Annotated in this window: 116 protein-coding genes, 5 tRNA genes and 2 pseudogenes (2 of these 123 cut by a window edge); 32 read left to right on the forward strand and 91 right to left on the reverse strand. The window is 69.3% G+C overall.

Annotated features, from left to right (window positions below; genetic code table 11):
- The 3 genes from ACIF80_RS03385 to ACIF80_RS03395 all read right to left on the reverse strand — a co-directional run.
- Positions 1-860, reverse strand: the 5' portion of a protein-coding gene (locus ACIF80_RS03385) for an alpha/beta fold hydrolase (RefSeq protein WP_399798757.1). The gene continues 379 nt to the left of window position 1, outside the view; 860 of the gene's 1,239 nt are visible here — the first part of the coding sequence; the start codon lies at positions 858-860; its stop codon lies off the left edge, out of view.
- A 160-nt stretch (positions 861-1,020) separates the two neighbouring features.
- Positions 1,021-2,196, reverse strand: coding sequence for an alanine racemase (alr, locus tag ACIF80_RS03390; protein ID WP_399798760.1), 1,176 nt, complete (start codon positions 2,194-2,196; stop codon positions 1,021-1,023).
- 144 nt (positions 2,197-2,340) lie between these two features.
- Positions 2,341-3,831 carry an NAD(P)H-hydrate dehydratase gene (locus ACIF80_RS03395; RefSeq protein WP_399798763.1) on the reverse strand — a complete coding sequence of 497 codons (1,491 nt, stop codon included), beginning with the start codon at positions 3,829-3,831 and terminating at the stop codon, positions 2,341-2,343.
- Positions 3,832-4,070: 239 nt separating this feature from the next.
- On the opposite strand from ACIF80_RS03395, the gene ACIF80_RS03400 reads away from it, so the two are divergent.
- Positions 4,071-5,249 carry a hypothetical protein gene (locus ACIF80_RS03400; RefSeq protein WP_399798765.1) on the forward strand — a complete coding sequence of 393 codons (1,179 nt, stop codon included), beginning with the start codon at positions 4,071-4,073 and terminating at the stop codon, positions 5,247-5,249.
- Positions 5,250-5,309: 60 nt separating this feature from the next.
- Here ACIF80_RS03400 and ACIF80_RS03405 read toward each other — a convergent pair whose 3' ends face one another.
- The 6 genes from ACIF80_RS03405 to ACIF80_RS03430 all read right to left on the reverse strand — a co-directional run bounded on the left by ACIF80_RS03405 (position 5,310) and on the right by ACIF80_RS03430 (position 11,626).
- A complete protein-coding gene (locus ACIF80_RS03405) occupies positions 5,310-5,489 on the reverse strand; it encodes a hypothetical protein (RefSeq protein ID WP_399798768.1) in 180 nt (59 codons plus the stop codon).
- A gap of 10 nt (positions 5,490-5,499) precedes the next feature.
- Positions 5,500-5,871: a holo-ACP synthase gene (locus ACIF80_RS03410; RefSeq protein WP_399798770.1), complete on the reverse strand. Its 372-nt coding sequence runs from the start codon at positions 5,869-5,871 to the stop codon at positions 5,500-5,502.
- Positions 5,872-6,138: 267 nt separating this feature from the next.
- Entirely contained in the window at positions 6,139-6,960 is an 822-nt protein-coding gene (locus ACIF80_RS03415) for a M23 family metallopeptidase (RefSeq protein WP_399798773.1), read from the reverse strand.
- A gap of 260 nt (positions 6,961-7,220) precedes the next feature.
- Positions 7,221-9,068: a glutamine--fructose-6-phosphate transaminase (isomerizing) gene (gene glmS / locus ACIF80_RS03420; RefSeq protein WP_399798775.1), complete on the reverse strand. Its 1,848-nt coding sequence runs from the start codon at positions 9,066-9,068 to the stop codon at positions 7,221-7,223.
- A gap of 106 nt (positions 9,069-9,174) precedes the next feature.
- A complete protein-coding gene (locus ACIF80_RS03425; RefSeq protein ID WP_399798778.1) occupies positions 9,175-9,951 on the reverse strand; it encodes a hypothetical protein in 777 nt (258 codons plus the stop codon).
- 178 nt (positions 9,952-10,129) lie between these two features.
- Complete coding sequence (locus ACIF80_RS03430; RefSeq protein WP_399798780.1) at positions 10,130-11,626, reverse strand: polysaccharide pyruvyl transferase family protein; 1,497 nt, start codon at positions 11,624-11,626, stop codon at positions 10,130-10,132.
- Positions 11,627-11,821: 195 nt separating this feature from the next.
- On the opposite strand from ACIF80_RS03430, the gene coaA reads away from it, so the two are divergent.
- Both coaA and ACIF80_RS03440 read left to right on the forward strand, forming a co-directional pair.
- On the forward strand, positions 11,822-12,811 hold the full coding sequence (coaA, locus tag ACIF80_RS03435) for a type I pantothenate kinase (protein ID WP_399798783.1): 990 nt from the start codon (positions 11,822-11,824) through the stop codon (positions 12,809-12,811).
- A 34-nt stretch (positions 12,812-12,845) separates the two neighbouring features.
- Positions 12,846-13,799 (forward strand): DUF389 domain-containing protein, encoded by a 954-nt coding sequence (locus ACIF80_RS03440; RefSeq protein ID WP_399798786.1) that lies wholly within the window; start codon positions 12,846-12,848, stop codon positions 13,797-13,799.
- 91 nt (positions 13,800-13,890) lie between these two features.
- Here ACIF80_RS03440 and glmM read toward each other — a convergent pair whose 3' ends face one another.
- The 3 genes from glmM to rplM form a co-directional block, all read right to left on the reverse strand.
- The gene (gene glmM / locus ACIF80_RS03445) at positions 13,891-15,249 is read right to left on the reverse strand and encodes a phosphoglucosamine mutase (protein ID WP_399798789.1); all 1,359 of its coding nucleotides are present in this window, start codon (positions 15,247-15,249) and stop codon (positions 13,891-13,893) included.
- A 391-nt stretch (positions 15,250-15,640) separates the two neighbouring features.
- On the reverse strand, positions 15,641-16,159 hold the full coding sequence (gene rpsI, locus ACIF80_RS03450; RefSeq protein WP_399798792.1) for a 30S ribosomal protein S9: 519 nt from the start codon (positions 16,157-16,159) through the stop codon (positions 15,641-15,643).
- Positions 16,160-16,201: 42 nt separating this feature from the next.
- Complete coding sequence (gene rplM / locus ACIF80_RS03455) at positions 16,202-16,645, reverse strand: 50S ribosomal protein L13 (RefSeq protein ID WP_399798794.1); 444 nt, start codon at positions 16,643-16,645, stop codon at positions 16,202-16,204.
- A 438-nt stretch (positions 16,646-17,083) separates the two neighbouring features.
- On the opposite strand from rplM, the gene ACIF80_RS03460 reads away from it, so the two are divergent.
- A complete protein-coding gene (locus ACIF80_RS03460) occupies positions 17,084-17,965 on the forward strand; it encodes a hypothetical protein (protein ID WP_399798797.1) in 882 nt (293 codons plus the stop codon).
- Positions 17,966-18,063: 98 nt separating this feature from the next.
- Here the strand turns inward: ACIF80_RS03460 and ACIF80_RS03465 are convergent, their stop codons facing one another.
- The 5 genes from ACIF80_RS03465 to ACIF80_RS03485 form a co-directional block, all read right to left on the reverse strand.
- Entirely contained in the window at positions 18,064-19,149 is a 1,086-nt protein-coding gene (locus tag ACIF80_RS03465; protein WP_399798800.1) for an NlpC/P60 family protein, read from the reverse strand.
- Between the two features lie 21 nt (positions 19,150-19,170).
- The gene (locus tag ACIF80_RS03470) at positions 19,171-19,653 is read right to left on the reverse strand and encodes a poly-gamma-glutamate biosynthesis protein PgsC/CapC (protein ID WP_055592185.1); all 483 of its coding nucleotides are present in this window, start codon (positions 19,651-19,653) and stop codon (positions 19,171-19,173) included.
- Positions 19,654-19,707: 54 nt separating this feature from the next.
- Positions 19,708-21,501 carry a poly-gamma-glutamate synthase PgsB gene (gene pgsB / locus ACIF80_RS03475; RefSeq protein WP_399798803.1) on the reverse strand — a complete coding sequence of 598 codons (1,794 nt, stop codon included), beginning with the start codon at positions 21,499-21,501 and terminating at the stop codon, positions 19,708-19,710.
- A 6-nt stretch (positions 21,502-21,507) separates the two neighbouring features.
- Positions 21,508-23,832 carry a HAMP domain-containing protein gene (locus ACIF80_RS03480; RefSeq protein WP_399799426.1) on the reverse strand — a complete coding sequence of 775 codons (2,325 nt, stop codon included), beginning with the start codon at positions 23,830-23,832 and terminating at the stop codon, positions 21,508-21,510.
- Between the two features lie 207 nt (positions 23,833-24,039).
- Positions 24,040-25,215, reverse strand: a complete 1,176-nt coding sequence (locus ACIF80_RS03485; RefSeq protein WP_399798806.1) for a CapA family protein — start codon at positions 25,213-25,215, stop codon at positions 24,040-24,042.
- A 200-nt stretch (positions 25,216-25,415) separates the two neighbouring features.
- Between ACIF80_RS03485 and ACIF80_RS03490 the strand changes: the two genes are divergently transcribed.
- Complete coding sequence (locus ACIF80_RS03490; RefSeq protein WP_399798808.1) at positions 25,416-26,249, forward strand: hypothetical protein; 834 nt, start codon at positions 25,416-25,418, stop codon at positions 26,247-26,249.
- Between the two features lie 49 nt (positions 26,250-26,298).
- Here the strand turns inward: ACIF80_RS03490 and truA are convergent, their stop codons facing one another.
- The 31 genes from truA to rpsJ all read right to left on the reverse strand — a co-directional run bounded on the left by truA (position 26,299) and on the right by rpsJ (position 43,862).
- Positions 26,299-27,162 carry a tRNA pseudouridine(38-40) synthase TruA gene (truA, locus tag ACIF80_RS03495; protein ID WP_399798810.1) on the reverse strand — a complete coding sequence of 288 codons (864 nt, stop codon included), beginning with the start codon at positions 27,160-27,162 and terminating at the stop codon, positions 26,299-26,301.
- A 73-nt stretch (positions 27,163-27,235) separates the two neighbouring features.
- On the reverse strand, positions 27,236-27,751 hold the full coding sequence (gene rplQ / locus ACIF80_RS03500; protein WP_399798812.1) for a 50S ribosomal protein L17: 516 nt from the start codon (positions 27,749-27,751) through the stop codon (positions 27,236-27,238).
- Positions 27,752-27,865: 114 nt separating this feature from the next.
- Positions 27,866-28,888 carry a DNA-directed RNA polymerase subunit alpha gene (locus ACIF80_RS03505; protein ID WP_042165128.1) on the reverse strand — a complete coding sequence of 341 codons (1,023 nt, stop codon included), beginning with the start codon at positions 28,886-28,888 and terminating at the stop codon, positions 27,866-27,868.
- Between the two features lie 180 nt (positions 28,889-29,068).
- On the reverse strand, positions 29,069-29,473 hold the full coding sequence (gene rpsK / locus ACIF80_RS03510; protein WP_003956432.1) for a 30S ribosomal protein S11: 405 nt from the start codon (positions 29,471-29,473) through the stop codon (positions 29,069-29,071).
- A 65-nt stretch (positions 29,474-29,538) separates the two neighbouring features.
- Entirely contained in the window at positions 29,539-29,919 is a 381-nt protein-coding gene (gene rpsM / locus ACIF80_RS03515; RefSeq protein WP_031041520.1) for a 30S ribosomal protein S13, read from the reverse strand.
- Positions 29,920-30,126: 207 nt separating this feature from the next.
- Positions 30,127-30,240, reverse strand: coding sequence for a 50S ribosomal protein L36 (gene rpmJ / locus ACIF80_RS03520; RefSeq protein WP_003974245.1), 114 nt, complete (start codon positions 30,238-30,240; stop codon positions 30,127-30,129).
- Between the two features lie 64 nt (positions 30,241-30,304).
- A complete protein-coding gene (infA, locus tag ACIF80_RS03525; RefSeq protein ID WP_003948620.1) occupies positions 30,305-30,526 on the reverse strand; it encodes a translation initiation factor IF-1 in 222 nt (73 codons plus the stop codon).
- 357 nt (positions 30,527-30,883) lie between these two features.
- The gene (gene map / locus ACIF80_RS03530) at positions 30,884-31,720 is read right to left on the reverse strand and encodes a type I methionyl aminopeptidase (RefSeq protein ID WP_399798816.1); all 837 of its coding nucleotides are present in this window, start codon (positions 31,718-31,720) and stop codon (positions 30,884-30,886) included.
- A 133-nt stretch (positions 31,721-31,853) separates the two neighbouring features.
- On the reverse strand, positions 31,854-32,507 hold the full coding sequence (locus tag ACIF80_RS03535; RefSeq protein WP_399798819.1) for an adenylate kinase: 654 nt from the start codon (positions 32,505-32,507) through the stop codon (positions 31,854-31,856).
- Positions 32,507-33,820, reverse strand: coding sequence for a preprotein translocase subunit SecY (gene secY, locus ACIF80_RS03540; RefSeq protein ID WP_399798821.1), 1,314 nt, complete (start codon positions 33,818-33,820; stop codon positions 32,507-32,509). The genes ACIF80_RS03535 and secY overlap by 1 nt, the downstream gene beginning before the upstream one ends.
- A gap of 232 nt (positions 33,821-34,052) precedes the next feature.
- Complete coding sequence (rplO, locus tag ACIF80_RS03545; protein WP_023547373.1) at positions 34,053-34,508, reverse strand: 50S ribosomal protein L15; 456 nt, start codon at positions 34,506-34,508, stop codon at positions 34,053-34,055.
- Between the two features lie 2 nt (positions 34,509-34,510).
- The gene (gene rpmD, locus ACIF80_RS03550) at positions 34,511-34,693 is read right to left on the reverse strand and encodes a 50S ribosomal protein L30 (protein WP_042165115.1); all 183 of its coding nucleotides are present in this window, start codon (positions 34,691-34,693) and stop codon (positions 34,511-34,513) included.
- A gap of 2 nt (positions 34,694-34,695) precedes the next feature.
- Complete coding sequence (rpsE, locus tag ACIF80_RS03555) at positions 34,696-35,301, reverse strand: 30S ribosomal protein S5 (RefSeq protein ID WP_007494753.1); 606 nt, start codon at positions 35,299-35,301, stop codon at positions 34,696-34,698.
- A 41-nt stretch (positions 35,302-35,342) separates the two neighbouring features.
- Complete coding sequence (gene rplR / locus ACIF80_RS03560; protein WP_042165110.1) at positions 35,343-35,726, reverse strand: 50S ribosomal protein L18; 384 nt, start codon at positions 35,724-35,726, stop codon at positions 35,343-35,345.
- A 3-nt stretch (positions 35,727-35,729) separates the two neighbouring features.
- On the reverse strand, positions 35,730-36,269 hold the full coding sequence (gene rplF, locus ACIF80_RS03565; protein WP_399798824.1) for a 50S ribosomal protein L6: 540 nt from the start codon (positions 36,267-36,269) through the stop codon (positions 35,730-35,732).
- 24 nt (positions 36,270-36,293) lie between these two features.
- On the reverse strand, positions 36,294-36,692 hold the full coding sequence (gene rpsH, locus ACIF80_RS03570) for a 30S ribosomal protein S8 (RefSeq protein ID WP_013001411.1): 399 nt from the start codon (positions 36,690-36,692) through the stop codon (positions 36,294-36,296).
- Positions 36,693-36,929: 237 nt separating this feature from the next.
- The gene (locus tag ACIF80_RS03575; protein WP_003948630.1) at positions 36,930-37,115 is read right to left on the reverse strand and encodes a type Z 30S ribosomal protein S14; all 186 of its coding nucleotides are present in this window, start codon (positions 37,113-37,115) and stop codon (positions 36,930-36,932) included.
- Between the two features lie 5 nt (positions 37,116-37,120).
- Positions 37,121-37,678 carry a 50S ribosomal protein L5 gene (gene rplE, locus ACIF80_RS03580; RefSeq protein ID WP_055592170.1) on the reverse strand — a complete coding sequence of 186 codons (558 nt, stop codon included), beginning with the start codon at positions 37,676-37,678 and terminating at the stop codon, positions 37,121-37,123.
- Entirely contained in the window at positions 37,678-38,001 is a 324-nt protein-coding gene (rplX, locus tag ACIF80_RS03585) for a 50S ribosomal protein L24 (protein WP_042165101.1), read from the reverse strand. The genes rplE and rplX overlap by 1 nt, the downstream gene beginning before the upstream one ends.
- A 2-nt stretch (positions 38,002-38,003) precedes the next feature.
- Entirely contained in the window at positions 38,004-38,372 is a 369-nt protein-coding gene (gene rplN, locus ACIF80_RS03590) for a 50S ribosomal protein L14 (RefSeq protein ID WP_003992364.1), read from the reverse strand.
- 107 nt (positions 38,373-38,479) lie between these two features.
- Positions 38,480-38,767: a 30S ribosomal protein S17 gene (rpsQ, locus tag ACIF80_RS03595; protein ID WP_055570326.1), complete on the reverse strand. Its 288-nt coding sequence runs from the start codon at positions 38,765-38,767 to the stop codon at positions 38,480-38,482.
- Positions 38,767-38,991 (reverse strand): 50S ribosomal protein L29, encoded by a 225-nt coding sequence (rpmC, locus tag ACIF80_RS03600; RefSeq protein WP_030831683.1) that lies wholly within the window; start codon positions 38,989-38,991, stop codon positions 38,767-38,769. The genes rpsQ and rpmC overlap by 1 nt, the downstream gene beginning before the upstream one ends.
- A complete protein-coding gene (gene rplP / locus ACIF80_RS03605) occupies positions 38,991-39,410 on the reverse strand; it encodes a 50S ribosomal protein L16 (RefSeq protein WP_004927269.1) in 420 nt (139 codons plus the stop codon). Before rplP ends, rpmC begins: the two co-directional genes overlap by 1 nt.
- Positions 39,411-39,415: 5 nt before the next feature.
- Entirely contained in the window at positions 39,416-40,243 is an 828-nt protein-coding gene (gene rpsC / locus ACIF80_RS03610) for a 30S ribosomal protein S3 (protein ID WP_010986347.1), read from the reverse strand.
- The gene (gene rplV / locus ACIF80_RS03615) at positions 40,243-40,590 is read right to left on the reverse strand and encodes a 50S ribosomal protein L22 (protein ID WP_030619142.1); all 348 of its coding nucleotides are present in this window, start codon (positions 40,588-40,590) and stop codon (positions 40,243-40,245) included. Before rplV ends, rpsC begins: the two co-directional genes overlap by 1 nt.
- 42 nt (positions 40,591-40,632) lie before the next feature.
- Positions 40,633-40,914 carry a 30S ribosomal protein S19 gene (rpsS, locus tag ACIF80_RS03620; protein WP_003948639.1) on the reverse strand — a complete coding sequence of 94 codons (282 nt, stop codon included), beginning with the start codon at positions 40,912-40,914 and terminating at the stop codon, positions 40,633-40,635.
- A gap of 12 nt (positions 40,915-40,926) precedes the next feature.
- Positions 40,927-41,763, reverse strand: coding sequence for a 50S ribosomal protein L2 (gene rplB, locus ACIF80_RS03625; protein WP_399798832.1), 837 nt, complete (start codon positions 41,761-41,763; stop codon positions 40,927-40,929).
- Positions 41,764-41,803: 40 nt separating this feature from the next.
- Positions 41,804-42,223, reverse strand: a complete 420-nt coding sequence (rplW, locus tag ACIF80_RS03630) for a 50S ribosomal protein L23 (protein ID WP_399798834.1) — start codon at positions 42,221-42,223, stop codon at positions 41,804-41,806.
- A complete protein-coding gene (gene rplD, locus ACIF80_RS03635) occupies positions 42,223-42,882 on the reverse strand; it encodes a 50S ribosomal protein L4 (protein ID WP_399798837.1) in 660 nt (219 codons plus the stop codon). Before rplD ends, rplW begins: the two co-directional genes overlap by 1 nt.
- Positions 42,883-42,890: 8 nt before the next feature.
- Positions 42,891-43,535: a 50S ribosomal protein L3 gene (gene rplC, locus ACIF80_RS03640; protein WP_399798840.1), complete on the reverse strand. Its 645-nt coding sequence runs from the start codon at positions 43,533-43,535 to the stop codon at positions 42,891-42,893.
- 18 nt (positions 43,536-43,553) lie between these two features.
- Positions 43,554-43,862: a 30S ribosomal protein S10 gene (gene rpsJ, locus ACIF80_RS03645; protein WP_003948644.1), complete on the reverse strand. Its 309-nt coding sequence runs from the start codon at positions 43,860-43,862 to the stop codon at positions 43,554-43,556.
- A 697-nt stretch (positions 43,863-44,559) separates the two neighbouring features.
- Between rpsJ and ACIF80_RS03650 the strand changes: the two are divergent.
- Positions 44,560-44,730, forward strand: a pseudogene (locus tag ACIF80_RS03650) (DNA-binding response regulator); the annotation flags it as partial.
- Positions 44,731-44,754: 24 nt separating this feature from the next.
- Here ACIF80_RS03650 and ACIF80_RS03655 read toward each other — a convergent pair.
- The gene (locus tag ACIF80_RS03655; protein WP_399798842.1) at positions 44,755-45,087 is read right to left on the reverse strand and encodes a cupin domain-containing protein; all 333 of its coding nucleotides are present in this window, start codon (positions 45,085-45,087) and stop codon (positions 44,755-44,757) included.
- Positions 45,088-45,220: 133 nt separating this feature from the next.
- Positions 45,221-46,576: an NADP-specific glutamate dehydrogenase gene (gdhA, locus tag ACIF80_RS03660; RefSeq protein ID WP_399798845.1), complete on the reverse strand. Its 1,356-nt coding sequence runs from the start codon at positions 46,574-46,576 to the stop codon at positions 45,221-45,223.
- 281 nt (positions 46,577-46,857) lie between these two features.
- Between gdhA and ACIF80_RS03665 the strand changes: the two genes are divergently transcribed.
- The 4 genes and pseudogenes from ACIF80_RS03665 to ACIF80_RS03680 all read left to right on the forward strand — a co-directional run bounded on the left by ACIF80_RS03665 (position 46,858) and on the right by ACIF80_RS03680 (position 50,432).
- Positions 46,858-48,717, forward strand: coding sequence for a leucine-rich repeat domain-containing protein (locus ACIF80_RS03665; protein ID WP_399798847.1), 1,860 nt, complete (start codon positions 46,858-46,860; stop codon positions 48,715-48,717).
- Positions 48,718-48,876: 159 nt separating this feature from the next.
- Positions 48,877-49,054: pseudogene (locus ACIF80_RS03670) on the forward strand (ATP-binding protein); the annotation flags it as partial.
- A 248-nt stretch (positions 49,055-49,302) separates the two neighbouring features.
- Entirely contained in the window at positions 49,303-50,301 is a 999-nt protein-coding gene (locus tag ACIF80_RS03675; protein ID WP_399798850.1) for a helix-turn-helix domain-containing protein, read from the forward strand.
- A complete protein-coding gene (locus ACIF80_RS03680) occupies positions 50,298-50,432 on the forward strand; it encodes a hypothetical protein (RefSeq protein ID WP_399799481.1) in 135 nt (44 codons plus the stop codon). Before ACIF80_RS03675 ends, ACIF80_RS03680 begins: the two co-directional genes overlap by 4 nt.
- Positions 50,433-50,583: 151 nt before the next feature.
- On the opposite strand, the gene tuf is transcribed toward ACIF80_RS03680, so the two are convergent.
- The 15 genes from tuf to ACIF80_RS03755 all read right to left on the reverse strand — a co-directional run bounded on the left by tuf (position 50,584) and on the right by ACIF80_RS03755 (position 69,624).
- Positions 50,584-51,777: an elongation factor Tu gene (gene tuf / locus ACIF80_RS03685; protein WP_399798852.1), complete on the reverse strand. Its 1,194-nt coding sequence runs from the start codon at positions 51,775-51,777 to the stop codon at positions 50,584-50,586.
- Positions 51,778-51,932: 155 nt separating this feature from the next.
- Complete coding sequence (fusA, locus tag ACIF80_RS03690; RefSeq protein ID WP_399798855.1) at positions 51,933-54,059, reverse strand: elongation factor G; 2,127 nt, start codon at positions 54,057-54,059, stop codon at positions 51,933-51,935.
- A 39-nt stretch (positions 54,060-54,098) separates the two neighbouring features.
- Positions 54,099-54,569: a 30S ribosomal protein S7 gene (rpsG, locus tag ACIF80_RS03695; protein ID WP_003974303.1), complete on the reverse strand. Its 471-nt coding sequence runs from the start codon at positions 54,567-54,569 to the stop codon at positions 54,099-54,101.
- A 2-nt stretch (positions 54,570-54,571) separates the two neighbouring features.
- A complete protein-coding gene (gene rpsL / locus ACIF80_RS03700) occupies positions 54,572-54,943 on the reverse strand; it encodes a 30S ribosomal protein S12 (protein WP_003948652.1) in 372 nt (123 codons plus the stop codon).
- A gap of 374 nt (positions 54,944-55,317) precedes the next feature.
- Entirely contained in the window at positions 55,318-55,908 is a 591-nt protein-coding gene (locus ACIF80_RS03705; protein ID WP_399798858.1) for a DUF1707 and DUF4190 domain-containing protein, read from the reverse strand.
- 165 nt (positions 55,909-56,073) lie between these two features.
- Positions 56,074-59,973: a DNA-directed RNA polymerase subunit beta' gene (locus ACIF80_RS03710; protein ID WP_399798860.1), complete on the reverse strand. Its 3,900-nt coding sequence runs from the start codon at positions 59,971-59,973 to the stop codon at positions 56,074-56,076.
- A gap of 111 nt (positions 59,974-60,084) precedes the next feature.
- Positions 60,085-63,570: a DNA-directed RNA polymerase subunit beta gene (rpoB, locus tag ACIF80_RS03715; protein ID WP_399798862.1), complete on the reverse strand. Its 3,486-nt coding sequence runs from the start codon at positions 63,568-63,570 to the stop codon at positions 60,085-60,087.
- 624 nt (positions 63,571-64,194) lie between these two features.
- Positions 64,195-64,578: a 50S ribosomal protein L7/L12 gene (gene rplL, locus ACIF80_RS03720; protein WP_399798864.1), complete on the reverse strand. Its 384-nt coding sequence runs from the start codon at positions 64,576-64,578 to the stop codon at positions 64,195-64,197.
- Positions 64,579-64,693: 115 nt separating this feature from the next.
- A complete protein-coding gene (gene rplJ, locus ACIF80_RS03725; protein WP_399798866.1) occupies positions 64,694-65,224 on the reverse strand; it encodes a 50S ribosomal protein L10 in 531 nt (176 codons plus the stop codon).
- A 409-nt stretch (positions 65,225-65,633) separates the two neighbouring features.
- Positions 65,634-66,608 (reverse strand): hypothetical protein, encoded by a 975-nt coding sequence (locus tag ACIF80_RS03730; RefSeq protein WP_399798868.1) that lies wholly within the window; start codon positions 66,606-66,608, stop codon positions 65,634-65,636.
- Between the two features lie 168 nt (positions 66,609-66,776).
- A complete protein-coding gene (gene rplA, locus ACIF80_RS03735) occupies positions 66,777-67,502 on the reverse strand; it encodes a 50S ribosomal protein L1 (RefSeq protein WP_399798870.1) in 726 nt (241 codons plus the stop codon).
- A gap of 87 nt (positions 67,503-67,589) precedes the next feature.
- Positions 67,590-68,024, reverse strand: a complete 435-nt coding sequence (gene rplK, locus ACIF80_RS03740; RefSeq protein ID WP_030736361.1) for a 50S ribosomal protein L11 — start codon at positions 68,022-68,024, stop codon at positions 67,590-67,592.
- Between the two features lie 189 nt (positions 68,025-68,213).
- Positions 68,214-69,074, reverse strand: coding sequence for a transcription termination/antitermination protein NusG (gene nusG / locus ACIF80_RS03745; RefSeq protein ID WP_399798873.1), 861 nt, complete (start codon positions 69,072-69,074; stop codon positions 68,214-68,216).
- 80 nt (positions 69,075-69,154) lie between these two features.
- A complete protein-coding gene (gene secE, locus ACIF80_RS03750; RefSeq protein WP_055570299.1) occupies positions 69,155-69,442 on the reverse strand; it encodes a preprotein translocase subunit SecE in 288 nt (95 codons plus the stop codon).
- 109 nt (positions 69,443-69,551) lie between these two features.
- A tRNA-Trp gene (locus ACIF80_RS03755) sits at positions 69,552-69,624 on the reverse strand.
- Between the two features lie 269 nt (positions 69,625-69,893).
- Here ACIF80_RS03755 and ACIF80_RS03760 point away from each other — a divergent pair.
- Together ACIF80_RS03760 and ACIF80_RS03765 are read left to right on the forward strand one after the other, a co-directional pair.
- Entirely contained in the window at positions 69,894-71,120 is a 1,227-nt protein-coding gene (locus ACIF80_RS03760) for a pyridoxal phosphate-dependent aminotransferase (protein ID WP_388433433.1), read from the forward strand.
- A 176-nt stretch (positions 71,121-71,296) separates the two neighbouring features.
- Positions 71,297-72,337: an adenosine deaminase gene (locus tag ACIF80_RS03765; protein WP_399798876.1), complete on the forward strand. Its 1,041-nt coding sequence runs from the start codon at positions 71,297-71,299 to the stop codon at positions 72,335-72,337.
- A gap of 97 nt (positions 72,338-72,434) precedes the next feature.
- On the opposite strand, the gene ACIF80_RS03770 is transcribed toward ACIF80_RS03765, so the two are convergent.
- The 9 genes from ACIF80_RS03770 to ACIF80_RS03810 all read right to left on the reverse strand — a co-directional run bounded on the left by ACIF80_RS03770 (position 72,435) and on the right by ACIF80_RS03810 (position 77,960).
- The gene (locus ACIF80_RS03770; RefSeq protein WP_399798878.1) at positions 72,435-73,490 is read right to left on the reverse strand and encodes a UDP-N-acetylmuramate dehydrogenase; all 1,056 of its coding nucleotides are present in this window, start codon (positions 73,488-73,490) and stop codon (positions 72,435-72,437) included.
- A 198-nt stretch (positions 73,491-73,688) separates the two neighbouring features.
- The gene (locus ACIF80_RS03775; RefSeq protein ID WP_399798881.1) at positions 73,689-74,069 is read right to left on the reverse strand and encodes a DUF3291 domain-containing protein; all 381 of its coding nucleotides are present in this window, start codon (positions 74,067-74,069) and stop codon (positions 73,689-73,691) included.
- A 104-nt stretch (positions 74,070-74,173) separates the two neighbouring features.
- Positions 74,174-75,616 carry a DHA2 family efflux MFS transporter permease subunit gene (locus ACIF80_RS03780; protein WP_399798883.1) on the reverse strand — a complete coding sequence of 481 codons (1,443 nt, stop codon included), beginning with the start codon at positions 75,614-75,616 and terminating at the stop codon, positions 74,174-74,176.
- Positions 75,617-75,830: 214 nt separating this feature from the next.
- On the reverse strand, positions 75,831-76,400 hold the full coding sequence (locus ACIF80_RS03785; protein ID WP_399798886.1) for a TetR/AcrR family transcriptional regulator: 570 nt from the start codon (positions 76,398-76,400) through the stop codon (positions 75,831-75,833).
- A 116-nt stretch (positions 76,401-76,516) separates the two neighbouring features.
- The gene (locus ACIF80_RS03790; RefSeq protein ID WP_399799428.1) at positions 76,517-76,945 is read right to left on the reverse strand and encodes a MaoC family dehydratase; all 429 of its coding nucleotides are present in this window, start codon (positions 76,943-76,945) and stop codon (positions 76,517-76,519) included.
- An 8-nt stretch (positions 76,946-76,953) separates the two neighbouring features.
- Entirely contained in the window at positions 76,954-77,406 is a 453-nt protein-coding gene (locus tag ACIF80_RS03795) for a MaoC family dehydratase N-terminal domain-containing protein (protein WP_399798889.1), read from the reverse strand.
- Between the two features lie 103 nt (positions 77,407-77,509).
- The gene (gene rpmG, locus ACIF80_RS03800) at positions 77,510-77,674 is read right to left on the reverse strand and encodes a 50S ribosomal protein L33 (RefSeq protein ID WP_006347275.1); all 165 of its coding nucleotides are present in this window, start codon (positions 77,672-77,674) and stop codon (positions 77,510-77,512) included.
- Between the two features lie 94 nt (positions 77,675-77,768).
- A tRNA-Met gene (locus tag ACIF80_RS03805) sits at positions 77,769-77,841 on the reverse strand.
- Between the two features lie 46 nt (positions 77,842-77,887).
- Positions 77,888-77,960: transfer RNA gene (locus ACIF80_RS03810), tRNA-Thr, on the reverse strand.
- 294 nt (positions 77,961-78,254) lie between these two features.
- On the opposite strand from ACIF80_RS03810, the gene ACIF80_RS03815 reads away from it, so the two are divergent.
- Both ACIF80_RS03815 and ACIF80_RS03820 read left to right on the forward strand, forming a co-directional pair.
- Complete coding sequence (locus ACIF80_RS03815; protein WP_399798891.1) at positions 78,255-79,559, forward strand: amidohydrolase family protein; 1,305 nt, start codon at positions 78,255-78,257, stop codon at positions 79,557-79,559.
- A gap of 149 nt (positions 79,560-79,708) precedes the next feature.
- Positions 79,709-80,365, forward strand: coding sequence for an NAD(P)H-binding protein (locus ACIF80_RS03820; protein WP_399798894.1), 657 nt, complete (start codon positions 79,709-79,711; stop codon positions 80,363-80,365).
- A gap of 46 nt (positions 80,366-80,411) precedes the next feature.
- On the opposite strand, the gene ACIF80_RS03825 is transcribed toward ACIF80_RS03820, so the two are convergent.
- Both ACIF80_RS03825 and ACIF80_RS03830 read right to left on the reverse strand, forming a co-directional pair.
- Positions 80,412-80,624 (reverse strand): hypothetical protein, encoded by a 213-nt coding sequence (locus ACIF80_RS03825; protein ID WP_381024096.1) that lies wholly within the window; start codon positions 80,622-80,624, stop codon positions 80,412-80,414.
- 102 nt (positions 80,625-80,726) lie between these two features.
- Positions 80,727-80,807: transfer RNA gene (locus tag ACIF80_RS03830), tRNA-Tyr, on the reverse strand.
- A gap of 621 nt (positions 80,808-81,428) precedes the next feature.
- Here ACIF80_RS03830 and ACIF80_RS03835 point away from each other — a divergent pair.
- Together ACIF80_RS03835 and ACIF80_RS03840 are read left to right on the forward strand one after the other, a co-directional pair.
- The gene (locus tag ACIF80_RS03835) at positions 81,429-82,610 is read left to right on the forward strand and encodes a hypothetical protein (RefSeq protein WP_399798896.1); all 1,182 of its coding nucleotides are present in this window, start codon (positions 81,429-81,431) and stop codon (positions 82,608-82,610) included.
- An 80-nt stretch (positions 82,611-82,690) separates the two neighbouring features.
- Positions 82,691-83,479 carry an NUDIX domain-containing protein gene (locus tag ACIF80_RS03840; RefSeq protein WP_399798898.1) on the forward strand — a complete coding sequence of 263 codons (789 nt, stop codon included), beginning with the start codon at positions 82,691-82,693 and terminating at the stop codon, positions 83,477-83,479.
- On the opposite strand, the gene ACIF80_RS03845 is transcribed toward ACIF80_RS03840, so the two are convergent.
- Positions 83,463-84,470 (reverse strand): XRE family transcriptional regulator, encoded by a 1,008-nt coding sequence (locus ACIF80_RS03845; RefSeq protein WP_399799430.1) that lies wholly within the window; start codon positions 84,468-84,470, stop codon positions 83,463-83,465. The two genes, ACIF80_RS03840 and ACIF80_RS03845, sit on opposite strands and share 17 nt — an antisense overlap.
- An 842-nt stretch (positions 84,471-85,312) precedes the next feature.
- On the opposite strand from ACIF80_RS03845, the gene ACIF80_RS03850 reads away from it, so the two are divergent.
- The 14 genes from ACIF80_RS03850 (at position 85,313) to ACIF80_RS03915 (ending at position 96,226) form a co-directional block, all read left to right on the forward strand.
- Positions 85,313-85,582, forward strand: coding sequence for a DUF6284 family protein (locus ACIF80_RS03850; protein WP_399798900.1), 270 nt, complete (start codon positions 85,313-85,315; stop codon positions 85,580-85,582).
- Positions 85,579-86,025, forward strand: a complete 447-nt coding sequence (locus ACIF80_RS03855; protein ID WP_399798903.1) for a Pycsar system effector family protein — start codon at positions 85,579-85,581, stop codon at positions 86,023-86,025. Before ACIF80_RS03850 ends, ACIF80_RS03855 begins: the two co-directional genes overlap by 4 nt.
- Entirely contained in the window at positions 86,022-86,384 is a 363-nt protein-coding gene (locus ACIF80_RS03860; protein ID WP_399798905.1) for a hypothetical protein, read from the forward strand. The genes ACIF80_RS03855 and ACIF80_RS03860 overlap by 4 nt, the downstream gene beginning before the upstream one ends.
- 2 nt (positions 86,385-86,386) lie before the next feature.
- A complete protein-coding gene (locus ACIF80_RS03865) occupies positions 86,387-87,691 on the forward strand; it encodes a hypothetical protein (RefSeq protein WP_399798908.1) in 1,305 nt (434 codons plus the stop codon).
- On the forward strand, positions 87,688-88,302 hold the full coding sequence (locus ACIF80_RS03870; protein WP_399798911.1) for a GGDEF domain-containing protein: 615 nt from the start codon (positions 87,688-87,690) through the stop codon (positions 88,300-88,302). The genes ACIF80_RS03865 and ACIF80_RS03870 overlap by 4 nt, the downstream gene beginning before the upstream one ends.
- Positions 88,299-88,646 carry an RRQRL motif-containing zinc-binding protein gene (locus ACIF80_RS03875; protein ID WP_399798914.1) on the forward strand — a complete coding sequence of 116 codons (348 nt, stop codon included), beginning with the start codon at positions 88,299-88,301 and terminating at the stop codon, positions 88,644-88,646. The genes ACIF80_RS03870 and ACIF80_RS03875 overlap by 4 nt, the downstream gene beginning before the upstream one ends.
- Positions 88,647-88,648: 2 nt before the next feature.
- Entirely contained in the window at positions 88,649-88,966 is a 318-nt protein-coding gene (locus ACIF80_RS03880; RefSeq protein ID WP_399798915.1) for a hypothetical protein, read from the forward strand.
- Positions 88,967-89,069: 103 nt separating this feature from the next.
- Positions 89,070-91,187, forward strand: coding sequence for an FtsK/SpoIIIE domain-containing protein (locus tag ACIF80_RS03885; RefSeq protein WP_399798918.1), 2,118 nt, complete (start codon positions 89,070-89,072; stop codon positions 91,185-91,187).
- 203 nt (positions 91,188-91,390) lie between these two features.
- Positions 91,391-91,855, forward strand: coding sequence for a hypothetical protein (locus ACIF80_RS03890; protein ID WP_399798921.1), 465 nt, complete (start codon positions 91,391-91,393; stop codon positions 91,853-91,855).
- 89 nt (positions 91,856-91,944) lie between these two features.
- Positions 91,945-92,847: a bifunctional DNA primase/polymerase gene (locus ACIF80_RS03895; RefSeq protein ID WP_399798924.1), complete on the forward strand. Its 903-nt coding sequence runs from the start codon at positions 91,945-91,947 to the stop codon at positions 92,845-92,847.
- The gene (locus ACIF80_RS03900; protein WP_399798926.1) at positions 92,844-93,272 is read left to right on the forward strand and encodes a hypothetical protein; all 429 of its coding nucleotides are present in this window, start codon (positions 92,844-92,846) and stop codon (positions 93,270-93,272) included. The genes ACIF80_RS03895 and ACIF80_RS03900 overlap by 4 nt, the downstream gene beginning before the upstream one ends.
- Positions 93,269-94,426 (forward strand): DUF3631 domain-containing protein, encoded by a 1,158-nt coding sequence (locus tag ACIF80_RS03905; RefSeq protein ID WP_399798928.1) that lies wholly within the window; start codon positions 93,269-93,271, stop codon positions 94,424-94,426. The genes ACIF80_RS03900 and ACIF80_RS03905 overlap by 4 nt, the downstream gene beginning before the upstream one ends.
- 174 nt (positions 94,427-94,600) lie before the next feature.
- Positions 94,601-94,789: a helix-turn-helix transcriptional regulator gene (locus ACIF80_RS03910; RefSeq protein WP_399798930.1), complete on the forward strand. Its 189-nt coding sequence runs from the start codon at positions 94,601-94,603 to the stop codon at positions 94,787-94,789.
- 69 nt (positions 94,790-94,858) lie between these two features.
- Positions 94,859-96,226 carry a tyrosine-type recombinase/integrase gene (locus ACIF80_RS03915; protein WP_399798933.1) on the forward strand — a complete coding sequence of 456 codons (1,368 nt, stop codon included), beginning with the start codon at positions 94,859-94,861 and terminating at the stop codon, positions 96,224-96,226.
- A gap of 164 nt (positions 96,227-96,390) precedes the next feature.
- Here ACIF80_RS03915 and ACIF80_RS03920 read toward each other — a convergent pair.
- Positions 96,391-96,472, reverse strand: a tRNA-Tyr gene (locus ACIF80_RS03920).
- A 240-nt stretch (positions 96,473-96,712) separates the two neighbouring features.
- Between ACIF80_RS03920 and ACIF80_RS03925 the strand changes: the two genes are divergently transcribed.
- Positions 96,713-97,201 (forward strand): YajQ family cyclic di-GMP-binding protein, encoded by a 489-nt coding sequence (locus ACIF80_RS03925; RefSeq protein ID WP_055570592.1) that lies wholly within the window; start codon positions 96,713-96,715, stop codon positions 97,199-97,201.
- A 125-nt stretch (positions 97,202-97,326) separates the two neighbouring features.
- Here the strand turns inward: ACIF80_RS03925 and ACIF80_RS03930 are convergent, their stop codons facing one another.
- A complete protein-coding gene (locus tag ACIF80_RS03930) occupies positions 97,327-97,593 on the reverse strand; it encodes a GlsB/YeaQ/YmgE family stress response membrane protein (protein ID WP_399798936.1) in 267 nt (88 codons plus the stop codon).
- 142 nt (positions 97,594-97,735) lie between these two features.
- Between ACIF80_RS03930 and ACIF80_RS03935 the strand changes: the two genes are divergently transcribed.
- A complete protein-coding gene (locus ACIF80_RS03935) occupies positions 97,736-98,986 on the forward strand; it encodes an APC family permease (protein ID WP_399798939.1) in 1,251 nt (416 codons plus the stop codon).
- Between the two features lie 275 nt (positions 98,987-99,261).
- On the opposite strand, the gene ACIF80_RS03940 is transcribed toward ACIF80_RS03935, so the two are convergent.
- The 12 genes from ACIF80_RS03940 to ACIF80_RS03995 all read right to left on the reverse strand — a co-directional run.
- Positions 99,262-99,654, reverse strand: a complete 393-nt coding sequence (locus ACIF80_RS03940; RefSeq protein WP_399798941.1) for a YccF domain-containing protein — start codon at positions 99,652-99,654, stop codon at positions 99,262-99,264.
- The gene (gene htpX, locus ACIF80_RS03945; RefSeq protein WP_399798942.1) at positions 99,651-100,514 is read right to left on the reverse strand and encodes a zinc metalloprotease HtpX; all 864 of its coding nucleotides are present in this window, start codon (positions 100,512-100,514) and stop codon (positions 99,651-99,653) included. Before htpX ends, ACIF80_RS03940 begins: the two co-directional genes overlap by 4 nt.
- 338 nt (positions 100,515-100,852) lie before the next feature.
- Positions 100,853-102,352 carry an NADH-quinone oxidoreductase subunit N gene (locus ACIF80_RS03950; RefSeq protein ID WP_399798945.1) on the reverse strand — a complete coding sequence of 500 codons (1,500 nt, stop codon included), beginning with the start codon at positions 102,350-102,352 and terminating at the stop codon, positions 100,853-100,855.
- Complete coding sequence (locus tag ACIF80_RS03955; protein WP_399798947.1) at positions 102,349-103,977, reverse strand: NuoM family protein; 1,629 nt, start codon at positions 103,975-103,977, stop codon at positions 102,349-102,351. Before ACIF80_RS03955 ends, ACIF80_RS03950 begins: the two co-directional genes overlap by 4 nt.
- A gap of 6 nt (positions 103,978-103,983) precedes the next feature.
- Positions 103,984-105,978 (reverse strand): NADH-quinone oxidoreductase subunit L, encoded by a 1,995-nt coding sequence (locus ACIF80_RS03960; protein ID WP_399798950.1) that lies wholly within the window; start codon positions 105,976-105,978, stop codon positions 103,984-103,986.
- The gene (nuoK, locus tag ACIF80_RS03965; RefSeq protein ID WP_399798952.1) at positions 105,975-106,406 is read right to left on the reverse strand and encodes an NADH-quinone oxidoreductase subunit NuoK; all 432 of its coding nucleotides are present in this window, start codon (positions 106,404-106,406) and stop codon (positions 105,975-105,977) included. Before nuoK ends, ACIF80_RS03960 begins: the two co-directional genes overlap by 4 nt.
- Positions 106,406-107,179, reverse strand: a complete 774-nt coding sequence (locus tag ACIF80_RS03970) for an NADH-quinone oxidoreductase subunit J (RefSeq protein WP_399798955.1) — start codon at positions 107,177-107,179, stop codon at positions 106,406-106,408. The genes nuoK and ACIF80_RS03970 overlap by 1 nt, the downstream gene beginning before the upstream one ends.
- The gene (locus ACIF80_RS03975) at positions 107,176-107,760 is read right to left on the reverse strand and encodes a NuoI/complex I 23 kDa subunit family protein (RefSeq protein WP_399798958.1); all 585 of its coding nucleotides are present in this window, start codon (positions 107,758-107,760) and stop codon (positions 107,176-107,178) included. The genes ACIF80_RS03970 and ACIF80_RS03975 overlap by 4 nt, the downstream gene beginning before the upstream one ends.
- A gap of 2 nt (positions 107,761-107,762) precedes the next feature.
- Positions 107,763-108,731: an NADH-quinone oxidoreductase subunit H gene (locus ACIF80_RS03980; protein WP_399798961.1), complete on the reverse strand. Its 969-nt coding sequence runs from the start codon at positions 108,729-108,731 to the stop codon at positions 107,763-107,765.
- Complete coding sequence (locus tag ACIF80_RS03985) at positions 108,728-110,329, reverse strand: NADH-quinone oxidoreductase subunit C (RefSeq protein ID WP_399798963.1); 1,602 nt, start codon at positions 110,327-110,329, stop codon at positions 108,728-108,730. Before ACIF80_RS03985 ends, ACIF80_RS03980 begins: the two co-directional genes overlap by 4 nt.
- A complete protein-coding gene (locus ACIF80_RS03990) occupies positions 110,326-111,039 on the reverse strand; it encodes an NADH-quinone oxidoreductase subunit B (RefSeq protein WP_399798966.1) in 714 nt (237 codons plus the stop codon). The genes ACIF80_RS03985 and ACIF80_RS03990 overlap by 4 nt, the downstream gene beginning before the upstream one ends.
- Positions 111,030-111,388, reverse strand: the 3' portion of a protein-coding gene (locus ACIF80_RS03995; RefSeq protein WP_399799432.1) for an NADH-quinone oxidoreductase subunit A. Its footprint extends 61 nt past the window's final position; only the last 359 of its 420 coding nucleotides appear in the window; its start codon lies beyond the right edge, outside the window — the gene reads right to left on this strand; its stop codon occupies positions 111,030-111,032. The genes ACIF80_RS03990 and ACIF80_RS03995 overlap by 10 nt, the downstream gene beginning before the upstream one ends.

A 111,388-nucleotide genomic window follows, 5' to 3' on the forward strand; every position in this document is an offset into this window, starting at 1 on the left:
TACCGCTTGATGATCCCGGTGAACAGGTCCGCGGTGGCCCGGCGCCCCTTCTCCACCAGCTCGGCCCGCTGTCCCATCGCCTTCAGCACCCCCGGCAGCACCCGCCGCACCGCGTTGACCCCGGCCACGGGCAGCCCGAAATTGACCTCGCCCAGCCGTCCCGGCGACGTGCCGATCAGGGCGACACCGACGACCCGTTCACGGATCAGCCCGGGGTACCGGTCGGCGAGGGCCATCACCGTCATCCCGCCCATGGAGTGCCCGACCAGCACGATCGGCCCCTCGGGCGCGGCGGCGTCGATGACGGCCTTGAGGTCCTGCCCCAGCTGGTCGATGGTGACCGGCTCGCCCCGCTCGACCTGGGCCGCGCCCCGCCCGGAACGGCCGTGACTGCGCTGGTCCCAGTACACGGCCCGTACGACGCCCCTGAGCGCGGCCCGCTGGAAGTGCCAGGAGTCCTGGCTGAGGCAGTAACCGTGGCTGAAGACGACGGTGACGGGGGCGGGCGCCTTGCGGCCGAACAGCCGGCGGCGGCGCGCGGGAGCGGCGTCCGGGTCGGGGTCGGGGTCGTCGACCTCGTAGTACAGCTCGGTGCCGTCCTCGGCGTACGCCTTGCCGGGGGTGCCGCGCAGTGAGCCGTACGGTCCGGTGGAGTCGAGGGCGAGCCGGGCCTTCTTGCGCATGCCCCGGCCGACGGTCATCCGTTCTATCGCGACTCCGGCGGCGGCACCCGTGGCGAGCACGCCTATCGCGACGCCGGCGACCCCGGTCGCCCGGCGCCAGCCGTTGGACGCTTCGGCGACGGAGGCGGCAGCCGTCGTGACGGCGGCGTTGACGGCCTCCACGCTGCTCTCGCTCACGTACTGGCTCCTCTGTCGTTCCTCATGCGTGTGCGGTCGGATGAGCGTACGGACGTACGGGCGTTCCGGCGTCCTGCTTCGTCACGGCGACGTGACGGCGCATCGCCGTGCCGTCGCATCGCCATGCGTCGCGCCGTCACGGCGCCGGGCCGTCACGCCGTCACGCACTCACGTCGTTCATATAGACGCGCGGGACGCGGGTTCCGATCCGGGTGACGATCTCGTACCCGATGGTGCCCGCGGCCTGCGCCCAGTCCTCGACGGTGGGCTCGCCGCGGTCGCCGGGGCCGAAGAGCACCGCCTCGGTGCCCGGCGGGGGCTCGTCCCCGCCGAGGTCGACGACGAACTGGTCCATCGCGATCCGTCCGGCGACCGTACGCAGCTTGCCCTCGACCAGCACCGGGCCCGCGGAGGAGGCGTGCCGCGGGATGCCGTCCGCGTAGCCGAGCGGGACCAGACCGAGGGTGGTGGCGCCCGGGGTGACGTAGTGGTGGCCGTACGAGACGCCGTGCCCGCCCGGGACGTGCTTCACCAGGGCGAGGGAGGCGGTCAGGGTCATCACCTGGCGCAGCCCGAAGTCGGCGGGGGTGCCGATCTCGGGACTGGGCGAGACGCCGTACGTCGCGACGCCGGCCCGCACGAGGTCGAAGTGGCTGTCGGGGAGGGTGAGGATGGCCGGCGAGTTGGCGATGTGCCGGACCTCGGGGTCCACACCCTGCTGCTCGGCGTACGCCACCATCTCCCGGAAGCGGGTGAGCTGGGCCTCGATGGAGGGGTGTCCCGGCTCGTCGGCGCAGGCGAGGTGCGACCACAGGCCGACGACGCGCAGCAGCCCGTCGGCCTCGGCGGCGCGTGCCGCGGCGACCAGCTCGGCCCAGTCGGCGGGCACGCAGCCGCCCCGTCCCAGGCCGGTGTCGGCCTTGAGGTGCACGCGCGCGGGCCGCCCGGCGGCGCGCGCGGCCGCGGTGACCTCCTCCAGCGCCCACATGCCGCCGGCGGAGACGTCGAGGTCGGCCTCGATCGCCTCCCGCCACGGTCCGCCGGGCGTCCACAGCCAGCACATGACGCGTACGCCGGCGGGGATCCCGGCGCCGGGCGCGCGCAGCGCCAGCGCCTCCTGCGGGGTGGCCGTGCCGAGCCAGGACGCCCCGGCCTCGACGGCCGCCCGCGCGCACGCGAGGGCACCGTGCCCGTAGGCGTCCGCCTTGACCACGGTCATGAGGGCGGCTCCGGACGCGTGGGCGCGCAGGCTCCGCACATTGGCGCGCAGCGCGCCCAGATCGATCTCGGCACGGGCCCGGAGGGTCGCCTTGCGCACAGCATCGTTCTCGTTCATCGCGCCCCAGTCTCTCAGAGCGGTACAACGCCTCACCGGGAGTGGTACGACCAGGACCGCCGCGGTGGGATGGTACGACTCCGCCCGCGACCGGGGCCCCCGGCCCGGATCCCACGCGCTGCCCGGGCGCGGAATCCGGCGGCCTCATCCGCGCATGACGTCCCGCCACGCCCCCGGGATCGCCTCCGCCACGTCGTGCGCCCCCACCGGCGCGCCGTCCGCCGCGCGCCGTCCCGCGAGCCCGTGCAGGTAGGCCGCCACGCTGCCGGCGTCCCGGGCCGGCAGTCCCGCCGCCAGCAGCGAGCCCGCCAGGCCGGACAGGACGTCCCCGCTCCCGGCCGTGGCCAGCCAGGACGTCCCGGTCGGGTTGACCCGTACGGCGATGCCGCCCTCGTCCCCCGGGGCGGCGACCAGTGTCGTGGAGCCCTTGAGGAGCACGGTCGCCCCGTACCGTGCGGCCAGTTCACGCGCCGCGGCCAGCCGGCCGGCCTCGACCTCCTCGCGCTCCACGCCGAGCAGCGCGGCGGCCTCTCCGGCGTGCGGGGTCAGCAGGGTCGGCGCGGAGCGGGCCCGTACGGCCGAGGCGTCGGCCAGCCGCAGGCCGTCCGCGTCGATCAGCACCGGGACGTCCGCCGCCAGCACCTCCGCCACCGGGCCGGCGTCGTCCCCGGCACCCGGTCCGACGACCCACGCCTGCACCCGTCCGGCGTGCTTCGGTCCCCGGTCGGACACCAGCGTCTCGGGGAAGCGGGCGATCACGTCCCGCGCTGCGGGGCCGGCGTACCGTACGGCCCCGGCGCCGCCCCGCAGCGCACCGGCGACCGCGAGCACGGCGGCTCCGGGGTAGCGGGCGGACCCGGCGGCGACCCCGACGACACCGCGCCGGTACTTGTCGCTCTCCGCTCCCGGCACCGGCAGCAGCCGGGCCACGTCGGCGTGCTGGAGCGCCTCGAGTTCCGGCTCGGCGGGCAGGTCGAGACCGATGCCGACGAGCCGCACCGACCCCGCGTACTCCCGCGCCGGGTCGACGAGCAGCCCCGGCTTGTGCGTCCCGAAGGTCACCGTGACATCGGCCCGGAGCGCGGCGCCGCGCACCTCGCCGGTGTCCGCGTCGACGCCGCTCGGCAGGTCGACGGCGACGACCGTGGCACCGGACCGTTCGGCGGCCTCGGCGAGCGGGACCGCCTCCGGGCGCAGTCCGCCCGTGCCGCCGATGCCGACGATGCCGTCCACGACGAGATCGGCCCGCCGGACCGCCGCGACGGCAGCGGTGCCGGCATCGGTCCCCCTGCCGGCGTCGGCGTCGGTGATCTCCACGGTCCGGCCGCCCGCCCGGCGCAGTGCCGCGAGCCCGGCGGCGTGGGCGCGCTCCGGCGCGAGCAGCACCGCCGTGACGCCCGCGCCGCGCCGGGCCAGCCGGGCACCGGCGTAGAGGGCGTCGCCGCCGTTGTCCCCGCTGCCGACCAGCAGGACGACCCTGCTGCCGTAGACCCGGCCGTCACCCCGCCCGAGCAGGTCCGCGCAGGCCGCGGCGAGTCCGGCGGCGGCGCGCTGCATCAGCGCCCCCTCCGGCAGCCGCGCCATCAGGTCCCGCTCCGCCGCCCTGACCGTCTCCACGCTGTACGCAGTACGCATACGTCCGAGTGTCCCGCACGGAACGGCCCAACTGCCGCCCGGCGGAAGCCGTCCCGCACCCCGGAAATCGTCCGCCGGGCGCCCCGCAAGCCGGTCGAAAGTTGTCGGAGCCCGTCCCGCGGCCGCACGCATTGACGGCACGCGGCGCCCTCGCCACACTCACCACCCCCCACCGGATGAATCGATTCAGTCGAATCGGTTCGACGAGAAGCCCCACAGGAAGAGGAAGCAGAGACCCCATGGGACGCAGAGCCGCACTCCTCGCCGCAGCCGGCGCCACCGCACTCCTCACCGCCGCGGGCGCGCCGGCCGCCCCCGCCACCGCCGCACCCGCTCCCGTCACCCAGGAGGCCCCCGTCCAGGCCGCCGCCTGCGGGGACGGCTCCTACCAGGCCGAGGCCGTGCAGAGCGGCAGCACCTGGACCGCCCGGCGCGGCAGCACCGTCGTCCACACCGGTACCGACATGCGCGCGGCGGTCCAGGCGGCGATCGGCAGCCTGTCCTCCGGCCGCACCTCCAAGGAACGGGTGGTGGTCCGCGGCTCCGGCTCGGTCCCGGCCAACTCGCGTATCTCGCTGCCGAGCTACACGGTTCTCGACGTCTGCGGCACGATCAATGTGACGGGCAGCGGCTCCGGCGACCAGGCACCGGTCTACTCCCGCGGCACCCGGGACGTCGAGGTCCAGAACCTCAGCGTCACCGGCGCCCCGCTGTACGGCATCTTCCTGCGCAACGTGCAGAACGTGGTCCTGGGCCAGATCGACATGCGCCTGTCGGGCGGCCTCGGCGTCCGCATCGACAACCGCGGCGACACCAGCCAGTGGACGCGGAACGTCCGCATCGACAACGTCCACGTGTCCGGCGCGTCCAGCCACGCCGTGGAGACGTACGGGGTCGACGGCCTCACCGTCGGCACGGTCACGGCCCGCAACGTCGGTGAGTCGGGACTTCTCCTCAACCAGACCGTCAACGCCACGGTCGGCAAGGTCGACGCGGAGAACGCGGGCACCGGCACCGGTTACGCCGCCTTCCGCATGGCCAACCGCAACGGCCGGATCGGCAGCTCGTACTCGACCAACATCCGCGTCGGCGAGGTCGTCGCGCGCGGCGGCGGGCGCGGCGTCTTCTGCGTCTCGGAGAGCGGCGGCGCGACGATCGACCGGATCAGCCTGTCCAACACCGGCAACAACGCGATCCTGATCGAGAACTGCTACAACGTGAACCTCGCCGCCCAGAGCGGCACCGTCACCGGCGGGGGCGAGATCCGGCTGGCCGCCCGCACGGAGTTCGCGAACAACCGGGACATCACCGTCCAGAACCTGATGGTGACCAACTCGTCGATCCGCGAGAGCCCGTGCGGCGAGAACACCACGTTCCGCAACAACAGGCTGGTCAACAGCAGCCAGTCCGTCTGCTGACGGACCCGGCAACGGCAAGGTGACCGGCCGGCGAGGGCGAAGCCCCGCACGCCCGGCCGGTCACCGGCGCCGCCGTCCGCGTCCCGCCCGGCGGGCCATCCGCACCATGCGCACCACCGTGGACACCACCACGAGCAGAGCGGCGGCGGCGAGGAGCGCCTCTCCCCACACCGGCAGCCGGTCCCCGACCTCCCCGACGCCGGGAAAGCCCAGCACCCCGTACCGCTCCACGTCCGTCACCCACTCTCGTTCACCCTTCGGCGACGACGACCGCCGACGCCACCCCGGCATCATGGCTGAGCGAGACGTGCCAGGACCGCACGCCCAGTTCGGCGGCCCGTGCCGCCACCGTCCCCTTCACCCGCAGCCGCGGCTGCCCGCTGTCCTCGCAGTACACCTCGGCGTCGGTCCAGTACAGCCCGCTGGGCGCTCCGAGCGCCTTGGCCAGCGCCTCCTTGGCGGCGAACCGCGCCGCCAGCGAGGCGACCCCCCGCCGCTCGCCACTGGGCAACAGCAACTCGCTGTCCACGAACAGCCGCCGCGCGAGACCGGGCGTCCGCTCCAACGACGCCGCGAACCGCTCGATCTCGGCCACGTCGATCCCGACTCCGACAATGCTCATGCTCAGCACCTTACGAGCCCGTGCCCCGGCGCGGACGCCGGGCGGGTTCCCACCCCTCTCCCCACCCGTGCCGGTTCACCCTCCCGACGCATCGGCACCATGTCGGTGGCGAGCCTCACGGCGCGTCGGCAACCGCGCGGGAACGCGAGGGAAGCAGAAGCACCGACGTGGGCCGATGGCCGAGGACACGGCAAACCTCACGGCTGACGGACTCCGCCGGGTCGCTCGCCCCCGCTCACCCGGCCCGGCACATCAGGTGATGAGGCGTCAGCAGTTCGGGATCACGGTGCCGTTGTTGTCACGCGCTTCGTCGTTGCCCCAGCGCGACAGGTAGTACGCGGAGACGTACGCTCCACGCCCGTTCTTGCCCGCGTAGGTGGTGTCGAGGTCCGTCTTCAGCCACCAGTGGTTGTAGGTGCCGTTCGCGCCGCCGACCTGCTGGCCCCACACCTTGCAGTACACGTAGTTGGTGCCCGCGTTCAGCACGCCCTGCGCGTCGTTGGTGTTCGCCTGCGCGTAGCCCGTGGCGTTGGCGAAGGTGTCGACCCAGTATGTTCCGGTGCCGGTGCCGCAGCCGTTGTCGCTGGTCAGGTGGGAGCTGCCGTACGAGCCGGGGTAGGCGAGCGAGGTTCCGTTGATCTTGATTTTCTGGCCGACGCCGTTGAGCAGCTGCTCGTAGTGGATGTGTGCGCCGGAGCTGTTGCCGGTGTTGCCGGTGGTGCCGATCTGCCGTCCCTGGCTGACATATGTGCCGCTGGCGACGGAGTAGGCGTTCAGGTGGAAGTAGTACGTCTGCCAGCCGCCGCCGTGGTCGATCTTGATGTAGTTGCCGGCGCCGTTCGCCTGATAGTGCCGGGTGGCGGTTCCGGCGGCCGAGGCGAGGACGGGCGAGTTGTTGGTGGTGCCGCCGTCACTGCGGATGAAGTCCAGCGCCTCCCGGACCTCGGCCGAGTGGTGGCTGTACGTCCATTTCTGGCCACAGGCGAAGGGGGCTTTGAAGAGGGGCGCCGCCTGCGCGGGCGTCGCCAGGAGCAGACTGCCCACGAGGGCCATGAGGCCCAGCAGGGCCATGATGCGTATCGATCGCAACACCGTCTCCGAACTACGAGGCATGTGGAAGATTGATGTCCGCCATACGGACGGGCCCAGAATGCCTCAAACTGATGCGTCCATGACAGATCATTCGGAAAAAGTTCACCCCGCAACGCGCCGGTTCTTCAGACGGCCGCTCAGGGCGAGCCGGGACCGTACCGGCCCAGGATGAAGTCCCGGCCCCCCGGGTCCCGGCCAAGGCCCCGACCCGGACCCGGGCTCCGGGCTCCGCCGGGCTTCCCGAGCGGGTCCCGGCGTCACTCCACCGTGACCGACTTCGCCAGGTTGCGGGGCTGGTCCACCTCGTTGCCGCGGGCCGTGGCCAGTTCGCAGGCGAAGACCTGGAGAGGGACCGTGGCGACCAGGGGCTGGAGCAGGGTCGGGGTGGGCGGGACGCGGATGAGGTGGTCGGCGTAGGGGGTCACCTCGTCGTCGCCCTCCTCGGCGATGACGATGGTGCGGGCGCCGCGGGCGCGGATCTCCTGGATGTTGGAGACGATCTTGTCGTGGAGGACGGAGCGGCCACGCGGTGACGGGACGACGACGACCACGGGCAGGCCGTCCTCGATCAGGGCGATCGGGCCGTGCTTCAGTTCGCCCGCGGCGAAGCCCTCCGCGTGCATGTAGGCGAGCTCCTTGAGCTTGAGCGCGCCCTCCAGGGCGACCGGGTAGCCGACGTGCCGGCCCAGGAACAGCACGGTGCTCTTGTGGGCGAGGGCGCGGGCGAGTTCCCGTACCGGCTCCATGGTCTCCAGGACCCGTTCCACCGAGCGGGCGATGGAGGACAGGTCCCGGACGACCGCGCGGATCTCGTCGCCGTACTTCGCGCCCCGGACCTGGGCGAGGTACAGGGCGACCAGGTAGCAGGCGACCAGCTGGGTCAGGAAGGCCTTGGTCGAGGCGACGGCTACCTCGGGGCCGGCGTGGGTGTAGAGGACGGCGTCGGACTCGCGCGGGATGGTCGAGCCGTTGGTGTTGCAGATGGCCAGGACGCGGGCACCCTGTTCGCGCGCGTGCCGCAGGGCCATCAGGGTGTCCATGGTCTCGCCGGACTGGGAGATGGCGATGACGAGGGTCTGCTGGTCGAGGATCGGATCGCGGTAGCGGAACTCGCTCGCCAGCTCGACCTCGCAGGGGATCCGCGTCCAGTGCTCGATGGCGTACTTGGCGATCAGCCCGGCGTGGAAGGCCGTCCCGCAGGCGACGATGACGACCTTGTCGGCCTCGCGCAGCGCCTTCGGGGGGATGCGCACCTCGTCCAGGGACAGGGCACCGGAGCCGTCGATGCGGCCGAGCAGGGTGTCGGCGACCGCCCTGGGCTGCTCGGCGATCTCCTTGAGCATGAAGGAGGCGTAGCCGCCCTTCTCCGCGGCCGACGCGTCCCAGTCGATGTGGTACCTACGGACGTCCGCCGGCGCGCCGTCGAAGCCGGTCACCGTGACCTTGTCGCGGCGCAGTTCGACCACCTGGTCCTGGCCCAGTTCGATCGCGGAGCGGGTGTGCTCGATGAACGCGGCGACGTCCGAGGCGAGGAACGACTCGCCCTCGCCGACGCCCACCACGAGCGGCGAGTTGCGGCGCGCGCCGACGACCACGTCCGGCGCGTCCGCGTGGACGGCGACCAGGGTGAAGGCGCCGAGCAGCCGCTTGCAGACGAGGCGCATCGCCTCGGCGAGGTCGGCGCAGGAGGAGAACTCCTCGGCGAGCAGATGGGCGACGACCTCGGTGTCCGTCTCGGAGGCCAGGTCGTGGCCGCGCCCGGCCAGTTCGGCCCGCAGTTCGGCGAAGTTCTCGATGATGCCGTTGTGGACGACGGCGACCCGGCCCGCGTTGTCGAGATGCGGGTGTGCGTTGGCGTCGGTGGGGCCGCCGTGCGTGGCCCAGCGGGTGTGGCCGATGCCGGTCGCCCCGGTGGGCAGCGGCCGGGCGGCCAGTTCCTTCTCCAGGTTGACCAGTTTCCCGGCCCGTTTCGCCGTGGCGAGCCCGCCGTCCGCGAGGACGGCCACGCCCGCCGAGTCGTAGCCCCGGTACTCCAGTCGTTTCAGTCCGGCCGTCACGACGTCCAGCGCCGACTGCGGCCCCACGTAACCCACGATTCCGCACATGCCAGGCAGCCTACGATCCGTCAGGCGCCGAAAATGGCTGCCGCGTGCCCGGAATCGGAAATTCCCACCGGTGCGCGAAGCACCGGCGGGAAAGGGTGAGGGAGCGTCAGCCGAGCTTGGCGAGCTGGGCGTCGGAGATCTGCGCCGGGAAGGGGGCGTTCTCGCCGGTGCCCATCGCAGCGAGGTTGATCGCCGAGAAGGCGGCGACGGTGGAGCCGGTGCGCGTGACGACGATGTTCACGGGAGCCTGGACGCCCTCGGCGGATATGGTCAGGGTGATCGCGAGTGCCTCGTCGGCACCCTTCGGCGCCTCGGTCTCGGCCGCCTTCACGATCTCGAACTTCTCGCCCATGGCGGTGTAGTCGAAGCCTCCGGCGCACTTCTCGGCGGCGGCGTCGACGTCCTTGATGACCTGCTCGGCGCCCCCGTCCTCGTAGGAGGCGAGGGTGACCAGGACCTTGTCCATGTCGAGGCCGGCGAGCAGGGCCTTCTCCGGGTCCGCGCCCTCGGCGGGCTTCTGCGGCTCGCTCGTCCAGGACCGCTTGACGCTGGCGGCGGGCGAGCCGACCGGAACACCGGCCTGGACGTAGGCGAGCGGCTGGCACGCCTCGTCCTCCGCCTTGACCTTGCCGGCGGCCACATCGTCCGTCGCGGGCACCTTGGTGACCACCTTGCCGTCCTTCATGTCGGCCTGCACCAGCGCGACCTTCTCCAGCTCGGCCGCGGTCAGCGCCTTCGCCGCGGGTGCGGAGGAGGAGTCGGCCCTGCCCTCGTCGCCCTTGCCGCTGTCGCCGTCGTCGGAGCCACCGCAGGCGGTGACGAGCAGGGCGAGTGCGGCGGCGGAGGCGGCGAGAGCGGAACGGCGGACGGCGGTGGTTCTCACGGGGGAACTCTTTCTTCGAAGGCGCGGAGGAATCCGCAGCACAGTGCACGGAATATAGACACAGCTCCCTCACAAATGATCATCGAAGGATCATTCGTAGGGGAACTGTGACAGCCGCGTGATCTCGCTTTGTCCGCCTGCTGTTCCGGCCCGGCCCTGCTCGGTCCGGCCGGTCCGGTCAGCCCTTCTCGCCGGGCTTCGAGATGCGGCGCACCCGGCGGCGGACGGCGGGGCCGATCCGGACCATGGCGCGCTTCTCGATGCCGCCGATGCGGCGTTCCAGGGCCGCGAGCCGCTTGTGGGTGGCCGCCAGTTCCTTCTGCGCCGCGGTGAGCCGCCGGCTGTTCTCGTCCGCCCGTTCCTCGGCGGCGGCCAGCCGGGTGCGCAGTTCCTTGTTCTCCCGGACGCGTTTGTCGATCCGGGTGTTGGCGACGGCTATTCGCTCACGCAGCCGGCTGACCCGGTAGCGCATGTGGCCGTCGTCCGAGCCGTCCCAGACCGGCATCGAGGCGGGCAGTTCCAGGGCGGCGAGCCGGGCGTCGAAGGCCGCGCCGCGATCGCCGTGGGTGTACGTGTTCCGCAGGCCGTTGCGGTCGAGGAAGGCGACGATCCGCTCGAACCGTTCACCGTGGTGCTTGATCATCGCCGAGTAGTCGGCGGCCTCGTACAGGTCGCGCGGGTCGGTGTCCGCGGACAGCGAGCCGATCGGGACGTGCGGGATGTCGAAGTAACGGCACAGTTCGAGGGTCCGCGAGTCGTGGGTGAGCACGACGCTCGGCGTACCGGCCAGCAGGGCGGCGATGTTGCCGTGGATCCGGGTGCCGTAGGCGAAGTCGTGGCCGCGCAGCTCGTCGATCCAGGTCGCCGGGTCCAGCGGCATGCGCACCTTGTTCTCGCGCATCAGACGGTGGCTGAGCTGGAGCGGGAACGGGTCCTCGACGCCGGTCTCCGGCGTGAGGTCACCCCAGAACAGCAGCTCCGCGTCGGCGAGGTTCTGCGCGTAGTAGAGCAGGTGGGGGTAGCGCTCCGACGCGTGACGGGCCAGACCGGCGATGTCTCCCACGGGGAGGGCGTCCGGGGAGAGGTTGACGGCGATGCGCGAGGACGCGGTCAGCTCGACGGCACGGACGGTCGGGAAGGTCTCCCCGTACAGGAACATGGACGGACAGCCGATGATGTCGACGCGGTCGGCGGGGAACCCCATGTCGGTGAGGTAGCGGGCGGTGAGTTCGCCGCGGACCCCGATCGACGCGGACCGCTCGAGGACGGCGGAGACGAAACGTCTCACCGACGCCTCCATCGGTCTCAGCTGCCCGGTGTCGTAGTCGGCCCCGGCCTGGGCGCCCACGCCGAAGACGACCACGGGGATGGTGAGCTGCTCCACCAGGGCCGACAGCCGGTCCAGGGACGCCTGGAAGGCGGGGCGGAAGGCGTTCGCCAGCGGCACGACGAAGACGTCGTACTGCTCGTTGATCTCGGCCGCGCGCCGGGCGGACGGGTCGGTGCGGATGCCGTTCGAGACGACGTCGGTGTCCGGCGCGGACAGCATCTTGTGGGCCGAGTCACTGAAGAGCAGATTGCCCGTGTTGGTCCCGATCAGGTCCTGGTGGATGAACTCCGTCGGCGTGGCCACGCGGAGCGGGCTCTTCCCGGAACGGATCAGGATGCGCTTCACACGACACTCCCCGGCTGCTGCGGCTGGTGGACTCGACGGCGGCCTGAGCCGCTACGAAATGCTAAACGGGGGGCAAAGAAAAGTCGGACACGGGGTATGCAACTTCTCGCAACTCCCCTCAGTTTCCTTCCGATCTCGCTCACTACGTGACACAGCCCACGAACCATCCCGTTCAAACTCCGTTAACAATGGACTGTGATCTCTCCGGTCTCCTCGACCTCCCGGAGCGCCCACCGGCAGCGGCCGGAGGCGACTCCCTACCTCGACCTCACCCGTGCGGAGTGGAGCGCGCTGCGCCACAAGACGCCGCTGCCGCTGTCCGCCGACGAGGTGGAGCAACTGCGCGGGCTCGGTGACGTCATCGACCTCGACGAGGTGCGGGACATCTACCTCCCGCTGTCCCGGCTGCTCAACCTCTACGTCGGCGCCACCGACGGGCTCCGGGGCGCGCTGAACACCTTCCTCGGCGAGCAGGGCTCCCAGTCGGGCACGCCCTTCGTCATAGGGGTCGCCGGTTCCGTGGCCGTCGGCAAGTCCACGGTGGCCCGTCTGCTCCGGGCCCTGCTCTCCCGCTGGCCCGAGCACCCGCGCGTCGAGCTGGTCACCACGGACGGCTTCCTGCTGCCGACGAAAGAGCTCCAGGCGCGCGGCCTGATGTCGCGGAAAGGTTTCCCCGAGTCGTACGACCGCCGCGCGCTCACCCGCTTCGTCGCCGACATCAAGGCCGGCAAGGGCGAGGTCACAGCCCCGGTCTACTCCCACCTCATCTACGACATCGTCCCGGGCGAACTCCTCACCGTGCGCCGCCCGGACATCCTGATCGTCGAGGGGCTCAACGTGCTGCAGCCCGCGCTGCCGGGCAAGGACGGGCGCACCCGGGTCGGGCTCGCCGACTACTTCGACTTCAGCGTGTACGTGGACGCCCGGACCGAGGACATCGAGCGCTGGTACCTCAACCGCTTCCGCAAGCTGCGCGCGACCGCCTTCCAGGACCCCTCCTCGTACTTCCGCAAGTACACCCAGGTCTCGGAGGAGGAGGCCCTCGACTACGCCGGCACGATGTGGCGGACGATCAACCGGCCCAACCTGGTGGAGAACATCGCCCCCACCCGCGGCCGGGCCACCCTCGTCCTGCGCAAGGGCCCGGACCACAAGGTCCAGCGCCTCAGCCTGCGCAAACTGTGACCGCCCTGCCGACTCGCCCGTCTACTCTTCGGGCATGCTGCACCTGCGTCTGATCACGCCGGCCGACCGGACCGGCGACGTGTGCCGACTCGTCCGGGAGACCGTCGGCGCCACTCATCTCGTAGTCCTGCCGGGCGCCGCACGCGATCCCGTCGGGGACGTCGTGATGTGCGATGTGGCCCGGGAGGCGGGCGACGACCTGCTCAACGAGCTGCAGCGGCTGGGGCTCGACACGTCCGGTTCCATCGCCATGGAGAACATCGAACTGTCGCTGTCCGAACGGGCCGACCGGGCCGAGGCGGAGGCGCCCGGCGAAAGCGCGGACGCGGTGCTCTGGGAGCACCTGGCCGAGGAGACCCACGAGGAGTCGACCCTTTCGGCCACGTATCTCTCGTTCATGGCTCTGGCCACCATGATCGCGGCCTGCGGCGTCGTGCTCGACAACGCCATCCTGATCGTGGGTGCGATGGCGGTCGGCCCGGAGTTCGGCCCTCTGACCGGCATCTCCACCGCAGTGGTACGGCACCGGCCTCGGCTGGCCCTGCGCTCGGTGATCGCGCTGCTGGTGGGCTTCGCGGTGGCGATGGCCGTGACCGTCGGCTTCAGCCTCGCCATGGACGCGCTCGGGCTGTTCACCGAGGCACAGCTGGAGGGCGAGCGGCCGCAGACCGGGTTCGTCTACGCGCCCGACTGGTTCTCCTTCGTCGTGGCGGTACTGGCCGGAGCGGCCGGCATCCTCTCACTCACGTCCGCCAAGTCCGGTGCCCTGGTCGGCGTCGCCATCTCGGTGACGACGATCCCGGCCGCCGCGAACGCCGCCGTGGCGCTGAGCTACGGCGACGCCGGCCAGATGTGGGGCTCCACCCAGCAGCTCCTGCTCAACCTGCTGGGCATCACCCTGGCCGGTGTCCTCACCCTGCTGGCGCAGAAGCTGTTCTGGAAACGGCAGAACATTCGCGTCCGCCGGCCGTCCGGCTCCGGCCCCTGAGCGTCGGTTCCGAGGACCGGGCTCCCACGATCGCGGGCGGCCGGGCGGCCCACCGGCTCCGGCACCGCCGGACAGCAGCCGCCCGCACCAGCTATCCCAGCGCCGACTTCACCACGTCCGCCAGGCGTCCCGCGACCGAGCGGGCCTGGTCGATGTCGGCGGCCTCCACCATCACGCGGACCAGCGGTTCGGTGCCCGAGGGGCGGAGCAGCACGCGGCCGGTCTCCCCCAGCTCCCGCTCGGCCTCCGTCACGGCCGCCGTGAGTTCCCCCGAGCTCTGCACCCGGGCCCTGTCCACGTCGGGCACGTTGATGAGCACCTGCGGCAGCCGTTCCATCACCGACGCCAGCTCACGCAGCGGACGCCCGGTCTCGGCGACGCGCGCGGCCAGCAGCAGTCCGGTGAGCGTGCCGTCGCCGGTCGTGGCGTGGTCGAGGACGATGACGTGGCCGGACTGCTCGCCGCCGAGGGCGTAGCCCTGCTGCTTCATCTGCTCGAGCACGTACCGGTCGCCGACCGCGGTCTGCACGAAGTGGATGCCCTCGCGCTCCATGGCGAGCTTGAACCCGAGGTTGGACATCACGGTCGCGACGACGGTGTCGGAACGCAGTACGGAACGTTCCCGCATCGCCAGCGCGAGCACGGCGAGGATCTGGTCCCCGTCCACCTCTTCACCCGTGTGGTCGACGGCCAGGCAGCGGTCGGCGTCGCCGTCGTGCGCGATGCCGAGGGCGGCCCCGTGCTCGACGACCGCGGCCTTCAGCTGCTCCAGGTGGGTCGAGCCGCAGCCGTCGTTGATGTTGAGGCCGTCCGGCTGGGTGCCGATGGTGACGACCTCGGCCCCGGCCCGCGCGAACGCCTCCGGCGAGACCCGGAAAGCGGCGCCGTGCGCCTCGTCGAGGACGATCCGCAGGCCGTCCAGCCGGTTCGGCAGGACGCCGACGAGGTGGGCGACGTACGTGTCGAGTCCCTCCTCGTAGTCCCGCACGCGGCCCACGCCGGCGCCGGTCGGGCGGTCCCAGGGAGCGCCGGTGCGGTGCTCCTCGTACACGGACTCGATCCGGTCCTCCAGCTCGTCGGCGAGCTTGTGGCCGCCGCGTGCGAAGAACTTGATGCCGTTGTCGGGCATGGCGTTGTGGCTCGCGGACAGCATCACGCCGAGGTCGGCGCCGAGCGCTCCGGTCAGATGCGCCACGGCGGGCGTCGGCAGCACGCCGACCCGCAGCACGTCCACACCGGCACTGGCCAGCCCGGCGACCATGGCGGCCTCCAGGAACTCCCCGGACGCCCGCGGGTCACGCCCGACCACGGCGGTCGGCCGATGCCCCTCGAACGTGCCCGCCTCGGCCAGTACGTGCGCGGCGGCCACGGAGAGGCCCAGCGCCATCTCGGCCGTCAGGTCCACGTTGGCGACACCGCGCACGCCGTCCGTGCCGAAGAGTCGTCCCACTTGTCCTCCTGAGAAGCGTCAGTATCGGAATCCGTATCGAAATGCCGTATCGAATGCCGTACCGGAAGTCGTATCAAGCGTGATGTCGCGAGGGTGTGATGCCGGACCGAGGACCCTGGCACCGGACACCGGACGCCAGGCGCCGGACGTCAGGCACCGGACATGACCCTCGGCCCGTAGGCCGCGGCCCATGGGCGCAAGTGAGGTGTTCGACGGTCGCGATGCGTGTGCGGCTTCCGCATCCCGAGGCAAGCGCTCCCCGGCCATCCGATCAGATTAGCCGTCGAGCACCTTGTGTCGTTATACGCCCGCCATGGAGAGAAAACGAACGCCCCGACGGCACTGTGGCGTGCCGCCGGGGCGTTCGGAGTACATGCAGGGGCAGCTGCAATCAGCGCTTGCTGTACTGCGGGGCCTTACGGGCCTTCTTCAGACCGGCCTTCTTGCGCTCGACCGCACGGTCGTCGCGGCGGAGGAAGCCGGCCTTCTTGAGCGCGCCGCGGTTGTTGTCGACGTCCGCCTCGTTCAGCGCACGGGCGACACCGAGACGGAGCGCACCGGCCTGACCGGAGACACCGCCACCCACGATGCGGGCGATGACGTCGTAGCGGCCCTCGAGCTCGAGCACCTTGAAGGGCTCGTTCACTTCCTGCTGGTGCACCTTGTTCGGGAAGTAGTCCTCGAGGGTGCGACCGTTGATCTTCCACTTGCCGGTGCCCGGAACGATCCGGACGCGGGCGATGGCGTTCTTGCGACGGCCCAGGCCGGCGGCCGGCTGCGGATCGCCGAAGCGGGACGCCATGGACTCCGAGGTGTACTCGCCCTCGACGGGCACCTCGGACTCGGTGGTGTAGCTGTCGATGTCGATGTCGGTCTCTTCGAGCGGCTGCTCGGCAGTGGTCTCGGCCACGATGCTCCTCAGATTCTGTTCAGTCTTAGGGGGTGGCCGGACTTACTGCGCGACCTGGGTGATCTCGAACGGCACCGGCTGCTGCGCAGCGTGCGGGTGCTGGTCGCCCGAGTAGACCTTCAGCTTCGACAGCATCTGACGGCCCAGGGTGTTCTTGGGAAGCATGCCCTTGATGGCCTTCTCGATGGCCTTCTCGGGGTTCTTCGCCAGCAGCTCGTCGTAGCGGACCGAGCGCAGACCGCCCGGGTAGCCCGAGTGGCGGTACGCCATCTTCTGGGTCCGCTTGTTGCCGGAGAGGTGCACCTTGTCGGCGTTGATGATGATGACGAAGTCACCGGTGTCGACGTGAGGGGCGTAGATCGGCTTGTGCTTGCCGCGCAGGATGGAGGCCGCAGTGGAGGCCAGACGACCCAGGACGATGTCCTGGGCGTCGATGACGTGCCACTGGCGCGTCACATCGCCGGGCTTGGGGCTGTACGTACGCACGGTTCGTAGCCTTCGCTTCTTCAGTGAGTGGTCCTGACATGGTCACCGAAGACGATCACGACAGCCCTGACCGCACCGCGGTGACGCAAACCGCGTGCTGGTCGCTGGTCATCGGCCCGGTGGACCGGTGTAAGGGCCCCTCACGTGAGAATGAGCAAGCCAATACACATAACGAACATGCAGAATACCCACGCTCGGCCGGACGGGTCAAAACGAGTCCGCCCGATGTGGGCTACACCAACTCTACAGGGGTTCGCCACCACCCGTCCCTCTCCCGTTCGCCGGGTCTGTCCCCCACTTGCGCGCCGGACCCTCCGCGCGGCTCGCACCAACCACCCGGAGTTGTCGCTTTTGCCCCTCGGGCGGGGGCAACGGCGTGGACTGCGCGTGGGGTTGGGGCGGACCGGTGCACCCCGCTCCCCGTCTAAGATGCGCCCCATGAGTTATGGGCAGGGGGGACCTCCTTCGCAGTGGGATCCCTGGAAACCGCAGTCTCAGCAGCCCTGGAGCAGCGGGGCCGGCAGCGGCCAGGCACCGGACTGGGCCGCGCTCGCCGAGGCGTCCGAGACACGTCACAAGCGACGGCGGCTGCTGTTCATCGGCGGCGGCGCGATCGCCACCGTCGCGATAGGCACGGCCGTGGCGATGGCCGTCGTCTCGGCGAACGGCAGCAACCAGGCCTCCGACCCGTCCTCCCAGCTGCCGGCGACCGCCGGCCTGCCGAGCCCCACCGGCACGGTCCCGTCGTTCGCCCCGACGAGCGCGCCGCCGCCACTGGACCCGAAGGACTTCGTCTCCAGCGCGCAGAAGGACCGGGCACCGCTGGGCCCCGACGTCCTCTTCCCGGGCACGCAGCTCACCATGGGCGACACGGTGTACAAGAAGGGCCCGACGGCCGACACCCGCAACTGCGCCTCGGCCGCCAAGGCCACCCTGCCCAAGGTCCTCACGGACAACGGCTGCAGCCGCCTGCTCCGGGTCACCTACACCAAGGACGACATCGCGGTGACGGTGGGCGTGGCCGTCTTCGACACCGAGGCCCAGGCGGCCAAGGCCAAGCAGCAGGCCGACGCCAAGAGCATCATCAAGTCCCTCGCGGGCGGCGGTGTGAAGGAGTTCTGCGACGGCGCGGTCTGCCGCTCGACCACCAACTCCTACGGCCGCTACGCCTACTTCACCCTCTCCGGCTTCACCGCCGCCAAGAACGTGACGGAGAAGGACAAGGCCGTCTTCTCCACCGGCAACGATCTCGCGGAGTTCACCTTCCGCCAGATCCGCCGCCGTGGCGAGGCCCAGGCCTCGGCCGCCGCGGCGGAGTGACGACGGCCGGACGCATTCCTCGGACGCCGAAGCACCGAGCCGGACCCGGCTCGGTGCTTCGGCGTTTCGGCGTTTCGGTGCTTCGTTCCCTCAGCGCCTCACAGCCGCTTCGCGCTGCGCAGCGTCTTCGCGTAGTAGCCGTTGCCGTCCAGCCGGGAGACACCGCCGATGTCGCCGATGGTCGGGCCGTTGATCTCCTCACGGCTGGACACGAAGATCAGGTGGCCCTCGGTGTCGTAGCCGAGCACCATGCCCACGTGGTCGAGCCGGTCCTTGGTCCGCGCGTCGAGCTTGAAGAAGACGAGGTCGCCGGGCTGCAGCTGGTCGATGTTGGCGGGCCGGTCCTCGGCGGCCACGCCGGTCAGCGGGAGCACGTCGGCGCCCAGCTTGGAGCGGGCCATGCCGTTGGCGGTACGCGGCAGTCCGTCGCCGGTGGAGGCGTCCGAGGACATCAGGGGGTAGCGGGCCCGGTAGCCGAGCACCATGCGGATGAAGCCGGAGCAGTCCAGGGCCCTGGCGCGCATGGTCTCCGGCGCCCCGACGACACCGTCCCGGAACGGGTACTGGACACCGAGGAAGTCGTAGAAGTCGGACTGCTCCAGGCGCAGGTCGCCGCCTTCCGCGCCGGTGGTGTTCAGCGGACCGAAGTCGGCGTCGCCGGCGTAGAGCGTGCCCTGCTCGTCCTTCTTGTCCGGGGCGCCGGCCACGTACTGGAAGGCGAACGCGAAGAGGTCGTCCTCCTCACTGTCCTTGCTCTCGGCGTACCAGTCCTTGAACCACTGTTCCTTCTCCGCGCCCTTCTTCCACACCTCGGGCATGATCCGGACCCAGTCGCGGGTGGACACCTTGGACTTGGTCGCGGCCGGCTCCTGGAAGGTGCGGGCCTTCCCGGTCAGCGTCGCGGTGCGCGACCCGTCGGTGAGGACCGCCACGATCTGCCCGTCGCCGCCGCGCAGCACCGAGCGCGCCGGGTTCTCCAGCCGGGACCAGGTCGCCTTGCTGTCGTCCACCCCGCCCCCGGACCCGCCGGTGCCGTCGAGGACACCGACGTTGCGGACCTCGGTGACCCCGGGCGCTTCCTGCTTGCGCAGCTCCACGGTGAGGTAGCCGGAGGCCGCGACGAGTGTGAGCACCACCAGTCCGGGGACGATGTGGCGCGTCTTCTTCTTCCCTTTCCCTGCCATCGGAATGCTCCTCGGTTGTTGTCAGACGGTGGGCATGACGCCGAGCAGCAGGCCGGCGGCGATGACGATGTAGGCCATGAGCGACACGGTGCCGGTGGCCAGCAGGGTGGGCCCCTTGGGCTGGCGCACCATCTGGTAGGCGATCAGGCCGGGCACGATGAACCCGAGGGTCTGGTTGCCGTACAGCAGCGGGAACTCGAGCGAGAGCACGATCATCACGGTGCCCTGGAGCAGCACGCCCAGCAGGACGACCGCGGCGAACAGCCGCTTGCCGTACAGGATCACCAGTCGCTGCATTACCTTGGTGCCCGCGTAGGTCAGGGCCGTCACGCCCACCACCATCGCCGCGCGCTGCAGGTCCTCGATCAGGGTGAGCGCCAGCCAGCCCGGGGTGATCATGCCGCCGGGCGACAGGTTGGTGGTGAGGTAGCACAGCAGTGAGAAGAACAGACCTATCGCGATGCCCAGAGCGGCCATCTCGGGAGTCAGTGCGGCGGTGATCAACGGAGTCTCCGGGCAGGTGTGCGGAAGGAAGAAGGGCGGTCGGCCCGCGGTGGGTCAGCGACGCGGAGGCGGTCCGCCGCCGTCCTCGTCGGTCGGGTACCGGGGCCCGCCGTCGGGCTGCTCGTCGTAGTACGGCCGGCCTTGCTGCTCGGGTCCGTGCTCCTGGTACTGCCCGTACTGCGGAGGGCGCTGCCCCTGCTGCGGAGGACGTTGCCCGTGCTGCGGAGGGCGCTGCCCCTGCTGGGGTGCGTGCTGTGCGCGCCGCTGCTCGTACTGCTCACGCTGCTCGTACTGTTCGCGCTGCTCATACCGCTCGTGCTCCGCGTACTGCGCGTGCTGCGGGTGCCGGCCTTGCTGCGGGTACCGGTCCTGCTGGGCGTACTGATCGCGCTGGGCGTACTGGCCCTGCCGGCCCTGCTGCCCGTACGGCCCCGGTTGTCCCGGCTGTCCCTGGGGCACGGCCTGCTGCACGGGGGCGCGGCGGCGGATGAGGGGGATCTCCTGGGTCTGGGAGGCCTGGTAACGCTCCTCGTACGCCGTCGGGTAGGCGGCGAACGGGTCCAGACGGGGCGCCTGCTGCGCCGGAACGGCGGCGGCCGGGGCCGGAGCCGTCCGGTCCGGGTCGCTCTGCTGCTCCGGACCGGCCGGCTGGTCCGGGTCGGGCGTCTCGTCCGCGGGGAGTTCGGCCAGGTACTCCAGCAGCTCCTCGCCCTGGCCGTGGATGTTGCCGATGGCGACGAGCGAGGACCCGTCGGACATGCGACCGAGCAGTTCCGGCATGAACTCGTGGGCGTCCCGGCGGTCGCCGCCCAGGTCCACCGCGCGGTCCCGCCACTCGGCGGGGATGGCGTCGATGGCGCTCTTGGCGGGGTGCCCGATGACGAAGACGTTGTCCGGCTGGAGGTCGGGGATGATCTCGCCCATCTGCCCGTTGCGCTCCACGCGGTCGGGACGGCAGTTGATCACGACGTTCAGCGGGCGGCGGATGGCGCCGAGGTCGAGCAGCTGGTTGATGTTCATCAGCGTCGACTCGGGGTCGTTGGCCGCGAAGACGTTGGCGAAGGCCAGCCGCTTGTTCTCCTCGGTCACGTACTTCTCCACGGAGAGCACACCGGGGTCCGGCGGAGCGTCGTACATGCCCTGCAGGGCGACCTCGCGTTCCACACCGAGCAGCTCGGCCACGACCAGGGCGATCGCGACGTTCTCCTTGAAGGTGAACCAGCTGAAGCCGCGCAGCTCCTCGTCGGTGACCATCTCGGGGTCCGCGTAGATCAGCTTGCAGTTCCGGGCGTCGGCCTCCTCCTGGAGGATGTCGAAACGATCCTTCTCGGCGGTGACGCAGATGCCGTCCTGGGGCATCGAGCGGCACAGCGAGCGGGCCACGTCGTCGAGCGTGGGACCCATCTCGGCGAGGTGGTCCTCCCGGACGTTGCACAGCACGCCGATCGTCGAGCGGATCAGCTTGCTCTGGTTGACCTCCTGAAGGGCCGGCATGACCGCCATGCACTCGATGACGAGCGCGTCGGGCCGGTACGCGGCGGCCCGGCGGACGATGCCGATCTGCTCCACCACGTTGGCGATGCCGAACTTGCGGTAGACCGGCTCCTCGGTCGCGTCCGGGTGGATGAACCGGGCGGCCGTGCCGGTCGTCTTGGCCACCGTGGTCAGGTCACCGCCGCGCAGGGCGCCGGCGCACAGCCGGGTGATGGAGGACTTGCCGCGGATGCCGTTGACGAGCACCCGGGACGGTATGGAGTGCAGGGCGGCGTAGTGCCGGCGCTGCTCGATGACGCCCGCGACGAACAGCAGCAGGCAGCAGACGAGCAGGGCGCAGTAGAGGTAGAGCACGGCGGGTCACCTTCCTCCGGCGCCGAGCCGGGGTTCACCGGGTCGGGGCTCGGTCGGCCGGGGTTCGGCGGGTCGGGGCTCGGCGGTTCGGCGGGGCTGCTGCTGCCGGCGGGCCTGGAGCTGCTGACGGATCAGTTCGAGGCTGCGGACGACCGCTCCCACCTCGTCGTGGTACGTGGGGTAGAGCACCGCCTTGAGGTCGCCGTCGGCCAGCTTCTCGGCGCTGGTGGCGAGGGCGCGCAGCGGCCGGGCGACCACGAGGTGCACCCAGCCCAGGCAGACCACGATCGCGGCGAGCCCGAGCAGGCCCGCGAGCACACTGCGGTCCTCCCGCTCGTACGCGGTGATCTGGAAGCGGTCGGCGTTCTGCCAGCTGACCACGGTCCAGCCGGCGTCGGCGGCGACACCGCCGCCGCTGAAGGGAGCCGCGGCCGCGACGGTGACGTTGCCGCCGTCGCGCAGGAGGAGTCCGTTCTCCACGGGTCCGGCGCCGACCTGCACACCGGCCGCCCGGACCAGGTCGGTCAGGGCCTCGCGGGGCAGTTCCTCGAAGGCGAGGAAGCCGTTGCTGGCGGCGAGGGTCCGCCCCTTCGCGTCCGCCACGCGGACCTCACCGAGGCCGGGACGTTTCAGCAGCGAGTTGAGGAACTCGATCCGCACCTCGCCGACCAGCGTGACGCCCTTCTCCTCCGGGACGGGCGCGCCGGCCTGGATCACCGGCCGTTTGCCGCCCTCCCCGGACACCCGGACCAGCGGCAGGTCCTTCCCGTCGCTCCAGTCGTGCGGGTCGTCACCGGCACGGGCGACGACCTCGCCGCCCGCGTCGACGACGTACAGCGCGGCGTACCGGGTGTGCTTGCGCAGGGCGTCCTTGAGCACGCTCTCGGTGGCGTCCCGGTCGGAGACGTCGACGAGACGGGAGGTGGAGACCAGGTCCGCCTGGGCCTCGTTCAGGGCCCGGCGGACGCGGTCGGACACCAGGTCGGTGCGGTCGCGCTGGTCGTTGACCATGGTGGCGGGCACGCTGACCGAGTCGTCGGTGCGGTTCAGCAGCAGGCCGACCGGCACGCACCACAGGAGCAGCAGCACGGCGGTCAGCACGAGCTGCACCCGGATTCCGAACCGCGTCCTGCCGGCGCGCCTCGCGCCGTTCCCCCCGTCGGAGTCACCGGGTCCGCCGGGACCGTTCGGCCCGCCCGGACCGCTGAGCTGGCCCCGCAGCCGTTCCAGGGCGTTGCCGATGCGGGCGGCCTCGCCGCCGCGGAAGGCGCCGACGGGCCGGGTCAGGTCACCGCGGGCGAGCCGGCGGGACTCGAGGAACAGCCGCAGCAGGGGCCGCTGCACCCGGGCCCACAGGAACCCCGCGGCGAGCAGGCCGAGCACCACCAGGGCACCGGCCGCGATCAGTCCGTACAGTTCCCGGCCGGTGGCGCCGCTCTGCTCGGCGACCGCGGGGAGCAGGGCGACGACGGTGAGCCCGAGGCCCGCGGCGACACTGTCCTTCTCCTCGGGGTCGGAGGAAGCGAGCGAGGCGTACCCGGCGGTGGCGATGCGCCCGTTGTAGTCGTCGCCCGTCAGAGTCCCGCTGACGCCGGGGTAGCCGCGGGAACCGGGCTCCTTGGCGGTGACGGGGTGTTCCTCGGTCCGTTCGGCCGCCTGCGCGGACAGGTCGGACATCTGCTTCTGGAGGAAGTCGAGTTCCTCCCGCTGTTTGTCGGAGTTCAGCGCCTCCGACTGCTCGAATCCGGCTGTCGCGAGCACCTCGCCGTCCTTGGCCGCGACCGCCATGGTGCGGAACGGGCCGAGCGTGATGGGCGGCACGGACAGGCTGTTGGAGGCGATCAGGAGCTGCTGCGGGCCGTCCTTGCGGTCGAGGAGGGCCATCGTCATCAGCCGGACGTCACCGGTCTCCAGCCGCACCATGCGCGGGACGAGGGCGTTCTTTCCGGTGAGGACGTCCTTGTCCAGCCAGGCGAGCGGGATGCGTTCGCCGCGTGCGGCGAGCACGTCCCCGCTCTCCAGGTCCACCACCGTGGTGCCGGTCCACTTCTGGTACGTCCTGCCGAGGTCGGAGAGGACGTCCTCGGGCTCGGCCGGCTTCCCGGCGTTCAGCGCGGTGGCGGTGCGCCGCAGGTCCGTGACCCGCTCGTCGATCGAGGCGCGCAGGGCGATCGCCCCGTCCTCGGCGTAGTGCTGCTGGGAGGAGAGCACGGCCTTGGGTACGACGGGGTCGCTGCCGGGGCCGAGCACCTGGGCGGTCAGCCCGGCCAGGGCGAGGATCAGGACGCACAGCACCGCGATCGGCGGGCGGATGCCGCCGAGCAGCGGCATGTCCGCCCGTCTGCGGCTGCGGCGCCGCTTCTGTGCCGTGGGCGGCGCGACATGGCTCGATGTCACCGGTGGTCTTCCTTGGTCTTTACGCGGGTGCCGGGCGTACGCCGGCGCACCAGGACCGCGGCCGTGCGACGTCGTCACTGAATAGACTGATAAACGCCGACAAGGTTGTATCCCCGGCGCGGACTTCTGATGTGGGGCCGGTCACTTCTCCAGCGAGAGCTGCTCGAGGCCGTCGCCGCCGGGGGCGCCCCGGTTGTAGAGGAAGCCCCGGGTGCGGTCGATCGCCAGCCGGTAGCGGGCGAGCCGCTCCTCGGACAGGTCGCCCGGCTTGTCGAGCATCAGCTGGGCGTCCACCAGTCGGAGGTCCTGCACAGCGCCGTCGGGCACTTCCTCCTCGTCCTCCACCTCCGGCGGGATGTCCACCAGCGTGGTGCGGTAGCGCGCCTTCACGTCCCAGCCCTCGGTCGTCTCCTGAAACTCGAACCAGCCGAGAGCCCCCTCCTCGGTCAGCCCCGTCGGCGAGGAGTGCCGGGCCACGTGGTTGCCGAGGCTGTAGGCCACCCAGGTGCCGTTCACCTTCTGGATCGGCTGAACGACATGGGCGTGATGTCCGATCACGAGGTCGATGCCGGTGTCCTCGCCGATGCGTTCCGCCAACCGAAGCTGCGCGACGCCCGGCTCGTTGTAGTGCTCGGCACCCCAGTGGATCGACAGGAGTACCACTTCGGCGCCCTGGTCACGGGCCTCGGTCTCGGCCTTCTTGATCGCCGCCAGGTCGGTCCCGTTGAACGCCCAGCTCTGCTTCTCGGGCACCGGGTGAACAAACGACTCCCACGAGTAGGAGAGGTGCGCGACCTTGACACCCTCGACGTCACGGATGTTGATCCGCTTCGATTCCTTGACCGACCGTGCCGACCCCGTGTGCCCGAGGCCCACGTCGTCCATGGCGTCCAGCGTGCGCCGTACGCCGTCCATCCCGTGGTCGAACGTGTGGTTGGAGGCGGTCGAGCAGGTGTCGTAGCCCACGTCCTTCAGTGACGTCAGGACCTGCGGCGGGACCAGGAACTCCGGGTAGCCCTCGAAGGGGCCCTCCGGCTTGCCCACGGGGGTTTCCATGTGGCAGATCGCCAGGTCCGCCTTACTGATGACAGGCTTCACTCCGGCGAGCAGCGGCCCGAAGTCCAGCCCCTTCTCTCCCTTGCCGGTCACTTTCGCGTCCTTGGCCGCCTGTTCGACCAGCTCGGGGTGGATGAGCACATCACCCGTGGCCGCGACGGTGAACGAGCGTCCTCCCGGCTTGGCCTGGGGCTCCACCGAACCGTCGGCGGTACCGCACGAAGCCAGCAGCCCGGTCAGTGCGACCAGGGTGGCGGCCACCCGAACCTTAGGGAGAGACTTACGCAGTGTCACACGGTCATATTCACATGGTCCCCACACCCACTGCGCCAATTACCATTACGAGACAGTCACGTTTCTTTCCAATTATCGCCCTAGTGCTACTTGTTCTCACCATGACGAGTTGCCAGGTGAACACGGGGGAAAAACCGGAGGAAAATGTTCCGACATCCCGGGAACTGGTGGACCTCCGCAGCCGCATCCTCACGTACACGAAGACCTTCAAGCCCGACGGCCCCTACACGCCTCCCGATGCCGACCAGCGCGACCGGCTCGCCCGCGGAATCGGACGGCTCCTGGACCAGGACGTGCGGAAGGCGGACGAACTCCTCGCCCCGACCGGCCTGCGCGTCACCCGGCTCACCGACACCGCGACCGGCCGGCGTTACGACGAGGTCGCCGCCTCGGGCAAGGGCGCGAGCGCACGGTGGGGGCGGCTGTACCTGAACGCGGACTCCCCGGTCCGCTGGAGTGCCCAGGTGCCGCACCCCGTCTCCGACCGGGCGACCGAGTCGCTCGGCCTGCGGCTGCTGGAGGACAACCCGGGCGGCGCGCTCGTCCTGGCCGGCGCCCACCGCCGGGCGGGCGACGGCGACGACAGCGACCGCGTCGCGGATGTGGCCCACCGTGAGGACAGCGCCTTCCACCTGATCGTCGTGGAGCTGCAGAAGCGCGGGGTGCCCGGCATCCAGCTGCACGGCTTCGCCGAGGCCTCCGCGAAGCGCTACGACGCGATCCTCTCCGGCGGTGCCGCGCAGAGCGCGCCCGGTGAGGCGTCCGCGCTGGCCGACCGCCTGGAGGCGGACGGGCTGCGGGTCTGCCGGGGCTGGTCGGCCCACTGCCCCCTGGAGGGCGCCTCCAACGTCCAGGGCAAGGCCGCGCAGCAGCACCACGCGGTCTTCCTGCACCTGGAACTCGCCCCGGACGGCCGCGGCGAAGGACCCCGCTCCCAGGAGGTCGTGGACGCCCTGTCGGGACTGCTCACGACCTGGGCGGAGAAAGGAGCGGGAAGCTGAGCGGAGCGTCGGGCAAGGAGTCGGGCGGGGAGCCGGGCCGGACCCGGGGTCAGCAGCACCGGGCCGGCGGAGCCGGCAACGACCGCTTGTTGCGGGCCTCCTTGGAACGGGCGGCCAGGAGGTCGTCGGACGGATAACCGACCTCCTCCAGGGTCAGCCCGTGCGGACGCACCACGTGCACCGCCGAGTCCCGTACGCCCGCCGCCAGCACCTTGCCCGGCCAGTCGGGCGCCCGGTGGCCGTCGCCGACGAACAGCAGCGCCCCGATCAGCGAGCGCACCATGTTGTGGCAGAAGGCGTCGGCCCGGACCGTCGCCGTGATCACCCCGTCCGCGCCGCGCACCAGGCTCAGTTCCTGGAGCGTACGGATGGTCGTCGCGCCCTCCCGCCGCTTGCAGTACGCGGCGAAGTCGTGCTCCCCCAGCAGCCGGCCCGCCGCCTCGTTCATGGCGTCGACGTCCAGCGGCCAGTCGTGCCACAGCACATGGCCGCGCAGCAGCGGGTCCACCCCGCCGGGGTGGTCGGTGACGCGGTACGCGTAGCGCCGCCAGACCGCGGAGAAACGGGCGTTGAATCCCGCCGGGGCCTCGGTGAGGGACCAGATCCGCACGTCGCGGGCCAGCCGTCCCGCGAGCCGCTTGAGCAGCTTCTCCCGGTGCTGCTCCCACAGTTCGGCCGGGAGGTCGACATGGGCCACCTGCCCGCGGGCGTGCACCCCGGCGTCGGTCCGTCCCGCCACGGTCAGTTCGTACGTCGTCTCCCCGGACCGCGTGACGGTCCGCAGGGCGTCCTCGATCTCCCCCTGCACGGTCCGCCGGCCCCCGGCCTGCTTGGCCCAGCCGGAGAACTCGGTCCCGTCGTAGGAGAGATCCAGGCGGATACGGACGTGTCCGGGCTGCGCTTCGTCACTCACGTACAGATCCTCTCAGGCATACGAAAGCGGGCCCGCCCCGGGAAGGGCGGACCCGCTTCGGCGAGACAGTGCCTCAGGCGTCCTTGGACTCCTCGGCCGGGGCCTCGGCGGCCTCGTCCTTGGTGTCCTCGGGCTTCGCGTCCTCGACGGCCGCGTCCTTCGTGAGGGCGTCTTCCTTGACCGCGCGCTTGGTCGCGGCCTCGGCCTCACCGGTGGCCTCCTGGGCGACCGTCAGGGCCTCGACCAGCTCGATGACGGCCATGGGCGCGTTGTCGCCACGACGGTTACCGATCTTGGTGATACGGGTGTAACCACCCGGCCGGTTCTCGTACCGCGGGCCGATCTCGGTGAAGAGCGTGTGCACGATGCTCTTGTCCGTGATGACCTGGAGCACCTGGCGGCGGTTGTGAAGGTCGCCCTTCTTCGCCTTGGTGACCAGACGCTCGGCGTACGGACGCAGCTTGCGCGCCTTCGCCTCGGTGGTGGTGATCCGGCCGTGCTCGAAGAGCGCCTTCGCGAGGTTCGCGAGGAGGAGCTTCTCGTGCGCGGCGCTGCCGCCCATACGGGCACCCTTGGTGGGCTTCGGCATGGTGTCTCTCCTAGGTGTCTGCCCCGGCCGTATCAGGTACCGGGGTCAGTATCCGAGCAGGCGGTCGCCTGTCGGAGATCCGGGGCGTCCCCGAAGGGAAGCCCCGGAAGAGGCTCAGTACTGCTCGGTCTCGACGAACCCGGCGTCCGCGTCGTCGTCCGCCCCGAAGGCGTCCGCGGCGGCGGTCGGGTCGAATCCGGGCGGGCTGTCCTTCAGCGCCAGGCTCATACCGGCCAGCTTCGCCTTGACCTCGTCGATCGACTTCGCACCGAAGTTGCGAATGTCGAGGAGGTCGGCCTCGGAGCGGGCGACGAGCTCACCCACGGAGTGGATGCCCTCACGCTTGAGGCAGTTGTACGAGCGGACCGTGAGCTCCAGCTCCTCGATCGGCAGCGCCAGATCGGCGGCGAGAGCGGCGTCCGTCGGGGACGGGCCCATGTCGATGCCCTCGGCGTCGATGTTGAGCTCGCGGGCCAGACCGAACAGCTCGACCAGGGTCTTACCGGCCGACGCCATGGCGTCACGCGGACGCATGGCCTGCTTGGTCTCGACGTCGACGATCAGCTTGTCGAAGTCGGTGCGCTGCTCGACACGGGTCGCCTCGACCTTGTACGTGACCTTCAGCACGGGGCTGTAGATGGAGTCGACCGGGATACGGCCGATCTCCTGGCCCACCTGCTTGTTCTGCACGGCGGAGACGTAGCCGCGACCGCGCTCGACGGTCAGCTCCATCTCCAGCTTGCCCTTGCCGTTGAGCGTGGCGAGGACGAGGTCGGGGTTGTGCACCTCGACACCGGCCGGGGGCGCGATGTCGGCGGCGGTGACCTGACCCGGGCCCTGCTTGCGCAGGTACATCACCACGGGCTCGTCGTGCTCGGAGGAGACGACCAGCTGCTTGATGTTGAGGATCAGGTCGGTGACGTCCTCCTTGACGCCCGGCACGGTGGTGAACTCGTGCAGGACGCCGTCGATGCGGATGCTGGTGACAGCAGCGCCGGGGATCGACGACAGGAGGGTGCGGCGGAGGGAGTTGCCGAGGGTGTAGCCGAAGCCCGGCTCCAGCGGCTCGATCACGAACCGGGACCGGAACTCGTCGACGACCTCTTCGGTCAACGAGGGACGCTGAGCGATCAGCATGTGTGGATCCTTCTTTCGTGGACGCCCGCTATTTGACGTCCGACGGAAACCGCACCCGGTGAGGAGTGCGGGCACTGCAAGGGTACGGGCGGTACGGCCCGTATACGGAGCGTACCGCCCGAAAAATCACTGCCTGCGTGGCGCCGGCCGGGTCAAGGACTCGGACGCGACGCGGCCGCATCAGACGCGGCGACGCTTCGGCGGGCGGCAGCCGTTGTGCGGGGTCGGGGTGACGTCCTGGATGGAGCCGACCTCGAGACCGGTCGCCTGGAGCGAACGGATGGCGGTCTCACGACCGGAACCCGGGCCCTTGACGAACACGTCGACCTTGCGCATGCCGTGCTCCTGGGCGCGGCGGGCAGCCGACTCGGCGGCCATCTGCGCGGCGAACGGCGTGGACTTCCGGGAGCCCTTGAAGCCGACGTGGCCGGCGGAGGCCCAGGAGATCACGTTGCCGGACGGGTCCGTGATGGAGACGATCGTGTTGTTGAACGTGCTCTTGATGTGCGCGTGGCCGTGAGCGACGTTCTTCTTTTCCTTGCGGCGCACCTTCTTGGCAGCGCCCTGACGTCCCTTGGGGGGCATCTACTAACTCCTACGGGAGGTGGTCGGTCCTTCAGCGAAGACCGTGGACAGGTGTCCGCTGCGGACTACTTCTTGCCCGGCTTCTTCTTGCCGGCGATGGCGCGACGCGGGCCCTTGCGGGTACGCGCGTTGGTGCTGGTGCGCTGACCGCGGACGGGCAGACCGCGACGGTGACGCAGACCCTGGTAGGTGCCGATCTCGACCTTGCGGCGGATGTCGGCCTGGATCTCGCGACGGAGGTCACCCTCGGTCTTGATGTTGTTGTCCACGAACTCGCGGATCGCGACGAGCTGCTCCTCGGAGAGGTCGCGAACGCGGGTGTTCGGGTCGACGCCGACAGCGGCCAGCGTCTGCTGCGAGAGCGTTCGGCCGATGCCGAACACGTAGGTGAGGGCGATCTCCACGCGCTTTTCGCGCGGGATGTCAACACCGGAAACGCGTGCCATTCAATGGCTCCAGTTTGTTGTCGGAGGTCTTCCACAGAACCGTCTCCCAGCCGCCGTCCCCGCCTGCTTCGACGATTTGGTACGGACTGGGTCCCCGGCCTCCGAGCCAGGGGTGTCGAGCCGGAAGGCTCGGGCTCTGCGTATGAACGTGTGTTGCTCGCGTCGCGCGAAGTTCTGCGGGAAGTCGCAGAGGGTGGATCGTGCGGTTCAGCCCTGGCGCTGCTTGTGGCGCGGGTTGTCGCAGATGACCATGACCCGGCCGTGACGGCGGATCACCCTGCACTTGTCGCAGATCTTCTTGACGCTCGGCTTGACCTTCATGGGATTGAAGTTCTCCGGGCTCAGTGCCCCCGCATCACAAGGAGAGGGGGCAAGATCTACTTGCTCACTTGTACCGGTAGACGATCCGGCCACGGGTCAGGTCGTACGGAGAGAGCTCCACCACGACCCGGTCGTCAGGGAGGATGCGGATGTAGTGCATACGCATCTTGCCGCTGATGTGTGCCAGAACCTGGTGGCCGTTCTGGAGCTCGACCTTGAACATGGCGTTCGGAAGAGACTCGACGACAGTGCCCTCGATCTCGATGGCACCTTGCTTCTTGGCCACGCTTCGCCCTTCGAATCGACTACCTTGATCGGCTCTGCCGCGCACCGCACATGCATGACGTGCATGCAGACATGCGGGTGCACAAGAGCCGACGAGTCAGTCTACGTCAGGGGCCCCCGGAAAGACGAATCGGGAAAGTCTGCCCCACCCACGAGATCCTTAACCCGTCGGCTTCCGCGAGCACCGGGGTTCATCCCGGCGGATCCGGTGCGGCCGTGGTCCCGTCCGTCGTGGTGACGGTCCGGCCGGCCCTTCCTGAACGCCCCTCTCGCGGGCGTGGCGCCAGGGGCGCCCCACAGGCTTCGAACGGCTGCGCCGGCCCCCGGTCGGCGGCGGCGGTCCCGGCGAGGGCCGTCCTCAGGCAAGCGGGTCCGGCGCCGCCGTGATCCCGTGCTCGGCCAGCTTCGCCTTCCCGCCGTCCGGGGCGGTCAGCACCAGCGGGCCCGCCTCCGTCAGCGCGACGGAGTGCTCCCAGTGCGAGGACCAGGTCCCGTCCGTCGTGATGACGGTCCAGTCGTCCTCCAGCACCTGCGTCTTCGCCGTGCCCAGCGAGACCATCGGCTCGATGGCCAGGCAGAAGCCCGGGACCAGCTTGGGTCCCTTGCCCCGGCGGCGTTCGACGTAGTTCAGCAGATGCGGGTCCATGTGCATCTCGGTGCCGATGCCGTGGCCGCCGTAGTCCTCGATGATCCCGTAACGCCCGCCGCCGGGCTTGGGCTGCCGGCGGATGTAGGTCTCGATGGCGCGGGAGACGTCGACCAGCCGGTTGCCCAGCTTCATGGCCGCGATGCCGGCCCACATCGACTCCTCGGTCACCCGGGACAGCTCGACCAGCTCCGGCGCGTGCCCGGACCCGACGAAGGCCGTGTAGGCCGCGTCCCCGTGCCAGCCGTCGATGATGGCGCCGCAGTCGATGGAGATGACGTCCCCGTCCTTGAGGACCACCTCGTCGGAGGGGATGCCGTGGACGACGACCTCGTTGACGGAGGTGCAGATCGTCGCGGGGAAGCCGCCGTAACCGAGGAAGTTGGGTTTCGCGTCGTGCTCCGCGAGCACCTTGCGGGCGACCTGGTCCAGGTCCTTCGTCGTGGCCCCGGGCACGGCCGCCTCGCGGGTGGCCGCGTGAATGGCAGCGACCACCAGCCCCGCCTCACGCATCTTGGCGATCTGCTCGGGGGTCTTGATCTGCACCATGAGGACGACGGCCTTTCTGGACCGGAGAGAGTACGGACACCGTCAACGATACGGGGGACGGCGTCCGCGCCCGCTCCCCCGCACACACGTCGGCCGCGGCTCCCCGCAGGGAACCGCGGCCGGACGGGCACAGCTACTGGTCCTGCTTGAGCGCCTCCAGCGCGCGCCCGGTGACCTCGTCCACCGGACCCATCGCCCCGATCGTCACCACGAGGCCCTGGGCCTTGTAGTAGTCGATGATCGGCTCGGTCTGCGTGTGGTAGACCTCCAGCCGGGTGCGCACCGTCTCCTCGGAGTCGTCGTCACGCTGGTACAGCTCGCCGCCGCAGACGTCGCAGACGCCTTCTTTGGCCGGCTTGCTGTACGTCACGTGGAAGACGTGGCTGGAGTCCTTGCGGCAGATCCGCCGTCCGGCGATCCGCTTGACCACCTCGGCCTCGGGGGCCTCCAGGTCCAGCACCGCGTCCAGCGTGATGCCCTCGGTCTCCAGCAGCTCGTCCAGCGCCTCGGCCTGGGAGACGTTCCTCGGGAAGCCGTCCAGCAGGAAGCCGGCCTCGGCGTCCGGCTGCTCCATGCGGTCCTTCGCCATGGCGATGGTGACCTCGTCCGGCACCAGGTTGCCCGCGTCCATGTAGGACTTCGCGAGCTTGCCCAGCTCGGTCTGCCGGCTGATGTTGGCGCGGAACAGATCGCCGGTGGAGATGTGGGGGATGCTCAGCTTCTCGGCTAGGCGGGTGGCCTGCGTGCCTTTCCCAGCACCGGGCGGCCCGACGAGGACGATTCGCATCAGCGGAGGAACCCTTCGTAATTGCGCTGCTGGAGCTGGCTCTCGATCTGCCTCACCGTCTCGAGACCGACACCCACGATGATGAGGATGCTGGTCCCGCCGAACGGGAAGTTCTGGTTTGCCCCGAAACCGGCCAACGCCATCGTCGGCACGAGAGAGATCAGACCCAAGTACAGCGAACCCGGCCAGGTGATCCGGTTGAGTACGTAGCTCAGGTACTCAGCGGTCGGTCGGCCAGCCCGGATGCCCGGGATGAAACCACCATACTTCTTCATGTTGTCAGCGACTTCTTCGGGGTTGAAGGTAATCGCCACATAGAAGAATGCGAAGAACACGATCAAGAAGAAGTACAGAATGATATGCGCCGTGGCGCCCGTGTCGGCCAGGTTGTTCGTGACCCACGTCGCCCAGCCCGCGGTGGAGCTGGAGAACTGGACGATCAGCGCCGGGATGTAGAGCAGCGACGAGGCGAAGATGACGGGGATGACACCCGCCTGGTTCACCTTGAGGGGGATGTAGGTCGACGTGCCGCCGTAGGAACGGCGGCCGATCATGCGCTTTGCGTACTGCACGGGAATCCGGCGCTGCGCCTGCTCGACGAAGACGACCAGGCCGACCATGACCAGACCGACGAGCATGACCGTGCCGAACTCGATCCAGCCGTCCGCCAGGCTGCCCTGCTCCTTGATGGCCCACAGGGCGGAGGGGAAGGTGGCGGCGATCGAGATGAACATCAGCATCGACATGCCGTTGCCGATGCCGCGGTCGGTGATCAGCTCACCGAGCCACATCACGGCGGCCGTGCCGGCGGTCATCGTGATGACCATGGTGATGGTCACGAACATCGACTGGTCGGGGACGATCTCGCTCGCCACCGGGCAGCCCTGGAAGAGGGCGCCGCTGCGGGCGGTGGCCACCAGGCCGGTGCCCTGCAGGACGGCGAGCGCCACCGTCAGGTAACGGGTGTACTGCGTGATCTTCGCGGTACCGGCCTGGCCCTCCTTCTTCAGGGCCTCCAGCCGCGGGATCACCACGGTCAGCAGCTGCAGAATGATGCTCGCCGTGATGTACGGCATGATGCCCAGCGCGAAGACCGTGATCTGCAGCAGCGCGCCGCCGCTGAACATGTTGACCAGCCCGAACAGGCCCTGGTTCGCCTGGGCCGCGTCGATACAGGTCTGCACGTTCCGGTAATCGACACCGGGAATCGGCACGTTCGTGCCGATCCGGTACACCACGATGATGCCGAGTGTGAACAGCAGTTTCTTGCGCAGGTCGGGCGTCTTGAACGCCCGGGCGAACGCGGTGAGCACGGTGCCTCCTGCGACCCCCGCGCAACCGCGTCAAGGGTGATGGTCTTGAGGTTCGACGAATACGTAACGGTCAACCTTCGCCCGAAGTGCCCGCGTGGGGCGCCCGGGGAAAGTGGGCAGTGCAGGCCACCTTACCGGCGGACCACCGCCCTAGGAACGACCAACCGGGGATACCCCATATGTGGGGTATCCCCGGTCGGGATCGCTCAAGTCATCAGCACGCCTGAGTGGTTCAGACGAGCTCGGTGACGGTACCGCCGGCGGCGGTGATCTTCTCCTTGGCGGAGCCGGAGACGGCGTCGACCGTCACCTGCAGTGCCACGGAGATCTCGCCCTGGCCGAGGACCTTGACGAGGCTGTTCTTGCGAACGGCCCCCTTGGCCACCAGACCCTCGACGGTGACCTCGCCACCCTCGGGGTAGAGCGCGGCCAGCTTGTCGAGGTTCACGACCTGGAACTCGGTCTTGAACGGGTTCTTGAAGCCCTTCAGCTTCGGGAGACGCATGTGAAGGGGCATCTGGCCACCCTCGAAGCGCTCCGGAACCTGGTAACGGGCCTTGGTGCCCTTCGTACCACGACCGGCCGTCTTACCCTTGGACGCCTCACCACGACCCACACGGGTCTTGGCGGTCTTGGCGCCCGGGGCGGGACGGAGGTTGTGGATCTTGAGCGGGTTCTGCTCCGCCATGATCAGTCGACCTCCTCGACCGTCACGAGGTGGCGGACGGTGTGCACCATGCCGCGGAACTCGGGACGATCCTCCTTGACGACCACGTCGTTGAGCCTCTTCAGGCCCAGCGAACGCAGGGTGTCACGGTGGTTCTGCTTGCTGCCGATGTAGGACTTGACCTGCGTAATCCTGAGCTGCGCCATGATTACGCACCCGCCCCGGCACGTGCACGGAGAAGAGCCGCGGGAGCGACGTCCTCGAGCGGCAGACCGCGGCGGGCCGCGACCTCCTCGGGACGCTGCAGGCCCTTGAGGGCCGCCACGGTCGCGTGCACGATGTTGATCGCGTTGTCGGAGCCGAGCGACTTCGACAGGATGTCGTGGATACCGGCGCACTCGAGCACGGCACGCACCGGACCACCGGCGATAACACCGGTACCCGGGGACGCGGGCTTGAGCAGCACGACGCCGGCAGCCTTCTCACCCTGGATCGGGTGCGGGATGGTGCCCTGGATGCGGGGGACCTTGAAGAAGTGCTTCTTGGCCTCCTCAACACCCTTGGCGATGGCGGCCGGCACCTCCTTGGCCTTGCCGTATCCGACACCCACGGTGCCGTCACCGTCGCCCACCACGACCAGCGCGGTGAAGCTGAAGCGACGACCACCCTTCACAACCTTGGCGACACGGTTGATCGCGACGACGCGCTCAACGTATGCGGTCTTCTCGGCGGCAGCTGCGCCACCGTCACGGCCCTTCCGGTCCCGCCGCTCGCCGCCACCGGCACCGCCACCGCGGCGCTGGGGTCCAGCCATTGGAATTACCTCTCTCTGTTTCCGCTAGCTACGGAACCGACTCAGAACTTGAGTCCGGCTTCGCGGGCGGCGTCCGCCAGGGCGGCGATGCGCCCCGCGTACCGGTTGCCACCGCGGTCGAATACGACAGCCTCGACTCCGGCGGCCTTGGCGCGCTCCGCGACCAGGGCACCGACCTGCTTGGCCTGCGAGGACTTGTCGGCCTCGCCACCGCGGATCGATGCGTCCAGCGTGGACGCCGAAGCCAGCGTGTGGCCCTTCAGGTCGTCGATCACCTGCGCCACGATGTGACGGTTGGAGCGGGTCACGACCAGGCGAGGACGCTCGGCGGTACCAGAGACGTTCTTGCGGATCCGGATGTGACGACGCTTGATAGCAGCACGCTTGTAGGCGTCGCCCTTGAGGATCTTCTGCCCGTATGCCATGGCTTACTTACCCGCCTTTCCGACCTTGCGCCGGATGACTTCGCCCTCGTACTTGACGCCCTTGGCCTTGTACGGGTCGGGCTTGCGCAGCTTGCGGATGTTCGCCGCAACCTCGCCGACCTTCTGCTTGTCGATGCCCTCGACCGAGAACCGGGTCGCGGACTCCACCTTGAAGGTGATGCCCTCGGGGGCCTCGACCAGAATCGGGTGGCTGTAACCGAGAGAGAACTCCAGGTTCGAACCCTTGGCGAGCACGCGGTAACCGACACCGCTGATCTCGAGCTTCTTCACGTAACCCTGGGTCACGCCGGTGATCATGTTCGCCACCAGCGTGCGGGACAGGCCGTGGAGGGCCTTGTTCTGACGCTCGTCGTTGGGGCGAGTGACGTTCAGCACGCCGTCCTCGCCCTTGGCGATCTCGATCGGCGCCACGACGGTGTGGGTCAGCGTGCCCTTCGGGCCCTTGACCGCGACCGTGCGGCCGTCGATGGTGACGTCCACGCCGGCGGGAACCGCGATGGGGAGCTTGCCGATGCGCGACATAGCTGTTTCCTCCGTTCCCTTCTGCTACCAGACGTAGGCGAGGACTTCCCCACCCACGCCCTTCTTGCCGGCCTGCTTGTCGGTGAGGAGCCCGTGCGACGTGGAGATGATCGCCACGCCGAGGCCGCCCAGCACCTTCGGCAGGGAGGTGGACTTCGCGTACACCCGGAGACCGGGCTTGGAGATCCGCTTGATGCCCGCGATGGAGCGCTCACGGTTGGGGCCGAACTTCAGCTCCAGGACGAGGTTCTTGCCGACCTCGGCGTCCTCGACCTTCCAGCCCGTGATGAAGCCCTCCTGCTGGAGGATCTCCGCGATGTGAGACTTGATCTTGGATGCCGGCATCGTCACGGAGTCGTGGTACGCCGAGTTCGCGTTCCGCAGACGAGTCAGCATGTCTGCGATCGGATCAGTCATGGTCATGAATTGGCCTTCGGCCTCTCTCGCCGTGGTTTCCTGGTGCGCCATCCCTCTCCCCGATCCGAGACGGGACGGGTGCGGCGCGGTGGACCTACGGCGTAGTAAGCAAACATTAGCGGGCGCGGCCCGCGTGCGTCCGGGCACGGCAGGTGCCCAACCCCACAAGCCTAAGCCATGCGGAGCAGGCCTCCTGCCGTTCCCCTTGCTTACCGAGAGCCCTGGGAGTCCGGAACTACCGGATTACCAGGAACTCTTGGTCACGCCCGGCAGCTCGCCACGGTGAGCCATCTCACGAAGGCACACGCGGCACAGGCCGAACTTGCGGTACACGGAGTGCGGACGACCGCAGCGCTGGCAACGGGTGTAGCCGCGCACTCCGAACTTGGGCTTGCGAGCAGCCTTCGCGATGAGAGCCTTCTTCGCCATCTCGCTCACGCCTCCTTGAACGGGAAGCCGAGGTGACGGAGAAGGGCACGGCCCTCTTCGTCGTTGGTCGCCGTGGTGACCACGGTGATGTCCATACCCCGGACACGGTCGATCTTGTCCTGGTCGATCTCGTGGAACATGACCTGCTCCGTGAGACCGAAGGTGTAGTTGCCACGGCCGTCGAACTGCTTGGGGGACAGACCACGGAAGTCGCGGATGCGCGGCAGCGCGAGCGACAGGGTGCGGTCCAGGAACTCCCACATGCGGTCGCCACGGAGGGTGACGTGGGCACCGATCGGCTGACCCTCACGCAGCTTGAACTGCGCGATGGACTTGCGGGCCTTGGTGACGGCCGGCTTCTGACCGGTGATCGTGGTGAGGTCGCGCACGGCGCCGTCCATCAACTTCGAGTCGCGGGCGGCGTCGCCCACACCCATGTTGACCACGATCTTGACGAGGCCGGGAACCTGCATGACGTTCTCGTAGGAGAACTGCTCAAGCAGCTTGCCCGCGATCTCCTCGCGGTACTTCGTCTTCAGACGCGGAGTGGTGGTGGTCGTCATCAGATGTCCTCACCCGTCCGCTTGGCAACGCGGATCTTGTTGCCTTCGTCGTCGAAGCGGTAGCCGACGCGGGTGACGACCTTCTGGCCGTCCTTCTCCACGACGAGCTGAACGTTGCTGACGTGGACCGGGGCCTCAGTGGTCACGATCCCGCCGGCCTGCGAACCGCGGGCGGTCGGGGCAGCCTTGGTGTGCTTCTTGACCCGGTTGACGCCCTCGACCAGGACGCGGTCCTCGCGGGGGTAAGCGGCAATGACCTTGCCCTGCTTGCCCTTGTCCTTGCCGGTGACGACCTGGACCAGGTCACCCTTCTTGATCTTCATGCTCACAGCACCTCCGGCGCGAGGGAGATGATCTTCATGAACTTCTTCTCGCGCAGCTCTCGGCCGACCGGGCCGAAGATACGGGTGCCGCGGGGGTCGCCGTCGTTCTTCAGAATGACGGCGGCGTTCTCGTCGAAGCGGATGTACGAGCCGTCCGGACGGCGGCGCTCCTTGACGGTGCGAACGATGACCGCCTTGATGACGTCACCCTTCTTCACGTTGCCACCGGGGATCGCGTCCTTGACGGTGGCGACGATCACGTCACCGATGCCCGCGTAGCGGCGACCGGAGCCACCGAGCACACGGATGCAAAGGATTTCCTTCGCCCCCGTGTTGTCGGCGACGCGCAGTCGCGACTCCTGCTGGATCACGTCTATCTCCTGTTTGTCTGCCGGTTCCCCGGGGGCCGCTCATCTGCTTGAGCGAACGGCCCCCGGAGCCTGGCGGAACTGTCCTGCGAGGAATGCCTCGCAGGAGATTACTTGGCCTTCTCGAGGACCTCGACGATGCGCCAGTGCTTCGTCGCGGACATCGGCCGGGTCTCCATCAGGAGGACACGGTCGCCGACGCCGGCCGAGTTCTGCTCATCGTGGGCCTTGAGCTTGCTCGTGCTGCGGATGACCTTCCCGTACAGCGCGTGCTTCTTGCGGTCCTCGACGGCGACGACGACGGTCTTGTCCATCTTGTCGCTGACGACGATGCCCTCGCGGGTCTTGCGGAAGCCTCGAGCTTCGGTGTTCGTCTCAGTCACGTTGTTCTCGCTCATCAGGCGTTCTCCACCGTTTCGATGCCCAGCTCGCGCTCGCGCATCAGGGTGTAGATCCGCGCGATGTCCTTGCGGACGGCCTTCAGCCGACCGTGGTTCTCGAGCTGTCCGGTCGCCGCCTGGAAGCGGAGGTTGAACAGCTCTTCCTTGGCTTCGCGGAGCTTCGCCAGAAGCTCCTCGTCACCCAGTTCGCGCAGCTCGGACGCCTTGGTACCGGCCGACATCACGCTTCACCTGCCTCGCGCTTGACGATCCGGCACTTCATCGGCAGCTTGTGGGCTGCGCGAGTCAGCGCCTCACGGGCGATCTTCTCGTTGGGGTAGGACAGCTCGAACATGACCCGGCCCGGGTGCACGTTCGCGATCCACCACTCCGGAGAACCCTTACCGGAACCCATGCGGGTCTCGGCAGGCTTCTTCGTCAGGGGACGGTCCGGGTAGATGTTGATCCAGACCTTGCCGCCACGCTTGATGTGGCGGGTCATGGCGATACGGGCCGCCTCGATCTGGCGGTTGGTCACGTACGCCGGCGTGAGGGCCTGAATGCCGTACTCGCCGAACGCGACCGTCGTACCGCCCTTGGCCTGACCACGGCGCTTCGGGTGGTGCTGCTTGCGGTGCTTGACCCTACGGGGGATCAGCATGTCGGTCAGGCCTCCGTTCCGGTGCTCTCAGCCGGAGCGGCAGCCGGAGCCTCGGCCTTGGGGGCCTCGGCAGCGGGAGCCTGCTGCGGCTTGCGACCGCGACCGCCACGCTCGCCACCGCGGCCACCACGGGCCGGGCGGTCAGCGCCGCCACGGGCCGGACGGTTGCCGGCGCGGGCAGCGGCGTTCTCGGCGCGGACCTCGGCGATGTTCTTGACGTCGCCCTTGTAGATCCAGACCTTCACACCGATGCGGCCGAAGGTCGTCTTGGCCTCGAAGAAGCCGTAGTCCACGTTCGCGCGGAGCGTGTGCAGGGGCACGCGGCCCTCGCGGTAGAACTCCGAGCGGGACATCTCGGCGCCGCCGAGGCGGCCACCGCACTGGATCTTGATGCCCTTGGCGCCGGCCTTCATCGCCGACTGCATGCTCTTGCGCATGGCACGGCGGAAGGAGACGCGGGAGGAGAGCTGCTCGGCAACGGCCTGGGCAACCAGCTGAGCGTCGGTCTCGGGGTTCTTGACCTCGAGGATGTTCAGCTGGACCTGCTTGCCCGTGAGCTTCTCGAGGTCGCCGCGGATGCGGTCGGCCTCGGCGCCACGGCGGCCGATGACGATGCCCGGACGCGCGGTGTGGATGTCCACCCGCACACGGTCACGGGTGCGCTCGATCTCCACCTTCGAGATGCCGGCGCGCTCCATGCCGGACGTCATCATCCGACGGATGGCGACGTCTTCCTTGACGTAGTCCTTGTACAGCTTGTCGGCGTACCAGCGCGACTTGAAGTCGGTGGTGATGCCGAGCCGGAACCCATGCGGGTTAACCTTCTGGCCCATTACCGGGTTCCTTCCTTGCTGCTGACGACCACGGTGATGTGGCTGGTCCGCTTGCGGATCCGGTAGGCGCGGCCCTGGGCACGCGGCCGGAACCGCTTAAGGGTCGGGCCCTCGTCGACGTAGGCCTCGGAGATGACGAGGCTGTCGGCGTCGGTGTGGTCGTAGTTGTGCGCGGCGTTGGCAATGGCGCTGTCCAGCACCTTGCCGACCGGCACGCTCGCGGCCTGCGGGGCGAAACGCAGGACCGCCTGAGCCTCCGTGGCATCCATGCCACGGATAAGGTCCACCACTCGGCGGGCCTTCATGGGCGTAACGCGGATGTACCGCGCCTGGGCCCTGGCTTCCATGGTTGTCCTTCCAGTGTCTGTCATGGTCATTCCACCCCGCGTTTAGCGGCGCTTCGACTTCCGGTCGTCCTTGACGTGACCCCGGAAGGTGCGCGTCGGCGAGAACTCGCCGAGCTTGTGGCCGACCATCGACTCGGTGACAAACACCGGAATGTGGGTCTTGCCGTTGTGCACCGCGATCGTGTGGCCGAGCATGGCCGGGACGATCATCGAGCGACGGGACCAGGTCTTGATGACGTTCTTGGTGCCGGCTTCGTTCTGGACATCCACCTTCTTGATCAGGTGGTCGTCGACGAAGGGCCCCTTCTTGAGACTACGCGGCATCTAAACCCGCTCCTAGCGCTTCTTGTTCGTCTTGCGGCGGCGGACGATGTACTTGTTCGACGCCTTCTTGGGCGAACGAGTACGGCCTTCCTTCTTGCCCCACGGGGACACCGGGTGGCGACCACCGGAGGTACGGCCCTCACCACCACCGTGCGGGTGGTCCACCGGGTTCATGACCACACCACGCACGGTCGGGCGGACGCCCAGCCAGCGCTTGCGCCCGGCCTTGCCCCAGTTGATGTTGCTCTGCTCGGCGTTGCCGACCTCGCCGATGGTGGCGCGGCAGCGGACGTCGACCAGGCGGATCTCACCGGAGGGCATGCGCAGGTGGGCCATGGTGCCCTCCTTCGCGAGCAGCTGCACCGAGGCACCCGCGGAGCGGGCGAACTTGGCACCGCCGCCGGGACGCAGCTCGATGGCGTGCAGCGTCGTACCGACCGGGATGTTGCGCAGGGCGAGGTTGTTGCCCGGCTTGATGTCGGCCCCGGGACCGTTCTCGACGCGGTCGCCCTGCTGCAGGTTGCGCGGGGCGAGGATGTAGCGCTTCTCACCGTCGGCGTAGTGCAGCAGCGCGATGCGCGCGGTGCGGTTGGGGTCGTACTCGATGTGCGCGACCTTCGCCGGCACGCCGTCCTTGTCGTGACGACGGAAGTCGATCACACGGTAGGCGCGCTTGTGTCCGCCACCCTGGTGGCGAACGGTCACACGACCTGAGTTGTTACGGCCGCCCTTGCTGTGCAGGGGACGGACCAGCGACTTCTCCGGCGTGGACCGCGTGACCTCGACGAAGTCGGCGACGCTGGAGCCACGACGGCCCGGCGTAGTCGGCTTGTACTTGCGGATTCCCATTTCTCAGTCCTCGTCCGATTCCGGACGATCCGGACCTCCGTCAGGAGGTCGGACCGCCGAAGATGTCGATACGGTCGCCCTCGGCAAGGGTCACGATCGCGCGCTTGGTGCCCGCGCGCTGGCCGAAGCCGGTGCGGGTGCGCTTGCGCTTGCCCTGGCGGTTGATCGTGTTGACCCCGGTGACCTTGACCGAGAAGACCGCCTGCACGGCCTCCTTGATCTCCGTCTTGTTGGAGCCCGGAGCGACGATGAACGTGTACTTGTTCTCGTCGATGAGCGCGTAGCTCTTCTCCGACACGACCGGCTTGATCAGGACGTCACGGGGGTCCGTGTACGCCTTGCTCGCCGGGGTGACGACGGTGTTCTTGCCCTCGGTGGCGTGGCGGCGCGCCTTGACGACGCGCGCGAGCTTGGCCTTCTTCGCCGCCTTGGAGGCGATGGAGGGGTGACGGACTGCCATCAGACCTCGCTCCCTTCGTTGTCGTTGGCCTTGTTCGGGCCGGCGACGAAGGACTCGAAAGCGGCCTTGGTGAAGACCACGTCGTCCGAGACGAGAACGTCGTACGTGTTCAGCTGGCCCGGCTCCAGGATGTGGACCTGGGGCAGGTTGCGGGCGGACAGCCACGCGGCCTCGTCGGCGCGGTCGACGACCAGGAGCAGGTTCTTGCGCTCCGAGATCTTGCCGAACAGCGTCCGGGCGGCCTTCGTGGAGGGGGTCTCGCCCTCGATCACGCCGGTGACGACGTGAATGCGGTCGTGGCGGGCCCGGTCGGTGAGGGCGTGGCGCAGGGCCGCGGCCTTCATCTTCTTCGGGGTCCGCTGCGAGTAGTCGCGCGGCTGCGGGCCGTGGACGACGCCACCGCCGGCGAACTGCGGCGCACGGGTCGAGCCCTGACGGGCACGGCCGGTGCCCTTCTGGCGGTACGGCTTCTTGCCGCCACCACGGACTTCACCGCGACGCTTGGTCTTGTGCGTGCCCTGGCGGGCAGCGGCGTTCTGCGCGACGACGACCTGGTGGATCAGCGGGATGCTGATCTTCTCCACGCCGAAGATCTCCTCGGGGAGCTCGACGCTTCCGGTCTTCTCGCCGGCAGGCGAAAGGATGTCAACAGTGCTCATCGGTTACCTCAGGCCCCCTTGGCCGCGGTGCGGACCAGGACGAGGCCGCCGTTCGGACCGGGAACCGCGCCCTTGATGAGCAGCAGACCCTTCTCCGCGTCAACGGCGTGGACGGTCAGGTTCTGGGTGGTGACCCGCTCGTTGCCCATGCGGCCGGCCATGCGGAGGCCCTTGAACACGCGGCCCGGGGTGGCGCAGCCACCGATGGAGCCGGGGGAGCGGTGCTTGCGCTGGGTGCCGTGTCCGGCGCCGAGGCCCTTGAAGTTGTGACGCTTCATGACACCGGCGAAGCCCTTGCCCTTGCTCTTGCCGGTTACGTCGACCTTGAGGCCGGCCTCGAAGACCTCGGCGGTGACTTCCTGACCGAGCGTGTACTCGGCGGCGTCGGCCGTGCGGATCTCGACGAGGTGGCGGCGGGGGGTGACGTCGGCCTTGGCGAAGTGACCCTTGAGGGGCTTGTTCACCTTGCGCGGGTCGATCTCGCCGAAGGCGATCTGGACGGATTCGTAACCGTCGACATCGTTCGTGCGGACCTGGGTGACGACATTGGGCCCGGCCTTGACGACGGTGACGGGAACAACACGGTTGCTCTCGTCCCACACCTGCGTCATGCCGAGCTTCTCGCCCAGGATGCCCTTGATCTGCTTCGTCATCTCTTCAGATCACCGGCCTCAGAGCTTGATCTCGATGTCGACACCGGCCGGGAGGTCGAGTCGCATCAGAGAGTCAACGGTCTTGGGGGTCGGGTCGAGGATGTCGATCAGACGCTTGTGCGTGCGCATCTCGAAGTGCTCGCGCGAGTCCTTGTACTTGTGCGGCGACTTGATGACGCAGTACACGTTCTTCTCAGTGGGCAGCGGCACCGGGCCCGCGACCGACGCACCAGTACGCGTCACCGTCTCGACGATCTTCTTCGCCGAGGAGTCGATGACCTCGTGGTCGTAGGCCTTGAGCCGGATGCGGATCTTCTGTCCCGCCATGGCTACTTCGTAGTCCTGTCTCTAGTAACGCTCCGGAACCCGATGGTTTTCCTGCTCTGTCACTCACCCTCCCCTCCTCCGACCCACGCGGTCGGGCGTGTCGCGCTCCCGTCGACATGAATGTCCCTTGTCGGAACTTCCCTGCGTGGGAGTGCGGGCCCTTCCGGAACCGCGGGCGGGGGCGAGAGGCCCACCGGGCGCCTGGTCTGCACCCCGCTGACACTTCCCGGAAGATTCCCGTACGTCCGCCCCTACATCTCTCGATGTAATGCATGGGACGACGAGTACTGTGGGACTCGCTTCCGGTCCTCCCGGCGGGAGGCGCGCAGCATCGGCACTCGACCGAGCAACCCCGCTAGTCTGCCATACGGGGCATCTGCCTGGCCAATCGAACGGGAGAGAATACCCCTGGGGTGACGGGGATCAAACCACAGCCGCCCAGTACCGGCTGCTGGGCGGCGCCGCACCCGGACGACACGCGTCAGAAGCCCCATGGCTCGGGACGCGGCGTGAGAGTTCGGTCCTCCGACCAGATCAGGCGGGCCTCCAGGTCGGCGCCCAGGATCTCCCGGAGGCGCTCGACCGCCCAGCCGTTCCGGTGGACGGCTCCCGGAGTCGAACCGGAGAAGCGGGTTGGGGGTGTAGCGGGGATTCGAACCGGCGTCCGTTCCCAGGGGACCTGAAGCAGGTGCCGGACCCGCCGCACGTGATCGTGCTGACGACCTTCGACATGGACGAGTACGTGTACGCGGCCCTGCGCGCCGGCGCCAGTGGCTTCCTGCTCAAGGACACGTCGCCGCGGCGGCTCGTCGAGGCGGCCGGCGTCGTGGCCCGGGGCGAGATGCTCTTCGCCCCGGCCGTGACCCGGCCCTCGGCCCTGCCCGGCGGCGGTTCAGCCCTGCTTGGCGACGGTGAGGAGTACCGCCGCGTCCTCCAGGGCCTCCAGGGCGTGCCGGGCCGGCGGAATGACGATCAGGTCGCCGTCCCGGCCCTCCCACGACGTCTCCCCGCTGGTGAGGCGGACCCGGCCGCGCAGCACCAGCAGGGTCGCCTCGCCGGGGTTCTCGTGCTCGGCGAGGGAGGTGCCGGCGGTCAGCGCGAGGAGGGTCTGGCGCAGGGTGTGCTCGTGGCCGCCGTAGACCGTGCTCGCGCTGCGGCCGGTGGAGGCGGCGGCAGCGCGTTCCAGGTGCTCGCGGGCGAGTGCGTCGAGGGAGAGCTTCTGCATGGGTCCGAGTCTCCACGGCCGGAACGCGCGGGCGCCAGGGCCATGTGGGGTAGTCCCCCGCCGAGCGGGGTGGGGCCGGACCCGAGCGGGGGAAGGGCCTCTGCCTTCCCCCGCCGGTGACGGTCCGGCACCGTCAGATGACGCCCTGCGCCAGCACCGCGTCCGCGACCCGCTCGAAGCCGGCGATGTTCGCGCCCTTGACGTAGTCGCCGGGGGAGCCGTAGCGGTCGGCGGTCTCGGCACACGTGTTGTGGATGTCGGTCATGATGCGGGCCAGCTCGTTCTCGACCTGGTCGGCCTTCCACGTCGTACGCGACGCGTTCTGCGTCATCTCCAGGGCGCTGACCGCGACTCCGCCCGCGTTGGCCGCCTTGCCGGGGCCGAAGGCGACTCCGGCCCGCTGGAGGAGCTGGACCGCTTCCGGTGTCGTGGGCATGTTCGCGCCCTCCGAGACGGCCTTCACGCCGTTGCGGATGAGCGTGGCGGCCGCTTCCTCGTTCAGCTCGTTCTGCGTGGCCGACGGCAGGGCGATGTCGGCCGGGACGTCCCAGACCCGCCCGCCGGGCACGAACCGCGCGGAGGAGCCGCGCCGCTCGGCGTACGTGCTCACCCGGCCGCGCTCGACCTCCTTGATCTGGCAGAGCAGCTCCAGGTCGATGCCCTTCTCGTCGACGACGTAGCCGCTGGAGTCGGAGCAGGTCACCGGGTTGGCGCCGAGGGCGATCAGCTTCTGGATGGTGTAGATCGCGACGTTCCCGGAGCCGGAGACGACCGCGGTCTGGCCCTCGAGGTCCTCGCCGCGCTCGCGCAGCATCGCCTCGGCGAACAGCACGTTGCCGTACCCGGTCGCCTCCGGCCGGATCAGCGAGCCGCCCCAGCCGGCGCGCTTGCCGGTCAGGACGCCGCCCTCCCAGCGGTTGGTGATCCGCCGGTACTGGCCGAACAGGTAGCCGATCTCGCGCGCGCCGACACCGATGTCACCCGCGGGGACGTCGGTGTACTCGCCGATGTGCCGGTACAGCTCCGTCATGAAGGACTGGCAGAAGCGCATGACCTCCGCGTCGCTGCGGCCCTGCGGGTCGAAGTCGCTGCCGCCCTTGCCGCCGCCGATGCCGAGGCCGGTCAGCGCGTTCTTGAAGACCTGCTCGAAGCCGAGGAACTTGATGATCCCCAGGTTCACGGAGGGGTGGAAGCGCAGGCCGCCCTTGTACGGGCCCAGGGCGCTGTTGTATTCGATCCGGAAGCCGCGGTTGACGTGAACCCGGCCCTGGTCGTCCTGCCACGGCACCCGGAAGATGATCTGCCGCTCCGGCTCGATCAGCCGCTCGACGAGCCCCGGGTCCCGGTACTCGGAGCGCGCCGCGAGCGCCGGTCCGAGGCTGTCCAGCACCTCGCGTGCGGCCTGGTGGAACTCGGGTTCCGCCGGATTGCGGCGTACGATTTCGGCGCGGAGGTGTTCGAGCGAGGTGGTGTCGGGTCGCGTCGTCACGGGAGCCCTTTCTGGCACGGCTGCCACCGGAAGCCGGGCAGCCGGTGCATGCGGTGCATCCGGTCTGATCCGCTTCGGTGAGGGGTGGCGCTCGGCGCCGTTGCCGCGCGCAGGACACTTCAGTGTGACGCTTACGTAAACACGGTGACCAGCGGCCCGCGGTTCGTACGCCACTATGTGAGATCAGGCCGCCACAAATGAGCCTAACGTCCCGATTTGCCTCGGTGCTCCGTTCGGACTCTCCCGGGAGTGGTGTCAGTCACGGCCCCCAGGGTCCTGGCATGGCCTTGATCAACATCGACGACTCGTCCGTCGTCGCCGAGCCGCGCCGGCTCCTGGACACCACGAACGTATCGACCGCCCGCGCCCGCAAGGCCGTCCGGGAGCTGGTGACGATCACGGACGACGGCGAGGCGATGACACTGGCCGCGCGCTTCGAACCGACGGCGGACTTCTCCTCGGACGCCCTGCTGAAACTCTGGCCCAAGGCCGCCGACCCCGATGCCTTCGCCGCTGTCCTGCTCGCACCGGCCCTCCGGCACGAGGACACCCACGATCTCCGGCTGCGCCGCGTGACCTCCCTGACGGGTCTGCGACACCTGACCATGCTCAGTGGCCTCGAACTCGTCCAGTGCGAGGAGATGACCGACCTCACCGAGGTCGGCGCGCTCACCGGCCTGACCTGTCTCAGGCTGGAAAGCTGCCCGAGCGTCGAGGACCTCACGCCCCTCAGCACCCTGACCCGGCTGACGCGACTGGATCTGAGCTGGTGCCGGGCGGTCGCCGACGTCACCCCGCTGCTGTCGCTGAGCCGGTTGGTCCGCCTGGACATCGAGGCCTCCGGAATCTCCTCCGTCGCCGGCTTCGGCGCCGCCTTCCCCGCGCTGGAGGTCCTCAGCCTGCGCGACAGCGAACAGCTCCAGGACGTCGCCCCGCTGTCCGGTCTCTCCAAGCTCACCGAACTCGACCTCGGCAAGACCGGCATCCACGACCTGGCGGGCCTGCGCGGCCTCCCCTCCCTCACCGAGCTCGACCTGAGCGAGTGCGGTCGGCTGCGCAGCCTGGACGGCATCGATGCGCTGGGCGGCCTGACCCGTCTGACACTCCGGGGCTGCACCCGCCTCACCACCCTCCGCGGCTTCGGATCCCACCCCGGCCTGACCTATTTCTCCCTGTCCGGATGTCCCGGGCTGAGCGACCTGCGGGGGATCTCCTCGCTGACTCATCTGACCTTCCTGGACCTCTCCCACAACAAGAGGCTCGCCTCCCTGGCAGGCATCGGCTCACTCCCCCGCCTGTCCTCGGTACAGATCCACGACTGCCCCGCGGTGAAGGACTTCTCCGAACTCGCCGGTCTCACCACACTGACCGCGCTCCACGTGAGCGCGGCCCACTGGTTCCGTGACCTCACACCGTTCACCGGCCTGGAGAACCTCCGGGAACTCAAGGTCGGTCACTGCGACGATCTGGCCGACCTGACCGGCGTGGAGAACCTTCCCCGGCTCACCACGCTCGAGGTGGCGCGCTGTCCCAAGCTGAGCACCCTCAGCCCGCTGGACGGTCTGCCCACGCTGAAGCACCTCGCCCTGCGCGACTGCCCGGGGCTCACCGGCCTCGACCACGTCGGCAGTCTGCCCGCACTCGACAGCCTGTTCGTGGACAGTTGCGAACACCTCACCGACATCAGCGGCCTGGCCGGCTCCCCCCTGAGCGACCTGCACATCAGCCACGCCCCCCGGCTGAGCTCCCTGGGCGTTCTGCACGAATGCCCCGGCCTTCGGAAACTGATGCTGGGCCGCTGCGGCCCCATGGAGGACCTCCCCTCCCAGGGGCTCACCGAGCTCGAACTGGACCGCGTGGGCTGGGAGGACCTGTCCCCCCTGGCCCACCACACCTCCCTGCGCAAGCTGAAGATCTTCGACCCGGACTCACTGAAGGACGTCGACGCACTGACCGGTCTGCCCGATCTCTCCGAACTCGATCTCAACCACTGCTCGGCCCTCACCGACAACCGGTTCCTGCTCGACATGCCCTCGCTGCAGTGGGCGTCACTGCCGTACCAACTGCTCAGGGTGGCCTCCGACGGCAGCATCGACCCCGTCGTCGCCGAACTCAGGGAACGCGGAGTCACGGCCTTCTAGAACAGCCGGAGGACCGCGGACGGCGGGCCGCACCGAGCCACACGCCGACACACCCTGCTCCTGGTGTCACCGGGGGCATGACGCATGCCGTTGCTGAATCAGCTCTCCGGGGCGTACGTCACGAAGTGCGCCCACGCACCGGGCGTGAGGGCCGGCCGAGTGACCGACACCCGGGGTGAAGCCCTGACTCGGCTTCATGTACTCGCCCCCGAGGCCGAATCGGGCTGTGGCCTGCTGCTCGTGGAGGCGCCGGCCCACCGCTGGGGAGGGGTCCGAAGGCCGTTTCCCGCGCAAGACGGTCCGGGCCGAACTGCGCCTCACACCACCGGAACCCACGTCCTGGGGCTCCGGTGCCGTCGGCGTCTTACCAAGCAAGAACTCGGGGAGAAAGAACCCCTGCCAAGCCCCACCTCTCCGCCCGAGGCGCGCAATCACTCGGGCGGGTGAACATCACCGGCTCAGCTGGATTTTCGGACCCCCAACTCCCCTGTGCTCAGCGCACACAACCGAAAAAGACTTCGGCCCCCGCCGGGACGGCAATCCCAGGGCGAGGGCCTGACCACCAAGGAAGCAGACCTCTTCCCGATGGATACCCAAAACCCTAGCGCGCCCCCGCGCGCCCGGTCCGCCGTAGGCGGCAATCCGCCCCGTTCGCGTCATCAGCACGGCGGCGGCGTCATCCACGAGAACACCCGTCACACCACCCGCTTCGTGGTGATCGGCAACCACCTGGTCCAGCACCCGGAGCTGTCGCTGCTCGCGATCGGCCTCGGCTGCCACATCCAGTCGCTTCCCACCGGCGCCGGCGCCGACATCAAGTCGCTCACCGCCCGCTTCCCCGAGGGCCCCACCCGCATCGCCGCTGCTCTGCGTGAACTGGAGGCGCACGGCTACCTGCGCCGCGAGCGCCACCGCACCGCGGCCGGCCGCATCGTCACCCGCACCGTCTCCTGCAACCAGTCCGGGCCCCACCGCGAGGCTGCCGACCCGGGCTGCCCCGACCACCCGGCCCGGCCCGCCGCACCGCCCCGGCAGCCCCGCCCGGCAGCCGAGCGAGCACCCCAGCCCCACCCACGCGGCACACACGGCACACACGGCACACACGGCACCGCCACCGCCACCGCCACCGCCACCGCCACCGCCACCCGCAAGGCTCTCCCCGCCGTACCGCAGCCCGGCCTCGCCGCCCCCGCACTCCTCCAGGAGGCCACCGACCTCCTCGCCGGCCTGCGGCGACACGACCCCCGCCTGCTGCTCTCCGCCACCGACACCGCCCACCTGGCCCCCGGCATCGCCGCCTGGCTGGAACGGGACGTCCCCTCCACGGCCGTACGCCACGTCCTCACCACCGACCTGCCGGACGACCCCCTCCGCCGCCCCGCCGCCCTCCTCGCCCACCGCCTCACGGCCCGGCTGCCACCCCCGCCCCCGTTCCGCGCCCCGGCCGACCCACCGGCCGAGTGGTACCGCATGCGGAACTGTGACGGCTGCGACCGCGGCTTCCGCGCCCCCGAAACCGAGTCCCGCTGCCCCGGCTGCCGAACGGAAGCGAGCGGGGACCGCGCTTCCGGGAGGACTCCATGAGCACGCAGGCCGACCACGGACACGAGCTGGTTCCCCGCCCCGAACAGACCCCCGACGCTTTGCGGACCGCGCTCGCCGCCGATCCGGGCGCCTCGCCACTCGGCGGCCGCATAGGCCAAGGGTTCCTGTGACCGAGTGGCCGGTCGGGCACGGAAGTCGACTTCACCGGCCCCTGCCCGCCGGCTGTCGACCACGCGAAAGGGCCCGCACGACCGAAGTCGTGCGGGCCCTCTCAGGTGCTCGCAGAAGAGCTACCAGGTCGGAGCAACAAGCAGCCGGAGCTTACTTGTTGATCTTGGTGACCTGGCCGGCGCCCACGGTCCGGCCACCCTCACGGATGGCGAACTTCAGGCCCTCTTCCATGGCGATGGGCTGGATGAGCTCCACCTTCATCTCGGTGTTGTCACCCGGCATGACCATCTCGGTGCCCTCGGGGAGGGTCACGACGCCGGTCACGTCCGTCGTACGGAAGTAGAACTGCGGGCGGTAGTTGTTGAAGAAGGGGGTGTGACGGCCACCCTCGTCCTTCGACAGGATGTAGGCCTGGGCCTCGAACTCGGTGTGCGGGGTGACCGAGCCCGGCTTGATGATGACCTGGCCGCGCTCGACGTCCTCGCGCTTGATGCCGCGGAGCAGCAGACCGACGTTCTCACCGGCCTGGCCCTCGTCGAGCAGCTTGCGGAACATCTCGATACCGGTGACCGTGGTGGTGGTCTTGTCCTGCTTGATACCGATGATGTCGACGGTCTCGTTGACCTTCAGGACACCACGCTCGATACGGCCGGTGACGACCGTACCGCGACCGGTGATCGTGAAGACGTCCTCGATCGGCATGAGGAACGGCTTGTCGACGTCACGCTCGGGCTGCGGGATGGCCTCGTCCACGGCCTTCATGAGCTCGAGGACCGAGTTGCCCCACTCCTTGTCGCCCTCGAGGGCCTTCAGAGCGGAGACCTTGACGACGGGAACGTCGTCGCCCGGGAACTCGTACTCGGAGAGGAGCTCACGAACCTCGAGCTCGACGAGCTCCAGGATCTCCTCGTCGTCCACCATGTCGGCCTTGTTCAGGGCGACGACGATGTACGGCACGCCGACCTGGCGGGCCAGGAGCACGTGCTCCTTGGTCTGCGGCATCGGGCCGTCGGTCGCGGCGACCACGAGGATGGCGCCGTCCATCTGCGCCGCACCCGTGATCATGTTCTTGATGTAGTCCGCGTGACCGGGGCAGTCGACGTGGGCGTAGTGACGCGACTCGGTCTGGTACTCGACGTGCGAGATCGAGATGGTGATACCGCGCTGGCGCTCCTCGGGAGCCTTGTCGATCTGGTCGAAGGCCGAGGCCTCGTTCAGGTCGGGGTACGCGTCATGCAGCACCTTGGTAATGGCGGCCGTGAGGGTCGTCTTACCGTGGTCGATGTGACCGATGGTGCCGATGTTGACGTGCGGCTTAGTCCGCTCGAACTTCGCCTTCGCCACTGGGGTCCTCCTGTGGAGTGGTTCTGTACGCCTTACTCATCGGCGCCAGGTGATCTTTGCTGGAAAGCCCGGGGCCGGGGGCATTCCACCGGTTCTCGGTGAAATGCCCCAAGCAAGGCTCCGGGGTCAAGCCTAAAGCGTGTGAACGGAGACCGTTACTCGCCCTTGGCCTTCGCGATGATCTCCTCGGCGACGTTCCGCGGAACCTCGGCGTAGGAGTCGAACTGCATCGAGTAGCTTGCGCGACCCGACGTCTTGCTGCGGAGGTCCCCGACGTAGCCGAACATCTCCGAAAGGGGCACGAGGCCCTTCACGACGCGAGCACCGGCACGCTCCTCCATGGCCTGGATCTGGCCACGGCGGGAGTTGATGTCGCCGATGACCTCACCCATGTAGTCCTCGGGCGTGGTGACCTCTACGGCCATCATCGGCTCGAGCAGCACGGGCGAAGCCTTGCGCGCGGCCTCCTTGAAGGCCTGCGAACCGGCGATCTTGAAGGCGAGCTCGGAGGAGTCCACCTCGTGGTAGCCACCGTCGATGAGCGTGACGCGAACGCCCGTCATCTCGTAGCCCGCGAGGATACCGAACTGCATGGCCTCCTGCGCGCCGGCGTCCACCGAAGGAATGTACTCCTTCGGGATACGGCCACCGGTCACCTTGTTCACGAACTCGTACGAGGCGTCGCCGCCCTCGATGGGCTCGATCGCGATCTGCACCTTGGCGAACTGACCGGTACCACCGGTCTGCTTCTTGTGGGTGTAGTCCACGCGCTCGACGGCCTTGCGGATCGTCTCACGGTAGGCGACCTGCGGCTTGCCGACGTTGGCCTCGACCTTGAACTCACGGCGCATACGGTCGACCAGCACCTCGAGGTGCAGCTCGCCCATACCACCGATGATGGTCTGGCCGGTCTCCTCGTCCGAGTGGACCTGGAAGGACGGGTCCTCCTCGGCCAGGCGCTGGATCGCGACGCCCAGCTTCTCCTGGTCGCCCTTCGACTTGGGCTCGATGGCGACCTGGATGACCGGCGCCGGGAAGTCCATGGACTCCAGGATCACCGGCTGCTTGTCGTCGGACAGCGTCTCACCGGTGGTGGTCTGCTTCAGGCCCATGACGGCGACGATGTCGCCGGCGCCCACCGATGCGATCTCCTCACGCTTGTTCGCGTGCATGCGGTAGATCTTGCCGATGCGCTCCTTCTTGCCCTTGACGGAGTTCAGCACGGCGGTGCCGGACTCCAGGCGGCCCGAGTAGACCCGGACGAAGGTGAGCTTGCCGAGGTGCGGGTCGCTCATGATCTTGAACGCGAGGGCGGACAGCGGCTCGTCCTCGGACGGCTTGCGCTTGACCACGACCTCGGGGTCCTTGACGTCGTGGCCCTCGATGGCCTCGACGTCGAGCGGGGTCGGGAGGTAGCGCACGACCGCGTCGAGCAGGGGCTGAACGCCCTTGTTCTTGAACGCGGTGCCGCAGAACACCGGGGTGACCGTGGTGTCGCTGGACTTGCCGGACGCGATGGTGATGCGACGGATCGCGGCGTACAGCTGCTCCTCGGTGGGCTCCTGGCCCTCCAGGTACAGCTCCATGATCTCTTCGTCGTTCTCCGCGACGGCCTCGATCAGCTTGCCGTGCCACTCCTCGGCGGCCTCGGCGTGCGTGGCGGGGATGTCGACGACGTCGTACATCTCGCCCTTGGCGGCCTCGGCGGACCACACGAGCGCCTTCATGCGGACCAGGTCCACGACGCCCTTGAAGTCGGCCTCGGCACCGATCGGCAGCTGCATGACCAGCGGCTGCGCACCCAGGCGGTCCTTGATCATGTCGACGCAGCGGTGGAACTCCGCGCCGGTACGGTCAAGCTTGTTGACGAAGCAGATACGCGGCACGCCGTAACGGTCGGCCTGACGCCACACCGTCTCGGACTGCGGCTCGACACCGGCGACACCGTCGAACACGGTCACTGCACCGTCGAGCACGCGCAGGGAACGCTCCACCTCTACGGTGAAGTCGACGTGCCCCGGGGTGTCGATGATGTTGATCGTGTAGTCGTTGTCCTCGAGCGGCCAGTGACAGGTGGTCGCAGCAGAGGTGATCGTGATGCCACGCTCCTGCTCCTGCTCCATCCAGTCCATCGTGGCGGAACCCTCGTGGGTCTCGCCGATCTTGTACGACACGCCGGTGTAGAACAGGATCCGCTCGGTGGTGGTCGTCTTGCCCGCGTCGATGTGGGCCATGATCCCGATGTTGCGGACCTTGGCCAGGTCAAGTGAAGTGGTAGCCATAAGGCTTCAGTCTTCTCTCGGTCTCGATGTGGGTAGCGACTACCAGCGGTAGTGCGCGAAGGCCTTGTTGGACTCGGCCATCTTGTGCGTGTCCTCGCGCTTCTTCACCGCGGCACCGAGGCCGTTGCTGGCGTCGAGGAGTTCGTTGAGCAGACGCTCGGTCATGGTCTTCTCGCGACGGGCGCGGGAGTAACCCACCAGCCAGCGCAGCGCCAGGGTGTTGGCACGGCCGGGCTTGACCTCGATCGGCACCTGGTAGGTGGCGCCACCGACACGGCGGGACTTGACCTCGAGGGTCGGCTTGATGTTCTCGAGAGCGCGCTTCAGCGTGATGACCGGGTCGTTGCCGGTCTTCTCGCGAAGGCCCTCCATGGCGCCGTAGACGATGCGCTCGGCGGTGGAGCGCTTGCCGTTCAGCAGCACCTTGTTGATGAGCGACGTGACAAGAGGAGAACCGTAGACCGGGTCGATGATGACCGGGCGCTTCGGGGCGGGGCCCTTACGAGGCATTCTTACTTCTCCTTCTTGGCGCCGTAGCGGCTGCGGGCCTGCTTGCGGTTCTTGACACCCTGGGTGTCGAGCGAACCACGGATGATCTTGTAGCGAACACCCGGCAGGTCCTTCACACGGCCGCCGCGCACGAGCACGATGGAGTGCTCCTGCAGGTTGTGTCCCTCACCCGGAATGTAAGCAGTGACCTCGATGCCGCTGGTCAGACGCACACGCGCGACCTTACGCAGGGCCGAGTTCGGCTTCTTCGGGGTGGTCGTGAACACACGCGTGCAGACGCCACGACGCTGGGGCGAACCCTCGAGTGCGGGCGTCTTGTTCTTCTCGACCTTGTCCTGCCGGCCCTTCCGGACCAGCTGCTGGATCGTAGGCACTACTTCTCCGGTTTCTGTGTGCCGAATGGTGAAGCTAACCTGGAACATTCACCGACCCACGCGGTCGGGTGTGTCGAATCTCGCGGACTCCCGCCGCACGGCAGAAGGAAACGCATGATCGCGATGGCCGTTCACAGCCCCCAACGCGGGTGATGGCACGCACGGAGGCCAGGGCACACCCCAGGCACAAGGTCTGAGCGTACCTATAGCATTGGCTGCGGTCAAAACAAATGGGCCCTCACCCCATCGCCGCGCGAAGCGAGTGAAGCCCGAACACGGGTAATGATCTTCGAATGGGCGGTCTCCGGCCCTTCGGACCCCGTCCGGACGCCGGCCGGACCTCAGCCGTATGCCGGCCGGACACCGCCCGGACCTCAGCTGTACGAGCTGCCGGCCAGGACCATCAGCATGATCAGCAGGGCCCAGCCGACCGTGGACAGCCAGCCGAGCACCAGCCCGGTCATCGCGTACGCGTCGCCGCTGTCGCCCGTCCGTCGGATCTCGGCGCGGGCCGTGTGCCCGAGGATCACGGCCGGAATGCCGGTCAGGCCACCCGTGGCCAGGCACAGCACCCCGCACACCATGGCCCCGACCGCCTTCTCGTTGGTCTTCGGCGGCCGGGGCAGGAACGTCGGAGGCGCCATGGGAGCGACGTGCTGCATCGCCGCGGTCTGCGGTACCGGGCCCTGCGGCAGATCGGCCACCAGCAGCGTCAGGTCCGCCACCGTACGCGCCTGGTAGGCCCGCGCCACCCGTCGCTCGAGCTCCTGCTGGTCCAGCCGGCCCTCGGCGTACCCGGCCCGGAGCACGTCCACGGTGCGCTCCCGGTCCGCGTGCGAGGCCAGCATCGGAGGCCCGCCCTGCGGCGGTCCGCCCGGTCCCACCGGTCCACCCGGTCCGCTCCACGGCTGCGGAACACCCCGCCCCTGCCAGGGCTGCCACGACGGATACGGCGACTGCGACACCAGGTACCTCCCCCGACTGCACACGTCATCCCATCATGCGCTCCCGCGACGCCTTCCGGCACCACAGCACGTCACGAAACCGGTACAGGTCATGAGAACGCCGCAGGGGCGGCCACCCCGTACGAAACGGGAGTGACCGCCCCTGCGGTACGTCGGGCGACTCGCTTACTGGTTGTACGGACCGTAGTCGTAGTCCTCCAGCGGAACGGCCTGGCCGGAGCCCGTGCCGAACGGCGAGTAGTCGATGTCGTCGTAACCGACGGCCGAGTACATCGCGGCCTTGGCCTCCTCGGTCGGCTCGACCCGGATGTTGCGGTAGCGGGACAGACCCGTACCGGCCGGGATGAGCTTACCGATGATGACGTTCTCCTTGAGGCCGATCAGGGAGTCGGACTTGGCGTTGATCGCCGCGTCCGTGAGGACCCTGGTCGTCTCCTGGAAGGACGCCGCCGACAGCCACGACTCGGTCGCCAGCGAGGCCTTGGTGATACCCATCAGCTGCGGACGGCCGGAAGCGGGGTGACCGCCCTCCTGCACCACACGACGGTTCTCGGTCTCGAACTTCGACCGCTCGACCAGCTCGCCGGGCAGCAGCTCGGCGTCGCCGGACTCGATGATCGTCACGCGGCGGAGCATCTGCCGGATGATGATCTCGATGTGCTTGTCGTGGATCGACACGCCCTGCGAGTTGTAGACCTTCTGGACCTCGCCGACCAGGTGGATCTGGACCTGTCGCTGACCCAGGATGCGCAGCACGTCGTGCGGGTTGGTGGCACCCACGGTGAGCTTCTGGCCCACCTCGACGTGATCGCCCTCGCCGACCAGCAGACGGGCACGCTTCGAGATCGGGAACGCCGTCTCGTCGCTGCCGTCGTCCGGGGTGACGACGATCTTCTTCGTCTTCTCGGTCTCCTCGATCCGGACGCGGCCGGCGGCCTCGGAGATCGGGGCGACACCCTTCGGGGTACGGGCCTCGAAGAGCTCGACGACACGCGGCAGACCCTGGGTGATGTCGTCACCGGCCACACCACCGGTGTGGAAGGTACGCATCGTCAGCTGGGTGCCGGGCTCACCGATGGACTGGGCGGCGATGATGCCGACCGCCTCACCGATGTCGACCAGCTTGCCGGTGGCCAGCGAACGGCCGTAGCACATGGCGCAGGTGCCGACGGCGGACTCGCAGGTCAGGATCGAACGGGTCTTGACCTCCTCGACGCCGTGGTGCACCAGCTGGTCGATGAGCACGTCACCGAGGTCCACGTTGGCCGGCGCGATCACCTTGCCGTCGATGACGACGTCCTCGGCGAGCATGCGTGCGTACACGCTCGTCTCGACGTCGTCCTCCTTGCGCAGCGTCCCGTCGGCGGCGCGCGAGGCGATCCGCAGCTTCAGACCGCGCTCGGTGCCGCAGTCCTCCTCGCGGATGATGACGTCCTGGGAGACGTCGACCAGACGACGGGTGAGGTAACCCGAGTCGGCGGTACGCAGAGCGGTGTCCGCCAGACCCTTGCGGGCGCCGTGCGTGGAGATGAAGTACTCCAGCACGGACAGACCCTCACGGAACGAGGCCTTGATGGGCCGCGGGATCGTCTCGTTCTTCGCGTTCGACACCAGACCACGCATACCGGCGATCTGACGCATCTGCATCATGTTGCCTCGTGCGCCCGAGTTCACCATCATGAAGATCGGGTTGGTCTTCGGGAAGTTGTCGTTCATCGCCTCGGCGACCTCGTTGGTCGCCTTGGTCCAGATCGCGATGAGCTCCTGCGTGCGCTCGTCCTTGGTGATCAGACCGCGCTCGTACTGCTTCTGGACCTTCTCGTCCTGCGCCTCGTAGCCCTTGACGATCTCCTTCTTCGCCTCGGGAACGACGACGTCGGAGATGGCGACGGTGACGCCGGAGCGGGTCGCCCAGTGGAAGCCGGACGCCTTCAGGTTGTCGAGCGTCGCCGCCACGATGACCTTCGGGTAGCGCTCGGCGAGGTCGTTGACGATCTCGGAGAGCTGCTTCTTGCCGACCTCGTAGTCGACGAACGGGTAGTCCTCGGGCAGCAGCTCGTTGAAGAGCGCGCGGCCCAGCGTGGTGTTCAGCCGGAAGCTGTCACCCTGCTGCCACTCCGGCTCGCCCTCCTCGCGCGCCGGCGGCATCCAGCCACGCGGCGGGATGGTGCCGACCGGGAAGCGGACGTCGATCCTCGACTGGAGCGACAGCTCGCCCGCGTCGAAGGCCATGATCGCCTCGGCGACCGAGGAGAAGGACCGGCTCTCGCCCTTGAGCTCGCGCATCTCGCCGTCGGTGGTGAGGAAGAACAGACCGAGGACCATGTCCTGGGTCGGCATCGTCACCGGACGGCCGTCGGCGGGCTTGAGGATGTTGTTCGAGGACAGCATCAGGATGCGGGCCTCGGCCTGCGCCTCCGCGGACAGCGGCAGGTGCACGGCCATCTGGTCACCGTCGAAGTCCGCGTTGAACGCGGTGCAGACGAGCGGGTGGATCTGGATGGCCTTGCCCTCGACCAGCTGCGGCTCGAAGGCCTGGATGCCGAGGCGGTGCAGCGTGGGCGCACGGTTCAGCAGAACCGGGTGCTCCGCGATGACCTCTTCGAGCACGTCGTACACGACCGTGCGGCCGCGCTCGACCATGCGCTTGGCGCTCTTGATGTTCTGCGCGTGGTTCAGGTCGACCAGACGCTTCATCACGAACGGCTTGAACAGCTCCAGCGCCATCGCCTTCGGCAGACCGCACTGGTGCAGCTTCAGCTGCGGACCGACGACGATCACGGAACGCGCGGAGTAGTCCACGCGCTTGCCGAGCAGGTTCTGACGGAAGCGGCCCTGCTTGCCCTTGAGCATGTCGGACAGCGACTTCAGCGGACGGTTGCCGGGGCCCGTCACCGGGCGGCCGCGACGGCCGTTGTCGAAGAGCGCGTCGACGGCCTCCTGGAGCATGCGCTTCTCGTTGTTCACGATGATCTCGGGCGCGCCGAGGTCGAGAAGCCGCTTCAGGCGGTTGTTGCGGTTGATGACGCGGCGGTACAGGTCGTTCAGGTCGGAGGTCGCGAAGCGGCCACCGTCCAGCTGCACCATCGGACGCAGGTCCGGCGGGATGACCGGCACGCAGTCCAGCACCATGCCCTTGGGGCTGTTGCTGGTCTGCAGGAACGCGGAGACGACCTTGAGGCGCTTGAGCGCACGGGTCTTCTTCTGGCCCTTGCCGGTACGGATGATCTCGCGGAGACGCTCGGCCTCCTCCTCGAGGTCGAAGGACTCCAGGCGCTTCTGCAGCGCCGCGGCACCCATCGAGCCGTCGAAGTACGTGCCGAAGCGGTCACGCAGCTCGCGGTAGAGCAGCTCGTCGCCCTCGAGGTCCTGGACCTTGAGGTTCTTGAACCGGTTCCACACCTCGTCGAGGCGGTCGATCTCGCGCTGCGCACGGTCGCGCAGCTGCTTCATCTCACGCTCGGCACCCTCGCGCACCTTGCGGCGCACATCGGCCTTGGCGCCCTCGGCCTCGAGCTCGGCCAGGTCGGTCTCGAGCTTCTTGGCCCGGGCCTCCAGGTCGGCGTCGCGACGGTTCTCCACCTGCTGACGCTCGACGGAGACGTGCGCCTCCAGCGAGGGCAGGTCGCGGGTGCGGCGCTCCTCGTCGACGAACGTGATCATGTACGCCGCGAAGTAGATGACCTTCTCGAGGTCCTTCGGGGCGAGGTCGAGCAGGTAGCCGAGGCGCGACGGGACGCCCTTGAAGTACCAGATGTGCGTGACGGGGGCGGCGAGCTCGATGTGGCCCATCCGCTCACGGCGCACCTTGGCGCGCGTGACCTCGACGCCACAGCGCTCACAGATGATGCCCTTGAAGCGGACACGCTTGTACTTGCCGCAGTAGCACTCCCAGTCCCGGGTCGGACCGAAGATCTTCTCGCAGAAGAGTCCGTCCTTCTCGGGCTTGAGGGTGCGGTAGTTGATGGTCTCGGGCTTCTTGACCTCGCCGTGGCTCCACTGACGGATGTCGTCCGCGGTGGCCAGGCCGATCCGGAGCTCATCGAAGAAGTTGACGTCGAGCACTATGCGTCAATCCCTCTCAGGGTTGTAAGTCATGGGGTCTGATACGGGGGTCCTGGGGCCGGCCGGAGGTTCAGGGATCTTCATCGCCGAACCTCCTGGCCGGAACTCCCGTCAGACCTCTTCGACGCTGCTCGGCTCGCGCCGCGACAGGTCGATGCCGAGCTCCTCCGCAGCGCGGAAGACGTCCTCGTCGGTGTCGCGCATCTCGATGGACATGCCGTCCGAGGACAGCACCTCCACGTTGAGGCACAGGGACTGCATCTCCTTGATGAGCACCTTGAAGGACTCGGGGATGCCGGGCTCGGGGATGTTCTCGCCCTTGACGATGGCCTCGTAGACCTTCACGCGGCCGGTCACGTCGTCGGACTTGATGGTCAGCAGCTCCTGGAGGGCGTAAGCGGCGCCGTACGCCTCCAGCGCCCACACCTCCATCTCACCGAAGCGCTGGCCACCGAACTGGGCCTTACCACCCAGCGGCTGCTGGGTGATCATCGAGTACGGACCGGTCGAACGGGCGTGCAGCTTGTCGTCGACCAGGTGGTGGAGCTTGAGGATGTACATGTAGCCGACCGAGATCGGCTCCGGGAACGGCTCGCCGGAGCGGCCGTCGAACAGCCTCGCCTTGCCGGTCGGGAGCACCATGCGCTCGCCGTCCCGGTTCGGGATGGTGTGCTGCAGCAGGCCGGCCAGCTCGTCCTCGCGCGCACCGTCGAAGACGGGGGTGGCGACGTTGGTGCCGGGCTCGACCTTGTCGGCGCCGATGACCTGCAGGCGCTCCGCCCATTCCTCGGCGAGGCCGGAGACGTCCCAGCCGCGGCTGGCGAGCCAGCCGAGGTGGATCTCCAGGACCTGTCCCGGGTTCATTCGGGACGGCACACCGAGGGGGTTGAGGATGATGTCGACCGGGGTGCCGTCCTCCAGGAACGGCATGTCCTCGATCGGCAGGATCTTCGAGATGACGCCCTTGTTGCCGTGACGGCCGGCGAGCTTGTCACCGTCGGTGATCTTGCGCTTCTGCGCGACGTAGACGCGCACCAGCTGGTTCACACCGGGGGGAAGCTCGTCGCCCTCCTCGCGGTCGAAGACGCGCACGCCGATGATCTTGCCGATCTCGCCGTGCGGCACCTTCAGCGAGGTGTCACGGACCTCACGGGCCTTCTCGCCGAAGATCGCGCGCAGCAGGCGCTCCTCGGGGGTCAGCTCGGTCTCACCCTTGGGCGTGACCTTGCCGACGAGGATGTCGCCGGCGACGACCTCGGCACCGATGCGGATGATGCCGCGCTCGTCGAGGTCGGCGAGGACCTCCTCGGAGACGTTCGGGATGTCCCGGGTGATCTCCTCGGGGCCGAGCTTGGTGTCACGGGCGTCGACCTCGTGCTCCTCGATGTGGATCGAGGAGAGGACGTCGTCCTGGACGAGGCGCTGCGACAGGATGATCGCGTCCTCGTAGTTGTGACCCTCCCACGGCATGAACGCGACCAGCAGGTTCTTGCCGAGCGCCATCTCGCCGTTCTCGGTGGCCGGACCGTCGGCGAGGACCTGGCCCTCGATGACGCGGTCGCCCTCGTTGACGATGACCTTCTGGTTGACCGAGGTGCCCTGGTTGGAGCGGGCGAACTTGGCCAGGCGGTACGTGATGTACGTGCCGTCGTCGTTGGTCGTGGTGATGTAGTCCGCGGAGACCTCCTGGACCACACCCGCCTTCTCGGCCTTGACCACGTCACCGGCGTCGGCGGCGGAGCGGTACTCCATGCCGGTGCCGACGAGCGGGGACTCGGACCTGATCAGCGGCACGGCCTGACGCATCATGTTCGCGCCCATGAGGGCACGGTTGGCGTCGTCGTGCTCCAGGAAGGGGATCATGGCGGTCGCGACCGACACCATCTGGCGCGGCGAGACGTCCATGTAGTCGACCTCGTCGGGGCTGACGTAGTCGACCTCGCCGCCCTTGCGGCGGACCAGCACGCGGGCCTCGGCGAACCGCATGTCGTCACTCAGCGGGGCGTTGGCCTGCGCGATGACGAAGCGGTCCTCCTCGTCGGCGGTCAGGTAGTCGACGTCGTCGGTGACCTGGCCGTCGATGACCTTGCGGTACGGGGTCTCGACGAAACCGAACGCGTTGACCCGGCCGTAGGAGGCGAGCGAGCCGATCAGACCGATGTTCGGGCCTTCGGGCGTCTCGATCGGGCACATGCGGCCGTAGTGCGAGGGGTGCACGTCACGGACCTCGAAGCCGGCCCGCTCACGGGAGAGACCACCCGGGCCGAGCGCGGACAGACGACGCTTGTGCGTCAGCCCGGACAGCGGGTTGTTCTGGTCCATGAACTGCGACAGCTGGCTGGTGCCGAAGAACTCCTTGATGGAGGCGACGACCGGCCGGATGTTGATCAGGGTCTGCGGCGTGATCGCCTCGACGTCCTGCGTGGTCATGCGCTCACGCACGACGCGCTCCATCCGGGCCAGACCCGTGCGGACCTGGTTCTGGATGAGCTCGCCGACGCTGCGCAGGCGGCGGTTGCCGAAGTGGTCGATGTCGTCGGTCTCGACGACGATCGTCTGACCGCTGTCACCGACGGTCTCGATCTCGCCGGCGTGCAGCTTCACCAGGTACTTGATCGTCGAGATGACGTCCTCGACGGTCAGCACGCCCGCGTCGAGCGGCGCGTCGGCACCCAGCTTCTTGTTGACCTTGTAGCGGCCGACCTTGGCGAGGTCGTAGCGCTTGGGGTTGAAGTAGAGGTTCTCGAGCAGCGTCTGCGCGGCCTCACGGGTGGGGGGCTCGCCCGGACGCAGCTTGCGGTAGATGTCGAGCAGCGCGTCGTCCTGGCCCTGGGTGTGGTCCTTCTCCAGGGTGGCGCGCATGGACTCGTACTCGCCGAACTCCTCGAGGATCTGCTCGGTGGTCCAGCCGAGCGCCTTGAGCAGGACGGTGACGGACTGCTTGCGCTTGCGGTCGACGCGGACGCCGACCATGTCGCGCTTGTCGATCTCCATCTCCAGCCAGGCACCCCGGGACGGGATGATCTTGGCGGAGAAGATGTCCTTGTCGGACGTCTTATCGATGCTGGAGTCGAAGTAGACACCCGGCGAACGGACCAGCTGCGACACCACGACACGCTCGGTGCCGTTGATGACGAAGGTGCCCTTGTTCGTCATGAGCGGGAAGTCGCCCATGAAGACGGTCTGGGACTTGATCTCGCCGGTCTCGTTGTTGGTGAACTCGGCGGTGACGAAGAGCGGCGCCGCATACGTGAAGTCGCGGTCCTTGCACTCGTCGATGGAGTTCTTGGGCGGCTCGAAGCGGTGGTCGCGGAAGGTCAGCGACATCGACCCGGAGAAGTCCTCGATCGGAGAGATCTCCTCGAAGATCTCCTCCAGACCGGACTTGGTGGGGACGTCCTGACCGTTTTCCAGAGCGTCCTCGACGCGAGCCTTCCAGGCCTCGTTGCCGAGCAGCCAGTCGAAGCTCTCGGTCTGCAGCGCGAGAAGGTTCGGAACCTCGAGGGGCTCCTTGATTTTTGCAAAAGAGATGCGCAGCGGGGCGGTGCTGGCAGCGTTGTTCGTATTCGCGGTCGAGGCATTGCGCGAGGCGGCCAAGAGGGGGTCCTTCCGAGGGCTCGGACTCACTACGCGCGTACCGGCCCCCCACGGGACACCACGGCAGACACTTCGCTTCCCGGCGGAAAAGGCCAGGTCAGAGAGGCTCTGATCGTCAGTGCTCAAGTGAGGGCATGCCCCTGGTGACGGGCAGGGGACAGCTAACAGGCAGCGCAAAGGGACAGTGTAGCCACTTGGCACACTGATGTCCAGTGCGGGTTTTCGAGACCCTCGGAGGCCCTCGTTGCTCTCAACTCCTGTGACACGGTCCTGCCCTCAACGCACCGTGATACTGCCCTCTTCGCCGCCGATCCATGCCTCGGATCCGGATCCTTGTGACGACGCGTCCTGAGAATTGCGCGCCACGTGCGGTTCGTCAAGGCCCCCTTGCCCGAACCGCCTTTCGACAGGCGATCCTTCGTGGCCCGCACAGGGCCACGACGAAGATCACCATACCCCCCGCCGTCCCGGGTTCGAGGCAACCGCCACCGGTCCCGGAGACACCGAAGAGCGACCACCCGGATGGATGATCGCTCCTCGGCGCTTGCGCGTTACACGCCCTGGTGGACGCGGTGCGGATCCGGCGCTGCCGGGCCGCGGGGGTCCTGTCGGACCCGGAAGGTCTTACTTGACCTCGACGGAGGCACCGGCGCCCTCGAGGGCCTCCTTGGCCTTCGCAGCGGCTTCCTTGTTGACCTTCTCGACGACGGCCTTCGGCGCACCGTCGACCAGGTCCTTGGCCTCCTTCAGGCCGAGGGAGGTCAGCTCGCGCACGACCTTGATGACCTGGATCTTCTTGTCGCCGGCGCCGGTGAGGACGACGTCGAACTCGTCCTGCTCGGCCTCGGCCTCGGCCGGGGCGCCCGGGGCGGCGGGGCCGGCCACGGCGACCGCGGCGGCGGCGGTGACGTCGAACTTCTCCTCGAAGGCCTTCACGAACTCGGAGAGCTCGATGAGGGTCATGCCCTCGAACTGGGCCAGCAGCTCGTCCTGGGTGAGCTTCGCCATGATGGCGGTCCTTCCACTAAATCGGCAGGTGCCGGGTGTACTGGGTGAGGCGGGCGTACATCGGGCCCGCTATGACCCTTGCCTCATGTCGGCAAGGGCCGGAAAGCGAGCCGAATTACTCGGCACCGCCCTGCTCGTCCTGCTTGGCGCGAAGCGCGTCCACGGTGCGGACGAGCTTCGACGGAAGCGCCTGGAAGAGCTGAGCAGCCTGGGACTGCTTGCCCTTGAAAGCACCCGCCAGCTTGGAGAGCAGAACCTCGCGGGACTCGAGGTCCGCGAGCTTCTTGATCTCGTCGGCGGACAGCGCCTTGCCGTCAAGGACACCGCCCTTGATGATGAGATTCGGGTTGTCCTTGGCGAAGTCACGAAGACCCTTCGCCGACTCCACCGGGTCACCGGTGACGAAGGCGACTGCCGTCGGACCGTTGAACAGGTCGTCCAGCGTCGTGATCCCGGCCTCGTTGGCCGCAATCTTGGTCAGCGTGTTCTTCACCACGGCGTACTGGGCGTTCTCACCGAGCGAACGGCGCAGCTGCTTGAGCTGGGCCACGGTGAGACCGCGGTACTCGGTCAGCACAGCGGCGCTCGAGTTGCGGAACTGGTCCGTCAGCTCGGCGACCGCGGCAGCCTTGTCGGGCCTCGCCATAGAGTTTCGGCCTCCTTCCGGGTGATTCGGACCGCGCGGACCCGAAGGAGGACTGGGGAAAACGAAACGCCCCGGCGCAGGCGCACGGGGCGAGGCTCAACCGGTATTCGCTTCCTCGCGGTCGCGAAGTCCGGGAACTCTTCCACAGTCACCTGCGCGGGTCGTCCGCAGTTCAGCGGATCCTTCGGCCACCGCACCCTCTTGCGAGTGCACGGTAACGACCAGCGGTCTTTGGCTTCCTCTGGAGAGTACGGGACCGGATCGCCGTGAGGCAAATCCGGTCCCGCCGGGACGTTCGGGACGGACCGTCAGGACGGACGACGGACCGTCAGGACGGCCCCTCCCGGCGGACGACGGACCGTCAGGACTGCTCCTCCCGAGGGTCGAACGTCGGGACGGTCCCGACCACTCAGACGTCGGCCCCGGCGTCCGCTCCGATGTCCGAGATTCCTTCCTCGAGGCCCTGCAGCATCTCGAAGAGGTCGACCGTGTCCTTGGCCGGCGGCGCCTCGACCTCGGCCTGGGCCCCGTAGTCGGAGTAGTGCGTGGTGATGTCGACCGTGCCCTCGTCCGACTTCATACCGAGGACCATCTTGACCGGGTAGTCGTCCCCGTTGACCCAGACCTCGGTGTCGTACCCCTTCACACCCGAGTTCTCGGCGTTGGCGATGAGCTCCTTGCGCTCCTCCCCGGAGAGGAAGTCCAAGGACTCGTTGCCCTTGATGATCTCCTCGAAGGTCAGCGTGCCCTTGTAGTGCTGCGCCTGGACACCGTCGACCTTCTGGGGGCCGACGTGCTTCAGGTTCGGCGACTCGAGCAGCAGGGCCAGCTGCTGGGCCGGGTCCTGGTTCATGCTCTCCAGGCTGCCGGTGATCTGCTTCTGCAGTTCCTTGCTCCCGGCCTCCTCGGCCATGGCCTGGAAGTCCAGCTTCATCCAGCGCTTGCCGTCCATCTCGACGGCCTGCTCCGCGCCCATGTCCGCGTACATGACGTCGTCGACCATGATCAGGCGGGTCTCGGAAGGCGCCTCGGGGTCGTCCCCTCCGAGGCCGGATCCCTTGATGGTCATATCCATGACCGCCGGGTCCCAGCCCTGGATCCCGGTCATCTCCATGGCGCCGTCGCCCGCCACGCCCACCATGTCCCCCATGCCCTGCATCTCGGCGGGCATCGACATGGTCATCCGGACCTTGGCGGACTTCGCTTCCGTCGTCTTCTTGAAGGCGGCCTGGAGCACCTCGGCCGCCTCGCCCCGGGACAGGACCTTGGGCTCCGCCGCCTTGTCCTTCGTTCCCCCGTCACCGGCCTGGCAGCTCGTGACGCCCGCGACGACCGTCACGGCCGCCACGCAGACACCCGCGCGCTTCCATGCGGACATGCCCATGAATCCCACCCCTGGTTGTTTCGCCCGATCAGTCAAGTCCGTTGAACCGTAACCCACCTGACTGACACTGCTGTACGAAAAAACCCGCCCCCGCGCCGTGGTGGGCGCGGGGGCGGGCTCGGGGCGTGCTCGGTGAGCGGACGGGCCGGACGGGCCGGCCCGAGGGGCTCAGACCGACGCCGGGTCCTCCTCGACGAGGAGGTTGCGGGTGCGGTTCGAGTCGAGCGGAATGCTGGGGCCGATCGTGGTGGTGATCGCGGCCTTCTTGATGTACCGGCCCTTCGCGGCGGACGGCTTCAGACGGAGGATCTCCTCCAGCGCGGCGCCGTAGTTCTCCACCAGCTTGGTGTCGTCGAAGGACGTCTTGCCGATGATGAAGTGCAGGTTCGAGTGCTTGTCGACGCGGAACTCGATCTTGCCACCCTTGATGTCGTTGACAGCCTTGGTGACGTCCGGGGTGACGGTGCCGGTCTTGGGGTTCGGCATGAGACCACGGGGACCGAGCACGCGGCCGAGGCGGCCGACCTTGCCCATGAGGTCCGGGGTGGCGACGACGGCGTCGAAGTCCAGACGGCCCTTCGACACCTCGTCGATCAGTTCGTCGGCGCCGACGATGTCGGCGCCCGCGGCACGCGCGGCCTCGGCACGGTCGCCGGTCGCGAAGACCAGGACCCGGGCGGTCTTGCCGGTGCCGTGCGGGAGGTTCACGGTGCCACGGACCATCTGGTCGGCCTTGCGCGGGTCAACGCCCAGGCGGAAGGCGACCTCGACGGTGCCGTCGAACTTCGAGGTGGAGGTCTCCTTGGCGAGACGGACGGCCTCGAGCGGGGCGTACAGCTTCTCCCGGTCGACCTTGGCGTCCGCAGCGCGGAGAGACTTGCTGCGCTTGCTCACGTATAGCTCCTGTGGGTTCTTAGGAGTCGTGGTCCGGGCCGAGCCGGCCCTTCCACACTTCTGCTTGGCTTACGGGGGGGGTGGAGGTCAGCCCTCGACCGTGACGCCCATGGAACGGGCGGTGCCGGCGATGATCTTCGACGCGGCGTCCAGGTCGTTGGCGTTGAGGTCGGGCATCTTGGTCGTGGCGATCTCACGGACCTGGGCAGCGGTGATCTTCGCGACCTTGGTCTTGTGCGGCTCGCCGGAGCCCTTCTCCACACCCGCGGCCTTGAGGATCATCTTCGCGGCCGGCGGGGTCTTGGTGATGAAGGTGAAGGAGCGGTCCTCGTAGACCGTGATCTCCACCGGGATGACCCAGCCACGCTGCGACTCGGTCGCGGCGTTGTAGGCCTTGCAGAACTCCATGATGTTGACGCCGTGCTGACCCAGCGCGGGGCCGACCGGCGGAGCCGGGTTGGCGGCACCGGCCTGGATCTGGAGCTTGATGAGCCCCGTGACCTTCTTCTTCTTGGGAGGCATGACTCTCCGGGTCCTTTCGATTCGGGTCCTGCCCGCGTACCGGGAATCACCCCGGACACAGGCATACCGCACAACGATAGCGGGTATGGATGTGCGGCCAAAAACCGAGCAGGTCAGGCAGACGCCTGAGCGTTCACCTGACCTGTTCGGAAGCTGTGGTCCAGACTGTCCGGGCTGTTCGGAACCGGGTCAGTTCTTCTGGATCTGGTCGAAGGAGAGCTCGACCGGCGTCTCGCGGCCGAAGATCTCCACCAGGCCCTTGACCTTCTTGGAGTCGGGGTTGATCTCGTTGATGGTCGCCTGGAGCGTGGCGAACGGGCCGTCGGTGACGGTGACCGAGTCGCCGACCTCGAAGTCCAGCACCTGGACCTCGACCTTGCGCTGCGGAACCGGCTTGCCCTCGGCCTCGGCGGCCTCGCGGGCGGCCTTCTCCTCGGCCTCCGGGGCGAGCATCTTGACGATCTCGTCCAGGGTCAGCGGGTACGGGTCGTAGGCGTTGCCCACGAAGCCGGTGACACCGGGGGTGTTGCGGACGACGCCCCAGGACTCGTTCGTCAGGTCCATGCGGACCAGGACGTAACCCGGGAGCTTGTTCTGCTTGATCGTCTTGCGGTCGCCGTTCTTGATCTGGACGACCTCTTCCTGCGGCACCTCGGCCTGGAAGATGAAGTCCTCGACGTTCAGCGAGACGGCGCGCTGCTCCAGGTTGGTCTTCACCCGGTTCTCGTAGCCCGCGTACGTGTGGATGACGTACCACTCGCCGGGCAGCGTCCGCAGTTCCTCGCGGAGCTTCTCGACCGGGTCGCGGTCGTCCTCGGCCTCTTCGGCCTCGGTCTCGTCGGCGGCGTCCTCGTCGGAGTCCGCGTCGTCGGCCTCTTCGGCCTCGGGGGTCGTATCGGCCGCCGTCTCGGACTCGTCCGCGGCGGCGTCGGCAGCCTCGACCTCGGCGGAGGCCTCGGAGGCCTCACTGTCCGCGCCCCCGACGGTGTCGAGCTCGTCCTCGACGGACTCGACCGGCTCGATGGCGTCGTTCACGTTCGGGTCAGACACGGTGGCTGCTTCTTCCTGGATACATAGGGGTGGAACACGCGAAAGGAGCGCCGGGTACCTCGGCGCTCTTCGCAGGCGGCTCAGCCGAATACGTACTTGGCGACGTGCCCGAGCCCGTAGTCGATCAGTGTGATCAGGCCGATCATGACGACCACAAAGATGATCACTGCGGTTGTGTACGACGTCAGCTGGTTCCGGGTCGGCCAGACAACCTTGCGAAGCTCCGCCACGATCTGGCGGTAGAAGAGCGCGAGGCGCTTCAGCGGGCCCTTCTTGGCCCGCTTGCCGCCCTTGCGGGTCTTCTTCTTGGAGTCCGGCGCCTCGTCCTCGGCATCAGGCATGTCGATGGAGCCCACGGCGTCCGTCACTCGTCCTCACCTGATTCCGGGTCATGGCCGTGCCGCGCCCGGTATGAGCCGCACGGCGGTGCATTGCTGTACGTACATGCGTACACATCCTGGCTAAGGTTGTGTGTAGCAGGGCCGGAGGGACTTGAACCCCCAACCGCTGGTTTTGGAGACCAGTGCTCTACCAATTGAGCTACGACCCTTTGTGTGTCCCCCAACGTACCGCATCCGGCCGGATGCTTGGTGTGCACCCGGTGAGCACGGCCGCGGAAGGCCAACGAGGTGTGAGTGTACGTGTTCCGGGGCCGGGCGTCGAACAGAAAGCGCCCGTGCCCGGTCTCCCGGCCGAAGATCGTCCTGACGGAGAGGGCCGGCGGAACGGATCCGGACTGGTGTTCAGAGGTTGACCAAGACCTGTTCAGTCTGTGAAACCCCCGTGCCGGGCGGGTTTCCGGTCTGGAACGATGGACCCATGAGCGCTGCAACCCCTCCCACCGAGCGCCGGGTCTCCGCCCGGGTCGGTGCGATCTCCGAGTCCGCCACCCTCGCCGTGGACGCCAAGGCCAAGGCCCTCAAGGCCGCCGGGCGACCGGTGATCGGCTTCGGCGCCGGTGAACCCGACTTCCCGACTCCGGACTACATCGTCGACGCCGCGATCGAGGCGTGCCGGAACCCGAAGTACCACCGCTACACGCCGGCCGGCGGGCTGCCGGAGCTGAAGGCCGCGATCGCCGCGAAGACGCTGCGCGACTCCGGCTACGAGGTGGACCCCGCCCAGGTCCTCGTCACCAACGGCGGCAAGCAGGCCATCTACGAGGCCTTCGCCGCGATCCTCGACCCGGGCGACGAGGTCATCGTCCCGGCCCCGTACTGGACGACGTACCCGGAGTCGATCCGTCTGGCCGGCGGTGTCCCGGTCGAGGTCGTCGCCGACGAGACGACCGGCTACCGCGTCAGCGTGGAGCAGCTGGAGGCCGCGCGGACGGAGAGGACCAAGGTCGTCCTGTTCGTCTCCCCCTCGAACCCCACCGGCGCGGTCTACAGCGCCGAGGACGCCGAGGCGATCGGCCGCTGGGCGGTCGAGCACGGTCTGTGGGTGCTGACCGACGAGATCTACGAGCACCTGGTCTACGGCGACGCCACCTTCACCTCGCTGCCCGCCGTCCTGCCGGAGCTGCGGGACAAGTGCATCGTGGTCAACGGTGTCGCGAAGACGTACGCGATGACCGGCTGGCGGGTCGGGTGGATCATCGGCCCGAAGGACGTCGTGAAGGCCGCCACCAACCTGCAGTCGCACGCCACCTCCAACGTGTCGAACGTCGCCCAGGTGGCGGCGCTGGCCGCGGTCTCCGGCTCCCTGGACGCGGTCGCCACGATGCGCGAGGCCTTCGACCGCCGGCGCAGGACCATCGTGCGGATGCTCAATGAGATCGACGGCGTGGTCTGCCCGGAGCCCGAGGGCGCGTTCTACGCCTACCCGTCGGTGAAGGCCCTGATCGGCAAGGAGATCCGGGGCAAGCGGCCGCAGAACTCCGTGGAGCTGGCCGCGCTCATCCTCGAGGAGGTCGAGGTCGCGGTCGTTCCCGGCGAGGCCTTCGGCACTCCGGGATACCTGCGGCTGTCCTACGCGCTGGGCGACGAGGACCTGGTGGAGGGCGTGAGCCGGATCCAGAAGCTGCTGGCGGAGGCACAGGACTGATCAGCGGCACAGGACTGACCGCAGGACCGGTTCCGTGTACTCGCGTGAGTACACGGGCGGGCCGTTTCCCTCGGGGGAGGCGGCCCGCTTCCGTTTCCCTCGTGCTGACGTGCGAGCAAGACCACGTTCGGGGAAAGCGCTACCGGGTCCCCCGGGAGGTGCGGCAGGATTTTGGAATGGAACGTGTACGTGATCTCTCCCTGCTGCCGAAGGCCCATCTGCACCTGCACTTCACCGGGTCGATGCGCCCCGCCACCGTGCTGGAACTGGCCGACAAGTACGGCGTACGCCTCCCCGAGGCGCTGACCGAAGCGCTGACCAGCGGAGAGCCACCGAGTCTGCGGGCCACGGACGAGCGGGGCTGGTTCCGGTTCCAGCGGCTGTACGACGCGGCGCGCTCGTGCCTGAGGGAACCGGAGGACATCCAGCGGCTGGTGCGGGAGGCCGCGGAGGAGGACCTCAAGGACGGGTCGGGCTGGCTGGAGATCCAGGTCGATCCGACGTCGTACGCGCCGCGGCTGGGCGGGCTGATCCCGGCGCTGGAGGTCATCCTGGACGCGGTGGACTCGGCGCGGCGGGACACCGGGCTCGGGATTCGGGTGCTGGTCGCCGCGAACCGGATGAAGCACCACCTGGACGCGCGCACGCTGGCGCGGCTGGCGGTGCGGTACGCGGACCGGGGGGTCATCGGCTTCGGGCTGTCCAACGACGAGCGGCGTGGCATGGCCCGGGACTTCGACCGGGCGTTCGCCATCGCGCGCGAGGGCGGGCTGCTGTCCGCGCCGCACGGGGGCGAGCTGTCCGGGCCCGCGTCCGTGCGGGACTGCCTGGACGACCTGGAGGCCGACCGGATCGGGCACGGGGTGCGGGCGGCGGAGGACCCGCGGCTGCTGCAGCGGCTCGCGGACCGGCAGGTGACGTGCGAGGTGTGCCCGGCGTCGAACGTGGCGCTGGGCGTGTACGAGAAGCCGGGGGACGTGCCGCTGCGGAAGCTGTTCGACGCGGGCGTGCCGCTGGCCCTGGGAGCGGACGACCCCCTGCTGTTCGGCTCGCGGCTGGCGGCCCAGTACGAGATCGCGCGCGAGCACCACGGGTTCACGGACGCCGAGCTGGCGGAGCTGGCGCGGCAGTCGGTGCGCGGGTCGACGGCGCCGGAGGCGGCCAGGGCGGAGCTGCTGGCGGGGATCGACCGGTGGCTGACGACTCCGGTGGGGTGAGGGCGGGCGGCTCCGGCCGGGTGAGGGCGGGCGGCTCCGGTGGGGTGAGGGCGGGCGGCTCCGGCCGGGTGAGGGCGGGCGGGCGGCCCGCGGTTCCTCAGAGGCCGACCCCCACCGTCACCGGCTCGTTGACCAGGGTGATGCCGAAGGTTTCGCGCACGCCGGTCACCACCTCGCGGGCGAGTGCCAGCAGGTCCTCGGTGGTCGCCTCGCCGCGGTTGGTGAGGGCGAGGGTGTGTTTGGTGGAGATGCGGGCCGGGCCGTCGCCGTAGCCCTTGGTGAAGCCCGCCTTGTCGATCAGCCAGGCGGCGGAGGTCTTGGTACGGCCCTCGCCGGCGGGATACGCGGGGGGCTCGGTGTCGGGGCCGAGGTGCTGCTTCGCCCGGGTCCGGAAGGCCGTGAACTCCTCGCCCGTGAGGATCGGGTTGGTGAAGAAGGAGCCGGCCGACCAGGTGTCGTGGTCCTCGGGGTCCAGGACCATGCCCTTTCCGGCGCGGAGCTTCAGGACCGTCTCGCGGGCCGTGGGCAGGGGGACGCGGTCGCCCGGTGCGACGCCGAGGACGCGGGCCGTCTCGGCGTACCGGACGGGACCGGAGAGGCCGTCGGCGTCCTCCAGGCCGAAGCGGACGCGCAGGACGACGTAGCGCTCGGGGTCGGCCTTGAAGCGGCTGTGCCGGTAGGAGAAGGCGCACTCCTCGTTCGTGAGGGTGACCGTCTCGCGGGCCCGGCGGTCGTAGGCGACGACCTCGGTGATGGTGGAGGAGACCTCCTGGCCGTACGCGCCGACGTTCTGGATGGGGGTGGCGCCCGCCGAGCCGGGGATGCCGGCCAGGCACTCGACGCCGGCCAGACCGGCCTCCACGGTGCGGGCGACGGCGTCGGTCCACACCTCTCCGGCCGCCAGTTCCAGGTGCGTGCCGTCCAGGGTGAGGCCCCGGGTGGCGATGAGGAGTGCGGTGCCGTCGAAGCCCTTGTCGCCGATGACCAGGTTCGAGCCACCGCCGATGATCAGCAGGGGCGTACCGCTGTCGTCGGCCTCGCGGACGACGGCGATCACTTCCTCGTCGGTCGTCGCGGTGACCAGCCGGGTCGCGGGGCCGCCCAGGCGGAACGTGGTCAGCGGGGCGAGGGGAGCGTCGTGGAGTTCCTGCACGGGCTCAAGACTAAGGCCCCCGCCGGACGGGGCGGCGGGGGCCGGGTGCGCTGTCGTACGCGTGCGCGGGTGCTTGCGCGGGCGCCGGTGTCCGCGCGGGGTGGGTCGTGCGCACGCGCGGGTGGGTGTTCACACGCGGAGGGGTGTTCGGGTGGGCCGGGTGCTCAGATGGGGCGGGTGCTCAGGTGAGCTGGGTGTTCAGGTGAGGCGGCGCCGTACTTCTGTCCAGTCGACGGAGAGGTCCTCGCTCTTCGCGGTCCAGTCGGCGAACTTGGCGTCGCGCATCTGCGGGAGGAGCCCGCGGGCGGTCGGCGCGTGCGGACCGGTACGGGCGAAGGCGCCGAGGGCATTCCGGGACTCCCAGGCGGACACGGTCCAGAACGTCCGCCGCAGCGGCTGCGCCTTCAGGGAGGCTCCGTACGCGCCGGGAGCCCTGCTCACCTGTCGCCAGACACCGGGTGTCTTGAGGAAGAACCGCAGGGCTCCCCAGAGGGTGCGGGTCTCGAAGCGGGAAGCGAAGACGTGCACTTCGGTGTGGGACGGCGGAGTGTTCGGGACGGTCCAGGGAAGCGTGGGCATGACCGGGTCCTTCCGTGGTGGGCGGGGCCCCCTCCGTGATGGGCGAGGGGTCCCTCTGTGATGGGTGGCGGGGTTCCAGAGGATTCCGAAGAGCTCGGGAGGGCTCAGGAGGCTGTTTCCAGTACCGGTTCGGGCGTCGGGCCGGCGGGGGGCGAGGTGGGGGCGGCGGGCCGCTTGCGGGCCGGTATGAACAGGGTCGCGACGCCTGCGAGGGCGACCGCCGCGGCGCCGGTCACCAGCGCCGGACGCATACCGTCGACGAAGGCCTGGCCGGATTCGTAGCCGCCCCGGGACGCGAAGATCGACGCCATGATCGCGATGCCGAGGGCGCCGCCCACCTCGCGCAGGGCGTTGTTGGCCCCGGAGGCGATGCCCTGTTCCTTCGGGCGGACGCTGGACATCACCAGGTTGGAGGCCGGGGCGAAGTACAACGCCATGCCGATGCCGCTGATGACCAGGGCGGGCAGCTGGGCGGCGTAGGAGGCGTCGGCGGTCGCCACCACGGCCAGGTGGCCGAGGCCGAGGGCCTGCAGGAAGAGGCCGGTGGCGACGACCGGACGGCCGCCGATGCGGTCGGAGAGGATGCCGGCGATCGGGGCGACGAGCATCGGCATGCCGGTCCAGGGCAGCATCCGCAGGCCCGCCTCGGTGGGCGTGTAGCCGAGCACGCCCTGCATGTACTGGGCGAGCAGGAAGATCGAGCCGAACATGCCGAGGAACATCAGCAAGCTGGCCGCGTTGATGCCGGAGAAGGCGCGGGAGCGGAACAGCCGCATCGGCAGCATGGGGTTCTTGGCGCGGATGCTGTAGAGCACGAAGCCCACGAGCAGCGCGGTCCCGGTGAACAGGCCGGTCAGGACGACGGTGCCGGTCCAGCCGTCGACGGGCCCGCGGACCAGTCCGTAGACGATGCCGAAGAGTCCGCCACTGGCGAGCAGGGTGCCGGGCAGGTCGAGCGGGGCTCCGGTGCCGTGGGACTCGGCGAGGCGCAGGCGGGCGAGCGGGATGAGGATCAGGCCGAGCGGGACGTTCAGCCAGAAGATCCACTGCCAGGAGATGTGTTCGGTGAGGCTGCCGCCGACCAGTGGTCCGGAGGCCACCGCGAGGCCGTTCACGGCGCCCCAGATGCCGTACGCCATACCGCGCCGCGCTTCGGGTACGGCCGCGGTGAGCAGGGTCAGGGTGAGGGGCATCATGACCGCGGCCCCGGCGCCCTGCACCGCGCGGGCGGCGATCAGGGAGTCGATGCCGGGGGCCATGGCCGCGGCGGCGGAGGACGCGGTGAAGACGGCGATGCCGGCGATGAAGAGCCGACGGCGGCCGAAGCGGTCGCCGAGTGCCGCACCGAACATCAGCAGGACGGCGAAGGTGAGCGTGTAGGCGCTCACGGTCCATTCCAGGTCGTGCAGGGCGCCGCCCAGGTCCTTGCGGATGGAGGGCAGTGCGGTGGTGACGACGAGGTTGTCGAGGGCCGCCATGAAGCCGGCGACGCTGGTGATGACGAGTGCCCAGGCGGCCGAGCCGCCGCGTGCGGTCTGTTGTGACATCGCTCCCCCAGGAGATGATGTTGTTAGTTATCGATGACTAACTTTCACGCGCAGAAAAAGGCGGCACCACAACGCCTTCCCCCCCTTCGGTCGCTTCCACCACAGCCATCCGGTCCATCCGGTCCCTCGGATTCGTCGGACCCATCGGATTCGTCGGACCCATCGGATTCGCTGGATTCATTGGATTCATCGCATCCACCGGTGGCGCCGCTTCCTACTCCTTCGGCGGTCCCTCGGCCCGCGCCGAGAGGTCCAGCCCTTCCCAGATCCGGTGTCCGGCCGGGAATCCCATGGCGGACAGGCAGTTGATGAGCATGCCGTACCCCATGAAGGTCGTCGTCTCGCGCACGTCGGCCCCCAGGGCGAGGTGGACGGTGTCCCACAGCCGCAGCCAGCCGGCGCGCACGCTCGCGCCGAACTCCTCGTCGCCCTCCTGTTCGGCAGCCGCCACCGCGAGGTACATCTGCATCTGCATCATGAGCAGCTCGGGCCGCTCCGCGATGGTGTGCGTATAGGCGGTCGCCATGGCGTGCAGGGCTTCTTCGCCCTCCAGCCCATCGGACGCCTCCGCGAACATGCGGATGGTGTCCTCCACGCAGCGGTCCGCCGCCGCCAGGAAGATGGCCTTCTTGCCCGGGAAGAGCCGGAAGAGATACGGCTGCGAGACGCCGACCCGCTTGGCGATCGCCTCGGTCGACGTGCCGTGGTAGCCACCGCGGGCGAACTCGGCGCTCGCCGCGCGGATGATGCTCTCGCGCCTCTCCGCCGCACTCATCCTGACCATGCCGCCAAGTTAGTACTCAATCACTAACTACGTCAAGAGGCGGGCCCGGTATGACGTGAGGGGCGTTCTCCATGGAGAACGCCCCTCACGTCGTACCACGCGACGCGGTTTTCCGGTCAGGCGAGCCGTACGACCGCCCGCGACATCCCCAGCACCTTCTGCCCGGCGCTGGTCGCCGTGAGGTCGACGCGGACGGTGTGGTCGTCGAGCTTGGCCGCGACCTTGCCGGTGACCTCGATGACGGCGCCCTGGTCGTCGTTGGGGACGACGACCGGCCTGGTGAAGCGGACGCCGTACTCGACGATCGCACCCGGGTCGCCCACCCAGTCGGTGACCACGCGGATCGCCTCGGCCATGGTGAACATGCCGTGCGCGATGACGTCGGGCAGGCCGACTTCCTTGGCGAACTTCTCGTTCCAGTGAATGGGGTTGAAGTCGCCGGAGGCACCCGCGTACTGGACGAGGGTGGCCCGGGTCACGGGAAACGTCTGTGCGGGCAGCTCGGTGCCGACCTCGACGTCGGCGTAGGAGATCTTCGCCGTCATGATGCTGCTCACGCCTCCTCGGCGGCGCGGGCCACCAGCTTGGTCCAGGCGGTCACGACGTGCTCGCCGGCTTCGTCGTGCACCTCGCCGCGGACGTCCAGGATGTCGTTGCCCGCCATCGACTTGATCGCCTCGATGGTCGAGGTGACGGTGAGCCGGTCACCGGCACGCACCGGGCGGCGGTAGGCGAACTTCTGGTCGCCGTGCACCACCCTGCTGTAGTCCAGGCCGAGCTGGGGGTCGGTGAAGACCTGTCCGGCGGCTTTGAAAGTGATCGCGAACACAAAGGTCGGCGGGGCGATCACATCGGGGTGGCCGAGCGCCTTGGCGGCCTCCGCGTCCGTGTACGCCGGGTTGGCGTCACCCACCGCCTCGGCGAACTCGCGGATCTTCTCCCGGCCCACTTCATAGGGAACGGTGGGCGGGTAGCTCCGCCCCACGAAGGACTGGTCGAGCGCCATGCGCGCGGCACCTCCTGTGTCTCGTGCGGCCCTGGTCGGCCGGCGGGAAGAACAACGCGAGGCCGCCCCCGGCTACGGGGACGGCCTCGCGTACGAGCCTGATTTATCGCGTTTCGCGGTGCGCGGTGTGCGCCTTGCAACGCGGGCAGTGCTTCTTCATCTCCAGACGGTCCGGGTTGTTACGCCGGTTCTTCTTGGTGATGTAGTTCCGCTCCTTGCACTCCACGCAGGCCAGCGTGATCTTCGGGCGGACGTCGGTGGCAGCCACGTGAGTGCTCCTTGGACGAACGGGATAATGAGAATGAATGAACGCAGAAAGAGTAGCCGATCGAAGGACCGACCCCGCAATCGGCTACTGTGTGTAGCGGTGACCGGACTTGAACCGGTGACACAGCGATTATGAGCCGCTTGCTCTACCGACTGAGCTACACCGCTGTGATGCGATCGATTCCCGCCTCGCGACGGGAACCTCACACACCAGAGCCCCAAAACGGAATCGAACCGTTGACCTTCTCCTTACCATGGAGACGCTCTGCCGACTGAGCTATTGGGGCGAGCGAGGAAGACATTACACGCTCCGCCGCCGTTCACCCAAATCCGTTTCGCGGCCCCTGTCCCACCCTGTCGGTCACTCCCTCCCGACGGTCCCGGACGTCACGTCCAGCTCTCCGCGGCACCCCCGCCGCACCACGACGGCCCCTGCCCGGCCACGCCGGTACGACTATTGCTGACTCTTACGCTCCTCCCGGCGAGGAACGAACCTCCGCCCTAGGCTCGACTCACTCTGCGTGATCTTCCCTCTGTGTGATCCTGCGACAACCGTGCGCAGTGCGAGCCTCAGGAGCGCGATGCCCGACAACCGGCCGCAGCCGCCGCCCCCCTCGTCGCCCGTACCGTCCCCGGGCCCGTCCGACCCGGCGCCGCTCCTGCTGTGCGGCGCGCGGCTCACCGACGGCCGGACCGTGGACGTACGGCTGGGTGGCGGGCGCATCGAGGCGGTCGGCACGGCCGGCAGCCTGACCGCGGACGGCACCCGTACGGGCGGCACCCGGGTCGACCTGGCCGGCCATCTGCTCCTCCCGGCCCCCGCCGAGCCGCACGCCCACTCCGACACCGCCCTGTCCGCGGCATCCGACGGCCCCCTCTCGTACGACCCCCACGACGTCCGGAGCCGGGCGACGGAGGCCGCACTGCTCCAGCTCGGGCACGGGGCGACGGCACTCCGGGCGCACGTGCGCGTGGACGACATGACCGGACTCGGCGCGCTCACCGCCGTACTGCAGGCGGGGCGCTCGCTGCGCGGGCTGACCGAGCTGACGACGGTGGCGATGCCGCGCGTACTGACCGGGGTGGCCGGGGCCGACGGGATCGCGATGCTGCGGGACGCGATGAAGATGGGCGCGTCGGTGGTGGGCGGCTGCCCGGACGCCGACCCCGATCCCACGGGGTACGTGGAAGCGGTCCTGGAGGTCGCCGCCGAGCACGGCTGCCCCGTCGACCTGCACACGGACACCGCCGACCCCGCCCGCGTGGCCCGGCTCGCCGCGATGGCGGGCGGGCTGCGGCCCGGTGTGACGCTCAGCCCGTGCGGCGGCCTCGGCCGGCTGCCCGCCGAGGCGGCCGCGCGTACCGCGGACCACCTGGCGGCGGCCGGGGTGACCGTGGTGTGCCTGCCCCAGGGCGGCTGCGGGGGCCTCGACCGCCGGGGCACGGGCACGGCTCCGGTACGGCTGCTGCGCGCGGCGGGCGTACGGGTGGCGGCCGGGAGCGGCGCCCTGCGGGATGCGTCGAACCCGGTCGGCCGCGGCGACCCGCTGGAGGCGGCGTACCTGCTGGCCTCCCACCACGGGCTCTCCCCCGAGGACGCCTACGAGGCGGTGAGCTCGTCGGCCCGCGCCGCCCTCGGGCTGCCCGAGGTACGGGTGGAGGCGGGCTTCCCCGCCGAACTGCTCGCGGTCCGCGGCGACCGGCTGCCGGCGGCGCTGTCCCTGGCGTACAGCCGGATCGTGGTGCACCGGGGACGCGTGGTCGCACGGACGAGCGCGGTACGGGAGTACTGCGGTTCGTCGAGGACGGCCACCGAACCGGAACCGGAGCCGATGACGGAACCGGCGACGGGCCTGCCCCGACAGGGCCGGGCAGGAGCCACGTAGCCCCTCCGCCGGTACCTTCCGTTCTTCCCGTCGTTCCCGCTGCTCCTGTCGCTGCTCCTTTCGCTGCTCCTGTCGCTGTTCCCTTCGTTGCTCTCCTTCCGGGTCGTGCCGTGCGGCGGATGCGATCGTCGCGGCGTACGGTCGAAGGCATGCGCATTGTCATCGCTGGTGGTCATGGTCAGATCGCGCTGCGGCTGGAACGGTTGCTCGTCGCGCGCGGGGACGAAGTGGCGGGCATCATCCGCAAGCCCGAACAGGCCGACGCGCTGCGGCAATTGGGCGCCGAGCCGGTCGTACTCGACCTGGAGTCGGCGTCGGTGGCGGACGTCGCGGAGCAACTCCGGGGCGCGGACGCCGCGGTGTTCGCCGCAGGCGCCGGCCCGGGGAGCGGCACGGCACGCAAGGAGACGGTGGACAAGGCCGCGGCGGTCCTCTTCGCCGACGCCGCGGTCCGCGCGGGCGTGCCGCGGTTCGTGGTCGTCTCGTCGATGGGCGCGGATCCGGCCCACGAGGGGGACGAGGTCTTCGACGTGTACCAGCGCGCCAAGGGCGAGGCCGACGCGTACGTCCGCGGCCTGAACGCCCTCGAATGGACGATCCTGCGCCCCGGCATGCTCACCGACGACGCCGGCACCGGCCTGGTCCGCCTGGAGGCCCACACCGGCCGCGGCCCGATCCCCCGCGACGATGTGGCCGCCGTCCTGGCCGAACTGGTGGAGGGCTCCTCGACGGCCGGCCTGACCCTGGAACTGATCAGCGGCCCCGTGCCGATCCCGGTGGCGGTGAAGGCGGTGGCGGGCGAATGAGCCGCGGGAGGGCCTCGGGGGGACGCGGAAAGCGTCTCGAGGACGGCTAGAACAGCGGCATCTGCCCCGGGAACTCCGGTACGACGTACCCGTCCAGCGACGGCTGTTCGGCGCCGGACCGGGCATACCGGCGGGACCCCGGGCACGAGGTGAGTTCCCCGCTCCCCCGGGCGCCGGGCGGATCGTGACGCGCGTACCGCCCGGCCACGACGGCGATCTCACGACGGCACTCGGGACAACGCCTACGACGTGACGACATCCCGCCAGTCTCCCCGAGCGACCCGCCCCGCACATACCCCACAACAAACGCGAGGACCCCCTCCGGACTGCGATATCGCAGTCCGGAGGGGGTCCTCCCTTGTGGCGGCGCCAGGATTCGAACCTGGGAAGGCTGAGCCGGCAGATTTACAGACTGCTCGCGATCTGGGGGCTCAGCTGCGCATTCACTTCATGAGCAGCGTCCTGCCCCTCGGATGCCCCACGGTTGGGCAGTGACACTGCTACTCCTGGGGCCCACCTTCCGTGCGACGCTCAGTCTCAAGCTTGCCCTGCCACTTACCCGGGGCCCAAGCGACGTGCGCCTTCTCCTTACGGAACACCCCCGACGGACGGCTGATGGCCACCCAGATACGGCCGCAGACGCCGACTAGTGCAGCGATGGCAGCGATAGAAGCGGCCCCCACTCCCAAGTAGGCGAGGGTGAGGATGACGGAGAGAATCCCCACGAAGGCGAGGAAGTCAAAGAGACGAGCGATGTTTGAGTAGGAGGGATCCGTGCGGGGGGTCACTCTTTTTCGCCTTCCTTCGGCGGGCAGGAGCCCGAGTTAATTTCTGACCCAAGCTTGCCTTTGGAAGCAGGTGTTGCAGAAGCCGCAACAGCGGCGTTGCTCTCGTTTGGCAACACGGTCGCAGGTGTTGCTCTTGCGGCAACGGGCATCCTTGCTGCAGAGTTTTAACAACCTGCGCCAGCAGACCTTCGAGTCTCTGACCAGGTAAGACATGGCGTTGCAGGAACGCCAACGGCGGGTGTTGCCGGTCACGCAACACCCAGGGGAGGGGCAGTGTGGGGGCGCTAGAACCTATTGGCGACGCAGCAAGCGAAGAAAACCGCGCGCTAGCTGAAGCCTTGCGGACACTCTTCGATTCACTCGGCATTTCAATGCGCAGATATGCGGCTCGCTGTTACACCGATCCGGGCACTCTTTCTCGCTATTTCAAGGGCGTACGTGTTCCGTCATGGAACTTCATCATCAATCTGCTCGCGCATGTGGCAGAGGAGCGTGAAAGTCAGACCAGCGATGAGACAGTGGCGCTTTTACGCCAACTGTATGTCCGCGCGGCTGGAAGCAGTGGGGGAACAAGGAGAACAGCCGACCTTCAGCGCTTGCTTGAGGAGGCCGATGAACAGGCGCGGGAAGCAGCTTCCCTTGAACGTCTACTTCGACAGGCGCTGCACGAGTCGCAGCAGCAGGTAGATCACCTAACCGTGGAACTCAAGGCGTTACGTGCAGTCAGGGCAGCAGATAGGCAGGCAACCAAGGCAGAAATTGAGTTGTTTTCCTCTGAAGCCGAGGATCTACGCAAGGAAAGAGAACAGCTTCAAGCTGAAATCGACGTCCTTAAAAAACAACTCAAAGAAGCAATGAATGCTCGAATTCTAGCGGAAGAGCGATGCGATCAACTAGAACGGCAGATCGAAAGCGTCGAACACAAGGAGGATGAAGAACCCACCGTTCATTCAGAAGTGCGCGTCACAACAGATAAGGCGCACCCTGAAGCGGACGCAGAGAAGAGTGCGGCTCGCGTCTACGCCACACCTCAAGAGCAGATGGCCGCAGCTATGGAAAGAATAGCAACCCTTCAGAGAGAGATAGAAGAGACTAAACGCGAGCAACTCCGCCAAGAATCGACATCATCTCTGAGGGATCACCTCCTATCTGCCTCACCAGAAGAGAAGGAAGTCGGTAACAAGCCTCGCAGCCTCGCTGTCCGATTCGGCTATGGCCCTGATCAGGTCCTACGCAGAGTAGATGCAGCCAATAGGGTCAACCCCGAGGACGTGCGTCCCATTCTTACTCGAGCACTCGACTTGCAGGCGGGTGAAGAAATCGAACGGACACGTCTCCTCCTTCAATCGATGCCCCCTCAGGTCCAAAACATCTTCCAAAACATCGTCAAATATGCTGTCAAGGGGTCGACTATCGCCGGTCAACGGAAATCTCAAGAATCGCGGCAGCCTGATTGACTCACGAGGTGGTCTATGACTGCAGCGACATCCCCGGCTACGCTGGTACGCACCACTTTAGAACGGAGAGTGCTCCGCGGATGGGACCGAAGACGGCCAAGGTCTACGAAACGCTTCATACGCGGCTCGCGTCAGGCGAGTACGCCCCTGGTGACAAGTTCCCCTCGGAACGCACGCTTGTGGAGGAACTCGGCATCGGCCGGACGGCACTACGGCAAGTGCTCGCCCGTCTCGTTGCTGAGGGGAAATTGGAGGTGCGAGGGCGAAGCTCGTACCGAGTACCGGGAGCGGTGAGCGTCCAGCGCCCGAACGGCGTGGAGCCATGGCGCATCCGCGGTGAGCGCGACCTGTACGACAACCGGTGGGTCAAACTTCAGCTCTGGGACGTGGAACCGCCCGGTATGAAGCCGTTCGAACATCACGTGGTGAAGCTGCATCACGTGGCCATCGCCGCCGTCCTCGATGATCAGGACCGCGTTCTGATGATGTGGCGGTACCGCTTCGTACCACAGCAGTTCGGTTGGGAGTTGCCGGGCGGAATCGTCGACGCCGGCGAGGAGCCGGCCGAGACGGCGCTTCGGGAGGTCACAGAAGAAACGGGCTGGCGTCCGAAGTCGCTGGAGCACGTCGTGACCTATCAGCCCATGGTGGGCATGGTCGACTCGCCGCACGAGATCTTCGTAGGTCACGGGGCGGAAAGGGTTGGCGAGCCGACCGACCTGGAGGAGTCAGGGCACATCGAGTGGGTTCCGCTGGCCGACGTTCCGGGGCTCATGGCCCGCGGTGATCTGATGGGGTCCGGCACCCTCGTTGCCCTGCTGCACATCCTGGCGAACCGGCGCGCGCAGGGGGCTACGCCCGCGCGCTGAGCATGTCGACGCGACGGCGTTGCCGCACCGAACCGGTGCGGCTCGCCAGCAGCCGGGCCTGCCTCAGGTGGGTGTGGGCGTCGTCGTACTCGGCTCGCGACAGGTGTGCGTGCGCCAGGTCGGCATGCAGACCGGCCCTGGCCCGTACGAATGTCGAATCCATGTCTTCCAGTGCCCCATACAGGCTGGTGACCGCGTCGCCGTCGCCGAGCAGAGCGAGTACGTTGCCCTGCCATCGGGCGAGGTGGGATCCATTCAGGAAGATGCTCAGCATGTCGGGGTCTCGGTCTTCCGGACCCGGCGGAATGGTCGCCAGGGCGACATCGAGCGCGCGACGGCTGTCGTTCGGCATGCCGGCATGAGCGCAGATCTCCGCTTCAGCTGCGGATAGCCACGCCAGGAGTCGAGCGGAACCGGCTTGGCCGACGGTACGCCGCGCGTCTCGCACAAGTTCGACACCGAGGGCCGGCCGCCCGGCCTCGCAGAGCACGTACGCCTGTTCCGCCATGGCATGGGCGAGATACATCGGGGCTTCCGCGTCGCGCGCTGCCCGTTTGGCAAGTTCGTAGTGACGCCATGCGCGCTCGACCGCTCCTGAGTCGATGGCCTGCCACGCTGCGAGGGTCGACGCACCCGCGAGAGCGAGAGCCACGGGCCGACGGACGGCCGGCAGTACGGCGAAGTTGAGCGCGTCTTCGAGAGCGCCAAGGTGGCCCGTCATCTGGTCGACCAGGCTGGCCGCGCCTCTCTGCCGGTCCATGGTGCGCAGCAACTCGGTTTGGTCGTTGAACGACTTCACCATGGACTCACTGACACTTTCGGCCGCATCGATCCGGCTGAGCAGTTCGTCATAGCCATCGGCGGACGGCACCACCGGTGCCGGCGCGGTATCCCTCAGTTCCCCATCGGTGATGCCGAGAAGCTGCCGCAGGACGACCGCGTACCGGTCCGAGATGGCGCGCTTTCCGTTCTCCCACTCGGACACATACACCCGCAGACTCGCGGTCGACGCAACGTCCGTGACGTTCCGCCGGGCGTACTGCTCGATTTCGCGAACCAGTCGCTCCTGCGACCAGCCGCGCGACTTCCGCGCGCTTCGAAGTCCTGTGCTCACAGGCCACCGTCCGGCGATAGATCCCTTAACCGTCTCTCACAGCATGCCGCACATCGCCGCAGGTCAACAGGGGTTAACAGGACAGGAGTTAAGCCCTGTTGGCTACCGGCGACCCCACCTCGAACGGTCTCCTGGAGAGGCACCGCAACAAGGTGAACGCCACCCGAATCGGCGAACTACCTTGACTCTGGTGCGCACCAGATGCAATCTACTGGTGCGCACCAGATTACGGGCTGACGCCCGGTCGTGGTGTGCAAGGGCGGAGGACGCTGCAAGACCGCTCGACAAGGCCAGGAGACAGGGCTTCGGCCCGACTGGCGAGGTGGCCCGGTGACCGCGAGCAACGGCCGGAGAGTGGGGCTTTGGGCCCCCTTGCAGCAAAATCCCTGATTCTTCGCCTGGTTGGAGGCTTCTCGTGTGCCAGCGAAAGCTTTGGGCGCCGCCGTGACGGACTGGCCGGCGGCGCCAGTGCTTGACCTCGGTTCGTGAGCTGAACACGCGCTCGCAGCCAATCCGGTCCACTTCTCAACCCGCCATCGCAGTGGCTATCACTGCGGCCGGTTGCCTCCCCTGCCCGTCCGGTTCCGCACTGAGTGCGCGTGCCGTACGGACGGGGCCGAGGGGAGCCGGACCTTCCGACTTCAACGGCGCGCACCCCCCGAAGCGGCTACTTCGAGGGGTGCTGTTGGGCCGTTCCTGTATGAGAGGAACCACGACCCATGAACCACATCGTCACTGTTCAGGATGCCGTTACCGCGTTCGCTCCGTGGATGGAGCCGACGGCTGCGGAGCTGGACGCGATCGAGCAGGAGATGCCCGTGATCCTCGCGGACGTCGGCCTGCTGGACGCGCACATCGTCACGCTGGACCGCACGCCGACCGAGCTGGACGCCCGCCGCATCCGCCGGGCCCGCCGCCGGGCGCTGGCCGCGCCGGTCGCGCTGCTCAACCGCACCGTCGGCGCGAGCCTTCCCGGCGGTGCCGCATGAGCGCCGCCGACCGGAACCTGAGTGCCGCGCATGCCGAGGTGAAGGCGGAGATCGCCCGGACCGACGCCAAGACGGCGTTGTTGCTGGCGTTCGTCGGCGCGGTCCTCGCCGGTACCTGGACGGGGGCCCGTGACCTGTCGCTGAACCTCCCCGCCATGGTGGCGGGCGGTGTGGGTCTGGCGCTGCTGGTCGGCGCGGCTGGTCTGCTGCTGCGGTCGGTGCGCCCGAATCTGTCCGGGCGGCACGGCTTCCCGCTGTGGGCCACCCTGACCGCCGAGGAGATCGGCGCCGCCGTCGGCGGGGATCTGGCTGCCGACATCGCCGGCCTGTCCCGCCTCGCCGTCCGCAAGTTCCGCGGGCTGCGCCGCGCGGTCGACCTCACCCTGACCGGCGGCGCTCTGCTCATCCTCGCTGCCCTGCTCACGCTCGGGGGTGCGGCATGAACGGCACGCTGACGCTGGAGGGTCTCGCGGTGCCGTTGCGGGCCCTGCGCATGCTGGCGCTCGACTTCGGGCACCTGCCCGCCGCCGACGTCCGCCTGTCGCCGATCGACCCCGCCCAAGTGGAACTGACGCTGCACTCCATGACCCCCGACGGGGACACCGAAGTCAGCTTCGCCGCGTTCGAGGCATGGCGCGAGGCCCTGGGCATCGCCCCGGACGCGGTCACCTTCCGCGTCCAGGGCGGCAGCCGCACCCGGGTCCTGCGCGCAAACTGCACATTCGGTGGCGCGCGGGTGGACCTGGTTGCCTTCGCCGACGCCCCGCACACCGCCGATATTCCGGCGGGGGGTGCGGGATGAGTGTGACAGTCGATTACCGCGCTGAGGCGCGTGCGGACCGGGCCACGCAGGCGGAACAGCGGCGGTTGGACGCTGCCGCTGCCGAGCGGCGCCGCGAGGACCGGCAGCGAGCCGAGGACGAGCGCGCCGCCCGCCTCACCGCGCAGCAGACCGCCGACAAGGCGCGGCGCCGTGCGGAGCGTGCCGCGTGGCGGGGGCAGGCGTTGACACCGCAGAACGTGTACCGGGTCGGGACGCTGGCCCTGGTGGTCGCCTCCGGTCTGGCGTCGTTGCCGGCGCAGGTGCTGCACTTCGTGGCCATCTCTCCGATGCTGCTGCCGCTGCCTCTCTCGCTGGAAGGTGCGGCGTGGGTGATGGCCGCCGGGGTGGCGTTCGCGGACTCCCGGCACCTGGCGGCGCGGGTGCGGTGGCTGCTGCGGCTGTTCGTCGTGGCGGCGGCCGGTTTCGCCGCGTCCGTGAACTACGGCTACGGCGTCCACCTCTCTGGCCTGTCTCCCGCCGAACAGTCGACGGCGGGGATCGGGCTGGCGGCGGTCACGCTGCTGGGCCCGGTGCTGTTCGAGATCCGGCAGTGGGTGTGCACGCTGGCCGCCTCGGAGGACGACAGCCCCGAGGCGCGGTCGGCCCGCCGGCACAGTCGGCTGCGGCGCCGTCATCACCGGTCGGTCGCCCGGACAGCCGACCGGCTGTTGTCCGCCGCCCCGCTGGGCACCCTGACGGCCGAAGAGGCGTGGGCGCGGGCGTGGGCGATCGAGACCGGGGCCGACTGCCCCGGGATGACGCCCCGACTGCACCGCCGCGCGGTCCAGTCGGCCGCCGACCTCGAAGCCGCCCTCACCCCCCAACCAAAAACCGGCAGGAAGCACAAGAAATCGACCAGGAACGGGAGGGAACGGTCTACCCCTGACCTGCGAAAGTCGGCCGACCGGGCCGGACCCGCAGTCGACCTCGCGCCGGTCGTGGTGAACCTGCCCGAGGCTCGCCCGGTCGGGTTCCTGAAGTCGGCCCTTCCGCTGAAGCCGTCGGCCGACCCGCAGCCGGTACGGCCGGTCACTCTCGCCGCGCAGTCGGCCCGTCCCGCCCGTCGGGCGACCGGTCGGGTCCCGCAGTCGGCCCGGCCCGCCCGACGCCCCGCCCGCACCCCGGACGAACTACTCACCGAGGCACGGCAGGCAACCGCCGGATGGCCCGTCGAGCACCTGACGGCCGACCGCATCCGCAAGGCCGTCCACACCTCATCCGAGCGCGCCCGCACCCTGCGCGACGCTCTGACCGCCGAGCGGACCGGGGCGGGGGTGACCTCGTGAGCACACCGGCTCTGGTTCTGATCGCGGCCGGTGTGACGCTGGTGTGGGGTGTCCACGGATGGTGGATGTCCCGCCGTCTGCGGACCGCCCGCCGGGACCCGCTCACGGGGTTATGGACCCGGGACGCGTTCACCCGCCGGGCCCGCCGCCTGCTGCGCAACCCGCACGCGGTCGTGGTCCTGGCGGACGTGGACCGTTTCAAGCAGGTCAACGACGTCCACGGCCACGCGGCCGGTGACGCCCTGCTCGCCGCAACAGCTCACCGGCTCGCCCATGCGGTGGGCCGTGCCGGTGTGGTTGGCCGGTTGGGCGGGGACGAGTTCGCCGCCGTCCTGGTCGACCGTGACGGCACCGCCGCCGACCAAATCGCCGTCCTGGCCCGCATCCTGGCCCGCCCCGTCGACACCGCACCCGAGGTGCACACCACGGTGTCCCTCGGCTGGGTGAGGCGCGGTGACCACCCCGGAGAGGAACTGTCGGGGCTGCTGCGGCGGGCGGATGAGGCCATGTACGCGGCCAAGCGCGGACCCGGCCGCGTCCACCGCGCCGGTCTGGGGCGCCTGCTCGCGAGCGTCACCGGACGACGCTCCGGCCGCCGGGGTACGGCATGAGCGCCCTGCCCGTATACCGCTGGCGGCTCGCCCCGGACGGCTACGCCACCCGCCGACAGTTGCGCGCGCAGGGCTTGCGGCCCGGCGGTCAGGACGTGGCCGCTCAGGTCGAACGGCCGCGCCGTCGGCGGGGCCCGCTGGTTGCCTACCTCTACCGCGTCGACCGGGCCAAGCCCGTCCGGCCGATGACGCCGGCGAAGTGGGCGGCGCTGGACAGGGCGAACACGGCCCGCCGTACCTGTCCCGAGTGCCGGCGTGATGCCGGATACGTCATCCCCGTCTCGCTCGGCACCTGCGTGCCCTGCGCCCACCCCGACCCGCACGGGTCCGAAGGGAGCATCTGACCATGGGAAATGCCGACCTGCGCCGTCTGGACCGTGAGATCAGGGTGACCGCGAAGAAGCTGGAAGCGGTCCGCCGGGGTGAGTGGTGGCCGCTGAACGGCAGCGAGCGCCGGGCCATGGCCCGCGCTCTGGCCGGCGGTTCTTACCGCGTCGTGAAGGGCCGCAGCACCGGCCGTGCCGAGGCGCAGATGGACTCGACCGGCAGCGCGGCTGAGATGCGGCTGACCGCTGAACTGACCGCCCTGCACGCCGAGCGGCAGCGCCTGACGACCGAGGCCGCCCGCGACAAGGCCAAGCGGAAGTCGTCCGGCTGGTTCTGACCAGCCACTTCAGTACCGGGGTGGCCGCTCTTTCCACGGACCCGGCCACCCCGGCTCTCCCTTACTCCCGCCCCCGCAGGGGGCAGTCAGGAGCACTTCCAGCATGTCTGAGAACGTCGTCCACCTCCACAAGCACACCGACCCGCCCGCCGAACCGGCGGCCGTGACCACCCTGACCATCCTCCCGGACGCGCCGCCCGCCCGGCCGGTGCCGCTGTGGGTGCGCTCCGGCCGCGCGGTGAAGACGGCCGCCACGCACGAGTCGACCCGGGCAACGGCGCGGGCGGTGGCGCGGCACGGCCTGTACACGTTCAACGGCGTGCGGATCGTTGCCCGCCGCACCTGGGACGGCCGCACCGGCGCCCGCTACGAGCGGATGATCCGGGCGGCGGAAGCCGCGGGGAACCTGGAAGCGGCCGAAGAGTGGGAAGACCGGTTGCAGCGCTTCCGCGCAGCCCGCCACCACCGCCGCATGGACCTCCTGCACTCGCCCGTGGAGGCCGCCAAGGGTGTCGCCGTCGGCGCCGGCATGAGCGTCGGTGTCCTGGTCGCCCTCGGGGTCGTCATGGCCCTCAACACCGGCCAGGCCGGGGACGTCATCACGCCGCTGTCGGCGACCATCGACTTCATCGCCCTGCTGATCCGGATCGTTCAGGTCGTGTGGGGCCCTGCGCTCACGATCGGCCCGTTCCTCGCGCTGTTCGCCCTGTGGTCCGTCGGCCGCAAGCAGCACGCCGCACCGCAGTGGGCGCTTCCCGCGAACGTCCGTACCGGGGAGGGGGAGCCGATCACCCCGTCCATCGTGGTCAAGGCCCTGCGCGACCTCGGAGTGCCCGCGCTGGCGCGCGCCATCAAGGAGATGGGCGACGCCGGCGCGTCCATGCTCGGACCAATCACCATCGCCGGATGTGGCGTGGAGGTCGACGTGACCCTGCCCTCGGGGGTGTCGACGAACGAGGTGCAGAGCAAGCGGCGCAAGCTCGCCGAGAACCTGTCCCGTCACGAGCACGAGGTGTTCATCACCCTCCCGACCGCCGCGCGCACGGTGCGGCTGTGGGTGGCCGACTCGGGGGCGCTGGATGAGCCGATCGGCCCGTCGCCGCTGGTCACCGACGACACGCTGACCGCCGACTACGCCAAGGGCCGCGCCCCCTGGGGCCAGGACCTGCGCGGAGACGCCGCCGCTCTGTCGCTGTATCAGCGCCACCTGCTCATCACCGGGTTGTCGAACCAGGGCAAGACCGTGGCCCTGCGCTCCCTGGCCCTGTGGCTGTCACTGGATCGGTCGGTGCAGTTCCTCATGGGTGACCTCAAGGGCGTGGGCGACTGGGCCATGTTCGACGGGCTCGCCACCACCCTGATCCAGGGCCCGACCGATGAGCACGTGATCCAGGTGACCGAGATGGTTGAGGGCGCCGTGGACGAGATGAACCGCCGGATCCAGGCGCCGCCCGGCACGACGTTTCCGCCGCTGATCGTGCTGGTCGATGAGGCGCAGGTGGCGTTCATGTGCCCGGCCAAGGACGCCGACAAGCGCCCCTACGGCGGGTCCAAGGCCAACTCCCGCTACTTCATGGCCGTCCGCAAAATCCACAACCAGGGGCGGGCGGTGAACGTCCTGATGTGGCAGGGCACCCAGGACCCGACCAACGAGAACCTGCCCAAGCTCGTGCGCGAGGGCGCCCACACCCGCGCCTCCCTCGCCCTCGGCACCGAGTCGCAGGCCCGCATGGCCCTGGGAGACAAGGCCGTCGACGGCGGCGCCGCACCGAACCTGCTGCGGCCCGGCCTGGACCGGGGAACCCTGGTCGTCGCCTCCGACGGCATCACCATCCCGGCCGGACAGTCCTCCCTCACGGTGCGCACGCACTACATCGACGACACCGCGGCCGAGGCCATCACCGACCGGGCCAGGGCCCTGCGCGACGGCGTGACCACCCTGCACGCCATCGACCGGGGCGCAGAACACGACGCGCTCACCGACATCGCCGCCGTCATCGGCGACGCGCCCCGCGTGCGGACCAAGGATGTGCTGGCCCGGCTCGCCACGCGGAACGCGGACGCCTACGGCGGCTGGTCGTTCCTCGACCTCAAGCGCGTCCTCGACGACGCCGGCGCCGGACCCTACAAGTCCGACGGCGTCATGGTCGTCGCCCGCGACCGCGTGACCCGCACCCTCGCCAACCGCAACACCGAGGGTTCCGCTTCCGCCGACGGATGACAGGGAGCCGACCGCCGACAGGTCAGGGAGACAGGGAGAACTCCCTAACCGCCTCCCTGACCCGCCTACCTGGCCCTGACCTGCACGAATGATCGTTCAGGGAGTCAGGGAGGCACGCAGGTCAGACCCCCGCACACCCCTCCACACGGCACCCCCAAGGGGGTGTCTGTGCCTCCCTGGCCATGTGCCGGAAGGGATTCCGCATGTACCCCGAGAACACCCCGCACGTGCCCGTACAGCGGGCCGTGGAAGTCCACCACCCCACCCCGTTCCCGCCCGCCGTCGCCGTCCCGGCGCCGATCGTTGCGGTGCAGCCGGGCAGCGTTCCGGCGGTCGCGAGCGTCGTCCTGCCGGACGGCCGGATCGTCACCGGCTACGCCGTCGACCACACCCAGCACACACCGGCCACGACCGTGCCGGCCGTCTCCCGGACCGCGGTGAATGTCGCCCTCGGAGGCGTCGGCTTCCTCGCGGTGTGCGGCGGTCTGCTGCTGCTCACCTCGTTCATCGCCGCGCTCACCGCGTTCATCACCCAGCTCATCACCCTGGCCGCCGTCGTCTTCGGCGGCTGGATCGCCGTCCAGATCTTCACCGGCACCAGCGACAGGGGCGGCACCACGGTCAACATCCGCAAGGCCGTCATCAAGCGCAACCACTTCCACCAGTAGCCACGCCAAGGGCGGCCCCCCACTCACGCCAATGAAGCGGGGCCGCCCTTGCCAACCAGTCCGCAACGAACCTGTTGGAGGCATCCAGCATGACCCATCACACCCGTGCCGCGCTGCTGCGCGCGGCCCTGACCGCCGCCGAACGCGGCTGGCACGTCTTCCCCCTCCGCCCCGGCACCAAGCGCCCCGCCCTGCACGGCGAGAAGACCTGTGAGGGCACCGGGCCGTGCGCCGGCGGGCACCGCAAGTGGGAACAGCGCGCCACCACCGACCCCGACCGCATCCACGCCGCCTGGTCACGCGCGCCGTTCAATGTCGGCATCGCCACCGGCCCATCCGGGCTGGTCGTCGTCGACCTGGACACGCCAGAGCACAAGGGCAGTTCGGACGCGCCTGACGGCGCGACAACCTTCACAGCGCTCTGCGAGCGCGCCGGCCACGCCATCCCCGACACCTACCGGACCCGGACCGCGAGCGGCGGAACGCACCTGTACTTCACCGCCCCGGACGGCATCCGGCTCGCCAACACCGCGGGGACCGTGGCCGCTTCGGTCGACACCCGCGCATGGGGCGGATACGTCGTCGCCGCTGGCAGCACCCTGCCCGCTGGAGCGTACGAAGCCCTGTGCGGCTCTGTGGCCGTCCCTCTGCCCCGATGGCTGCACACCATCCTGCAACCGGCCCCCGTGCGGCCGGCGGGTCCGCTCCGGCTCCCGGCGGTCGACGGGAGCCGCGCGGCGCTGGCCGCACTGGAAGCCGAATGCGCCGTCGTCGCCGCCGCGCCGGACGGGCTGCGCAACACCACGTTGAACCGGTGCGCCTTCAAGGTGGGGCGGTTCGTCGCGTGGGGCGACCTCCCGAGGCACGTGGCAGAGGACGCCTTCCAAGCGTCTGGAGAGGCGGTCGGACTCACCGTTGCCGAGTGCCGCACCACCATCCGCAGCGCCCTGGACAGCTCCCAGCGCACCGCCCGGCCCCGGGAGGCGGCATGACCACCGCACCCCGCCCCCGCTTGGAAGGCCAACCCTCGGCACCCACCGACCCGCACGCCGCCGAACCGGGCATCGTCCGGCCGGCCATGGGCGAGCCGAAAGGCGCCGCCCGTCAGGGCGTCGTCACTGCACTTCCTCGCTCGAACCGGTTCCCGACCCGCGACATCCACCCCAGCGCCGACCCGACGCCGGAGCGGCCCGGTATCCGCATCTGCGCCCCACCGGTCTACCGCCACCACTGGGACGGGGCCCGCTGGTCCACCCGGCACGGCGACACGCCGACCGCCGCCTACGCCTGCCCCTGCGGGCAGACCAGCACCGCCACCGGTCCGCGCGCTGTGGCCGCCCTGGTCACCGAGTACGACGCCCACCGGCCCGGTTGCGCCGGAACCCCGACCACGCTGGAACGGAGGAACGCCGCATGACCGACACCATTGACGGGGCCGCGCTGCTGGACGAGGTGGAAGCCTTCCACCGACGGTTCAACGTCTTCCCCACCGAGGCCGCCTACGTGGCCGTCGCGTTGTGGGACGCGCACGCGCACCTGTTGGACTGCTTCGACTCCACCCCGCGACTCGCGTTCCTCTCTCCGGAGCCGGGTTCGGGGAAGTCCCGGGCGCTGGAGATCGTGGAAACCCTCGTGCCGCACCCCATGGTGGCCGTCAACGCGTCCGCCGCCGCCCTGTTCCGTGCGGTGTCCGGGGCCGACGGCCGGCCGACCATCCTGTTCGACGAGATCGACACCGTCTTTGGGCCGAAGGCGGGGGACAACGAGGAGTTGCGCGGGTTCCTCAACGCCGGTCACCGCCGCTCCGGGGTCACCTATCGGTGCATCGGGGACGGGGGGAACCAGACCGTTCAGGCGTTCCCGTCGTACTGCGCGGTCGCGGTCGCCGGTCTCGGCTCGCTGCCGGACACGATCCTGACCCGCTCCGTCGTCATCCGCATGCGCCGCCGGGCCCGGAACGAGAAGGTGGAACCCTTCCGGGCCCGCATCCACGAGGCCGAGGGGCACAAGCTGCGTGACCGGCTCGCGCAGTGGGCCGAACACGCCCGCGCCCAGGTCACCGGGGCGTGGCCCCAGATGCCGGACGGGGTCACCGACCGGCCGGCCGACGTGTGGGAACCGCTGCTCGCCGTCGCCGACGCCGCCGGAGGCGACTGGCCACACCGGGCCCGGGAAGCGTGCGTGACGTTGGTCAAGGCCGCGCAGTACACCGACAAGCACAGCCTCGGTATCCGGCTGCTCACCGACCTGCGCGACCACGTCCTCATCGGCATCGACCGACTGCCCACCATCGCCATCATCGACCGGCTCAACGCCCTCGACGATGCCCCGTGGGCGGACCTGAACGGCAAGCCGCTCGACAACCGGCGCCTGTCCCGGATGCTCGGGGAGTACATGACGGCCGACAACGAGCCGATCCGCTCCCGCAACATCCGCACCGCCGGCGGAGTCCTCAAGGGATTCCACGCCGCCGACCTGGACGACGCGTGGGCCCGCTACTGCCCCGCCCCCCAGGACTCCGCTACATCCGCTACGCCGCTACAGCCCAGCTCAGAGCCCCTGAATCTGTAGCGGCAACCAAGCGTGTAGCGGCTACGCCCGCCACGGCGTAGCGCGTGCGTAGCCGCTACACGCCACCTATCCGCTACAAAAACCCGCCCGCTGACCTGCGATGTAGCGCTGTAGCGGATGTAGCGGACTCCTGAGAAGGGCCCCGAACGCCTCACCCAAGAAGGAGTCACCACCTTGGCCGGCACCAAGATGCTCAAGCTCCCCGAAGTCCTCTCCGAAATCGGCATGAGCCGCGCCGCCTTCTACCGCATGCGCGCCCGTGGGCAGGCGCCGCGGCTGCTGAAGCTGCCGAACGGACACCTGCGGGTGCGTCGCAGCGACCTCGACACGTGGCTCAGCAACCTCGACTCACCCGCCTACTGACATCACCGATCCGCAAACACCACCGAGGGGCCCGGCACAAGCCGGGCCCCTCTCGTAGGAAGGCCCCCGATGGGGAAGACGTACGACGTTCGTATCTGGGCCGTTCGGCAACGGAAGGACCGCCGGCAGGCATCTGCGGAACTGCGCTGGAAGACGGGTGAGACTCCACACTCCCAGACGTTCCGCACCAAGACGCTGGCCGAGGGCCGGCGGGCCGAGCTGCTGCGGGCCGCGCACGCTGGTGAACCCTTCGACGAGTCGACCGGAATGCCGCTCGCCGAACTGCGGCAGCGCAACGACGTCAGTTGGTACCGCCACGCACGCGAATACATCGAGATGAAGTGGCAGCACTCCCCCGGGTCGACCCGGCGGACGCTTGCCGAAGCCATGGCCACAGTCACGCCCGCTCTGGTGAAGGACACGGCGGGTATGGCCGATGCCAGAACGGTGCGGACGGCTCTCTACAGCTGGGCATTCAACGTGAGCCGCCGCAGTGAGGAGCCCCCGGCCGAAGTCGCCGCGGTGCTCGCCTGGTTCGAGCGGAAGTCCCTCCCCACGTCCGCGCTCGCCGACCGCATGCAGGTACGCGCCGCCCTTGACGCCCTGACCAAGAAGCTGGACGGCGCCACGGCATCCGCGTCGACCATCCGTCGGAAGCGGGCCATCTTCCACAACGCACTCGGCTACGCCGTCGACGCCGGCCGTCTCACGGACAACCCTCTGCCGCAGGTGCAGTGGAAGGCTCCGGAGCAGGTGGCCGAGGAACTGGACCCTGCTTCTGTCCCGGATCCTCGCCAGGCACTCACCCTGCTAGATGCCGTGCGCACGCAGAGCCCGCGTGGGCGCCGCCTGGTGGCGTTCTTCGGGTGCATGTACTACGCGGCGGCGCGGCCGGCCGAAGTCATCGGTCTCCGTCTGTCGGACTGCGACCTGCCCCGCCGTGGGTGGGGGACCCTGCGACTCCGGGAAACCCGCCCACGCTCGGGGTCGGCGTGGACCGACAGCGGTGAAGCGCACGATCGGCGCGGGCTCAAGCACCGGCCCCGGAAGGCTGTCCGCACCGTGCCGATTCCGCCTGACCTTGTCGCCCTGCTGCGGTGGCACGTCACCGCTTACGGCGTCGCCCCCGACGGCCGGCTATTCCGGACCCAACGCGGCGGACTCGTCCAAGACACCGGATACGGCGAAGTCTGGGCCGAGGCTCGCTCACGCGCCCTCACGCCCGCTCAGCGCGCGTCGCAGTTGGCCAAGCGTCCCTATGATCTCCGCCACGCTGCTGTCTCCACATGGCTCAGCTCTGGAGTGGAACCACAGGTCGTCGCCGCGCGCGCCGGCCACAGTGTGGCCGTGCTGTTCCGGGTGTACGCGAAGTGCCTGGACGGCGCCGCCGCCACGGCGAACGCCCGGATCGAGCAAGCACTAAAGAACGGCGGCTAGAAGGCGCGAGCGCTGCCCCACACATGCCCCACACGCACTGGTCAGCATGCGAATCCAAGTGAGACACACTGGGAAAAACAGCCCATAACGGCACGGCAGGCCGGGTGAACGCCGAAAGGGTCTGCGATCAGCATTACTGCTGGTCACAGACCCTTTCGGTCTTGTGGCGGCGCCAGGATTCGAACCTGGGAAGGCTGAGCCGGCAGATTTACAGTCTGCTCCCTTTGGCCGCTCGGGCACACCGCCAAGGTCGCTGCCCTGGAACCGCCTTGCGGCGGCGCTCCGTGGCAACGACGTAAACGATACCTGATGGGGAGGGGTGGTTCGCCACCCGATTGATCGCCACCCGGGGACCCCGGGGTGGCTAGGCTTGTGCGGATGCGGCCCGGGACCGATGCCGGGCTCGACGGCCGCCCCATACGCCGGTAGCCGGTACGCATCCGGCTCCCAGCCTCATACGCAACCCGATACAAGGAGCCACAGGACATGGCCGACTCCAGTTTCGACATCGTCTCGAAGGTCGAGCGGCAGGAGGTCGACAACGCCCTCAACCAGACCGCCAAGGAGATCTCGCAGCGCTACGACTTCAAGGGCGTGGGTGCCTCGATCTCGTGGTCCGGAGAAAAGATTCTTCTGGAGGCGAACTCCGAGGACCGGGTGAAGGCTGTCCTCGACGTCTTCCAGTCCAAGCTGATCAAGCGGGGCATCTCACTGAAGTCCCTGGACGCCGGTGAGCCGCAGCTCTCCGGCAAGGAGTACAAGCTCTTCGCGTCGATCCAGGAGGGCATCTCCCAGGAGAACGCGAAGAAAGTGGCGAAGCTCATCCGGGACGAGGGTCCCAAGGGTGTGAAGGCTCAGGTGCAGGGCGAGGAACTCCGGGTCTCCTCCAAGAGCCGTGACGACCTTCAGGCCGTCATCTCCCTGCTCAAGGGCCAGGACTTCGACTTCGACCTGCAGTTCGTGAACTACCGCTAGGTCCGGGCGGAGAACGAAGCCGCGTGCGCCGCGGGCTTCGCGTGCATGCGTGTACGCGGGAGGGTGGGTGTCTCCGGGCGCCCACCCTGGCCGGCCGGCGGCTGTTTCCCGGGACGCCGGCGGCGTCAGTCGCGTGAGTGGCCGAAGAGGAGTCGGTAGGCGATCAGGAGGACCAGGGAGCCGCCTATCGCGGCGGCCCAGGTGGCGCCGTCGTAGAAGTCCTTGGTGATCGGGTGGTCCAGCCAACGGGCCGAGACCCAGCCGCCGATGAACGCTCCGGCGACGCCGATGAGGGTCGTCCCGATGAAGCCGCCCGGGTCACGGCCCGGCAGCAGGAACTTCGCGATCGCTCCGGCCAGCAGCCCCAGAATGATCCAGCTGATGATCGTCATGCCCTGCCCCTGCCCTCTCGTACCGTGCTCTCACCCGGCACGGTCTGTGAGGCCCGCGCCCGGTGTTCCGTTCATGCCGTGTTGGGACGGAGGACGGCGTGAGCATGTGTGACGGTTCCCGCGATCAGTAGGGTGCGGCCTCATGACAGCCCGCTCCGGTTCCGGACTGCGCCGCACGCTCGGCGTGGGGGACGCCGTCGTCATCGGTCTCGGCTCCATGGTGGGGGCCGGGATTTTCGCCGCTCTGGCGCCCGCGGCACAGGCGGCCGGTCCCGGGCTGCTCCTCGGGCTCGCGGCCGCCGCCGTGGTCGCCTACTGCAACGCCACGTCGTCGGCACGCCTGGCCGCGCTGTATCCCGAATCGGGCGGCACCTACGTCTACGGGCGGGAGCGGCTCGGGGAGTTCTGGGGGTACCTCGCGGGCTGGGCGTTCGTGGTCGGGAAGACCGCCTCCTGTGCGGCGATGGCACTCACCGTCGGCGCGTACCTCTGGCCGGGGCAGGCCCACGCCGTGGCGGTCGCCGCTGTCGTGGCGCTGACCGCGGTGAACTACGGCGGTGTGCGGAAGTCCGCGTGGCTGACGCGGGTGATCGTGGCCGTTGTCCTTGCTGTCCTCGCTTCCGTGGTGGTCGTGTGCCTGACCTCGGGGCAGGCCGATGCCGGACGCCTCTCCTTCGCGGTGCCGGGCGGCGCGGGCGGCGTGCTTCAGGCCGCCGGTCTGCTGTTCTTCGCCTTCGCCGGGTACGCGCGGATCGCGACCCTCGGCGAGGAGGTACGGGATCCGGCACGTACCGTCCGGCGCGCGATCCCGCTGGCGCTGGGCATCGCGCTGGTCGTGTACGTGGCTGTCGCGGTCGCCGTCCTTTCGGTGCTGGGAGCGCAGGGGCTGGGTGATTCGGGCGCGCCGCTGGCCGACGCGGTGCGGTCGGCCGGGGTTCCGGAACTGACGCCGGTGGTACGGGTGGGGGCGGTCGCTGCCGCGCTGGGTTCGCTGCTCGCCCTGATCCTGGGTGTGTCGCGGACGGTGCTGGCCATGGCCCGGGACCGGCATCTGCCGGGCTCCCTGTCCGCCGTCCACCCCCGGTTCCAGGTGCCGCATCGGGCGGAGGCGGCCGTGGGAGCGGTGGTCGCCGTCCTGGCCGCCACGGTGGACGTACGGGGCGCGATCGGGTTCTCCTCCTTCGGGGTGCTGGTGTACTACGCGGTGGCCAACGCGTCGGCCTGGACGCTTCGGCCGGGGCCGGTGGCGCGAGTACTGCCGGCGGTCGGACTCGCCGGGTGTCTGGTCCTGGCGTTCTCGCTGCCGGGGACGTCCGTGGCCCTCGGCGCGGGGGTGCTGGCGGTGGGTGCGGCCGTTTACGGAGTACGGCGGTGGAGGGTCGCCGGGCGGTAGGCCGCCCCGGGTCCGGGCGAGGTCCGGCAGGGCAGGGCCACGGCGGGGCGACCCCATAACGGGGCAGGAGCAGGTGGCGTTCCGGGTGGGGCCCGGCCTTCTGGGCCACCTGGAATCCAGGCACCACCACGTGTCAGTGAACACTTACGCTCAGTCATGAATCCATGATGCACGCCGCCACTGACAGCCTCGGCACCCTGTGGACAACCCTCGTCGGCACGCCTGCGTGCTGTGGAAAACCCAGTCGTTCCAGCAGACCAACGGAACTAGCGGGACTAGCGGGACGTGAACGGCTGGTCGGTGCGTACGATCTCGCGGCCCATCGGGAGCAACGAAACAGGGATCATCTTGAAGTTGGCGATGCCGAGCGGGATGCCGATGATCGTCACGCACAGGGCGAGGCCGGTGACGATGTGGCCGATGGCCAGCCACCAGCCCGCGAGGAGCAGCCACAGCACGTTGCCGACGAAGGACGCGGCACCCGCGTCCCTGCGCTCGACCGCCGTGTACCCGAACGGCCACAGGGCGTAGACGCCGATCCGGAAGGCGGCGATGCCAAAAGGAATACCGATGATCGTGATGCACAACAGGACGCCCGCGAGCAGGTAGCCGAGGAACAGCCAGAAGCCGCTCAGAACGAGCCATATGACGTTCAGGATGGTCTTCACTGCGTTCGACCTGCCATCTTCTCGAGTCGGGCGATGCGTTCCGCCATGGGCGGGTGGGTCGAAAACACCTTCGCGAACCCCTGGCCCGGGCGGAACGGGTTCGCGATCATCATGTGGCTGGCGGTCTCGATGCGGGGCTCGGAGGGCAGGGGAAGCTGTCTGGTGCCCGTTTCCAGCTTGCGCAGGGCGCTTGCGAGGGCGAGGGGGTCGCCGGTCAGCTGAGCGCCGGAGGCATCGGCCTCGTACTCGCGGGAGCGGCTGATGGCCAGCTTGATGAGGGAAGCGGCGAGGGGACCCAGGATCATGATCAGCAGCATGCCGAGGATGCCGGGGCCGTCGTCGTCACTGGAACGGCCGATCGGGATCAGCCAGGCGAAGTTGACCAGGAACATGATCACGGAGGCGAGGGCGCCGGCGACCGAGGAGATCAGGATGTCCCGGTTGTAGACGTGGCTGAGCTCATGGCCGATGACGCCGCGCAGTTCGCGCTCGTCGAGCAGGCGCAGGATGCCTTCGGTGCAGCACACGGCGGCGTTGCGCGGGTTGCGGCCGGTGGCGAAGGCGTTGGGCGCCTCAGTCGGGGAGATGTACAGGCGGGGCATGGGCTGGCGGGCCTGGGTGGAGAGCTCGCGCACCATGCGGTACAGGCCGGGAGCCTCGAACTCGCTCACGGGGCGGGCCCGCATCGCGCGCAGGGCGAGCTTGTCGCTGTTCCAGTACGCGTACGCGTTGGTGCCCAGCGCGATCACGACAGCGACAACGAGGCCCGTACGGCCGAAGAAGCTGCCGATGACGATGATGAGCGCGGACAGTCCCCCGAGGAGGACCGCGGTTCTGAGCCCGTTGTGCCGGCGGTGCACGGTACGCCCTCCAAATCGTGCGACGGGGGGACCCTTGTCTGCCGATCTTCCTTCTGACCTGCGGTGGCCCCGGGTGTGTTGGCCTCACGTCCAGTGGACCCTCCCGTATTCGTCAACGCCAGGCGAGCGGCACAGGTTCCCCGGGGCGCGTGGTGGCGCGTGTAAACCGTCCGGGTGACGGCCGTCCTCGGCGCCGTGCCGGCCGTGCCCGTCCGGTGTCCGAAAAGCTCGGCCGGTGGGTGAGGGCAGGGTGCCGGAGGAGACGCGGAAGGCCTCGGGATCTCGGGCCTCGGGGGCCAGGGGCCGGAGGCGGGGACCGGCATGGTCCCGGGGCCGGGTCAGAACAGGCCGGTGTCGGTGAAGCGCAGGATCAGTTGGGGTGCGCCGGACAGGGCGACGCCGAGGACTCCGGTGAGGGCGATCGCGGCGGTGAGCGGGACCGGGACGCGGTGCACGGCCGGTTCGCCGTCGGGAGCGCGGAACAGCAGGGCCGTCCAGCGGAGGTAGTAGACCAGCGCGATGACGACGTTGACGGCCATGACGACGGCGAGCCAGCCGAGTCCGGCGTCGACGGCCGCGGAGAAGACGGTGACCTTGGCGAAGAGGCCGATGATGCCGGGCGGGAGTCCGGCGAGGCACAGCAGGAAGAAGGCCAGGAGCAGGGCGGTGAGCGGGCTGGAGGCGTACAGGCCGCGGTAGTCGGAGACCCGGTTGAGGACCTTCGTACGGCCGACCAGGGCGGCGACGGCGAAGGCGCCCAGGTTCACCGCGCCGTACATGAGGGCGTAGGCGAGGGTGGAGCCGATCGACTTCTCGGCGTCGCCGGAGTACGCGGCGGCGGCGATCGGCACCAGGAGGTAACCGGCCTGGCCGACGGAGGACCAGGCCAGGAGGCGTACCGCGCTGTACGCGCGCGTGGCCTGCTGTCCGAGGGCGCCGACGTTGCCGACGGTCATGGTGAGGGCGGCGAGCGCGGCCAGGGCCGGACCCCAGACCTCGGCGTACGACGGGAGGGCGACGACGGTGACGAGGATCAGGCCGGTGAAGCCGACCGCCTTGCCGATGACCGACAGGTAGGCGGCGACCGGCAGGGGGGCGCCCACATAGGTGTCGGGCACCCAGAAGTGGAAGGGGACGGCGGCCGTCTTGAAGGCGAAGCCGACGAGGGTGAGGACGACGCCGGTCTGGGCGAGGGTCTGGAGCTGTCCGTCGACGGTCTGGACGCGTTCGGCCACCAGGGTGAGGTGGAGGGTCCCGGTGGCGGCGTAGACGAAGCTGATGCCGAGGAGGCTGACCGCGGTGGCGGTCACCGAGGACAGGAAGAACTTCAGTGCCGCTTCGGACGACTTCCGGTCTCCGTGTCTGAGGCCGACCAGGGCGAAGGCGGGCAGGGAGGCGACCTCCAGGGCGACGACGAGGGTCGCGAGGTCGCGGGAGGCGGGCAGGAGGGCGGCGCCCGCGGCGGAGGACAGCAACAGGAACCAGTACTCGCCCTCGGGGAGCCGCTTGTCGGCGTCCTTGAGGGCGGTGACCGACAGGAGGGCGGTCAGGAGCGCGCCGCCGAGCACCAGGAACTGGATGACGAGGGTGAACCGGTCGGCGGTGTAGCTGCACACTCCGGGGTCGCCGACCAGGCAGAACGTGCTGCGGTCGGCGTCGAGGAGGGGCAGCAGCATGAGCGTGGCGGCGGCGAGTCCGGTCACCGCGAGCCAGCCGAGGAGCGGTTTCCTGGCCTCGCCGACGAACAGGTCGGCGACGAGGACGGCGAGTCCGACGAGGGCCGCGATGACGGGCGGCGCGATGGCGAGCCAGTCGACGGACTGGACGAGGGAGCTCATCGGGTGCCTCCTGTGAGGAGCTGCTGCACGGCCGGATCGGTCAGTCCGATCAGGGCCCCGGGCCACAGTCCGGCGACGACGGTGAGGACGACGAGCGGGGTCCAGGCCGCGAACTCGTAGCCGCGGACGTCGGTGAGCGCGGGGGCCTGTTCCGACGGGGCGCCCATGCAGACCCTGCGGACCACGACGAGCAGGTACGCCGCGGTCAGCAGGGTGCCGAACGCGCCGATCGACATGAAGACGAGGAAGGCGGGGCGGCTGAGTCCGGCGGCGGGGTCGAACGCGCCGAAGAGGGCGAGCATCTCTCCCCAGAATCCGGCGAGGCCGGGCAGGCCGAGGGAGGCGACGGCGGCGAAGGCGAGCAGTCCGCCGAGGCGCGGCGCCCGGCCGTAGAGGGCGGCGCCGGCCGGGAGCCGGTCCGGTGCGGCGGAGCCGCTCGTTGCGGAGCGGAGGTCGGACGACAGGCGGGAGAGAGTGTCGAGGTCGACGGTGCCGGTGCGGTCCTTGAGGGCGCCGACGAGGAAGAAGAGCAGGCCGGTGATGAGGCCGTGGGCGATGTTGGCGAAGAGGGCGCCGTTGACGCCGGTCGGGGTCATGGTGGCGATGCCGAGGAGGACGAAGCCCATGTGGCCGACGGAGGAGTAGGCGATGAGGCGTTTGAGGTCGCCCTTCGCGCCCTGCCTCGCGAGGGCGAGGCAGGCGAGGGATCCGTAGATGATGCCGACGACGGCGAAGGCGGCGAGGTAGGGGGCGAACGTGCGGAAGCCGTCCGGTGCGGCGGGGAGCAGGATCCGCACGAACCCGTACGTGCCCATCTTCAGCAGGACGCCGGCCAGCAGGACGGAGCCGACGGTCGGGGCGGCGGTGTGGGCGTCGGGCAGCCAGCTGTGCAGCGGCCACATCGGGGTCTTGACCGCGAGCCCGATCCCGATCGCCAGTACGACGATGATCTGCACGGACACGGTGAGTGACCGGCCGTTGTCAGTGGCGAGTGCCACCATGTCGAATGTGCCCGCCTTGATTCCGATCAGGAGCAGGCCGAGCAGCATGACCACGGAGCCGAGCACCGTGTAGAGGACGAACTTCCAGGCGGCCCCGGCCCGGCCCTCGCCGCCCCAGCGGGCGATGAGGAAGTACATCGGGATCAGGACCATCTCGAAGGCGAGGAAGAACAGGATCAGGTCGAGGACGGCGAAGGCCGCGAGAGTGCCGGACTCGAGGACGAGCAGCAGGGCGACGAAGGCCTTCGGGGACGGGCCGGCGGGCGGTTTGAAGTACGTGTGGAGCGCGCTGAGGAAGGTCAGCAGTGCGGTCAGGACCAGAAGGGGGAGGGAGATGCCGTCGGTGCCGAGGTGGATCCGCACGTCGAGTGCGGGGATCCAGCTGATGTCGGTCGTGGCCTGCATCTTCGACGGCTGGTCGTGGTCGAAGCCGAGCGCGAGGACGATCGCCGCGACGAGGACGGCGCCGGTGACGGTCACGCCGTGCCGGAGCACGGCCTGGTCGGGTGACTTTCCCTTGAGTCCCGGCGGGGCCGGGAGGAGAGCGGCGGCGGCACCCAGGAGCGGGCCGACGACGAGGAACGCCAGAAGGAACTGCATCACGGACTCGCTGATATCGATCACGTCTGGTCACGCTCCCGTGGCGGCGAGGACGACGGCGACCGCGAGGATGACGGTGCCGGCGAGCAGCGCGCTCACATAGGTCTGCAGATTGCCGGTCTGGGCACGTCGTACGGCGGTGCCGAGCCATCGGGGCAGCGTTCCCGCACCGCGCACGTATGTGTCGACGACCTCGCGGTCGAGGAACCGGACGAGTCCGGCCGCGGCCTGGACGGGCCGGACGAAGAGGGCCGTGTACACGGCGTCGAGGTGGAAGCCGACGGCCGCGTGGCGGTGCAGGGGGCCGAGCAGCAGCCGTCCGGGGTCCGACGGGTCGGGTGCGGATGCGATGTTTCCGTAGGCGGGCTCGTGGCTGGCGATCGCCTGCGCCTCGACCTGTCCGGCGTCGCGCTCCGGGTGGGCGGCGACGGCGCCGAGAGGGAAGCGGGCGGCGTGGGCGGTGGTGTGCCGCCAGGTGGCATAGGTGACGATGCCGCCGACCAGGGCCACGCCGGTGCCGAGTACCGAGGTGGTGAGGCTCGGGGTGAGGTCGTGGCCGTCGAACCAGTCCGGGAGCACGCGGAAGGCGAGGCCCCCCAGGGCGAGGGAGGGGATGGCGAGCACCCACAGCACGACGGTCATGGTGAGGGGCTGCCTGCCGTGGTCGGGGGCCTCGGCGCCGTGTCCGCGGAAGGTCAGCAGCCACAGTCGTGTCGCGTACGCGGCGGTGAGCAGGACGGTGACCAGGCCGGCGAGGAGGACGATCCAGCCCGCTGCGGCGGGGGCCTGCTCCGTGTGGCCGGTGACGACGTGTTCGGCGGCTCCGAGGACGGCCTCCTTGGAGAAGAAGCCGCTGAACGGCGGGATCGCGGCCAGCGCGAGGAGCGCCACGGTCATCGTCCAGTAGGCGTCGGGGACGCGGTCGCGCAGGTGGCTCATGCGGGACATGACGGCCAGTGAGTTGGTGCCGGCGGCGTGGATGATCACGCCGGCGACGAGGAACAGCAGCGCCTTGAAGGCGCCGTGGGACAGGAGGTGGAAGACGGCGGCTCCGCGTTCGCCGACGGCGAGGGCGCCGGTCATGTAACCGAGCTGGCCGATCGTCGAGTAGGCCAGGACGCGTTTGATGTCGTCCTGGGCGAGCGCGGCGAGCGCCGAGCCGGCCATGGTGACGGCGGCCATGACGGCGAGGACGGTCATCGCGGCCTGGGAGGCGGCGAAGAGCGGGAGGAGACGGGCGACGAAGTAGACACCGGCGGCGACCATCGTCGCGGCGTGGATCAGCGCGGAGACGGGGGTCGGGCCCGCCATCGCGTCGGGGAGCCAGGTGTGCAGCGGGAACTGTGCCGACTTGCCCGCCACGCCCGCCAGGAGGAGCAGGGCGATCAGGGTGGGGTGCTCGATGCCGCCGTTCGCGACGGCGTCGAGGACGTGGGTGATCCGGAAGGAGCCTGTCTCGCCGGCGAGGGCGAACAGGCCGATGAGGAAGGGGACGTCGCCGAGCTTGGTGACCAGGAAGGCCTTGAGGGAGGCGGCGCGGGCCTCGGGGGTCTCCCAGTAGTGGCCGACGAGGAAGTAGGAGCAGATGCCCATGACTTCCCAGCCGACCAGCAGCACCATCAGGTCGCCGGAGTAGACGACGAGGAACATCGCGGAGGTGAACAGGGAGACGAGGGCCGCGTAGGAGGGGTAGCGCGGGTCGTCGCGGAGGTAACCCGTCGAGTAGATCTGCACGCAGGTGGCGACGACACCGACGACCACGGCGGTGAGGGCGGCGAAGCCGTCGATGTGCAGGGCGAGTTCGATGGGGACGGAACCGGTGGGGGTGAGCTCGGTGGCGGCGTCGACGGCCCGGCCGCCGCCCTGGCGCACGGCGACCACGACGGCCAGCGCGAGGGCGGTGAACGTGGGCAGGACGGCGAGCGGGCGGACGAAGCCCGGGGCCGTCCGGCCCAGGAGCAGTCCGGCGATCGCGCCGAGGAACGGAAGGAGGGGGACGAGGACGGCGAGGGTGGTCGTGGTCACGCGGTGGCCTCGGCCTTCGTGACGGCCGCCCGGGTCGTGGGGGCGTCGGCGTCGCTGTCGGACACGGAGCCGCCCGGCCCGCCGGAGCCGCCCGTGCCGTCGGGGTCGTGGCCCTCGGCGGTGTCGCGGAGCTTGTCGATGTCCGCGGTGCCGCGGTTGCGGTGGACGGCGAGGACGATCGCCAGACCGATGCCGATCTCGGCGGCGGCGATGGCGATGGTGAACAGGGCGAGGGCCTGACCGGAGTGCAGGGTCTCCTCGGCGGTCCTGCTGAGCCAGACGTCGAAGGCGACCAGGTTCAGGTTGACGGCGTTGAGCATCAGCTCGACCGACATCAGGACCAGGATCGCGTTGCGGCGGGCGAGGACTCCGTACAGGCCGGTGCAGAAGAGGAGGGCGGACAGCACGACGGGATAGGCGAGGTGCATCAGCGGTTCCCTTCCGCGTCACGGCGGCGGGCGGTCGACGCGCGGGCCGGTCCGGGGGCTGGTTCCGGGGCCGGTCCAGGGGCTGATCCCGAGGGGGATCCGTTGGTGGCTCCGGCGGCCTTTTCCCGTGCCCCGGCTTCCCGTGCTCCGGCTTCCCGTGCTCCGGCTTCCCGTGCCGCGGCGGCCGTGTTCGCCCTGCGGGAGAGGACGATCGCGCCGACGAGGGCGGCCAGGAGGAGCACGGAGAGGGCCTCGAAGGGGAGGACCCAGTGCTGGAAGAGGCTGGCGCCGGTCACGTCGGTGGAGCCGGCGGGCGCGCCGTCCAGGTCGATCCAGGTCGTGCGGAAGGCGTCGACGACGACCCAGACCAGGGCGACGGCCGCGGCGACGGCCACGGCGAGGGCGACCCAGCGGTTGCCGGTGTCGGCGTCCGGGGAGCGGCCGATGGGCGCTCTGGTGAGCATCAGACCGAACAGGAGCAGGACGACGACCGAACCCACGTAGATCAGGACCTGCACCCAGGCGATGAACTCGGCGGTGAGCAGGAGGTATTCGACGGCGAGTCCGCCGAGGGCCACCACCAGCCACAGGGCGGCGTGCACCAGTTGCCTCGTGGTGACGGTGACGACGGCGGCACCGAAGGTGACCAGGCCGACAAGGAGGAAGGCGATCTCCACACCGGTCGGGGAGAGGAAGCCCTGTGCCTCGGCGGCGGTGGTGACGGTGGTGGTCGTGGCGTGCGCGACCGTGCCGGCGGCTGCGGCAAGGGTCACGAATCCTCCCCCTTCGGGTCGGCCTGCGGGCCGGGTTGGGCGGTGGCCTGAGCGGCGGCCAGTTTGTCGGCTGTCTTGCGGGCGGCGGCGAGTTCCTTCGGTTCCTCGGCGGCGGGGTCGAGGGCCGGCGGGGCCGGGACCGTCCACATCCACTCGCGGAGCTTGTCGCGTTCGTGGGTGAGGTCGCGGATGTCGGTCTCGGCGTACTCGAACTCGGGTGACCAGAACAGGGCGTCGAAAGGACAGACCTCGATGCAGATACCGCAGTACATGCACAGGGAGAAGTCGATGGCGAACCGGTCGAGGACGTTGCGGCTGCGGTCACGGCCGCCGGGCGTCGTCGCCGGGACGGTCTCCTTGTGGGAGTCGATGTAGATGCACCAGTCCGGGCACTCGCGGGCGCACAGCATGCAGACCGTGCAGTTCTCCTCGAACAGACCGATCACCCCCCGGGTGCGGGGTGCGAGGTCGGGCTGGGTGTCCGGGTACTGGGCGGTGACGGACTTCTTCGTCATCGTCCGCAGGGTGACGGCCAGACCCTTGGCCAGGCCGGAGCCGGGGAAGCCAGGAAGAGGGGACATGGCTAGGAGATCACCACCTTGACGACGCCGGTGAGGGCGATCTGGGCGAGGGCGAGGGGGACGAGGAGGGTCCAGGAGAGTTTCTGCAGCTGGTCCTCGCGCAGACGGGGATGGGTGACGCGGAGCCAGATGACGACGAAGGCGAGGACCGCGGTCTTTAGCAGGGTCCAGACCCAGCCGAGGCCGTCGGCGCCCCACGGGCCGTGCCAGCCGCCCAGGAAGAGGACGGTGGTCAGGCCGCACAGGACGACGATCCCGGCGTACTCGGCGAGGAGGAAGAGCGCGAACCGCAGGCCGGTGTACTCGGTGTACGCGCCGAAGATGATCTCCGAGTCGGCGACGGGCATGTCGAAGGGCGGCCGCTGGAGTTCGGCGAGGCCGGCGACGAAGAAGACGAGCGCACCGACGATCTGCCAGGGCAGCCACCACCACTCGAACGCGTCGAGGATGCCGACGAGCGAGACGGTGCCGGCCGCCATCGCCACCGAGGCGGCGGTGAGCAGCATCGGCAGTTCATAGGCGAGGAGCTGAGCGGCGGTGCGCAGGCCGCCGAGGAGGGAGAACTTGTTGGCGGAGGCCCACCCGGCCATCAGCGAGCCGAGGACGCCCACGCCCATCACCGCGAGCACGAAGAACACGCCCGCGTCCAGCACCTGCCCGACGGCGCCCTCGCCCGGCCCGATCGGGATGGCGAGCAGGACGAGAAGGTACGGCAGGAGGGCGACGGCGGGGGCGAGCTGGAAGACACGGCGGTCGGCACCGGCCGGGACCACGTCCTCCTTCTGCGCGAACTTCACGCCGTCGGCGACGAGCTGGGCCCAGCCGTGGAAGCCGCCCGCGTACATCGGGCCCAGACGGCCCTGCATGTGCGCCATCACCTTGTGCTCGGTCTGGCCGACGATCAGAGGGAAGGTGAGGAAGACGACGAAGACGATCAGGAGTCGCAGGGCGACGTCGAGCACGTCGTTCACCGCGGGCCTCCCGAGGGAGTGTCGGGGGCCGCGGGGCCCGAGGAGCCCGGCTCCGGGTCGGGGGTGGGGGCGGAGGCAGGAGCGGACCCGGGTTCAGCCTCTGCTTCGGCCTCGGGTTCGGTCTCGGATCCGCCTGCCGCGTCGGGCTCGGGCTCGGGTTCGGGCTCGGGTTCGGGCTCGGGTTCGGGCTCGGGCTCGGGTTCGGCATGGGCCGGGCGGGCGTTGTGCCAGGGGGCGTCCGGGCTGCGCGGTGCGATGGAGGGCTTGGCGCCCGGTGCTCCGGTCCGGCCCGGCGCCTCCGTCTCTTTTGAGGCCCCGGTCGTGTCCGGCGGCGTGGTCGTGTCCGGCGTCCCGGTGGCAGCCGGTGACGTGGTCGCGTCCGGCGGCGTGGCCGGGCGGCTTGCGGAGCCTTCCGACGCGCTGCGTGCCCGGCGGGGACGCTGTTCATCGGTGGGCTTCGACGGTGACGCCTGGGGCCGTTGGCTCGCGGAGCCTTCGGATGCACTTCGGGTGCGGCGTCCGACGGCCGGAGCTTCGGGTGCGTCGGTGCCAGGACCAGGACCGGGACCGGGACCGGGACCGGGACCGGCAGCAGAGCCGACAGTGTCCTCCGCGGCCCTCTCCGCCTCCTCGGACGTCCCGGATGCGGCTGCCGTCGACCGCTCGCGCGTCGGCCGCTCACGCTGGGATGCCGAGCCCTCGCTCGCGCTCCGGGCACGGCGCGTCCGGGGGGTGGCCGGCGGGGGTGTTCCGGGCTGTGCCGGGGTGTCGGTGGCCGGGGGCTCGGGGGCGGACGCGGCCTGTTGGCTCACGGAGCCCCCGGCCGCCGTGCGGTTCCGCCGCGGCGGCGGTGCGGGACGGCCCTCGCCCTCCGTCCCCGCAGGAGCCGACTGGCTCGCGGAACCCTCCGCCGCCGTACGGGTCCGGCGCAGCGGACGGTCTCCGGGCGCTCGTCCTGCGGCGGGTCCGGGACCGGTGCCGGTGGCCGCCCTGCCCGCGCCCCGGGCCGGACGGGACGGGGCCGGGGGAAGCTGACCCTTCAGGGGGCCCCACTCATTGGGGTCGGGGACCCCCGGGGGAAGCATCTGGCGGCGCTTGGGGCCGCCGTGTTCGGACTCGCCGGGTTCCTTGGCGCCGGGCCAGGCCTTGGCGACGCGGGCGGCGAGGACGAAGTCCTTGCGCAGGGGGTGCCCTTCGAAGGTGTCCGGCAGGAGCAGGTGGTCGAGTGCGGGGTGGCCGGTGAAGTCGACGCCGAACATCTCGTACGTCTCGCGTTCGTGCCAGGCGGCCCCCGCGTAGACGCCTACCGCGGAGGGCAGCGCCGGGGCCTCGTGCGGGACGGTCGTACGCAGGAGCAGGCGCCGTACCGGGGAGAGGGCCACGACGTGGGCGGCGACGCGGAAGCCCGTGCCGGGCTCGTCGACCGCGCTCAGCCAGTCGAAGTACGTGCAGCCGAGCCGGTCGCGCGCGGTCTCCAGCGCCGGGAGCCAGGAGGCGGGCGGGACGTCGACGGTGAGGACGTCGTACGACTCCTCGGCCGTGGCCTCCGTACCGAACAGTTCCTCGGCGTCGGCGGGGAGCCAGCCGGCCGCGGTCATCGGTCCTCCCCCCGGCCGGGCTTCACCGCACCGGGCTCCCCCGGCACCGGCGGCTTCACCAGCCCGCTCTGCAGCGCCGCCGCCGAAGCACCTCGCCCAGCGGAGCCGTACCGCTCCCCCAGCGACTCCCGGGCGATCTTCTCCTGGAGCTTCAGGATCCCCTGGAGCAGTGCCTCGGGCCGCGGCGGGCAGCCGGGGACGTAGACGTCGACCGGGATGATCTGGTCGACGCCCTTGGTGACGGAGTAGGAGTCCCAGTACGGACCGCCGCAGTTGCTGCACGCGCCGAACGAGATGACGTACTTCGGCTCGGGCATCTGCTCGTACAGACGCTTCACCGCGGGTGCCATCTTGTCCGTGACCGTTCCGGAGACGACCATCAGGTCGGCCTGGCGCGGTCCCGGTGCGAAGGGGATGACGCCGAGGCGGATGAAGTCGTGGCGGGCCATGGACGCGGCGATGAACTCGATCGCACAGCAGGCGAGGCCGAAGTTGAAGACCCAGAGGGAATAGCGGCGGCCCCAGTTGAGGATCACCTTCATCGGCTCGGGGGCGAGCCGGGCGAGCGCGCCGAGCTTTCCGCCGCCTTCGGCGGGGAGCACGACGGGCTCGGGCAGCAGCACCGGTCCGGAATCCGGGCCCGGGACCGAACCCGGACCCGCGCCCGACGGGGTGGCGGCGCTTGGTGAGTCGGTGGGGGTCACGTCCATGTCAGGACGCCCTTCTTGTATGCGTACAGCAGGCCGACGGCGAGGAAGCCGAGGAAGATGAACATCTCCACGAGCGTGGTCGCGCCGTAGCCGTCGGCGGCGAAGACGGTCGCCCAGGGGAAGAGGAAGATCGAGTCGACAGCGAAGATCACGTAGAGGAAGGCGTAGACGTAGTAGCGGACCTGGGTGTGGGCCCAGCCCTCGCCGACGGGGTCGACTCCGCATTCGTACGTCATGAGCTTCTCGGGCGTGGGTACCACCGGCCGCAGCAGGCGTCCTGCGCCGAAGGCGAAGGCGACGAACAGCACGCCGACGACGGCGAGCAGTCCGACGACCGAGTACGCCTGGA

It is taken from the genome of Streptomyces sp. NPDC085927, from assembly GCF_044540975.1.
GTDB classification, from domain to species: domain Bacteria; phylum Actinomycetota; class Actinomycetes; order Streptomycetales; family Streptomycetaceae; genus Streptomyces; species Streptomyces hirsutus.

What these genes read in the sequence shown, in the direction of transcription:
- rplP (WP_004927269.1), bottom strand. Translation starts at nt 39,410, where the DNA reads ATGCTGATCCCCCGTAGGGTCAAGCACCGCAAGCAGCACCACCCGAAG.
- rplV (WP_030619142.1), bottom strand. Translation starts at nt 40,590, where the DNA reads ATGGAAGCCAGGGCCCAGGCGCGGTACATCCGCGTTACGCCCATGAAG.
- ACIF80_RS03850 (WP_399798900.1), top strand. Translation starts at nt 85,313, where the DNA reads ATGAACCACATCGTCACTGTTCAGGATGCCGTTACCGCGTTCGCTCCG.
- ACIF80_RS03575 (WP_003948630.1), bottom strand. Translation starts at nt 37,115, where the DNA reads ATGGCGAAGAAGGCTCTCATCGCGAAGGCTGCTCGCAAGCCCAAGTTC.
- rplW (WP_399798834.1), bottom strand. Translation starts at nt 42,223, where the DNA reads ATGGCAGTCCGTCACCCCTCCATCGCCTCCAAGGCGGCGAAGAAGGCC.
- ACIF80_RS03975 (WP_399798958.1), bottom strand. Translation starts at nt 107,760, where the DNA reads ATGTCCCCTCTTCCTGGCTTCCCCGGCTCCGGCCTGGCCAAGGGTCTG.
- rplL (WP_399798864.1), bottom strand. Translation starts at nt 64,578, where the DNA reads ATGGCGAAGCTCACCCAGGACGAGCTGCTGGCCCAGTTCGAGGGCATG.
- rplF (WP_399798824.1), bottom strand. Translation starts at nt 36,269, where the DNA reads ATGTCGCGCATCGGCAAGCTCCCCATCGCGGTTCCCGCCGGCGTGGAC.
- rplO (WP_023547373.1), bottom strand. Translation starts at nt 34,508, where the DNA reads ATGGCGGAGCAGAACCCGCTCAAGATCCACAACCTCCGTCCCGCCCCG.
- ACIF80_RS03860 (WP_399798905.1), top strand. Translation starts at nt 86,022, where the DNA reads ATGAACGGCACGCTGACGCTGGAGGGTCTCGCGGTGCCGTTGCGGGCC.
- rplK (WP_030736361.1), bottom strand. Translation starts at nt 68,024, where the DNA reads ATGCCTCCCAAGAAGAAGAAGGTCACGGGGCTCATCAAGCTCCAGATC.
- fusA (WP_399798855.1), bottom strand. Translation starts at nt 54,059, where the DNA reads ATGGCTACCACTTCACTTGACCTGGCCAAGGTCCGCAACATCGGGATC.
- ACIF80_RS03400 (WP_399798765.1), top strand. Translation starts at nt 4,071, where the DNA reads ATGGGACGCAGAGCCGCACTCCTCGCCGCAGCCGGCGCCACCGCACTC.
- rpsE (WP_007494753.1), bottom strand. Translation starts at nt 35,301, where the DNA reads ATGGCTGGACCCCAGCGCCGCGGTGGCGGTGCCGGTGGCGGCGAGCGG.
- ACIF80_RS03795 (WP_399798889.1), bottom strand. Translation starts at nt 77,406, where the DNA reads ATGGCGCTCGACCAGTCCTTCGTGGGGCGGAGCTACCCGCCCACCGTT.
- rpsJ (WP_003948644.1), bottom strand. Translation starts at nt 43,862, where the DNA reads ATGGCGGGACAGAAGATCCGCATCCGGCTCAAGGCCTACGACCACGAG.
- ACIF80_RS03905 (WP_399798928.1), top strand. Translation starts at nt 93,269, where the DNA reads ATGACCGACACCATTGACGGGGCCGCGCTGCTGGACGAGGTGGAAGCC.
- rplQ (WP_399798812.1), bottom strand. Translation starts at nt 27,751, where the DNA reads ATGCCGAAGCCCACCAAGGGTGCCCGTATGGGCGGCAGCGCCGCGCAC.
- rpsQ (WP_055570326.1), bottom strand. Translation starts at nt 38,767, where the DNA reads ATGAGCGAGAACAACGTGACTGAGACGAACACCGAAGCTCGAGGCTTC.
- ACIF80_RS03895 (WP_399798924.1), top strand. Translation starts at nt 91,945, where the DNA reads ATGACCCATCACACCCGTGCCGCGCTGCTGCGCGCGGCCCTGACCGCC.
- rplX (WP_042165101.1), bottom strand. Translation starts at nt 38,001, where the DNA reads ATGAAGATCAAGAAGGGTGACCTGGTCCAGGTCGTCACCGGCAAGGAC.
- ACIF80_RS03990 (WP_399798966.1), bottom strand. Translation starts at nt 111,039, where the DNA reads ATGGACGTGACCCCCACCGACTCACCAAGCGCCGCCACCCCGTCGGGC.
- ACIF80_RS03885 (WP_399798918.1), top strand. Translation starts at nt 89,070, where the DNA reads ATGTCTGAGAACGTCGTCCACCTCCACAAGCACACCGACCCGCCCGCC.
- ACIF80_RS03665 (WP_399798847.1), top strand. Translation starts at nt 46,858, where the DNA reads ATGGCCTTGATCAACATCGACGACTCGTCCGTCGTCGCCGAGCCGCGC.
- rplB (WP_399798832.1), bottom strand. Translation starts at nt 41,763, where the DNA reads ATGGGAATCCGCAAGTACAAGCCGACTACGCCGGGCCGTCGTGGCTCC.
- ACIF80_RS03875 (WP_399798914.1), top strand. Translation starts at nt 88,299, where the DNA reads ATGAGCGCCCTGCCCGTATACCGCTGGCGGCTCGCCCCGGACGGCTAC.
- ACIF80_RS03480 (WP_399799426.1), bottom strand. Translation starts at nt 23,832, where the DNA reads ATGCCGCTGCTCGGCGGCATCCGCCCGCCGATCGCGGTGCTGTGCGTC.
- ACIF80_RS03675 (WP_399798850.1), top strand. Translation starts at nt 49,303, where the DNA reads ATGGATACCCAAAACCCTAGCGCGCCCCCGCGCGCCCGGTCCGCCGTA.
- rpmJ (WP_003974245.1), bottom strand. Translation starts at nt 30,240, where the DNA reads ATGAAGGTCAAGCCGAGCGTCAAGAAGATCTGCGACAAGTGCAGGGTG.
- ACIF80_RS03760 (WP_388433433.1), top strand. Translation starts at nt 69,894, where the DNA reads ATGAGCGCTGCAACCCCTCCCACCGAGCGCCGGGTCTCCGCCCGGGTC.
- ACIF80_RS03880 (WP_399798915.1), top strand. Translation starts at nt 88,649, where the DNA reads ATGGGAAATGCCGACCTGCGCCGTCTGGACCGTGAGATCAGGGTGACC.
- rplE (WP_055592170.1), bottom strand. Translation starts at nt 37,678, where the DNA reads ATGACGACCACCACCACTCCGCGTCTGAAGACGAAGTACCGCGAGGAG.
- ACIF80_RS03790 (WP_399799428.1), bottom strand. Translation starts at nt 76,945, where the DNA reads ATGACGGCGAAGATCTCCTACGCCGACGTCGAGGTCGGCACCGAGCTG.
- ACIF80_RS03950 (WP_399798945.1), bottom strand. Translation starts at nt 102,352, where the DNA reads ATGAGCTCCCTCGTCCAGTCCGTCGACTGGCTCGCCATCGCGCCGCCC.
- ACIF80_RS03915 (WP_399798933.1), top strand. Translation starts at nt 94,859, where the DNA reads ATGGGGAAGACGTACGACGTTCGTATCTGGGCCGTTCGGCAACGGAAG.
- ACIF80_RS03780 (WP_399798883.1), bottom strand. Translation starts at nt 75,616, where the DNA reads ATGTCACAACAGACCGCACGCGGCGGCTCGGCCGCCTGGGCACTCGTC.
- ACIF80_RS03825 (WP_381024096.1), bottom strand. Translation starts at nt 80,624, where the DNA reads ATGTCGTCACGTCGTAGGCGTTGTCCCGAGTGCCGTCGTGAGATCGCC.
- rplR (WP_042165110.1), bottom strand. Translation starts at nt 35,726, where the DNA reads ATGGCATACGGGCAGAAGATCCTCAAGGGCGACGCCTACAAGCGTGCT.
- ACIF80_RS03775 (WP_399798881.1), bottom strand. Translation starts at nt 74,069, where the DNA reads ATGCCCACGCTTCCCTGGACCGTCCCGAACACTCCGCCGTCCCACACC.
- ACIF80_RS03930 (WP_399798936.1), bottom strand. Translation starts at nt 97,593, where the DNA reads ATGACGATCATCAGCTGGATCATTCTGGGGCTGCTGGCCGGAGCGATC.
- rpmD (WP_042165115.1), bottom strand. Translation starts at nt 34,693, where the DNA reads ATGGCGCAGCTCAGGATTACGCAGGTCAAGTCCTACATCGGCAGCAAG.
- nuoK (WP_399798952.1), bottom strand. Translation starts at nt 106,406, where the DNA reads ATGCACCTCGCCTATCCCGTCGTGCTGTCCGCCCTCCTCTTCTGCACC.
- ACIF80_RS03765 (WP_399798876.1), top strand. Translation starts at nt 71,297, where the DNA reads ATGGAACGTGTACGTGATCTCTCCCTGCTGCCGAAGGCCCATCTGCAC.
- ACIF80_RS03925 (WP_055570592.1), top strand. Translation starts at nt 96,713, where the DNA reads ATGGCCGACTCCAGTTTCGACATCGTCTCGAAGGTCGAGCGGCAGGAG.
- rplD (WP_399798837.1), bottom strand. Translation starts at nt 42,882, where the DNA reads ATGAGCACTGTTGACATCCTTTCGCCTGCCGGCGAGAAGACCGGAAGC.
- rpsK (WP_003956432.1), bottom strand. Translation starts at nt 29,473, where the DNA reads ATGCCCCCCAAGGGACGTCAGGGCGCTGCCAAGAAGGTGCGCCGCAAG.
- rplJ (WP_399798866.1), bottom strand. Translation starts at nt 65,224, where the DNA reads ATGGCGAGGCCCGACAAGGCTGCCGCGGTCGCCGAGCTGACGGACCAG.
- ACIF80_RS03840 (WP_399798898.1), top strand. Translation starts at nt 82,691, where the DNA reads ATGGGACCGAAGACGGCCAAGGTCTACGAAACGCTTCATACGCGGCTC.
- ACIF80_RS03680 (WP_399799481.1), top strand. Translation starts at nt 50,298, where the DNA reads ATGAGCACGCAGGCCGACCACGGACACGAGCTGGTTCCCCGCCCCGAA.
- ACIF80_RS03535 (WP_399798819.1), bottom strand. Translation starts at nt 32,507, where the DNA reads ATGCGAATCGTCCTCGTCGGGCCGCCCGGTGCTGGGAAAGGCACGCAG.
- rpsC (WP_010986347.1), bottom strand. Translation starts at nt 40,243, where the DNA reads ATGGGCCAGAAGGTTAACCCGCATGGGTTCCGGCTCGGCATCACCACC.
- alr (WP_399798760.1), bottom strand. Translation starts at nt 2,196, where the DNA reads ATGAACGAGAACGATGCTGTGCGCAAGGCGACCCTCCGGGCCCGTGCC.
- rpsM (WP_031041520.1), bottom strand. Translation starts at nt 29,919, where the DNA reads ATGGCACGCGTTTCCGGTGTTGACATCCCGCGCGAAAAGCGCGTGGAG.
- map (WP_399798816.1), bottom strand. Translation starts at nt 31,720, where the DNA reads ATGGTGCAGATCAAGACCCCCGAGCAGATCGCCAAGATGCGTGAGGCG.
- ACIF80_RS03505 (WP_042165128.1), bottom strand. Translation starts at nt 28,888, where the DNA reads ATGCTGATCGCTCAGCGTCCCTCGTTGACCGAAGAGGTCGTCGACGAG.
- glmS (WP_399798775.1), bottom strand. Translation starts at nt 9,068, where the DNA reads ATGTGCGGAATCGTGGGTTACGTGGGGCCGCAGTCGGCGCTGGACGTC.
- ACIF80_RS03410 (WP_399798770.1), bottom strand. Translation starts at nt 5,871, where the DNA reads ATGAGCATTGTCGGAGTCGGGATCGACGTGGCCGAGATCGAGCGGTTC.
- rpsS (WP_003948639.1), bottom strand. Translation starts at nt 40,914, where the DNA reads ATGCCGCGTAGTCTCAAGAAGGGGCCCTTCGTCGACGACCACCTGATC.
- ACIF80_RS03465 (WP_399798800.1), bottom strand. Translation starts at nt 19,149, where the DNA reads ATGGCAGGGAAAGGGAAGAAGAAGACGCGCCACATCGTCCCCGGACTG.
- ACIF80_RS03890 (WP_399798921.1), top strand. Translation starts at nt 91,391, where the DNA reads ATGTACCCCGAGAACACCCCGCACGTGCCCGTACAGCGGGCCGTGGAA.
- ACIF80_RS03730 (WP_399798868.1), bottom strand. Translation starts at nt 66,608, where the DNA reads ATGGGCATGTCCGCATGGAAGCGCGCGGGTGTCTGCGTGGCGGCCGTG.
- ACIF80_RS03785 (WP_399798886.1), bottom strand. Translation starts at nt 76,400, where the DNA reads ATGGTCAGGATGAGTGCGGCGGAGAGGCGCGAGAGCATCATCCGCGCG.
- ACIF80_RS03815 (WP_399798891.1), top strand. Translation starts at nt 78,255, where the DNA reads ATGCCCGACAACCGGCCGCAGCCGCCGCCCCCCTCGTCGCCCGTACCG.
- ACIF80_RS03440 (WP_399798786.1), top strand. Translation starts at nt 12,846, where the DNA reads ATGCTGCACCTGCGTCTGATCACGCCGGCCGACCGGACCGGCGACGTG.
- ACIF80_RS03985 (WP_399798963.1), bottom strand. Translation starts at nt 110,329, where the DNA reads ATGACCGCGGCCGGCTGGCTCCCCGCCGACGCCGAGGAACTGTTCGGT.
- rpmC (WP_030831683.1), bottom strand. Translation starts at nt 38,991, where the DNA reads ATGTCGGCCGGTACCAAGGCGTCCGAGCTGCGCGAACTGGGTGACGAG.
- rplC (WP_399798840.1), bottom strand. Translation starts at nt 43,535, where the DNA reads ATGACGAAGCAGATCAAGGGCATCCTGGGCGAGAAGCTCGGCATGACG.
- ACIF80_RS03655 (WP_399798842.1), bottom strand. Translation starts at nt 45,087, where the DNA reads ATGCAGAAGCTCTCCCTCGACGCACTCGCCCGCGAGCACCTGGAACGC.
- ACIF80_RS03900 (WP_399798926.1), top strand. Translation starts at nt 92,844, where the DNA reads ATGACCACCGCACCCCGCCCCCGCTTGGAAGGCCAACCCTCGGCACCC.
- rpsG (WP_003974303.1), bottom strand. Translation starts at nt 54,569, where the DNA reads ATGCCTCGTAAGGGCCCCGCCCCGAAGCGCCCGGTCATCATCGACCCG.
- ACIF80_RS03855 (WP_399798903.1), top strand. Translation starts at nt 85,579, where the DNA reads ATGAGCGCCGCCGACCGGAACCTGAGTGCCGCGCATGCCGAGGTGAAG.
- ACIF80_RS03395 (WP_399798763.1), bottom strand. Translation starts at nt 3,831, where the DNA reads ATGCGTACTGCGTACAGCGTGGAGACGGTCAGGGCGGCGGAGCGGGAC.
- ACIF80_RS03820 (WP_399798894.1), top strand. Translation starts at nt 79,709, where the DNA reads ATGCGCATTGTCATCGCTGGTGGTCATGGTCAGATCGCGCTGCGGCTG.
- rpsH (WP_013001411.1), bottom strand. Translation starts at nt 36,692, where the DNA reads ATGACCATGACTGATCCGATCGCAGACATGCTGACTCGTCTGCGGAAC.
- ACIF80_RS03935 (WP_399798939.1), top strand. Translation starts at nt 97,736, where the DNA reads ATGACAGCCCGCTCCGGTTCCGGACTGCGCCGCACGCTCGGCGTGGGG.
- ACIF80_RS03460 (WP_399798797.1), top strand. Translation starts at nt 17,084, where the DNA reads ATGAGTTATGGGCAGGGGGGACCTCCTTCGCAGTGGGATCCCTGGAAA.